This is a genomic window from Roseateles noduli (assembly GCF_050626985.1).
In the GTDB taxonomy this organism is placed as follows: domain Bacteria; phylum Pseudomonadota; class Gammaproteobacteria; order Burkholderiales; family Burkholderiaceae_C; genus Roseateles; species Roseateles noduli_A.
This window is the reverse complement of the sequence record NZ_CP192463.1, coordinates 1,351,204-1,462,522: the sequence shown is the minus strand read 5'-3', so window position 1 is coordinate 1,462,522 and position 111,319 is coordinate 1,351,204. Positions and strand designations below refer to the sequence as shown.

100 protein-coding genes and 1 pseudogene (2 of these 101 running past the window's edge) are annotated in these 111,319 nt (G+C 69.8%); 51 read left to right on the top strand and 50 right to left on the bottom strand.

The window, feature by feature from the left end; genetic code table 11:
- From tssH to tssA, 10 genes are all read right to left on the bottom strand, one after another.
- A protein-coding gene (gene tssH, locus ACQ4L4_RS06530) for a type VI secretion system ATPase TssH (RefSeq protein WP_431103416.1) crosses the window boundary here: on the bottom strand, positions 1–2,490 show its 5' portion. 162 nt of this gene lie to the left of the window's left edge; only the first 2,490 of its 2,652 coding nucleotides appear in the window; the start codon lies at positions 2,488–2,490; its stop codon lies beyond the left edge, outside the window.
- On the bottom strand, positions 2,487–3,722 hold the full coding sequence (gene tssG, locus ACQ4L4_RS06525; protein WP_431103415.1) for a type VI secretion system baseplate subunit TssG: 1,236 nt from the start codon (positions 3,720–3,722) through the stop codon (positions 2,487–2,489). The genes tssH and tssG overlap by 4 nt, the downstream gene beginning before the upstream one ends.
- Positions 3,719–5,629, bottom strand: a complete 1,911-nt coding sequence (gene tssF / locus ACQ4L4_RS06520; RefSeq protein ID WP_431103414.1) for a type VI secretion system baseplate subunit TssF — start codon at positions 5,627–5,629, stop codon at positions 3,719–3,721. The genes tssG and tssF overlap by 4 nt, the downstream gene beginning before the upstream one ends.
- Before the next feature lie 4 nt (positions 5,630–5,633).
- The gene (gene tssE / locus ACQ4L4_RS06515) at positions 5,634–6,128 is read right to left on the bottom strand and encodes a type VI secretion system baseplate subunit TssE (RefSeq protein ID WP_088404496.1); all 495 of its coding nucleotides are present in this window, start codon (positions 6,126–6,128) and stop codon (positions 5,634–5,636) included.
- 79 nt (positions 6,129–6,207) lie between these two features.
- Positions 6,208–7,011 (bottom strand): type VI secretion system accessory protein TagJ, encoded by an 804-nt coding sequence (locus ACQ4L4_RS06510; protein WP_431103413.1) that lies wholly within the window; start codon positions 7,009–7,011, stop codon positions 6,208–6,210.
- Positions 7,012–7,114: 103 nt separating this feature from the next.
- Entirely contained in the window at positions 7,115–7,612 is a 498-nt protein-coding gene (locus tag ACQ4L4_RS06505; protein ID WP_377155238.1) for an Hcp family type VI secretion system effector, read from the bottom strand.
- A 190-nt stretch (positions 7,613–7,802) separates the two neighbouring features.
- Positions 7,803–8,282: an Hcp family type VI secretion system effector gene (locus ACQ4L4_RS06500; protein ID WP_377155239.1), complete on the bottom strand. Its 480-nt coding sequence runs from the start codon at positions 8,280–8,282 to the stop codon at positions 7,803–7,805.
- Between the two features lie 220 nt (positions 8,283–8,502).
- Positions 8,503–10,002, bottom strand: a complete 1,500-nt coding sequence (tssC, locus tag ACQ4L4_RS06495) for a type VI secretion system contractile sheath large subunit (RefSeq protein WP_377155240.1) — start codon at positions 10,000–10,002, stop codon at positions 8,503–8,505.
- 66 nt (positions 10,003–10,068) lie between these two features.
- A complete protein-coding gene (gene tssB, locus ACQ4L4_RS06490; protein WP_377155241.1) occupies positions 10,069–10,578 on the bottom strand; it encodes a type VI secretion system contractile sheath small subunit in 510 nt (169 codons plus the stop codon).
- Positions 10,579–10,659: 81 nt separating this feature from the next.
- Positions 10,660–11,691 (bottom strand): type VI secretion system protein TssA, encoded by a 1,032-nt coding sequence (tssA, locus tag ACQ4L4_RS06485; RefSeq protein ID WP_377155242.1) that lies wholly within the window; start codon positions 11,689–11,691, stop codon positions 10,660–10,662.
- A gap of 320 nt (positions 11,692–12,011) precedes the next feature.
- Here tssA and ACQ4L4_RS06480 point away from each other — a divergent pair, with 320 nt between their 5' ends.
- On the top strand, positions 12,012–13,172 hold the full coding sequence (locus ACQ4L4_RS06480; RefSeq protein WP_431103412.1) for a glycoside hydrolase family protein: 1,161 nt from the start codon (positions 12,012–12,014) through the stop codon (positions 13,170–13,172).
- A gap of 4 nt (positions 13,173–13,176) precedes the next feature.
- On the opposite strand, the gene ACQ4L4_RS06475 is transcribed toward ACQ4L4_RS06480, so the two are convergent.
- Positions 13,177–13,500, bottom strand: a complete 324-nt coding sequence (locus tag ACQ4L4_RS06475) for a hypothetical protein (RefSeq protein WP_431103411.1) — start codon at positions 13,498–13,500, stop codon at positions 13,177–13,179.
- A 311-nt stretch (positions 13,501–13,811) separates the two neighbouring features.
- Between ACQ4L4_RS06475 and ACQ4L4_RS06470 the strand changes: the two genes are divergently transcribed.
- Complete coding sequence (locus tag ACQ4L4_RS06470; protein WP_431103410.1) at positions 13,812–14,753, top strand: Crp/Fnr family transcriptional regulator; 942 nt, start codon at positions 13,812–13,814, stop codon at positions 14,751–14,753.
- 10 nt (positions 14,754–14,763) lie between these two features.
- Here the strand turns inward: ACQ4L4_RS06470 and ACQ4L4_RS06465 are convergent, their stop codons facing one another.
- From ACQ4L4_RS06465 to ACQ4L4_RS06440, 6 genes are all read right to left on the bottom strand, one after another.
- The gene (locus ACQ4L4_RS06465) at positions 14,764–15,441 is read right to left on the bottom strand and encodes a hypothetical protein (protein ID WP_431103409.1); all 678 of its coding nucleotides are present in this window, start codon (positions 15,439–15,441) and stop codon (positions 14,764–14,766) included.
- A gap of 137 nt (positions 15,442–15,578) precedes the next feature.
- Positions 15,579–17,792: a PAS domain S-box protein gene (locus ACQ4L4_RS06460; protein ID WP_431103408.1), complete on the bottom strand. Its 2,214-nt coding sequence runs from the start codon at positions 17,790–17,792 to the stop codon at positions 15,579–15,581.
- A gap of 8 nt (positions 17,793–17,800) precedes the next feature.
- The gene (locus tag ACQ4L4_RS06455) at positions 17,801–18,754 is read right to left on the bottom strand and encodes a response regulator transcription factor (protein ID WP_431103407.1); all 954 of its coding nucleotides are present in this window, start codon (positions 18,752–18,754) and stop codon (positions 17,801–17,803) included.
- A 9-nt stretch (positions 18,755–18,763) separates the two neighbouring features.
- Positions 18,764–20,377: a hybrid sensor histidine kinase/response regulator gene (locus tag ACQ4L4_RS06450; protein ID WP_431103406.1), complete on the bottom strand. Its 1,614-nt coding sequence runs from the start codon at positions 20,375–20,377 to the stop codon at positions 18,764–18,766.
- On the bottom strand, positions 20,374–21,027 hold the full coding sequence (locus tag ACQ4L4_RS06445) for an MEDS domain-containing protein (protein ID WP_431103405.1): 654 nt from the start codon (positions 21,025–21,027) through the stop codon (positions 20,374–20,376). Before ACQ4L4_RS06445 ends, ACQ4L4_RS06450 begins: the two co-directional genes overlap by 4 nt.
- A gap of 402 nt (positions 21,028–21,429) precedes the next feature.
- On the bottom strand, positions 21,430–21,789 hold the full coding sequence (locus ACQ4L4_RS06440) for a four-helix bundle copper-binding protein (protein ID WP_431103404.1): 360 nt from the start codon (positions 21,787–21,789) through the stop codon (positions 21,430–21,432).
- 561 nt (positions 21,790–22,350) lie between these two features.
- On the opposite strand from ACQ4L4_RS06440, the gene ACQ4L4_RS06435 reads away from it, so the two are divergent.
- From ACQ4L4_RS06435 to ACQ4L4_RS06425, 3 genes are all read left to right on the top strand, one after another.
- Complete coding sequence (locus tag ACQ4L4_RS06435) at positions 22,351–23,487, top strand: TolC family protein (RefSeq protein ID WP_431103403.1); 1,137 nt, start codon at positions 22,351–22,353, stop codon at positions 23,485–23,487.
- Between the two features lie 64 nt (positions 23,488–23,551).
- Complete coding sequence (locus ACQ4L4_RS06430; RefSeq protein ID WP_431103402.1) at positions 23,552–25,708, top strand: ATP-binding cassette domain-containing protein; 2,157 nt, start codon at positions 23,552–23,554, stop codon at positions 25,706–25,708.
- Between the two features lie 41 nt (positions 25,709–25,749).
- Entirely contained in the window at positions 25,750–27,672 is a 1,923-nt protein-coding gene (locus tag ACQ4L4_RS06425; RefSeq protein ID WP_431103401.1) for an HlyD family efflux transporter periplasmic adaptor subunit, read from the top strand.
- Between the two features lie 88 nt (positions 27,673–27,760).
- On the opposite strand, the gene ACQ4L4_RS06420 is transcribed toward ACQ4L4_RS06425, so the two are convergent.
- The gene (locus ACQ4L4_RS06420) at positions 27,761–28,951 is read right to left on the bottom strand and encodes an EAL and HDOD domain-containing protein (RefSeq protein ID WP_431103400.1); all 1,191 of its coding nucleotides are present in this window, start codon (positions 28,949–28,951) and stop codon (positions 27,761–27,763) included.
- 339 nt (positions 28,952–29,290) lie between these two features.
- Here ACQ4L4_RS06420 and ACQ4L4_RS06415 point away from each other — a divergent pair, with 339 nt between their 5' ends.
- Positions 29,291–29,950 (top strand): OmpA family protein, encoded by a 660-nt coding sequence (locus ACQ4L4_RS06415; RefSeq protein ID WP_431104890.1) that lies wholly within the window; start codon positions 29,291–29,293, stop codon positions 29,948–29,950.
- An 88-nt stretch (positions 29,951–30,038) separates the two neighbouring features.
- Here ACQ4L4_RS06415 and ACQ4L4_RS06410 read toward each other — a convergent pair whose 3' ends face one another.
- Both ACQ4L4_RS06410 and ACQ4L4_RS06405 read right to left on the bottom strand, forming a co-directional pair.
- Positions 30,039–30,242, bottom strand: a complete 204-nt coding sequence (locus ACQ4L4_RS06410; RefSeq protein WP_431103399.1) for a hypothetical protein — start codon at positions 30,240–30,242, stop codon at positions 30,039–30,041.
- Positions 30,243–30,264: 22 nt separating this feature from the next.
- A complete protein-coding gene (locus ACQ4L4_RS06405; RefSeq protein WP_431103398.1) occupies positions 30,265–30,792 on the bottom strand; it encodes a hypothetical protein in 528 nt (175 codons plus the stop codon).
- Between the two features lie 263 nt (positions 30,793–31,055).
- Between ACQ4L4_RS06405 and ACQ4L4_RS06400 the strand changes: the two genes are divergently transcribed.
- From ACQ4L4_RS06400 to ACQ4L4_RS06380, 5 genes are read left to right on the top strand one after another with little or no spacing between them, the layout of a single operon-like run.
- On the top strand, positions 31,056–31,232 hold the full coding sequence (locus ACQ4L4_RS06400) for a DUF1328 family protein (protein ID WP_067271457.1): 177 nt from the start codon (positions 31,056–31,058) through the stop codon (positions 31,230–31,232).
- 35 nt (positions 31,233–31,267) lie between these two features.
- Positions 31,268–31,804, top strand: a complete 537-nt coding sequence (locus ACQ4L4_RS06395; protein ID WP_431103397.1) for a ferritin-like domain-containing protein — start codon at positions 31,268–31,270, stop codon at positions 31,802–31,804.
- A gap of 4 nt (positions 31,805–31,808) precedes the next feature.
- Positions 31,809–33,320, top strand: coding sequence for a phospholipase D-like domain-containing protein (locus tag ACQ4L4_RS06390; protein ID WP_431103396.1), 1,512 nt, complete (start codon positions 31,809–31,811; stop codon positions 33,318–33,320).
- Entirely contained in the window at positions 33,311–35,581 is a 2,271-nt protein-coding gene (locus tag ACQ4L4_RS06385; RefSeq protein WP_431103395.1) for an AsmA family protein, read from the top strand. The genes ACQ4L4_RS06390 and ACQ4L4_RS06385 overlap by 10 nt, the downstream gene beginning before the upstream one ends.
- A 29-nt stretch (positions 35,582–35,610) precedes the next feature.
- Positions 35,611–36,024 (top strand): response regulator, encoded by a 414-nt coding sequence (locus tag ACQ4L4_RS06380; protein WP_431103394.1) that lies wholly within the window; start codon positions 35,611–35,613, stop codon positions 36,022–36,024.
- 118 nt (positions 36,025–36,142) lie between these two features.
- On the opposite strand, the gene ACQ4L4_RS06375 is transcribed toward ACQ4L4_RS06380, so the two are convergent.
- From ACQ4L4_RS06375 to ACQ4L4_RS06360, 4 genes are all read right to left on the bottom strand, one after another.
- Positions 36,143–37,771 carry a DHA2 family efflux MFS transporter permease subunit gene (locus ACQ4L4_RS06375; protein ID WP_431103393.1) on the bottom strand — a complete coding sequence of 543 codons (1,629 nt, stop codon included), beginning with the start codon at positions 37,769–37,771 and terminating at the stop codon, positions 36,143–36,145.
- Positions 37,768–39,015, bottom strand: coding sequence for an efflux RND transporter periplasmic adaptor subunit (locus tag ACQ4L4_RS06370; RefSeq protein WP_431103392.1), 1,248 nt, complete (start codon positions 39,013–39,015; stop codon positions 37,768–37,770). Before ACQ4L4_RS06370 ends, ACQ4L4_RS06375 begins: the two co-directional genes overlap by 4 nt.
- Positions 39,016–39,114: 99 nt before the next feature.
- Positions 39,115–40,578 carry an efflux transporter outer membrane subunit gene (locus ACQ4L4_RS06365; RefSeq protein WP_431103391.1) on the bottom strand — a complete coding sequence of 488 codons (1,464 nt, stop codon included), beginning with the start codon at positions 40,576–40,578 and terminating at the stop codon, positions 39,115–39,117.
- Positions 40,579–40,652: 74 nt separating this feature from the next.
- Positions 40,653–41,177 (bottom strand): MarR family winged helix-turn-helix transcriptional regulator, encoded by a 525-nt coding sequence (locus tag ACQ4L4_RS06360; protein ID WP_431103390.1) that lies wholly within the window; start codon positions 41,175–41,177, stop codon positions 40,653–40,655.
- A gap of 168 nt (positions 41,178–41,345) precedes the next feature.
- Between ACQ4L4_RS06360 and ACQ4L4_RS06355 the strand changes: the two genes are divergently transcribed.
- Positions 41,346–43,202, top strand: coding sequence for an ABC transporter transmembrane domain-containing protein (locus ACQ4L4_RS06355; protein ID WP_431104889.1), 1,857 nt, complete (start codon positions 41,346–41,348; stop codon positions 43,200–43,202).
- A gap of 298 nt (positions 43,203–43,500) precedes the next feature.
- On the opposite strand, the gene ACQ4L4_RS06350 is transcribed toward ACQ4L4_RS06355, so the two are convergent.
- Positions 43,501–44,235 (bottom strand): response regulator, encoded by a 735-nt coding sequence (locus ACQ4L4_RS06350; RefSeq protein WP_431103388.1) that lies wholly within the window; start codon positions 44,233–44,235, stop codon positions 43,501–43,503.
- Positions 44,236–44,433: 198 nt separating this feature from the next.
- Here ACQ4L4_RS06350 and ACQ4L4_RS06345 point away from each other — a divergent pair, with 198 nt between their 5' ends.
- The 4 genes from ACQ4L4_RS06345 to ACQ4L4_RS06330 all read left to right on the top strand — a co-directional run bounded on the left by ACQ4L4_RS06345 (position 44,434) and on the right by ACQ4L4_RS06330 (position 50,321).
- A complete protein-coding gene (locus tag ACQ4L4_RS06345) occupies positions 44,434–44,811 on the top strand; it encodes a response regulator (protein WP_431103387.1) in 378 nt (125 codons plus the stop codon).
- 69 nt (positions 44,812–44,880) lie between these two features.
- Positions 44,881–47,559, top strand: a complete 2,679-nt coding sequence (locus tag ACQ4L4_RS06340; protein ID WP_431103386.1) for an ATP-binding protein — start codon at positions 44,881–44,883, stop codon at positions 47,557–47,559.
- A 24-nt stretch (positions 47,560–47,583) separates the two neighbouring features.
- The gene (locus ACQ4L4_RS06335; protein WP_431103385.1) at positions 47,584–48,771 is read left to right on the top strand and encodes a hypothetical protein; all 1,188 of its coding nucleotides are present in this window, start codon (positions 47,584–47,586) and stop codon (positions 48,769–48,771) included.
- Positions 48,768–50,321, top strand: coding sequence for a hypothetical protein (locus ACQ4L4_RS06330; protein WP_431103384.1), 1,554 nt, complete (start codon positions 48,768–48,770; stop codon positions 50,319–50,321). Before ACQ4L4_RS06335 ends, ACQ4L4_RS06330 begins: the two co-directional genes overlap by 4 nt.
- A 254-nt stretch (positions 50,322–50,575) precedes the next feature.
- On the opposite strand, the gene ACQ4L4_RS06325 is transcribed toward ACQ4L4_RS06330, so the two are convergent.
- Both ACQ4L4_RS06325 and ACQ4L4_RS06320 read right to left on the bottom strand, forming a co-directional pair.
- A complete protein-coding gene (locus tag ACQ4L4_RS06325) occupies positions 50,576–52,639 on the bottom strand; it encodes a putative bifunctional diguanylate cyclase/phosphodiesterase (protein WP_431103383.1) in 2,064 nt (687 codons plus the stop codon).
- Between the two features lie 87 nt (positions 52,640–52,726).
- Positions 52,727–53,416, bottom strand: a complete 690-nt coding sequence (locus ACQ4L4_RS06320) for an MCP four helix bundle domain-containing protein (protein WP_431103382.1) — start codon at positions 53,414–53,416, stop codon at positions 52,727–52,729.
- Between the two features lie 247 nt (positions 53,417–53,663).
- On the opposite strand from ACQ4L4_RS06320, the gene ACQ4L4_RS06315 reads away from it, so the two are divergent.
- Entirely contained in the window at positions 53,664–54,503 is an 840-nt protein-coding gene (locus ACQ4L4_RS06315) for a thymidylate synthase (RefSeq protein WP_431103381.1), read from the top strand.
- 94 nt (positions 54,504–54,597) lie between these two features.
- Here the strand turns inward: ACQ4L4_RS06315 and ACQ4L4_RS06310 are convergent, their stop codons facing one another.
- On the bottom strand, positions 54,598–54,840 hold the full coding sequence (locus ACQ4L4_RS06310; RefSeq protein ID WP_431103380.1) for a DUF2061 domain-containing protein: 243 nt from the start codon (positions 54,838–54,840) through the stop codon (positions 54,598–54,600).
- Positions 54,841–55,003: 163 nt separating this feature from the next.
- Entirely contained in the window at positions 55,004–55,570 is a 567-nt protein-coding gene (locus tag ACQ4L4_RS06305) for a thermonuclease family protein (RefSeq protein WP_431103379.1), read from the bottom strand.
- Between the two features lie 260 nt (positions 55,571–55,830).
- On the opposite strand from ACQ4L4_RS06305, the gene ACQ4L4_RS06300 reads away from it, so the two are divergent.
- The 4 genes from ACQ4L4_RS06300 to ACQ4L4_RS06285 all read left to right on the top strand — a co-directional run bounded on the left by ACQ4L4_RS06300 (position 55,831) and on the right by ACQ4L4_RS06285 (position 57,878).
- On the top strand, positions 55,831–56,235 hold the full coding sequence (locus tag ACQ4L4_RS06300) for a response regulator (protein WP_431104887.1): 405 nt from the start codon (positions 55,831–55,833) through the stop codon (positions 56,233–56,235).
- Positions 56,236–56,293: 58 nt separating this feature from the next.
- Positions 56,294–56,725, top strand: a complete 432-nt coding sequence (locus ACQ4L4_RS06295) for a BLUF domain-containing protein (protein ID WP_431103378.1) — start codon at positions 56,294–56,296, stop codon at positions 56,723–56,725.
- 80 nt (positions 56,726–56,805) lie between these two features.
- Positions 56,806–57,468, top strand: coding sequence for a sugar nucleotide-binding protein (locus tag ACQ4L4_RS06290; RefSeq protein WP_431103377.1), 663 nt, complete (start codon positions 56,806–56,808; stop codon positions 57,466–57,468).
- Positions 57,417–57,878, top strand: coding sequence for a hypothetical protein (locus tag ACQ4L4_RS06285; RefSeq protein WP_431103376.1), 462 nt, complete (start codon positions 57,417–57,419; stop codon positions 57,876–57,878). The genes ACQ4L4_RS06290 and ACQ4L4_RS06285 overlap by 52 nt, the downstream gene beginning before the upstream one ends.
- Here ACQ4L4_RS06285 and ACQ4L4_RS06280 read toward each other — a convergent pair.
- Positions 57,827–58,147: a DUF4011 domain-containing protein gene (locus ACQ4L4_RS06280; RefSeq protein WP_431103375.1), complete on the bottom strand. Its 321-nt coding sequence runs from the start codon at positions 58,145–58,147 to the stop codon at positions 57,827–57,829. The two genes, ACQ4L4_RS06285 and ACQ4L4_RS06280, sit on opposite strands and share 52 nt — an antisense overlap.
- A gap of 602 nt (positions 58,148–58,749) precedes the next feature.
- On the opposite strand from ACQ4L4_RS06280, the gene gorA reads away from it, so the two are divergent.
- Together gorA and ACQ4L4_RS06270 are read left to right on the top strand one after the other, a co-directional pair.
- Positions 58,750–60,099 (top strand): glutathione-disulfide reductase, encoded by a 1,350-nt coding sequence (gene gorA / locus ACQ4L4_RS06275; RefSeq protein ID WP_431103374.1) that lies wholly within the window; start codon positions 58,750–58,752, stop codon positions 60,097–60,099.
- A 172-nt stretch (positions 60,100–60,271) separates the two neighbouring features.
- Positions 60,272–60,826, top strand: coding sequence for a tetratricopeptide repeat protein (locus tag ACQ4L4_RS06270; RefSeq protein ID WP_431103373.1), 555 nt, complete (start codon positions 60,272–60,274; stop codon positions 60,824–60,826).
- A gap of 107 nt (positions 60,827–60,933) precedes the next feature.
- Here the strand turns inward: ACQ4L4_RS06270 and ACQ4L4_RS06265 are convergent, their stop codons facing one another.
- A complete protein-coding gene (locus ACQ4L4_RS06265) occupies positions 60,934–61,827 on the bottom strand; it encodes an AraC family transcriptional regulator (protein ID WP_431103372.1) in 894 nt (297 codons plus the stop codon).
- 102 nt (positions 61,828–61,929) lie between these two features.
- Between ACQ4L4_RS06265 and ACQ4L4_RS06260 the strand changes: the two genes are divergently transcribed.
- Entirely contained in the window at positions 61,930–62,673 is a 744-nt protein-coding gene (locus ACQ4L4_RS06260; protein ID WP_431103371.1) for an SDR family oxidoreductase, read from the top strand.
- 11 nt (positions 62,674–62,684) lie between these two features.
- Here ACQ4L4_RS06260 and ppk2 read toward each other — a convergent pair whose 3' ends face one another.
- On the bottom strand, positions 62,685–63,608 hold the full coding sequence (ppk2, locus tag ACQ4L4_RS06255; RefSeq protein WP_431103370.1) for a polyphosphate kinase 2: 924 nt from the start codon (positions 63,606–63,608) through the stop codon (positions 62,685–62,687).
- 206 nt (positions 63,609–63,814) lie between these two features.
- Between ppk2 and ACQ4L4_RS06250 the strand changes: the two genes are divergently transcribed.
- From ACQ4L4_RS06250 to ACQ4L4_RS06240, 3 genes are read left to right on the top strand one after another with little or no spacing between them, the layout of a single operon-like run.
- Entirely contained in the window at positions 63,815–64,285 is a 471-nt protein-coding gene (locus ACQ4L4_RS06250) for a (2Fe-2S)-binding protein (RefSeq protein ID WP_431103369.1), read from the top strand.
- 3 nt (positions 64,286–64,288) lie between these two features.
- Positions 64,289–66,478 carry a molybdopterin cofactor-binding domain-containing protein gene (locus tag ACQ4L4_RS06245; protein ID WP_431103368.1) on the top strand — a complete coding sequence of 730 codons (2,190 nt, stop codon included), beginning with the start codon at positions 64,289–64,291 and terminating at the stop codon, positions 66,476–66,478.
- Positions 66,475–67,197, top strand: coding sequence for an Isoquinoline 1-oxidoreductase subunit (locus ACQ4L4_RS06240; protein WP_431103367.1), 723 nt, complete (start codon positions 66,475–66,477; stop codon positions 67,195–67,197). Before ACQ4L4_RS06245 ends, ACQ4L4_RS06240 begins: the two co-directional genes overlap by 4 nt.
- On the opposite strand, the gene ACQ4L4_RS06235 is transcribed toward ACQ4L4_RS06240, so the two are convergent.
- Positions 67,137–67,967, bottom strand: a complete 831-nt coding sequence (locus ACQ4L4_RS06235; RefSeq protein WP_431103366.1) for a LuxR C-terminal-related transcriptional regulator — start codon at positions 67,965–67,967, stop codon at positions 67,137–67,139. The genes ACQ4L4_RS06240 and ACQ4L4_RS06235 overlap by 61 nt on opposite strands.
- Positions 67,968–68,109: 142 nt before the next feature.
- On the opposite strand from ACQ4L4_RS06235, the gene ACQ4L4_RS06230 reads away from it, so the two are divergent.
- The 5 genes from ACQ4L4_RS06230 to ACQ4L4_RS06210 all read left to right on the top strand — a co-directional run bounded on the left by ACQ4L4_RS06230 (position 68,110) and on the right by ACQ4L4_RS06210 (position 73,297).
- Positions 68,110–69,924 carry an FAD-dependent oxidoreductase gene (locus ACQ4L4_RS06230; protein WP_431103365.1) on the top strand — a complete coding sequence of 605 codons (1,815 nt, stop codon included), beginning with the start codon at positions 68,110–68,112 and terminating at the stop codon, positions 69,922–69,924.
- Complete coding sequence (locus ACQ4L4_RS06225; RefSeq protein ID WP_431103364.1) at positions 69,921–70,223, top strand: antibiotic biosynthesis monooxygenase family protein; 303 nt, start codon at positions 69,921–69,923, stop codon at positions 70,221–70,223. The genes ACQ4L4_RS06230 and ACQ4L4_RS06225 overlap by 4 nt, the downstream gene beginning before the upstream one ends.
- Positions 70,224–70,306: 83 nt before the next feature.
- Positions 70,307–70,813, top strand: coding sequence for a dihydrofolate reductase (locus tag ACQ4L4_RS06220; protein ID WP_431103363.1), 507 nt, complete (start codon positions 70,307–70,309; stop codon positions 70,811–70,813).
- A gap of 86 nt (positions 70,814–70,899) precedes the next feature.
- The gene (locus tag ACQ4L4_RS06215; RefSeq protein WP_431103362.1) at positions 70,900–71,478 is read left to right on the top strand and encodes a DUF4337 domain-containing protein; all 579 of its coding nucleotides are present in this window, start codon (positions 70,900–70,902) and stop codon (positions 71,476–71,478) included.
- Positions 71,479–71,620: 142 nt separating this feature from the next.
- Positions 71,621–73,297, top strand: coding sequence for a hypothetical protein (locus tag ACQ4L4_RS06210; protein WP_431103361.1), 1,677 nt, complete (start codon positions 71,621–71,623; stop codon positions 73,295–73,297).
- 107 nt (positions 73,298–73,404) lie between these two features.
- Here ACQ4L4_RS06210 and ACQ4L4_RS06205 read toward each other — a convergent pair whose 3' ends face one another.
- Complete coding sequence (locus ACQ4L4_RS06205) at positions 73,405–74,022, bottom strand: 2-dehydro-3-deoxy-6-phosphogalactonate aldolase (RefSeq protein ID WP_431103360.1); 618 nt, start codon at positions 74,020–74,022, stop codon at positions 73,405–73,407.
- Positions 74,019–74,933 (bottom strand): 2-dehydro-3-deoxygalactonokinase, encoded by a 915-nt coding sequence (locus ACQ4L4_RS06200; RefSeq protein ID WP_431103358.1) that lies wholly within the window; start codon positions 74,931–74,933, stop codon positions 74,019–74,021. Before ACQ4L4_RS06200 ends, ACQ4L4_RS06205 begins: the two co-directional genes overlap by 4 nt.
- Before the next feature lie 173 nt (positions 74,934–75,106).
- Between ACQ4L4_RS06200 and ACQ4L4_RS06195 the strand changes: the two genes are divergently transcribed.
- On the top strand, positions 75,107–76,747 hold the full coding sequence (locus tag ACQ4L4_RS06195) for an SMP-30/gluconolactonase/LRE family protein (protein WP_431103357.1): 1,641 nt from the start codon (positions 75,107–75,109) through the stop codon (positions 76,745–76,747).
- A 115-nt stretch (positions 76,748–76,862) separates the two neighbouring features.
- Here ACQ4L4_RS06195 and ACQ4L4_RS06190 read toward each other — a convergent pair whose 3' ends face one another.
- Positions 76,863–77,777, bottom strand: coding sequence for an SDR family NAD(P)-dependent oxidoreductase (locus tag ACQ4L4_RS06190; RefSeq protein ID WP_431103356.1), 915 nt, complete (start codon positions 77,775–77,777; stop codon positions 76,863–76,865).
- Between the two features lie 265 nt (positions 77,778–78,042).
- Here ACQ4L4_RS06190 and xth point away from each other — a divergent pair, with 265 nt between their 5' ends.
- On the top strand, positions 78,043–78,807 hold the full coding sequence (gene xth, locus ACQ4L4_RS06185) for an exodeoxyribonuclease III (protein ID WP_431103355.1): 765 nt from the start codon (positions 78,043–78,045) through the stop codon (positions 78,805–78,807).
- A gap of 27 nt (positions 78,808–78,834) precedes the next feature.
- On the opposite strand, the gene ACQ4L4_RS06180 is transcribed toward xth, so the two are convergent.
- Complete coding sequence (locus ACQ4L4_RS06180; RefSeq protein ID WP_377155302.1) at positions 78,835–79,326, bottom strand: MarR family winged helix-turn-helix transcriptional regulator; 492 nt, start codon at positions 79,324–79,326, stop codon at positions 78,835–78,837.
- 108 nt (positions 79,327–79,434) lie between these two features.
- Between ACQ4L4_RS06180 and ACQ4L4_RS06175 the strand changes: the two genes are divergently transcribed.
- Positions 79,435–80,013 (top strand): PaaI family thioesterase, encoded by a 579-nt coding sequence (locus ACQ4L4_RS06175; protein WP_431103354.1) that lies wholly within the window; start codon positions 79,435–79,437, stop codon positions 80,011–80,013.
- 167 nt (positions 80,014–80,180) lie between these two features.
- On the opposite strand, the gene ACQ4L4_RS06170 is transcribed toward ACQ4L4_RS06175, so the two are convergent.
- The gene (locus ACQ4L4_RS06170) at positions 80,181–80,816 is read right to left on the bottom strand and encodes a bifunctional 4-hydroxy-2-oxoglutarate aldolase/2-dehydro-3-deoxy-phosphogluconate aldolase (protein ID WP_431103353.1); all 636 of its coding nucleotides are present in this window, start codon (positions 80,814–80,816) and stop codon (positions 80,181–80,183) included.
- A 105-nt stretch (positions 80,817–80,921) separates the two neighbouring features.
- A complete protein-coding gene (edd, locus tag ACQ4L4_RS06165; RefSeq protein ID WP_431103352.1) occupies positions 80,922–82,742 on the bottom strand; it encodes a phosphogluconate dehydratase in 1,821 nt (606 codons plus the stop codon).
- Positions 82,743–83,096: 354 nt separating this feature from the next.
- On the opposite strand from edd, the gene ACQ4L4_RS06160 reads away from it, so the two are divergent.
- Positions 83,097–83,720 (top strand): gamma-glutamylcyclotransferase, encoded by a 624-nt coding sequence (locus tag ACQ4L4_RS06160; RefSeq protein ID WP_431103351.1) that lies wholly within the window; start codon positions 83,097–83,099, stop codon positions 83,718–83,720.
- Between the two features lie 45 nt (positions 83,721–83,765).
- On the opposite strand, the gene ACQ4L4_RS06155 is transcribed toward ACQ4L4_RS06160, so the two are convergent.
- Entirely contained in the window at positions 83,766–84,410 is a 645-nt protein-coding gene (locus tag ACQ4L4_RS06155; RefSeq protein ID WP_377155307.1) for a nucleotidyltransferase family protein, read from the bottom strand.
- Positions 84,411–84,599: 189 nt separating this feature from the next.
- Between ACQ4L4_RS06155 and pdxH the strand changes: the two genes are divergently transcribed.
- Positions 84,600–85,235, top strand: a complete 636-nt coding sequence (gene pdxH / locus ACQ4L4_RS06150) for a pyridoxamine 5'-phosphate oxidase (RefSeq protein ID WP_431103350.1) — start codon at positions 84,600–84,602, stop codon at positions 85,233–85,235.
- Between the two features lie 3 nt (positions 85,236–85,238).
- Here pdxH and ACQ4L4_RS06145 read toward each other — a convergent pair whose 3' ends face one another.
- The 7 genes and pseudogenes from ACQ4L4_RS06145 to ACQ4L4_RS06115 all read right to left on the bottom strand — a co-directional run bounded on the left by ACQ4L4_RS06145 (position 85,239) and on the right by ACQ4L4_RS06115 (position 95,513).
- Positions 85,239–87,398 carry a TonB-dependent receptor gene (locus ACQ4L4_RS06145; protein ID WP_431103349.1) on the bottom strand — a complete coding sequence of 720 codons (2,160 nt, stop codon included), beginning with the start codon at positions 87,396–87,398 and terminating at the stop codon, positions 85,239–85,241.
- 151 nt (positions 87,399–87,549) lie between these two features.
- Positions 87,550–88,077: a hypothetical protein gene (locus ACQ4L4_RS06140; protein ID WP_431103348.1), complete on the bottom strand. Its 528-nt coding sequence runs from the start codon at positions 88,075–88,077 to the stop codon at positions 87,550–87,552.
- A gap of 15 nt (positions 88,078–88,092) precedes the next feature.
- Complete coding sequence (locus ACQ4L4_RS06135) at positions 88,093–88,569, bottom strand: DUF3299 domain-containing protein (protein ID WP_431103347.1); 477 nt, start codon at positions 88,567–88,569, stop codon at positions 88,093–88,095.
- A 214-nt stretch (positions 88,570–88,783) separates the two neighbouring features.
- Positions 88,784–89,995 carry an FtsX-like permease family protein gene (locus ACQ4L4_RS06130; RefSeq protein WP_431103346.1) on the bottom strand — a complete coding sequence of 404 codons (1,212 nt, stop codon included), beginning with the start codon at positions 89,993–89,995 and terminating at the stop codon, positions 88,784–88,786.
- Positions 89,992–90,798 carry an ABC transporter ATP-binding protein gene (locus ACQ4L4_RS06125; RefSeq protein ID WP_431103345.1) on the bottom strand — a complete coding sequence of 269 codons (807 nt, stop codon included), beginning with the start codon at positions 90,796–90,798 and terminating at the stop codon, positions 89,992–89,994. The genes ACQ4L4_RS06130 and ACQ4L4_RS06125 overlap by 4 nt, the downstream gene beginning before the upstream one ends.
- Positions 90,798–91,372: pseudogene (gene msrA / locus ACQ4L4_RS06120) on the bottom strand (peptide-methionine (S)-S-oxide reductase MsrA). Before msrA ends, ACQ4L4_RS06125 begins: the two are co-directional and overlap by 1 nt.
- A 76-nt stretch (positions 91,373–91,448) precedes the next feature.
- A complete protein-coding gene (locus ACQ4L4_RS06115; protein WP_431103344.1) occupies positions 91,449–95,513 on the bottom strand; it encodes a DUF748 domain-containing protein in 4,065 nt (1,354 codons plus the stop codon).
- Positions 95,514–95,601: 88 nt separating this feature from the next.
- On the opposite strand from ACQ4L4_RS06115, the gene ACQ4L4_RS06110 reads away from it, so the two are divergent.
- A complete protein-coding gene (locus ACQ4L4_RS06110; RefSeq protein ID WP_431103343.1) occupies positions 95,602–96,369 on the top strand; it encodes a YdcF family protein in 768 nt (255 codons plus the stop codon).
- Between the two features lie 205 nt (positions 96,370–96,574).
- On the opposite strand, the gene ACQ4L4_RS06105 is transcribed toward ACQ4L4_RS06110, so the two are convergent.
- A complete protein-coding gene (locus ACQ4L4_RS06105; RefSeq protein WP_431103342.1) occupies positions 96,575–98,128 on the bottom strand; it encodes a UbiD family decarboxylase domain-containing protein in 1,554 nt (517 codons plus the stop codon).
- A gap of 306 nt (positions 98,129–98,434) precedes the next feature.
- On the opposite strand from ACQ4L4_RS06105, the gene ACQ4L4_RS06100 reads away from it, so the two are divergent.
- The 12 genes from ACQ4L4_RS06100 to nusB all read left to right on the top strand — a co-directional run bounded on the left by ACQ4L4_RS06100 (position 98,435) and on the right by nusB (position 108,647).
- Entirely contained in the window at positions 98,435–99,286 is an 852-nt protein-coding gene (locus ACQ4L4_RS06100) for a transglycosylase SLT domain-containing protein (RefSeq protein ID WP_431103340.1), read from the top strand.
- A 378-nt stretch (positions 99,287–99,664) separates the two neighbouring features.
- Positions 99,665–100,915, top strand: coding sequence for a serine hydroxymethyltransferase (glyA, locus tag ACQ4L4_RS06095; RefSeq protein WP_377155318.1), 1,251 nt, complete (start codon positions 99,665–99,667; stop codon positions 100,913–100,915).
- Between the two features lie 16 nt (positions 100,916–100,931).
- Entirely contained in the window at positions 100,932–101,375 is a 444-nt protein-coding gene (gene nrdR / locus ACQ4L4_RS06090) for a transcriptional regulator NrdR (RefSeq protein ID WP_067271194.1), read from the top strand.
- A 195-nt stretch (positions 101,376–101,570) separates the two neighbouring features.
- Entirely contained in the window at positions 101,571–102,152 is a 582-nt protein-coding gene (locus ACQ4L4_RS06085; RefSeq protein WP_431103338.1) for a pilus assembly FimT family protein, read from the top strand.
- Between the two features lie 134 nt (positions 102,153–102,286).
- Positions 102,287–102,724: a type IV pilin protein gene (locus ACQ4L4_RS06080; RefSeq protein ID WP_431103337.1), complete on the top strand. Its 438-nt coding sequence runs from the start codon at positions 102,287–102,289 to the stop codon at positions 102,722–102,724.
- A gap of 10 nt (positions 102,725–102,734) precedes the next feature.
- Positions 102,735–103,565 carry a PulJ/GspJ family protein gene (locus ACQ4L4_RS06075; RefSeq protein WP_431103336.1) on the top strand — a complete coding sequence of 277 codons (831 nt, stop codon included), beginning with the start codon at positions 102,735–102,737 and terminating at the stop codon, positions 103,563–103,565.
- Complete coding sequence (locus tag ACQ4L4_RS06070; protein WP_431103335.1) at positions 103,562–104,680, top strand: hypothetical protein; 1,119 nt, start codon at positions 103,562–103,564, stop codon at positions 104,678–104,680. The genes ACQ4L4_RS06075 and ACQ4L4_RS06070 overlap by 4 nt, the downstream gene beginning before the upstream one ends.
- Positions 104,677–105,204 carry a type IV pilus modification PilV family protein gene (locus ACQ4L4_RS06065; RefSeq protein ID WP_431103334.1) on the top strand — a complete coding sequence of 176 codons (528 nt, stop codon included), beginning with the start codon at positions 104,677–104,679 and terminating at the stop codon, positions 105,202–105,204. The genes ACQ4L4_RS06070 and ACQ4L4_RS06065 overlap by 4 nt, the downstream gene beginning before the upstream one ends.
- Before the next feature lie 139 nt (positions 105,205–105,343).
- Entirely contained in the window at positions 105,344–106,447 is a 1,104-nt protein-coding gene (gene ribD / locus ACQ4L4_RS06060; RefSeq protein WP_431104886.1) for a bifunctional diaminohydroxyphosphoribosylaminopyrimidine deaminase/5-amino-6-(5-phosphoribosylamino)uracil reductase RibD, read from the top strand.
- A 118-nt stretch (positions 106,448–106,565) separates the two neighbouring features.
- Complete coding sequence (gene ribBA, locus ACQ4L4_RS06055) at positions 106,566–107,678, top strand: bifunctional 3,4-dihydroxy-2-butanone-4-phosphate synthase/GTP cyclohydrolase II (RefSeq protein WP_431103332.1); 1,113 nt, start codon at positions 106,566–106,568, stop codon at positions 107,676–107,678.
- Between the two features lie 7 nt (positions 107,679–107,685).
- Positions 107,686–108,150 (top strand): 6,7-dimethyl-8-ribityllumazine synthase, encoded by a 465-nt coding sequence (gene ribH, locus ACQ4L4_RS06050; RefSeq protein WP_377155325.1) that lies wholly within the window; start codon positions 107,686–107,688, stop codon positions 108,148–108,150.
- Complete coding sequence (nusB, locus tag ACQ4L4_RS06045) at positions 108,147–108,647, top strand: transcription antitermination factor NusB (protein WP_431103330.1); 501 nt, start codon at positions 108,147–108,149, stop codon at positions 108,645–108,647. The genes ribH and nusB overlap by 4 nt, the downstream gene beginning before the upstream one ends.
- A gap of 102 nt (positions 108,648–108,749) precedes the next feature.
- Here nusB and ACQ4L4_RS06040 read toward each other — a convergent pair whose 3' ends face one another.
- Positions 108,750–109,274 carry a hypothetical protein gene (locus tag ACQ4L4_RS06040; protein ID WP_431103329.1) on the bottom strand — a complete coding sequence of 175 codons (525 nt, stop codon included), beginning with the start codon at positions 109,272–109,274 and terminating at the stop codon, positions 108,750–108,752.
- A gap of 121 nt (positions 109,275–109,395) precedes the next feature.
- Positions 109,396–110,745, bottom strand: a complete 1,350-nt coding sequence (locus tag ACQ4L4_RS06035) for an MFS transporter (protein WP_431103328.1) — start codon at positions 110,743–110,745, stop codon at positions 109,396–109,398.
- Positions 110,746–111,007: 262 nt separating this feature from the next.
- Between ACQ4L4_RS06035 and ACQ4L4_RS06030 the strand changes: the two genes are divergently transcribed.
- Positions 111,008–111,319, top strand: partial view of a LysR family transcriptional regulator gene (locus ACQ4L4_RS06030; RefSeq protein WP_431103327.1) — the start only. It continues 612 nt past the right edge of the window; the window shows 312 of its 924 coding nt (coding positions 1–312); it begins with the start codon at positions 111,008–111,010; the stop codon falls past the right edge of the window.

The following is a 111,319-nucleotide window of genomic DNA, read 5'->3' as shown; positions in this document are numbered from 1 at the left end:
GCAGCGGCTGATGATCAGCTTGACCACGTCGTCGCCGAAGCTCAGCGGCACGCCTAGGTTCTCGCCCACGCGCTTCTGGATGCGGCCCAGCTGCAGGCGCACGATCTGGCCCAGCATCTCCTCGCTCAGCGGGTAGTACGGGATCGTCACCAGGCGGCCCAGCAGCGCCGCCGGGAAGATCTTCAGCAGCGGCTCGCGCAGCGCCTTGGCGATGCCCTCCGGTTCCGGCATCAGCTCCGGGTCCGCGCACAGCTTCATGATCAGGTCGCTGCCCGCGTTGCTGGTCAGCAGGATGATCGTGTTCTTGAAGTCGATGTGGCGGCCCTCGCCGTCCTCCATGCGGCCCTTGTCGAAGACCTGGAAGAAGAGCTCGTGCACGTCCGGGTGAGCCTTCTCGACCTCGTCCAGCAGCACGATGCTGTAGGGGCGGCGACGCACCGCCTCGGTCAGCACGCCGCCTTCGCCGTAACCGACGTAGCCCGGGGGCGAGCCCTTGAGCGTCGAAACCGTGTGCGCCTCCTGGAACTCGCTCATGTTGATGGTGATGACGTTCTGCTCGCCGCCGTAGAGCGCCTCGGCCAGCGCGAGCGCCGTCTCCGTCTTGCCCACGCCCGACGTGCCCGCCAGCAGGAACACGCCGATCGGCTTGCTCGGGTTGTCCAGCCCGGCGCGCGAGACCTCGATGCGCTTGGCGATCATCTCCAGCGCGTGGCGCTGGCCGACGACGCGCTGGTTCAGCGTGTCCGCCAGCTGCAGCACGGCCTGCACCTCGTTGCGCACCATGCGGCCCACCGGGATGCCGGTCCAGTCCTGCACCACCGCGGCCACCGCCTGTTCATCGACCTGCGGCAGGATCAGCGGCGCATCGCCCTGCAGTGTCGTCAGCTCGGAACGCAGGCCGTGCAGCTCGGTCAGCAGCGTGTCGCGCTCGGCCTCTTCCGGCGCGCCCTCGCCTTCCTTGCGCAGCAGCGCGTGCAGTTCGAGCACGCGGTCGACCATGCCCTTTTCCTTCAGGTGGCGGGCTTCGAGCTCCGCCTTGCGCGTCTGCGCCTCGTCGAGCTGCGTCGCCACGCGCTGCTTGCGCTCCGCGACGTCCATGCCGATCGCGCCTTCGCGGCCGATGATCTCTCGCTCGATCTCCAGCGCCTGGATGCGGCGCAGGCAGTCCTCGAGTTCCGCCGGCGTCGCATGCTGGCTCACCGCCACGCGCGCGCAGGCCGTGTCGAGCAGGCTCACCGCCTTGTCCGGCAGTTGCCGCGCCGGGATGTAGCGATGGCTCAGGCGAACCGCGGCTTCGATGCCCTCGTCGAGCAGCGCCACGCGGTGGTGCTTCTCCAGGATCGACGCCACGCCGCGCAGCATCAGCACGGCCTTGTGTTCATCGGGCTCGGGCACCTGCACGACCTGGAAGCGCCGCGTCAGCGCGGGGTCCTTCTCGATGTGCTTCTTGTACTCGGCCCAGGTCGTCGCCGCGATCGTGCGCAGCTTGCCGCGCGCCAGCGCAGGCTTGAGCAGATTGGCCGCGTCGCCGGTCCCGGCCGCGCCACCCGCGCCGATCAGCGTGTGCGCTTCGTCGATGAACAGGATGATCGGCTTGGGCGAAGCCTGCACCTCGTCGATGACCTGGCGCAGGCGGTTCTCGAATTCGCCCTTCATGCTCGCGCCGGCCTGCAGCAGGCCGATGTCGAGCATGTACAGCGACACGTCCTTGAGCTGCGGCGGGACGTCGCCCTGCGCCAGGCGCAGCGCGAAACCTTCCACCACCGCCGTCTTGCCGACGCCCGCCTCGCCCGTGAGGATCGGGTTGTTCTGGCGGCGGCGCATCAGGATGTCGACGATCTGGCGGATCTCCTCGTCGCGGCCGGCGATCGGATCGATCTCGCCGTTGCGCGCGCGCTCGGTCAGGTCGACGGCGTAGCGCTTGAGCGCTTCCTGCTTGCCCATCGCCGCGGGCGCGATCGCGCCGCTGGCGTCACCGGGGGCGGCGCCCGGCTCGGCCGCGCGCATCGAACGCTCGGGCGAGCCTTCGAGGATCTGGTTGAACTTCTCGCCCAGGTCGTCGACGTTGATCTTCTCGAACTGCTTGGACACCGACAGCAGCACGTTGCGCATCGACGCCGTCTTCAGCAGGCCCAGCACCAGGTGGCCGGTGCGCACCTGCTGGTCGCCGAACATCAGCGAGCCGTAGACCCAGCCGCGCTCGACCGCGTTCTCGACCCAGCTCGACAGGTCGGTCACCGAGGTCGCGCCGCGCGGCAGCCGGTCCAGCGAGGCCATCAGGTCCGACGACAGCTGCGCCGCGTCCAGCCCGTAGTGCTTGACGATGCGATGCAGGTCGGAATCGGGCGTGTTGAGGATCTGGTAGAGCCAGTGCTGCAGCTCGACGTACGGATTGCCCCGCAGCTTGCAGAACACGGTGGCGCCTTCGATCGCCTTGTAGGCCAGCGGATTGAGCTTGCCGAAGAGGCTGGTGCGGGCGATTTCAGTCATGACGATGCTCCCTGTGATGCCGGCGGCGTGGCCCGTCCCTTCACCCGCTGTTGCGGATGCAGGTGCAGGTCGCCCCGGTCGTGACGATGCGGACGGCCGCCGGAGCGGCCCGTCCAGGAAGTGAAGCCCAGGCGCGCGCGGCCGCTCAGCGCCGCGGCGGGCACCTCGTCGCGGCGCAGCACGGGCTGCAGCTCCCATTGCAGGTTGTGGCCGACGTACTGCCGGATCCAGTCGTTCAGCGGCCGCCACGCGTCGCCGTCGGGCAGGAAGCCCTCGTACTGGCGCAGCGTCAGCGGCCCCAGGACGACGCGGAAACGGTACTGCCGGTCCCAGGCCTTGTTGCCCGCGGACGTGTTGCGACCCAGACGCGGCAGCTCGCTGCCGATGCGCTCGGGCCGCTGGCGCGCGAAGCCCAGCCGCGTGCGCTCGCCGTCCTCGACGGGCAGCCAGTGCGGCACGTGCTGCTCGATGCGCACCGGCACCTTGAAGTGGGACGACAGGATCTTGGCGAGGCCTTCCGGATGCTGCGCACGCCCGCCGTGCAGGCCCGCCTGGAACAGGCGCGCGGTCTGCGGCAGCGAGTCGCCGGGCCGCTGCGCGCCGTCGAGTCCGGTCGCCGCGCCCAGCCAGGCCGCGTAGCGGTCGGTCGCGGGCCGGTCGTGCTGCACGGCCGGCTGCGACTGCGCCCAGGCGCGGTAGAAGTGCAGCAGCAGCCGGTGATGGAAGACGTCGAGGAAGCGGCTCAGCGTCGGATCGCCGCGCTGGTGCAAACGCTCTCGCGTGTACTCGGTCAGGTGCAGCGGCATCGGCCCCTGCGGACCGAGCAGGCCGAAGAAGCGCACGCCGAGGCGCGGCGCGGGGTTCTGGCCGCGCGTCAGGCTCTGCAGCGCCGCCGGCGCGAAGTCGAGTTCGGGTTCCTGGCCCAGGCGGATCGCCTCCTGCGACGGGCGCAGGCCGCGCCCCAGCCGCGGCACGTCCGGCGTGAGGCCCTCGATGCGCCGCAGCAGCGCGAAGAAATCATGCGCCCAGGGCGTCGCCTCGACGTCCTCGAAGAGGGCGCGCAGCGCGGCTTCGCGCTCGTTGCGCTTCTCGGGCCGGCGCGCGAGCAGCGATTCGGGCGTCGGCGCGGCGTCGGCGTCGGACGCCTGCGCGACGGCACCACCACCGGACGTGCCGGAGGCGTCCTCGTTGGCGTCGTCACCAGGGGTCGAGCCGGGGCCCTGCAGGTTCATCCGCGCTCCTCGTCGCGCGCGCGGTCGCCGCGGCCTTCGGCGTCACCGCCGATGCGCGGGGCCCAGCGCTTCACGAGGCCGCGCTGCGTCGTGCGCAGGCTCAGTTGCGTGAAGCTGTTGATCGCCGCGTGGCGCGTGAAGTAGCGCTCCAGCACGCTGGCGAAGAGGAAGGTGCTGTGGCCCTGGAAGGCGTGTTCGTCGAGCTCCAGGGCGATCTCCGCGCCGGTGCCGTAGCTCAGCGGCCCGCTGAACGGCAGGCGCCGCACGACGGGTTTGGATTCGACGGCACGCACGCCCTCGACCTGACGCAGCCAGCCGGGATCGCCCGGCGGGCCGTACAACGCCAGCAGTCGTCGCAGGGTCGCGGCCGCCTGCGCGGGCGGCTCGTCGGCCCAGGGCAGCTGCTGCTGCGTCAGCAGGCCGACCAGGCTCCAGCCCGCTTCGCCCGCCGGCTGCCGGTTGACCGGTCGCGTCGGACCATGCACCGCATCGACCTTGAGCACCGGCCCGGCGGCATCGAGCCGCCAGACGCCGGCGCCGTTGTGCGGCAGCAGCATCGGCAGGTCGCGGTTGGTGACCAGCGCCGAGACCGACAGCTGGCGGATGTCCTCGCGATACGGCGCATGGCGCGGATCGACCAGGGAGATGAAGACCTCGTCGCCGATGTAGCCGGTGCGCGGCCCCTGCTCCTTCTGGCGCGTGGACATCAGCCGCGGCTCGCGCCGCGCGGTGTAGAAGCCGGGGGCATCGGGCGGCGCCTCGTGGTACGTGGCGTAGAGCGGCTCGAAGCCCTGCTGGCCGAGCGCCCCGGCGCCGTAGCCGATGACCGACTGCAGGCTGTGGATCTCGTAGTCCATCGGCCGGGTGCGGTCCGGCACGACGTGATATTCCCAGCTGCCCGTGCCGAGCTGGATCCGGTCCAGCCGTTTCGGGAACAGGTTGATCGCCGGCGTGCAGTGCAGCGAGACGCTGTCGACATCGACCATCGCCTCCAGCGCGCCGTCGCCGCGGGAGAAGAACAGCACGATCTCGAAGGACGTGCCGTCGATGCGCGCGAGGCGGTCGGCCAGTTGATCGATCTCGATGAACAGGAAGCGCCGCGGCATCGCGGCGAGTTCCTGCATCAGCCGGCTGCCGGAGAAGTTGCGGTGGGTCTCGGGCAGCAGCGCCTCGTCGGGCGCGAAGCCCAGCGGACGGATGCTCGTCGCGGGCCGCCATTGCAGGGGCACGGTCGACGCGTCGATGCCGTCGCCGGTGACGAAGGTCCCCAGCGGCGCGCCCAGCGCCAGTTCATGCAGGCGATAGGCGACCTCGTCCGGCGCGCTCAGATACAGCGCGAGCCGGTCGAGTCCGAGCTGCCGCACGGGGATGCCGCCGCCGGTCTTGAGCCTGAGCCGCACGCCGCCGCGGCTGCCCGCCGCATCCGGCAGGCGCGACACCGGCAGGTCCGGCGCGTGGGTGAAGTACTGGACGTCGTCCAGCGTCAGCGGCCACAGCGTGACGTCGTGGGCAGTGCGGAACTCGCAGCGCGTGTCCTGCCCGCGCGGGATGCCGGACTGCAGCACGCTGCCGCGCGGCACCGGATGGCCCTTGGAGAGGTTGGGGTCGGTCGGATCGACGCTCAGGCGCGCGATCATCATCGACGGGATCGGCGCCAGGAAGTTCGGGTAGATCGATTCCAGCAGATGCGAGATCAGCCGCGGGTGCTCGGCGTCGAGCTTGAGCTGCACGCGCGCGGACAGGAAGGCGAAGCCCTCCAGCAGCCGCTCGACGTAGGGGTCGGCGACCTCGGCATCCTCCAGCCCGAGTCGGGCGGCGATCTTCGGGAAGTCGCGCGCGAACTCGGCGCCGACCTCGCGCAGGTGGGCGAGCTCGTCGTTGTACAGGCGCAGCAGGCGCGGATCCATGTCCTCAGCCCTCGCGCACTTCGACCTGGCCGGCCTCGAGGTCCATCTGCGTGCGCAGCAGGATCTCCAGCGGGATCGGCTGCGCCCACAGGTGGCCGCGGATGTCGAACTCGATCACGTTGTGCGTGTCCATCACGCTCTGCGTCTCGATCGCGCGGACCTCCAGCGTGTCGGGCAGGATGCGCGGCTCGAAGCGCAGGATGGCCTGGCGGATCTGCTTCTCCAGCAGATGCACGTCGATGCGCGAGGCCAGTTGCCCCGACAGCGCCGGCAGTCCGAAGTTCAGCACGCTGTCGCCCACATGCCCGTAGGGATCGCATTCCTTGCCCATCGGCTGGATCGCGTTGAACAGCCAGCCCAGGTCGCGCAGCACCGCCTGGCGCAGCTGTGACTTGGTCATGACGCGGCGTTCCTCCGCCTCCACGCGGTGGAAGGGATCGTCGTCGGTCAGCCGGTCCAGCAGGGCCGGCTGCAGGCGGTCGCGGTGGATCTGGCTCATGAGCGGGTCGAGCGGGTCGAGCGGGTCGAGGGAATCCGGAGCGCCGGCACGCCGCGGCTGGCCGCGCGCGGCGACGCCGTCATGGCTGGCGGAGTTCGATGAGGCGCGCGTCGAGCAGCCCGGTCTCGCCCTGGTCGGTCATCAGCACGCGCTGGCCGACGCCGGCGTACTGGTCGTCCTGCGAGCCCGGCAGCGGCTGCCATTCGGTGCGGCGCGCCATCCAGACGCGCTCGTCGTCGAAGGCCACGCTGCGCGGGTAACGCGTCGGGATCAACGCGACGGAGCCGCCGCCGTTGGGGAATTCGAGGTGCGCCGCGGACCACACGAGATCGCGCAGGTCGGTCGGCGGCTCGATGTGGATCTCCTTGATCGCGGAGAACGGCACCCAGCAGTAGCGGCCGTTGATCACCGCCTCCAGCACCGGGCCGATGCGCGAATCGCCGTCGCAGATCCAGTCGAAGGCCTGGCCGTCGATCGATCCGGCCGTCGCGGGCGCGGCGTCCAGCGCCTGCTCACGCAGCTGCCGCGCGCCGGCGACGTCGCCGTCATGCTCGAGCTTCAGCGAATGGACCAGGTTGGCGACCCACTCGGCCGGCTCGCCCATCACCATCGGCGTGGTACGGCCCTCGAAGACGGCCTCACGCACCAGCTCGCACTTCAGCGCTTCGCGGTAGGTGTTGACCATCGCCAGCGTGCCCGCGTCGAGTTCGCCGCAGACTTCCAGCTGCGCGGCCGCGCGCGCCCATTGGCCCGTCACCGCCAGCAGCTGGAACAGCATCGTGCGCAGCTTCGCGTCCTGCGGACGCTGACGGACTTCCGCCTGCGCCGCGGCCAGCGCCTCGGTCGGGCGGCCCGCCGCCAGCAGTTCCTGCACTGCGCTCATTCCATACTCCCGTGCAATTCAGTCTTCGCGATGTCGGCGATGTTCGCAACGACATCTGCGATGTGCCGGCGGACCCACCCTGCGTGGGCGCGCCGAGGCCGCCTCAGGTGAGGTCGTCGTCGAAGGTGTGCGTGCCGCCCATCGCGCCCTTGGCGTTCTGGGTGCGGTACTCGATGTTGACCTTCTGGAAGCTCATCGAGATGCGCTCCACCGGCGCGCCGGTCTCGTCGCAGTCGATGTCGTAGGACGCGACGCGCGCCTTCTCCAGCGTCAGGCAGAAGTAGTCCTCCTGCGAGCCGCCGGCCTTGCGCAGGTAGAGCTTGGCGCTCTTGACCTCGTCGTTGGTGGCGACGGCGCTCATCAACGCGGTGCTCGCGCTGTCGAGGCCCTTGGTGATCGTCAGCTGGCGGTAGCTGCGGCGGCCGGTCTGCTGACCGGCCACGGCATCGCCGGCGGCGCCCACGCCCCAGCTGAAGCCGCGCACGACGATGTCGTTGGCGTGGCCCGCCGAGGTGGACTCGCCCTTGACCTTGCCCGCCCGCTTGAGCGACAGGTCCAGGTACATGTCGGCGCTGCTCGCGCCGCTGGTCAACGGATTCATCTTTCGCTCCGGCATGGACAACGGATGACGGCGTCTGACGCCAGCGGGTGGCACCGGACGGCATCACGCGCCGTCCTTGCTCACCGTCATTCGTTGTCCGAGCGCGGCGCAGCAGACCGAGGCCTGCCGCGCCGCGGGGATCGTCGAGGGTGCCGCGCCGACGCGAGCCGGCACCGCACCCGTCAACGCATCAACGCGTTTCGGTCGTGGCCACGTTCCAGCCGAACTTGACCGCGCCGCCCAGGCCGCCCTTGGCGTCTTGAGCCTTGTACTCGAACTCGATGTCGGCGTAGGACACCGACACGCTTTCGCTGATCTCGCCGCCGGCCGAAGCGGACGGGGAGACCGAGGTCACCAGGACCTGCTTCAGGGTGACCTTCAGGAAGTCCTGCTGGCCTTCACCGGCCTTGCGGCAGGTCAGGACGGCCTGGTCGAAGTGCTTGCCCGAGGCGCAGGCCTTGGCCAGCACCGGGGACGCCTTGTCGTAGTAGTGCGCGAACACGAACTGGCCAGGAACGCCCTTGCCCTTGCCCGAACCGGTACCGGCGGCGGCGGTGCTTTCCTGACGCACGTCCCACGACCAGGCCAGCAGGTCGATCTCGCCCTTGTGGTCCTTGTGGGTGGATTCGCCTTCGACTCCGGCGAACTTCAGATTGGCGTCGATCGTCATGGTCGATTTCTCCTAGATGAACTCTGTGAAAACAGTCTCCGCCTCGACGCTGACCGCGACGGAGACCAGGGATTTCGGACCTTGGAAGGTCCGGATGGCGGGGTGCCTCGAAAGTTCAGACCGCGCCTTTCAAGGCGCTCCCTTCAACACGTCGCGCGTCATCGCGCGCGATTCTCAAATTCTTGTGCTGGCGATGACCGCGCGGCGGTCATCGCCGTGCTTACTTGCCCTTCTGCGACGGCAGCGTCGAGACCAGACGCAGCGACACCGTCAGGCCCTCGAGCTGGTAATGCGGACGCAGGAAGAACTTCGACGAGTAGTAGCCGGGGTTGCCCGGGATCTCCTCGACCACCACTTCCGCGGAGGCCAGTGGCTTCTGCGACTTCGTCGTTTCCGACGAGTTCGCCGGATCGCCGTCGACGTAGTTCATGATCCACTTGTTCAGCCACTTCTCCATGTCGCCGCGCTCCTTGAAGGAGCCCACCTTGTCGCGCACGATGCACTTCAGGTAATGGGCGAAACGGTTGCAGGCGAACAGATACGGCAGCCGCGCGGCCAGGTTGGCGTTGGCGGTGGCGTCCGGATCGTCGTACTCGGCGGGCTTCTGCAGCGACTGGGCGCCGATGAACGCGGCGAAGTCCGAGTTCTTGCGGTGCACCAGCGGCATGAAGCCGTTCTTGGCCAGCTCGGCCTCGCGGCGGTCGCTGATCGCGATCTCCGTCGGGCACTTCATGGCCACGCCGCCCTCGTCGGTCGGGAAGGTGTGGGCCGGCAGGCCCTCGACCGCGCCGCCCGCTTCCACGCCGCGGATGCGGGTGCACCAGCCGTAGGTCTTGAACGAGCGGTTGATGTTGGTCGCCATCGCGTAGGCCGAGTTGGCCCACGTGTACTTGGCGTGTTCGCCGCCGCCGGTCTCTTCCTCGAAGTTGAACTCCTCGACGGGGTTCGTCTTCGAGCCGTAAGGCAGGCGCGCCAGGAAACGCGGCATGGCCAGGCCGATGTAGCGCGCGTCGTCGGACTCGCGCAGCGACTTCCAGGCGGCGTACTCGGGCGTGCTGAAGATCTTGGTCAGGTCGCGCGGGTTCGCGAGTTCCTGCCACGAGCCCATCTGCATCAGCGACGGATTGACCGCGGCGATGAAGGGCGAGTGCGCGGCGGCCGCGACCTTGGCGATCTCGCCCAGCAGCTCGACGTCCGGCGGGCTGTGGTCGAAGTAGTAGTCGCCGACGATGGAGCCGAAGGGCTCGCCGCCGAACTGGCCGAATTCTTCCTCGTACACGCGCTTGAAGATCGGGCTCTGATCCCAGGCCGTGCCCTTGTAGCGCTTGAGCGTCTTGCCGAGGTCGTTCTTCGAGATGCTCATCACGCGGATCTTGAGCTGCTCGTCGGTCTCGGTGTTGTTGACGAGGTAGTGCAGACCGCGCCAGGCCGACTCCAGCTGCTGGAACTCGGCGTGATGCAGGATCGCGTTGACCTGCTCCGACAGCTTCTTGTCGATCTCGGCGATCATGGCCTCGATCGAGACGATGACGTCGCTGCCGATCAGCGTGGTCTGCGACAGCGCCTGCTGCGCCAGCGTCAGCACCGCCTGCTCGACGGCGGACTTGGCCTCGTCGGTCTTGGGCTTGAATTCCTTGTTCAGCAGCGAGGCGAACTCGCCGCCTTCGTACTCGATGCCCTGCAATGAAGGCGCGTGTTGCGCGAGGGTGTCATCGGCCATGGTGCGTGCTCCGTGGGATCCGTGGGTCGGTTCTTGAATCGGTTCTGGAAAGCGTCAGCGGCGCGCTCACTGCGCGGCGCCGTCGTCGGGCTTCTGGGCCGAGGCCAGCGACTTGAGCAGCGCCTCGTCCTTCACGACCTTGGCGATCAGCTGCTCGGCGCCGGCCTTGCCGTCCATGTAGGTGATCAGGTTGGCGAGTTGCTGGCGCGCCTCGAGCAGCTGCTTGAGGCCGTCGACCTTGCGCGCGACCGCGGCCGGGGAGAAATCGTCCATCGACTCGAAGGTCAGGTCGACCATCAGGTTGCCTTCGCCGGTCAGCGTGTTGGGCACGGCGAACGAGACGCGCGGCTTCATGGCCTTCATGCGGGCGTCGAAGTTGTCGACGTCGAAGTCCAGGAACTTGCGGTCCGACACCGGCGGCAGCGGCTCGGTGGGCTTGCCCGACAGGTCCGACAGCACGCCCATCACGAAGGGCAGCTGCACCTTCTTCTCGGCGCCGTAGAGCTCGACGTCGTACTCGATCTGCACGCGCGGGGCGCGATTCCTGGCGATGAACTTCTGGCTGCTGGTGGCCATGGGGTGCTCCTTGAAGCGGGGATCGGGTGAAAGGTGGAGACGTTGAAGAACGGCGTCGCTATCGGTGTCGGTGTGGGGCGCTTACTCGCTGGTCGTGCCGGCGAGCTTCTCGATCTCGTGCACGCCCTCGGGATTGAGGTCGCGCATGATTTCCAGGAAGCTCTTGCTCATCAGCCGCTGCGCGCGGCGGATCAGCAGCGGCGCGGGATTGCTGGGCTCGTGGCGCTCGATCCAGTCGCAGACGCGCTGCAGCGCGCGGACGGCGTCGTCGCGGCTGGCGATCGTGCCGGGCGCGGACACCGCGCCGACGGCCACGCCGCCGAAGCCCGCGGCCGGCGCACCGGCCGCGTCGTCCGAGGCAGCCGCGACATCGCCGCCGCCCTGCCCCTGCAGTTGTCCGGCGGCCGCGGCAAGCGGCTTGAACAGACGCAGCAGCGGCGAGAAATCAGGACCTTGTCCGGTGCCGAGCGGCGCTTCGATCGCCGCCACGATGCCTTGCACCGTCGGCAGCGCGTCATGCAGTCGCGCGGCGAAGGCGGGATCGTTCGCGGCCTGCGCCGACAGCCCGGCCATCAGGCCTTCGGGCGACGGCACGGATTCCTCGCCCATCGGATCGGCGTTGCCCAGCGCCAGTTCCACGTCGCGGACCCGGGGACCGCCGCGCTGGCCGGTCAGGCTGGCGGCGCGCAGGTCGGCGATGCCGGCCATGACGCTGGTCAGGGGCTGCAGCGCGTTCAGGCGCATCGTCGGGTCGTCGTGGTCGGAGGCATCCAGTTGCGGATGCACGTGCGCCCACTGTTGTTCCAGCAGACCGCGGATCAGCGCCAGGCCGTCGATGGCCGCGCCCAGTCCTTGCAGCCGGGCACCGGCGCGCACCAGCCAGACGGCGACGCGCAGGTCGCGGGTCCGCTTCGCCAGCGCGAGGGCCTGTTCGTGGACGGCATGCCAGTCGGGCTCCTCGGCCGGGATGATGGTGTCGCCGAACTGCTGCTCGGGTTTGCCCGCACCCGCCGCTTCCAGCGCGAGGAAGGCAGCGTCGTACTCCAGGTCGGCGCCGCACGGGGCGTCGTCCTGCAAGGGGGCAAGCAGCGAATCGAGGTCGAGGTCAGCCATCGCGTCGGAGGCAGCAAAACGGTTGCATGCCATGGACTCTATTGACGGCTGTAACCGAGCGCAGTGGTCGAAAGTCACTTTGGCGAGAGAGAGGGGCCGCTCAGGCTAGGGATTGCCGCTCATCTCGAGTCAAGCCCGAACCCCTCGGCGCCATGCGCGACACCCTCTTCCGAGGTACCAGGATGAATGCCAGCCGTCAGCAACATTAACAATGTGTTTCGCTGCGGGACAAGAACAGGGGGAGCCGCTCATACTCCGGCCCCGCAAGACCTGTCCCCTGCGCGGGGGACAAGGCCATCCATCGCTGCAAGAGCTCCCCCATGAAGCATCCGGCTGAATCCCCTTTGAATGCGCTGACGGCGCCGGCCGCGCCGACGCTCGTCGCGCCGCTGCCGCCCGACGCCGACCGTCGTCGCCTGCTGACGCTGGCCGGCGCGGGCGCGCTACTGTCCGCCTGCGGCGGTGGCGGCAGTGGCGGGGACTCGCCGGCAACGCCCGCGGCGCCCCCGGCGGGATCGCCGCCGGCCTCACCGCCGCCGCCGGCCGCTCCACCGCCTCCCGCATCGCCGCCGCCCCCGGCGGCACCGCCGCCGGCCGGGTCGCCTCCAGCATCGCCACCGCCTCCAGCATCGCCACCGCCGCCTGCATCGCCGCCGCCGCCTGCATCGCCGCCGCCGCCTCCTCCTCCGCCGCCGCCGCCCCCCACCACGTCGGTGAAGCGTGGCGTCGCCTACGACCTCAAGGACGCGGCCGACTTCAACGCGCTGTCCGGCGGGACCATCGGCTGGTGGTACAACTGGGCGCTCCAGCCCAACACGACCGTGCAGTCGCAGCCGTCGATCGCCGGCGCGCTGGAGCACGTGCCGATGCTGTGGAACTTCAACTTCAACACGGCGCAGGTCGTGACGGCGTTGAAGGCGCGTCCGACGGTGAAGTACCTGCTGGTGCTCAACGAACCCAACCTCACCGACCAGGCCAACCTCTCTCCGGCCGATGCCGCCGCGCAGTGGCCGCGTTATGAGGACGTCGCGCGCCAGACCGGCGTGAAGATCGTCGGCCCGGCGATCACCTGGGGCACGATGCCGAACTACGGGGACCCGGTCGTGTGGATGGACGCGTTCATCGCCGCCTACCGCGCCGCCAACGGCGGCCGCGATCCGCAGATCGACGCGCTGGCCTTCCACTGGTACGACTACGGGCTCAAGGACCAGCTGGACCGGTTGACCAAATACGGCAAGCCGTTCTGGGTCACCGAGATGGCCAACTGGCACAACGGCGCCGGCCCGCACATCGACACCTCCGACAAGCAGAAGGCGCAGATGGCCGACATGGTCAGCGTCTGCGAGAACCGCAGCGACGTGACCCGTTATGCGTGGTTCACCGGCCGCTGGGACAACGACGTGCACTTCACCAGCCTGTTCGGCGCCACCGGCGTGCTGACGCCGGTCGGCCAGCAGTACAAGAGCCTGCCCAAGGCCTGAGCGGTCAGCGCAGCGCGGCGATCAGCGCCGCCTGCGCGGCGCGGCGCCGTTCCTGCGCATCGGCGCCGCGCCCGTCGGCGGGCGCCAGGAGCGCCTGCACCTCCACCACCGGGACCACGGCCGCCGCCGTCAGCCGACGCACCACTGCGGGCGGCAGGCCGTCGCACGCGATCGCGCCGTACAGGTGCCCGAGCAGGCGGGCGATCTCCTCCAGCGCGGCGCCGTCCTCCAGCACCCGCGCGGGGTCGAGCACGGTCACCTGCGCGCCCAGTTCGAGCACTGCCTGCTGGAACAGCGTCGCTCTGGGCGTGCCTTCGTCCCCACACACCAACCCCATCCGAAGGCCCAGCAAGGGCGGAGGCGTCGTGCGCGAAGGGGTGGCGGGCAGCGGCATGGTCGGGCGCTTGGCGTGAAAGGCGAGCTGCGCAGCGTAGTCAACTCACGGAAAAACGCGTTGACCGATGTCAACGCGAAGGCCTCGTCACCGACGGGGGCCGTGCGCCCTGTACGGGCCTGACGGGCCGTTACTGAACCGTCACCGTGGGTTCACCGACTGTTGCTGATCGATGTCAAGGATTGGTGCCGCCGTTGCGGGCCGTTTCTAGCATCCCCAGCAATCCTTTCAACCACGAGATCATCATGCACAGCGCCATCGCCCTCGCCTCCCCTCCGAGCGACCTCCCCCGCGACCGCCTGCGCGATGCCCCGACCGGCCGACCCCGCGTGGCGCCTGCGGCCAAGCCGCCGCGCGACGGCGTGCCCTCCCTGTCGTCCGCCGCGATCGTCGGGAGCACCACGCCCGGACTGATCGCGCCCGATCTGCGCCCACAGGTCCGGCCGCCGCTGCACGTGACCGTTTCCGAACCGCGCGTCGTCTCCCGCGATCCGCAGCAGCGCATGCTGGACGTGATGCGCACCATCCGGAACATCATCCAGCCGGCGGCCAAGGTCGTACGCGCCGGTGACATGGTCTTCCGCGCCTCGCAGCCCTTCAACACCGTGTACCTGATCAATGCCGGCGCGTTCAAGCTGGTCAGCCGCAGCCTGGACGGCCGCGAGCAGATCGTGAGCCTGAAGTTCCGCGGCGACTGGCTGGGCTTCAGCGGCATCGCGCACGGGCGCCATCCCTGCGATGCCGTCGCGATGGACACCGGCAACATCTCGATCATTCCGTATGACCAGCTGCTGCAGGCCTGCGCGCGCTACCCGGAGATGATGGCCGTGGTCCATGAAGGCATGAGCGCCGAGATCACCCATGAGCGCCAGTCGCTGATGTCGGTGTGCACGCTGGCCTCGCTGGCACGGGTGGCGGAGTTCCTCTGCGCCTGGGCGCGCAGCATGCATCAGCGCGGCCTGCGCGCCGACGAACTCACGCTGCGCATGACGCGCGCGGACCTCGGGAACTACCTGGGCATGACGCTGGAGACGGTCAGCCGCTGCCTGTCCAAGCTGAACCGCGAAGGCCTGATCCTGTTCGGCGAACGCGGCCGTCGCCAGATCTCGATCCCCAGCCGGGAACGGCTCGAACAGTTCGTGATCGGGGGCTCGATGGCGCGGGGGAAGCTGGCGACGGCGGCGTGAATTCGATAACTCATTGTTTCTCGCTTGCCCCGGCGGAATTCACGAGTTCGTTGTCTGACAATAAAATCAGAGAAAATAAATATTCGCGAACTGGATCCAGCACCTGGTCGGAGTCATATTTGAGGAGCGCAGCACCACTGGCGGCGGAGCGCCTCAAATGATTCCCAAGGAGCGGCGTTTGGTATGTCGCGCATTGACCTGACAACTCCAATATCCCGCGCTCACCGTCATCCAGAAATCGCTCGCTCACCTCGATTTCAATCTTGTCGAGCGATGCGAGCGCGTCGGCAATCCGCCTTCTGGCAAGCGGAAAATGGCTGATCAAGTCACCGTAACTCGTTGTCAACTGCTCGTCGAGAGTCTGCCGTGCAACCCTTGATCGGGCCTTGCCTACGGATTTCCAGAACTGATCACGAATTCGGACGACATCGTAACGAAGCGCGAGTGCTTCGCTCAGTTCGACAAAACTTGGCTGAAGGTCTTGATACAGCGACAATTGGACCTGCTGCCATCGATCGAGCTTAGAAAGGGTGCTGGCGGCTGCGGCCCTGACCCTCGCTGCCTGTTCTGATATTTTCGTGGAACGGTCTTTGGCAAGAGAAATCACCAGCGCGATCACTGAGATCACAATGGTGATCGATGTCAGTACATCGCCGGCTTTCAAGGTATTGTCGAAATCAATGTTCATGGCATTATCCAAGCCGCAACGAGTTAGTGACTCATGTTGTTTCTTGAATGAGCCTAGGCGAGCTTCGGGGGCGGCAACAGCGCCGATCCTCAAGATTGCGTACAGGTGCGCTTGCTGGCGCCAGTGCCGGGCCCACTTCAGCGGGCCAGCACCTTCCCGATTGCCCGCGCCAGCGCGGCGCGCTCATAGGGCTTGGGCAGCAGCGCCCAGTCCAGCGCGTTGTCATGCTCGGAAGAAAGCAGTTCGGCCGAGAACCCCGACATCAGCAGCACGGCGATGTCGGGCCATTCCTTCTGAACGTGTGACGCCAGCTCCGTACCGCGCATGCCGGCGCCCAACGCGATGTCGCTGAGCAGCAGATGCGGCAACGGGCCACTCCCGGCCTCATTGGCCTCATCGGCCGCCACTGTCGAATCGTCCAGATCGCGCAGGTGCCGCAGGGCTTCTTCCCCGCTCGCGCAGGCCGTGACGCTGCAGCCGAAATCGTTCAGGTAGCGACGTGCGACGGCGCGCACCTCCGCGTCATCCTCCACCAGCAGCACGCGCAGCCCCGGCGGCACGGCCGAGGCCGTCGCATCGTGCTCGGCCACCTGGCGCTGCGCGGCCGGCGGCTGCGGCAGGATCAAGGACAAGGTCGTGCCGTGACCCGGCGTGCTGTCGATGCCGATCGCCCCCCGCGACTGGCGGGCGAAACCGTAGACGGTGCTCAGTCCCAGTCCGGTGCCGCGGCCGGCCTGCTTGGTGGTGAAGAAGGGTTCGAAAGCGCGCTCCTTGACGTCCTCCGGCATGCCCGTGCCGCTGTCGGAGATGGCGATGCGGACATAGTGCGTCGCACCATCCGACCCGGATCCCGCAGGCATCGGATCCTCGTCGTCCTCCTCCAGCTCGCGGCGCAACGCCGGCGGGATGGCTCTCAGCGGCTCGGCTTCGAAGACCAGTTCCCCGCCCTCCGGCATCGCATCGCGTGCGTTGATCGCGATGTTCAGCAGCGCCGATTCCAGCTGCGCCGGATCGGCCTGCACGTCGGGGCAATCGGCGGCCACCTCGATGCGGATGCGGATGCGCTGGTCGAGCGTGCGGCGCAGCATGTCGGCCAGCGAGCGAAGCATCGCCCCCACGTCGACGCTGGCCGGCTGCAGCCGCTGCCGGCGCGAGAACGCCAGCAACTTGCCCGTCAGCTCCGCGCCGCGGCGCGAGGCCCGCGTCGCCGCCGCGACCAGTGGCGGCGCGAAGCCGTCGTCGGTCACGGCGGGCAGTTCGGCCAGCACCTGCAGGTTGCCCTGGATGACGGTCAGCAGGTTGTTGAAATCGTGCGCGATGCCGCCCGTCAGTTGACCGACGGCCTCCAGGCGCTGGGAGTGGCTCAGCGCCTCCTCGGTCTGCGCCCGCTGCAGGCAGGTGCCGAGCAGGTTGGCGACCGATTCCAGGAAGCGCAGCTCCGCATCGCCGAAGCGCCGGGCCCGGCGCGAGCGCACCGCCAGCGTGCCCACCGGCCGCCCCCGATCGGACAGCGGGACCGCCAGCCCGGACACCAGGCCCGCCTGCAGGTAGGTCTGCGGCACGGCGAACCGTTGCTCGCCGCGGTAGTCCTCGACGACGACCGGCGCGCCCTGGGCCAGGACGAAGCCTTGCGGCGTGTCCGGGCGGTTCGGCACCTTCGCGCCGAGGCCTTCGCCGTCCAGCAGTCCGACGCCCTCCGCCAGGCGCAGCTCGGTGCGGCCCGGTTCGAGCAGGAAGACGACCGCCAGGTCCGCCTCCAGGGCCCGGGCGGCAATCGAGGGCACCTGGCGCAGCACCTCCTGCGGATCGAGCGAATCGACGGCGATCCTGCCCAGTTGGGCCAGATGCTCGCTGTATCGCGCCCGCTGCAGGGCCTGGCGCACGCGCGGGTACTCGGCGACGCTGCGGATCGAGGCCATCGTGTACGGCAGGCCCAGCGGCTGCAGCGGGCTCAGCGCGATCTCCACCAGCACCTCCGACCCGTCACGCCGCCGCGCGACCAGTTCGGTGGCCGTGCCGCCCATGGGCCGCGATCGGGGTGCGGCCTCGTAGGCATGCCGGTACGCCGCGTGGCGCGGACGGATGCTGTCGGGCACCAGCATCTCGACGGAGGCGCCGACGAGGTCCTCGTGGGCATATCCCAGCAGTTGGGTGACCGTCGGATTCGCGAGCCGGATCAGCCCCTGGTCGTCGACGAGCAGCAGCCCGTCGGGCGAGGCGGCGAACAGCGCGCGGAAGATGGCGGATTCGTCGACCCCGGCGGATCCGCCGTCACTCGCGTCATTCACTTCGTTCGCGACCTGCGCGCCGTTCGCGCCGTCGTCCGCGCCGTCGTTGGTGGCGTTGTTCATGCCGGCGCTCAGGTCGAGCGCGTCGAGGTCACTCTCGGCGCGAACAGATAGCCGGCGCCCCGGACCGACTTGATCCACTGGCCCTCGCCCGACTCGGCGCCGAGCTTGCGACGCAGCCGCCCCACCTGCACGTCGATCGTGCGGTCGAAGGGCCCGGACTCGCGACCCCGGGTGTGCTCGAGCAGGAAGTCTCGCGACAGCACGCGCCCCGGATGCAGCATGAGGATGTGCAGCAGGTCGAACTCGCCGGTCGTCAACGCGACCTCCTCGCCGTCCGGCCCGGTCACGCGACGCGCGGACACATCCATGGTCCAGCCCTCGAAGTGGAGCCGCTCGCGGCCGGCGGACAGGTCCTGGACGATCTCGCCTGGCGGCCCGCCCGACAGTCCCGGCGGCGCCGATGCGGCACCGGGAGCCATGCCCGAATTTCCAGCATTGCCGGCGTTGCCCGCGTGACCCGGGTGACCCGCGTGGCCCGACGAAGCGGCGGCGGCGGCCGGGCCGGCCGCCGGTCCTGGTGCCAGGCGCCGCAGCACGGCCTTCACGCGGGCGACCAGCTCGCGCAGGTCGAAGGGCTTGGTGACGTAGTCGTCCGCACCGACTTCCAGCCCGACGACCTTGTCCACCGCATCACCGCGCCCGGTGACGATCACCAGGCCGCAGCGCCAGTGCTCGCGCAACTGGCGCGCGATCACGAAGCCGTCCTCGCCGGGCAGCCCCAGGTCCAGCAGCACCAGGTCGGGCGTGTCCGCCGCCATCAGGTCCATCAACGCCCGGCCGGTGTGGCGTTGCGTCGTGCGGAAACCGTGCGAGGCGAGGTAGCCGGCCAGGAGCTGGGTGATGTCCGGCTCGTCGTCGAGGATCGCGACATGGGCCGGGACTGGCGCCGGCGCGGGCGTCGACACGCTCGCGGGCGTGGTCGCCGGCGTGGTCGCGGAAGGAAGGGGATCGGGCGCGCTCATGAGCCCCGATTAGAGCGCGTCCGCGCGGATCAGCCGCTCCAGCGTGCGCGTCAGGCGATCCAGATCGATCGGCTTGACCATGTGCTCGTCGAAGCCGCTGCCCAGCGCCTTGTCGCGATCGGAGGCCTGGCCATACCCGGTCAGCGCGATCAGGCGCGGCGCCGCCGCCCCGAGTTCGTGATGGATCAGGGTCGCCAGCTGGTAGCCGTCGATGACCGGCATGCCGATGTCGAGCACCGCGGCATCGAAGCGCGACGCGCGCACCCGGTCCATCGCTTCCTGCGGCAGCGTCGTCGTGACGACGTCGTAGCCGGCGTAGCGCAGCGCCATGCCCAGCGTCTCGGCGGCGTCGCGGTTGTCGTCGACGACCAGCACCCGCCCCTGCACCGGCGGCAGCGTGTCCAGCGCCTCGGTGGCCGGCCCCGGCGCGGGCGGCGCGGCATGGATCTCCGCCGGCAGCGTCACGCGGAAGGTCGCGCCCTGCCCCGGTCCGGCGCTGAACACCGCCACCTGGCCGTGATGCATCTCGACCAGCTGCTTCACGATCGCCAGCCCGATGCCGAGCCCGCCCTTGGAGCGGTCCAGCGTCGTCGAGCCCTGCTCGAACAGTTCGAACACGCGCGGCAGCATGTCCGCGTCGATGCCGGCGCCGTTGTCCTGCACCTCGATCACCAGCGCATCGCCGGCGGCGCGCGCCGCGACGCGGATCTCGCCGTTGGTCGGCGTGTACTTGGCGGCGTTGCTCAGCAGGTTGACGAGGACCTGGCGCAGCCGGGCCCGATCGCCCACCAGCCGCAATTCCGGTCCGACGTCGCAGGCCACCTTCAGCAGGTGGTTGCGTTCCTCGAGCAGCGGGCTCACGCCCTCGATCGCGTCGCTCAGCAGGAAGGGCACGTCCACCGGCTCGCGCGCCAGCTCGATCTTGCCGCGCGTGATGCGGGTGATGTCGAGCAGGTCGTCGACCAGCTTGGAGAGGTGGCCGACCTGGCGTTCGATGATCTCGTGCTCGCGCGACAGAGGACCGGTCTGCAGGCGGATCAGGTGCAGCGCGGTGGAGATCGGCGCCAGCGGGTTGCGCAGCTCATGACCGAGCATGGCGAGGAACTCGTCCTTCGCGCTCGCGGCGCGTTCGCGTTCGTGGTCCAGCCGCGCCGCGTGCAGTCCGGTCGAGGCCAGCGTCGCCGCGGCACGCATGAAGGCGCTCTGGTGCGGCGACGGGAAGTCCGGCCGGGAGGAGCCGAACCACAGGCTGCCGGCCCGCCCCGCCGGCCCCAGGTAGAGCCGCACCACGCGCAGGGTGCCCAGCGGCGATTCCAGCGCGGTCGCGCTGTCGGCGGTGTCGGGCATCTGGCGGCAGGCGATGATGAAATCGGTCCAGGCCTCCTGCGACACCCGCACGCCCCCGAGCTGCAGGACCGTGGCCGGCGCGGCGTCCGGCACCAGCGGCGCATGCAGCAGGCAGACCGCCGTGCCCACGATCCGGTTCACCGCCTCGGTCGTGAGCTGCAGGACGGTGGCGGCGTCGCGCCCGACCCAGAGGGCCGGCAGCGCGAGCAGGCCCATCAGGTCGCGCAGCGCCCGGTCGGCGGCGGACGGGTCTCTTTCTCGGGACATCGTGGTCATTCGGACCGCCGGGGTCGTGCCGGCACTGGGAGCGCCACCGGCGCGGAGCGCCCGCGACGTCGCCCCGTGGCCCGGCGCGCGGACAGCTCGCGCAGCATCTCGGCCGGCGGCGTGAAGAACGGATTCTCTCGCAGCACGCCGCCGATCATCGTCAGCGGATGCGTGCGCAGCAGATCCATCATGGTGGTGCCATCGAGCGGCGCGAGGTCGTAGACGCAGATCGCCAGACGCCGGTTCGTGTCCAGGACGCCGTTCAGGCGCGCCTCGTACTCCAGCAGGTCCAGACGGTCGATGCCATGACGGACCGCCCAGCCCATCTGCGTCATGACGCGCAGCCCGTCGAATCCGCCCGGCTCCCGCCCTTGCGCCGCGGTGGCCAGCGCCATGGCCGCGAGCATGGCCTCCACGTCGATCGCGCCAGGCGCCTGCGGCCAGGGCCACAAGGCCAGCTGGCCGCGCTGTTCGCACGCCACGACGTCGATCCCGGCGCCGACCAGCCGGGCCCGGTGCTCGTCAAGGCCGCCCGGCTCGATCAGGTGCAGGTTGCGTTCGTTGTTGTGCTCCGCCTCCCGGTAGAACGGCGCCAGCACCTGGCACGCCTCCTCCCGGCTGTCGAAAAAGGCGCAAATGTGGAAATGGGGGGTGATCACTGCTCTCTCGCACCGTCCACGGCGTCAAGGCCATCGGACGTCCTCCGTCCCGAGTTGCATCGGCCAGTCGGCTGGCTCTTGGGGTCGATCGCCGGATGTTAGCCGTGAAGCGGGTGTGCGACTGGCATCCGATGCCAGCCGGCCATCGCCCTTCCGTCCCCGACCGTGTTCGAGCGCCCCGGCCCGCCCCGTCACAGGCCACGTTCTTCGATCAGTTGCCGACTCACAACCGTCAGGGACGGATTAAATCCCTGAAATCAAAGATGGACACTTGCCAGAAACCCGTCATGACAATTCATCAATGAACCGACTGCAGTAAGTCAATCGGCCCATCAATAAGTCAGCCGGCAACCGTGCCTTGGCAGAAAGTCTGCCGCCCTGGCGCCCTGCCGCCAATTGCGCTCAGGCGTGGGCGCCCAGCGCATGTCGCTCACCCGCGTGGACATCGCAGGCGGCTGCGCAAGCCCGGCAGGCCTGGGCGCAACGCCGGCAATGCGCATGCTGATGCTTCTCGCATTCTTCGGCGCACGCCCGGCACAGATGGGCGCACAACGCGCAGAAATCGCCATGGTGCGCGGACTCTCGCGACAGCACGCCGATCGTGGCCTCGCAGATCGCGGCGCAATCCAGATCCAGCAGGGCGCACGCCTCCAGCAGGCGATCGCCGGAGCGGATGCACGCGTTGGCGCACTGACGCGTGGCCAGCAAGGCCTCGGCACAGGCCTTCATGCAGGGTTCCAGGTCTTCGGAGGGGGTGGTCATCGCGTGTCCTTCGCTAGGTAAGAGGTGCCGCCTTCCGGCAACCGTCATTCCCCGGGGACGTCCGCGTCCGGGCCTCGCTGGATATTCGCGCCCCGGACACGACTAGCAAACTCTTGCTAGTTTCTTTGCATAAACAAGCCATCAGTGGTTGACAGCGCCAAAAGGCTAGCAAGGAAATGTCATTGTGAGACGGCAGGACAGGAAACGAAACTGAGCGGGATAGAAAACAGCCCGCCGGGGTTTCCCTTGAACCGCCAAGCTCCTTTCCGACCGTTCCGCCCTTTCCGGCCCTTCCCACCTTTCTCACCTTTCTCACCTTTCCGACCTTTCCGCTCCTTCCGCCCCTTCCGCGCTTTCCGCGCTTTCCGATCACCCCGGTCAACGAATCTCGATATCGCCACCGGATGGCCATATCCGCTCGTCGCGCTGGCACTGATCTGCCTGCCGGCCCACGCGGACGACGGACGCCAGGTGCCGGCCAAGACCTTGGAGGACGCCCCCCTCGCCGTCTCCTCCGCCAGCGCCGCGTCGTCGGCGAATGCCGTTCGCTGGGGGGCCGCCATGGATGACTTCCTCAGCGGCGCCTTGTCCGCGGATCCTTCGATCGAACGCGCCCGGGCCTCGATCGCCGCCGCGGAGGACGGCGTCAGCGCCGCGAAGTGGCAGTTCGGTCCCTCACCGAGCTTCTCCCGCCAGCTCGCCAGCGGCATCGGCGGGTATGTCAACGTCCTGAGCATCCAGCAGCCGCTCTACACCGGGGGACTGCTGTCGGCCAACCTGAGCGCCGCACGGACCACCCTGCGCAGCAGCGAGATGGAGCTGCGCTCCGCGCAACTCCAGCTGAAGCTGAAGATCGTGCAGACCTGGGCCGACTGGGCCAAGGTCCGGGGTCGCATCGACAGCCTGGAGGCCTTGCGCGCGGAGCATCAGCAGTTGCTGGAGATGATCCGCCGTCGCAACCAGGCGGGCGTGGCCACGAACGCCGACGCGGCGCTGGCGGCCTCCCGGCTGAGCGCCGTGCAGGCGGAAATGGCGCAGGCGCGGCTCGAGGAAGCACTGCAGCGCGATCGGCTGCAGCGTCTGGCGCGTCGCCCCGTCGACGATCCCTTGCGCGTCGTGCTCGACGGCGAGCTCCCCGCGCCTCCGGCCTTGAACCAGGTGCTCGACCGCATCCAGCTCTCGCCCGAGATGGCGATCGCGCGCGCGAACGTCGACCTGTACCGCGATGAACTGACCAAGGCCAAGGCCGCGCTGCTGCCGACCGTCAGCCTGCGCATGGACCGTCAGAGCGGCGCCTACAAGGACGATCGCATCGGCGTCGTGATCCAGGCCGGACTGCCCGGTGGCCTGTCGGCCCTGTCCGGCGTGAATGCGGCCCGCTCGCGTATCGCCGCGGCGGAGGCCGCGGTCGCCGCGACCGAACAGGACCAGCTGAGCAACTATCAGCTGGAGTACACGCGTCATGCCGCGGCGGTCGCCTCGCTGCGCAACGCCGAGCTCACCGCCTCGACCGGCGACGAGGTGCTGGCGTCGTACCGGCGTCAGTTCGATGCCGGCAAGCGGGCGTGGCTGGACCTGCTGAACATGGTCCGCGAGGCCCACACCACCCGCCAATCCCAGCGCGACGCCGCGATCGACGAACGCGCCGGCCTGTATCGCCTGCACCTGCTCCTCGACGGCGCACCGGCGCTCCATTGAACGGACCGACATCCGTCTGCCGCAGTTCCGCCTTCTGCCCATCGCCACCCGCGAGATGCCCGTCATGACCTGGACTCCCTTCAAGCGAACGACCGCCGCGTCGTCGCCCCCTTCGGCCGCCATCGCGACCGCCCTGACCCACTGGCTGCGCCTGAAGGGACGTCCCGTGCCCGCCGCGCTGGTCCGCCAGCGCCAGATGGCAATGGGTCTGCCCGGCGAGGATCTCCACAGCGCACGCCTGCTGGCCGGCGCGCTCGACCAGCAGAGCCACTTCGTGCTGCTCGACGCGCCGCAACTCGCCGCGTTGCCGCTGCTGTGCCACCACGCCGAGCACGGCTGGCAGGTGGTCACCGCCCGCACGCCCGAGGGACTCTGGACCTGCGCCGGGCCCGATCAGGTCCGTCGCGACCTCGTGTTGGACGATCAGCCTTGCCTGCACGCGGTGGTGGACCCCGAGGCCGAACGAGGCGCGACCCGAAGCGCGCGCGGCATGATGCTCGCGCAGATCCGCGGCCAGTGGCCGATCTTCGTGGAGGCGGCGGGCCTGTCGCTGGTGCTGTCGACGATCGGCATCGCCATCTCGTTCTTCTCGATGCAGGTCTACGACCGCGTCATCCCGAGCCAGGGCCACCAGACCCTGTGGGTCCTCACCCTGGGCGTGGGCCTGGCGGTGGTGATCGAGTTCCTGCTGAAGCTCGCGCGGGCCTCGCTGCTCGAACCGCGGCTGAAGCAGCTGGATGTCGGCATCTCCAGGGCGCTGATGGCGCGGCTCAACGCGGTCCGGCTGGATCAGCGACCCGGCTCCGTCGGCACCCTGGCGTCGCAGGTGCAGAGCTTCGAGTCGATCCGCGGCATCCTGTCGGCCAGCACCCTGTTCCTGCTCTTCGACATGCCGATGGCGCTGATCTTCGCGCTCGTGATCGCGGCGATCGGCGGCTTCTGGATGGCACTGCCGGCGGTGGTGCTCTTCGGCGTGACCGTGCTGACCGGCCTGCTGCGCGCCCGCCGCATCGCCCGGCTCACCGCGAGCAGCCAGTCCGGCGCCAACGCCAAGACCGGCCTGCTGGTCGAGACCATCGAAGGCACCGAGGCGATCAAGGGCCTGGGCGCCACCTGGCGCTTCGAATCCCGCTGGGCGGCGCTGTGCGAAGTGAACGCCGCGCAGAGCCTCGCCCTGAAGCATGAAAGCGACACCACCTCGTACATTTCCGCCGCCCTGCAACAGGTCAGCTACGTCGCCCTGATCTGCGTCGGCGCGGTGCTCGCGATCGACGGGCACCTGACGCAGGGCGCGATCGTCGCCTGCTCGATCCTGTCGGGGCGTGTGCTGTCGCCGCTGGCCTCGATCCCGCCCCTGCTCGTGCAGCTGGGCAGCGCCCGTGCGTCCATGAAGGCGCTCGACGCGATCTTCCGGCTGCAGGTGGACAACGAAGGCGTCGCCCGCCCCATCGTGCCCCAGGTCCTGCACGGGGAGTTGCGCTTCGAGAACGTCGAATTCGCCTACCCCGGTCAGAAGGAAGCGCTGCGCTTCGGCAGCATGCGCTTCCGCCCCGGCGAGAAGGTCGCCATCCTGGGCACCATCGGCGCCGGCAAGACCACGCTGCTGTCGCTGGCCTGCGGCCTGACCCAGCCGACACGCGGCACCGTCTACCTGGACGGCGTCGACCAGCAGCAGATCCATGCCGGATGGCGCGCGACCCAACTGGCCTATGGCCCGCAGCACGCCTGGCTGTTCTCCGGCACGCTGCGCGACAACCTCCTTTTCGGACTGCCCGACGTCAGTGACGACCTCCTCGTCGCCGCCTGTCAGAAGACCGGTCTCTGGCCCATGGTGGCCCAGCATCCGCTGGGCCTGGACCGCAAGCTCTCGGAAGGAGGACGCGGCCTGTCGGGCGGGCAGCGTCAGCTCGTGGCGCTGACGCGCCTGGTCTTGGCCGATCGCGCGGTGTGGCTGCTCGACGAGCCGACCTCCGGCATGGACGACGGACTGGAACAGGCCACCGTCCGCTTGATGCGGCAGATGCTCAAGCCCGAGACGACGCTGCTGCTGGTGACCCATCGCCTGTCGATGCTGGCGCTGGTCGACCGCGTGATCGTTCTCTCGCCACAGGGTGTCCTGGCGGACGGCCCGCGGGACGAAGTGCTGGCCAGGCTGCAGGGCCGACCGGCGCCGTCCGCCGACGCCGCGGCCGCCACCAAGGCCGCAACCAAGGCCGCCTGAGCGTCGGCCGCTCGCAGAACTTCCGACATCAAGAGAACGTTATGACAACGACCAACCGTCTTCACGAGGGTCAGGCGCGCGTGCGCTGGACCGTCCTCGCCACGGTGGCGGCGCTGGCTGCCGGCTTGTGGTGGGCCTCCCAGGCGCAGATCGAGCAGGTGACTCGCGCCGGGGGCAAGGTCATGGCATCCTCGCGCACCCAGGTGATCCAGGCACCGGACGGAGGTGTGGTGGAAAAGCTCTTCGTGCACGAGGGGGATGCCGTCCGCAAGGGCGATCTGCTGGCGCAGCTCGACAACACCAAGGCCAGCGCCGCGCTGGCGGACTCCAGCGAAAAGGCCAATGCCTTGAACGCCTCGCTGGCGCGCCTGCGCGCCGAGACGCTGGGCACGCCCTACCGCCCCGCCGGCACGGGCCCGTTCAACGAGCTGCAGCGCCAGCTCTACGAGCGCCGCCGCACGGCCTTGCAGGAAGAGCTCACGGTGCTGGCGACGTCCGCCGATCTCGCCCGGCGCGAGGTCGCCCTCAACGAGCCCCTGTACAAGGCCGGCGACATCAGCGCGGCCGACTATCTGCGGCTCCAGCGCACGGCCAACGAGGCCGCGGGACAGGTCACCTTGCGCCGCAACCGCTTCCTCCAGGATTCCCAGGCCGAGTTGGCCAAGACCGAAGAAGAGCTCGCCAGCGTGCAGCAGATGCTGAACGACCGTCGCGGCAACCTGGAACACACGCAGTTGCGTGCGCCGGTCGACGGCGTGGTCAATCTGATCACGCTGACCACCGAGGGCGCGGTCCTGCGCCCGGGCGACGAGATCATGCAGCTGCTGCCCACCGGCGACGACCTGATCATCGAGGCCCGGTTGCGTGCCGCCGACATCGGATTCATCCGACGCGGCATGCCGGCGGTGGTCAAGGTGGACGCCTTCGACTACAGCATCTACGGCGCCCTCGACGGCAGCGTGACCTACGTGAGTCCCGACGCCCTGACCGAGCGCACCGCGCAAGGCGAGCAGGCCTACTACCGCACGCACATCCGCATCAGCGGCAAGCGTTTCAAGGGCGAGAAGGCCGATCGCATCGTGATCCAGCCCGGCATGACGGCAACGGCGGAGATCATCACCGGCCGCCACACGGTGCTGGACTACCTGCTCAGCCCGTCCGGAAAACGATCTCGGAATCACTCGGAGAGCGCTGAATCCCCGGCGACCGCACGACGCTTGCGCAAGCACCACTCACTTCACGTCATCAATCTTCATCGCCCATCAGCAACAACAACTCCGAACCAGAGGGGAACAGACATGATCACCGTCACCATCATCGAAGACGATGCCACCGTCCTGCAGCGCCTGATCGACGTCGTGTCGGCCAGCAGCGCCTGCCAGATCGTGGGCATCGGTCGCAACCGCGGCGAATCGGTCTCCGCGATCCTCGCCAATCGTGCGGACATCTACTTGGTCGACCTCGGCCTGCCCGACGTGGACGGGATCGACCTGATCAAGCTGATCGACGAGAAGTGTCCCGATGCGCACAGCATCGTGATCAGCACCTTCGGCGATGCCAAGCACGTGATGCGCAGCCTGCGCTCGGGTGCTTCGGGCTACCTGTTGAAGGAAGAGATCCAGCCCAGCCTGATCGACAAGATCATCGCCACCCACAACGGCCACGCCCCCTTGAGCCCCGCCGTCTCCCGGCTGGTGCTCGACAAGCTCGAGAGCCTGGAGACCGGCGTGAAGCCCAAGGTGGACAAGGGGCAGAAGCTGAAGGAGCTCGGCCTGGGTCAACGCGAATGGAGCGTGCTGAACCTGCTGATCGAAGGCTTGCCGATCGTCGACATCGGCAGCCGCCTGTCGATCTCGCGCTTCACGGTGAATCAGCACTTGAGGTCGATCTATCGCAAGCTGAACGTCAACTCCCGCGCCATGGCCACCAGTGTCGCCCGGCTGCATGGGCTGATCGACGAGTGAGCCAACCGGGGGGCGGAGCCGTGCCGGGATGCTCGCGGACAGGCCGCCCTCCCGGGTGGCTGGGTCATGGCTCAAGCGCCTGCACGCCTCAGGCGACAGCCGTCACCAGGCCGTTGCCGGGGCCGGCCTCGCGAGCAGGCCTGGCGGGGCCAAGCATCGACAGGAACACCGAGGCGGGTTTCGACAGCAGGCGCATCCGCAGCAGTTGCTTGCAGAGCAGGAAGGACGCTTGCTCCAGCGCTCCCGGCGTGCGCACGAGGCCATCGCGACGCAAGCGGAGCCGCCCTTCGGCCAGTTCGCCGCGCAGCAGTTGCGCCAGGGCGCGATCCCGGCCATGCACGGCGGCGATGTTGAGCACCGCCAGCCAGGCGACCAGGACCGCACGCGGCAACGACGCCAGCACCTCCGCCAGCGACTCCGACGTCGCGGCGCAGTGCGGCGCATGGATGGCCTGCACGCGCAGCAGTCGCGCGACCAGCGCCGGATGACGACCCGCGATCAGCGCGAGCGACGACGCCGACGCCCCCGAGCGCGCCAGCATGAACAGCTGCCCGACCACGAGCGGATCGCATCCGGGCAGCGCGTGCACGGCCAGGGTCGTCGGCCGGGCGATGCCATAGCCCTGGAAGTAGTCGGCGCCGGCACGACGCGCGCGCTGGAGGGATTCAGCGTCCTCGATCTTCTCGGCGATGACGGCCATGCCGAGTTGATGGGCCTGGCGAACCAGCGCCGAGAGTTGATCCGCATCAAGGCCGAAGACATCGATCTTGGCGAACTGGACCCACGGTGCCAGCGCCCATCGCGCATCGTCGGCGCGGACGATATCGTCCAGGGCGAACCGGTAGCCGCGGCCGTGGAGGTCGCGGATGCGATGCAGGAGCGCCGCGTCCACCACGACGGTTTCGAGCAGCTCGATCACGCCGACATCGGGCGTCAGCGCTTCGGCGATCGGACTCATCAGCGTGCGGCAATCCATGTTGACCAGCAGGTCGCCGATGGGGTGCTCCGCGGCCGGCGCGTCGGTCAGCAGCTCGCCATCGATCAGCGCGCCCGACAGGGCCGTGGCCGTCGCGTAGGCGCCCAGTTCCGGTCCGACGCCGGCGTCGCTGGCATTCCAGCGGAACAGCAGTTCCGTGGCCACGACGCGGCCGGCGCGATCGATGACCGGTTGCATCGCGTAGCGGACATGGGAACCGAGATGTTCAGCCTGCCAGTTCGGCGAGCGGGAGAGTTCCACACCGTTGACGGGGGTGCGACCGGGTTCGGACGATCGGGACATGAGCACTCCGCGGAGCGGGTAGCGAAGAAGGCTTCATGCTATGAACCAAGGGCCCGGCGCTGAATAACAAACACTTGTCATCCATGGAAGCTTGATAACAGTTATGGGAGGGGTCACCGACTGCAACTGGGGGGACACGGCAGGTCCCGAACTTGCCCTCTTTCGTCACCGTCGGACACGCGCGCGAACCGGAACCCTGGTGCGAGGCGCGGGCGACTCACCCGCCAGACCCGGACCGGGTCCGCTGCCGCGCTGGGATACTGACCTGCGCGGGCGGCGGCACAGCCGCCCGGGTCGTTGGGTTTTCTTACCCGGATCACAAGGAGAAGCAACATGCAGATGCGACACACCCGACTGGCCGCGGCCGCCCTGGCGGCCGCCGTCCTGGCCGGCTGCGCGAACATGGACGAACGCCAGCGCGGCACCGCGGGCGGCGCCGCGATCGGCGCCGTCTCGGGCGCGGTCATCAGTTCCGCCACCGGCGGCAAGGCGGGGACAGGCGCGCTGATCGGCGGCGCGCTCGGCGCGGTGGCCGGCAACGTCTGGTCACGCCACATGGAGGACAAGCGCCGCGCGATGGAACAGGCCACGCAGGGCACCGGCGTCGAGGTGACGCGCACGGCGGACAACCAGTTGAAGCTGGACGTGCCGAGCGACATCTCGTTCGCGACCAACAGCGCCTCCATCGAGCCGCGGCTGCGCCCGGTGCTGGACGCCTTCGCGAACGGCCTGAACAGCAATCCGTCGCCGACGATGGTGCGCGTGGTGGGCCACACCGACAACACCGGCTCCGATGCGATCAACGATCCCTTGTCGCTGCGTCGCGCGGAGAGCGTGCGGGGTTACCTGGCCGACCGGGGTGTCCGTTCCGACCGGGTCGAGGTCGCCGGCCGAGGCTCGCGCGAACCGCTGGTGTCGAACGACACGGCGGAGAGCCGCGCCAAGAACCGCCGCGTCGAGATCTTCCTGCGCGAGCCGCAGCAGGGCTCGGGCGGATGAGCGTTCCGACGCTCCCATGACAAAGGCGCCTGTGAACCAGGCGCCTTTTTTCTATCGCGCGTCCGGCGCGTCCAGCGCGTCCAGCGCGTCAGTTCGTCGACTTGGCGGGTTCGGGTCCCATGTGAGGCCCGGTGCGATGCAGCGCGCCGCCCTCGCCTTCCCAGGTGGTGACCTCCTCGGGTTTCGCATGCAAGGCCTTGTGCCGCGCCTCGAAGCGCCGGGCCTGCCATTGCCACAGCGCGTAGCCGGCCAGGCTCGACAACGCGAGGGGGACGAGTCGTTTCATCAGCATGGTGTCGCTCCTCGTCGGTCGATCATCGTGCCGGCGCGCTGGCCTTGGGCTGGCGCGGGGGCGGAACGTCCGGACCCGGGCGCATCGTCGCGCTGGGCGGTTCGGCCGGGGCGGACGGAATGCCCGCCGCGGTCGGGTTCTCCTGCACCATGCGATCGATGCGGGTCAGGATGCCGCCGCTCTGCACGCTACCGTCGCGCGTGCCCTGTCCCATCACCATCATGCGGCAGTCCTCGCGGTCTTCCGCGGCGACGCGCTGGCAGCGCAGCATCGCGTTGTTGGCGAGGTCCTGCGCGCTCGCGGTCCGGAGGTTGCCGCGCTGGGCTTCCTGACGGGCCGCGCCGGCTTCCTTGAGGCAGGCCGCGCGGGCCTGGCCGGTCTTGCCGGCGAGGCAGTTGGCGCGTTCCTGCTCATAGGTCGACTGGATGTCGGACTTGGACGCGGCCGCGAAGGCCGGCGTGGTCACCATCATGACGGCCGACAGCACCGCCCCGGCGGTGATCCACGCGGCGGCGGAGGGGGACGTGAGGGTCTTGTTGAGCTTGATCATCTTGGGTTCCTTTCCAGCGCGAGGCGCCGAGGTCGGAAGACGGGACGGGAGGATGAAGCAAGGCTAGGCCCGCGACCCGCCGCCGTCTGTCGTACCGCGCCGGAGCCGCGTGTAGGACGAGTCCGGCACCGCGTTCCCAGGCAGGAGCGGCGGCGTCCTGTCCTACACCCGGACGTGGGCCCTGCTGATCCTTCCGGTCCACGGCCGCTTCTACAGTGACCCCAAGTGCCGCGCCGCGGCCGACAGCTGGAAAGGACATCGTCATGTTGAAGTGGGCCTTGATCTTTGCCGTGATCTCGCTGGTGGCGGGTGTACTCGGCTTCACCGGCCTCGCCGCGGGCGCGGCGGGCATCGCCAAGATCCTGTTCGGGATCTTCCTGGTCATCTTCCTGGTGCTGCTGGTCCTCGGCATCACCGGCGTGAACGCGCTGCGAAAGTGACCTTCACCGATTCTTGAATCCAGAGGAGCCCGCCCATGAACGCCCCCGAACACAAGCACCTGAAGCTTGACGAACAGGCCTTGCAACGCGCTCGCCAGCACCTCGACGAAGGCCCGGTCACGCCCAGCTACGGCCCGTGGCGCGAAGACGTGATCCGCCTGCTCAACGACGCGCTCGCGACCGAGCTGGTCTGCGTGCTGCGCTACAAGCGCCACTACTTCACCGCGCACGGCCTGAACTCGCCGCGCGTCGCCGAGGAGTTCCTCGAGCACGCCACGCAGGAGGCGGTCCACGCCGACCGCATCGCCGAGCGCATCGTGCAGCTCGGCGGCGATCCGGACTTCAAGCCGGACACGCTGACCCAACGCAGCCACGCCGAGTACGACGAGTCCAAGGACCTGAAGGCGATGCTGCGATCGAACCTGATCGCCGAGCGCATCGCCGTCGAGGCCTACCGCCAGATGATCCAGCTCATCGGCGACAAGGACCCGACGACGCGACGCATCCTCGAGGAAGTCCTCGCCGAAGAGGAAGAGCACGCCGACGACCTCGCCGACCTGCTGAGGGACTGACAGCATGCGCCGGCGCGTCGCGGCCCTGCTCTTCGCGCTCGGCGCGAGCGTCGGTCTCGTGGCCTGCGGCACGCCGCGCGCGCCCGTCAACGGCCGGGTCCCGGAGCCGCCGTCCACGGCACCGACGCTGACGCGGGTGGCCGCGCAGGTCGACGTCGTCGGCCCGCGCGGCCAGATGAACCAGGCCAGGCGCGAGCAGGCCCTGCAGGCGGCGGCCGCGCAAGGCAGATCGGACCTGCTGAAGCGGCAGATCGCGGCGATGTCCGCGTTCGGGGATGTCGACCTGTATGCCGGCAACGATGCGCAGCTGCTCGTCGACGGGCCGGCCACCTTCGCCGCCATGTTCGCGGCCATCGAGAAGGCACGCCGGCAGATCATCCTGGAGAGCTACATCATCGAGGACGCCGACGTCTCGCGACAGCTGGCCGACCTGCTGCTGAAGCGACGCGCGGACGGCCTCGAGGTCGCGGTCCTCTACGACGGCGTCGGATCGATCGGCACGGACGAGACCTACTTCGACCGCCTGCGTCAGGGCGGCATCGCGGTCTGCGCCTTCAATCCGGTCAACCCGCTCAAGCAGCGGACGCGTTATCACAAGATCACGCAGCGCGACCATCGCAAGATGCTGGTCATCGACGGCGAGACCGGCTTCACCGGCGGCATCAACATCAGCGCGGTGTACTCGTCGGGCTCGAGCGGCTTCGGCAGCCGAAGCGCGTCGAAGGCGCCCAGGCCCAAGGCCGCATCGAGCGAAGCGGCCGGCGGCAAGACCGGAGGCAAGGCCGACGACAAGGCCAACGACAAGGCCGATGACAAGACCGATGAGAACGGCTGGCGCGACACGATGATCCAGGTGCGCGGCCCCGCGACCCAGGCGTTGCACACGATGTTCCGCGAGGTCTGGTCGCAGCAGCACTGCGAAGGCACCGTCGCCGCGATCGAGCCGCCGGCCGGCCCGCCCGCGGGCCAGCAGTTGATGCGCGTGATCCCGTCCACGCCGCAGGACACCGAGAACCGCATCTACACGCTGCTGCTGGGCAGCATCCGCGCCGCGCAGCGCAGCGTGTACCTGACGATGGCCTACTTCGCGCCCGGCCAGGACATGGTCGACGCCCTGTGCGATGCCGCGCGGCGCGGCGTCGACGTCCAGCTGATCCTGCCCTCGCGCAGCGACTTCGGTCCGGTGATGCACGCGGGCCGCAGCCACTACGAGCGCATGCTGAAGGCCGGCGTGCGCATCCATGAACTGCAGGACGCGGTGCTGCATGCGAAGACCGCCGTCATCGACGGCGTGGTCTCGACGGTCGGCTCCAGCAACATGGACTGGCGCAGCTTCGTGCACAACAACGAAGTCAACGCGGTCGTGCTCGGCGAGGATTTCGGCGGCGCGATGACGCGCATGTTCGAGCGCGACCGCAACGCGTCGAAGACGATCGAGCTGCAGCGCTGGCAGGACCGCGGCCTGTGGCAACGGAGCAAGGAATACTTTTCCAGGATGTTTGAGCAATGGTGGTGAACAACGCGCCCTCCTCCGCGCCGGCGCCTTCGCCGGGTCCGCGACGACATCGCTTCCATGGCTGGGCCCTGGGCCTGGGTGTGCTGCTGGCGATGCTGCTGATCACGGTCGGCGTCTGCGAATGGCTGGGCTGGCCCTTCCTGCGCCGCCCGGCGGAGCAATGGCTGAGCCAGAAGCTCGACCGCCAGGTGCGCTTCGACGGCGACGAGGACAACACCGCCTGGCAGCTCCGGCTGATCGGCCACCTGCGGCTGCGTTCGCACAGCGTCACGATCGCCGGCCCCAGCTGGAGCACGCTGGGCGGTCCGATGCTGCAGGCGCAGGACGCCGCGCTGACGCTGCGTTATTCGGACCTGCTGGCCCTGCGTCAAGAGGGTCAGGCCTTGCAGGTGAAGTCGCTGCGCGCGGACGAACTGACCCTGCGGCTGGAACGCGACGTCGAGGGCCGCGCGAGCTGGCAATTCGGCAAGCAGCCGCCCAGCGACACGCAGGTGCGCAAGCGCCCCAACATCGACGGCATCCGCTTCGACCTGCTCGAAGTGGGCCGGGGCACGGTGCTGGTGGACGACAAGATCCAGGAGCTGTCGCTGCTGGGCCGTTTCGCGTTGCGCGAGACCTGGGCGACGCCGGAGGACGCCGCGTCGGCGGTGCGCTCGGGGCTTGCCGCATCGGGCGCGGCGTCCGGACAACGCGCGCCCGTGGCGGCGCGGGTGGCCAGCGCGGCCGCGTCCGGCACCCGGCTCGCCGTGGACTTCGGTGAACGGGTGGCGGGCAAGCCCAAGGGCGCCTCGGCGCCCGCCGGCGAACCGGGACCGGGCGAAGGCGGCCGCAACGGCGTGACGGCGCAGGCCGAGGGCCATTGGCGCGACCTGCCGATCAAGGCCAGCCTGCAGACCGGCTCCGCGCTGCCGTGGATGTCCTCGGACCCGAACGCACCCGCCGTGCCGGTCACGCTGCGCGGCAACATCGGCAAGGCGCAGTTGAGCTTCGACGGCCAGGTCCGTGACCTCCTGGTCAGCCAGGGGCTGACCGGAAAATACACGCTGGCGGGACCGTCGCTGGCGGCGGTCGGCGAGCCGCTCGGCGTCACGCTGCCGACCACGCCGGCCTTTGCGATGGCGGGCAAGTTGACGCGCGACGGCTCGCGCTGGACCACGGCGGTCAGCAAGGCCACGATCGGCAAGAGCCAGCTGAGCGGCGAGTTCCAGTACGACAGGCCGGAGAACGGCCAACCGACGCTGACCGGCGAGCTGCGCGGCCGCGAGCTGTGGCTGGCGGACCTGGGGCCGGCGGTCGGCGTGCCTGCGGAACCGGGCGCGCGCAAGGCGAAGAAGGCACCGTCGCGCGTGCTGCCGGACAAGCAGTTCGACCTGCCCTCGCTGCGGGCGATGAACGCCAACGTGAATGTGAAGCTGGCGCGTTTCGAATCCGGCAGCGCGCTCCTGCAGGCGGCCGAGCCGCTGAACGCGCGGATCGTGCTGCAGGACGGCGTCCTGGAATTGCGCGACATCGATGCGCGCGTGGCGCGCGGCCAGGTGGCGGGCAACATGACGCTGGACGGCCGGGGCCCGCAGGCGAAGTGGCAGGTGCGGCTGCGTGTCGGCGGCGTGCATCTGGAGCAGTGGCTGAACCTGGAACGCAAGAACGGCCAGCGCTGGGTCACCGGGCTGATGGGCGGACGCGTCGCGCTGGATGGCCAGGGCAAGTCGACGGCCGAACTGCTGGCGAGCGCCGATGGCCGCATGGTGCTGTACTGGACCGAAGGGACCATCTCCCATCTGATCGTGGAGGCGGCGGGCATCGACATCGCGCAGGGCCTGGGCATGCTGGTGCGCGGTGACGAACCGCTGGAGGTGTACTGCGGCGTCGCCGATCTGCGGGTCAAGGACGGCGTGGTGACGCCGCGGCCGATGGTTATCGACACGAAAGATTCGGTGGTGCTGGTGGATGGCGGCATGTCGCTGGCGACGGAGCGGCTGGCGCTGACCGCCAAGGTCGATCCCAAGGACAAGAGCCCGCTGACCTTGCGCACGCCGCTGAACATCCAGGGGACGTTCGGCGACCCTCAGATCAGTCTGCAGAAGGCGCCGCTGCTGCGCAAGCTGGTGCCCGCGGCCGTGCTGGGCGTGGCCCTGACGCCGCTGGCGGCGATCGTCCCGCTGATCGACCTGGGCGAGGAGGCGGACCCGGAGAGCCTCAAGGCGCTGTCTGAATGCAACGCGCGGCTGGCGCCGGCTGCGAAGCGGGGCTCGGGATCGTGATAATGAGCGCCTCGCTCACGCCCATGCCCATGTCCACCGTTCCCGTCACCGCACCGACGCCCGGCACGCTGAACTGTTTCCTGGTCGAGGACAGCCCGCTGATCCGGGAGAACCTCGTCGCGACGCTGCAGGAGATGCTCGACCTCGACGTGGTCGGCTGGGCCGAGGACGAAGCCGGCGCGCTGCGCTGGCTGCACGACGAGGCGGTCCCCTGCGACATCCTCATCATCGACCTCTTCCTCAAGCGCGGCTCCGGCATGTCGCTGCTGCCCAAGGCGCGGCAACTGCAGCCCGAAGCCAAGGTCATCGTGCTGACCAACTACGCCACGGCCGACATGCGGCAGCGCTGCGAGCAGCTCGGCGCCGACCGCGTCTTCGACAAGTCCAGCGAACTGGATGAGCTGATCGCGTACTGCCTGGATCTGGCGTCCTCGAAGGCTTGAATGCGCACGCAACGGAGCGGCAAGCGCGAGTCATAGCGCCAATCGCACAGAAGAAAGGGGTCCCGCAGGACCCCTTTTCCGTTTGATGGACCACGACAGCCGCCCGTCTGCCGCGTCGTCAGTGCGCCCCACCCGCATCCACAGGCGCGCCCATCTTCGGCGGCCGTTTCGTGAACCACACGAAGGCGATGAGCACGACGAACAGCACCGCGGAGGCCAGGAAGATGTCGTCCGCCGCCCGCGTGAACGCCTGCTGGTCGACCAGCCGGTTCAGGTAGGCCAGCGCCTGGTCGTGGCTGAAGCCCTGACGCTGCAGCGTGTCCAGCGCCGCCGTCTCGGCCGGATCGCCCAGCGACAGCCGCTCCGCCAGGTGATGGTGGTGCAGCGCCGCGCGGTTCTCCCACAAGGTCGTGGAGATCGACGTCCCCATCGCGCCCGCCGTGATCCGCACGAAGTTCGACAAGCCCGCCGCCGCGGCGATCCGCTCCGGCGTGATGCCCGACAGGGTCAGCGTCGTCAGCGGGATGAAGAAGAACGCCAGCGCCCCGCCCTGCAGGATCGTCGGGATCATGATGGTCCCGAGGTCCGTGTCCGTCGTGAACACCGACCGCATCCACAGCACGATCGCGAACATCACGAAGGCGAAGCTCGCCATCATCCGCGGATCCCACACCGAGACCTTCTTCCCCACCACCGGCGACAGCAGGATCGCCAGCACGCCCACCGGCGCCAGCGCGAAGCCCGCGGCGGTGGCCGTGTAGCCCATGTGCTGCTGCAGCCACAGCGGCAGCAGCACCACGTTGCCGAAGAACAACCCGTACGCGATCGACAGCACCGAGGCGCCGAACAGGAAGTTCCGCCGCGCGAAGAGCCGCAGGTCCACCACCGGATGCTTGTCCGTCAGCTCCCAGACGATGAACACCGCCAGGCCCACGACCGCGATCACGGCCAGCGCGATGATCTGGTTCGACTCGAACCAGTCCAGTTCCTTGCCCTTGTCCAGCATCACCTGCAGCGAGCCCACCCACAGCACCAGCAGCGCCAGCCCGATGGTGTCGATCGGCAGCTTCTTGGTCGGGGTCTCGCGGGTGCGGTAGATGCTCCAGGTCAGCCCGGCCGCGAACAGCCCCACCGGCACGTTGATGTAGAAGATCCACGGCCAGGTGACGTTGTCGGTGATCCAGCCGCCCAGCAGCGGCCCGACCACCGGCGCGACCAGCGTCGTCATCCCCCATAACGCGAGCGCCGTGCCGGCCTTGTGCTTGGGGTAGCTCGACAGCAGCAGCGTCTGCGACAGCGGGATCATCGGCCCCGCCACCAGGCCCTGGAACACGCGCGCCGCCACCAGCATCTCCAGCGAGTGCGCGAAGCCGCACAGCCAGGACGCCAGCACGAACAGCAGCACGCTGGTCGTGAACAGCCGCACCGCGCCGAAGCGCTGCGTCAGCCAGCCGGTCAGTGGCACCGAGATCGCGTTGGCCACGCCGAAGCTCGTGATGACCCAGGTGCCCTGCACCGGACTGACGCCGAGGTCACCGGCGATCGCGGGCAGCGACACGTTCGCGATGGACGAGTCCAGCACGTTCATGAAGGTCGCCAGCGACAGCGAGATGGTGCCCAGGACCAGCGCGGTGCCGGTCAAAGGCGCGGGACCGGCCGGCGGCCCGGCGGGCGCCCGCGATGCCTGCGGCGAGGCGGGCCCGGGGGCCGCAGGCGCGCCGGGCGCGGTTGGAGTGGAATCGCTCATTGCACGCGCGTGGTGGTCGCCTTGGCCGCGGCCTTGCCGAGGTTGCTCGCGATGATCTTGTTCACCTGCTCGTCGGCGGCCTTCTCCTGGACGTCGAAGATCGTCGTCTGCAGGCGCGGCGCGGTGGCGCCGGTCGCGGCGGCCAGCATCGCGCCGCCCTGGTCACGGATGTCGACCTGCACGTCCATCGACAGGCCCACGCGCAGCGGATGCTCCTGCACTTCCTTCGGGTCCAGCGCGATGCGCACCGGCACGCGCTGCACGACCTTGATCCAGTTGCCGGTCGCGTTCTGCGCCGGCAGCAGCGCGAACGCCGCGCCCGTGCCGGCACCCAGGCCCTGCACCGTGCCGTGGTACTCGGTCTTCTTGCCGTAGACGTCCGCCTCCAGCGTCGCCTTCTGGCCGATGCGCAGCTTGGCCAGCTGGCTTTCCTTGAAGTTGGCGTCGACCCAGACCTGCTGCAGCCCGACCACCGCCATCAGCGGCGCGCCGGCCGCGACGCGCTGGCCCAGTTGCACCGAGCGGCGCGCGACCCAGCCGTCCACCGGCGCGATCAGCTCGGCGCGCTGCAGCGCGAGGTAGCTCTCGCGCAGACGCGCGGCGGCGCGCAGCACGTTCGGGTGTTCCTCGACCTTGACGCCGTCGGTCAGCACCTGGTTGGAAGCCAGTTGATCCTTCGCGGCCTGCAGCGCCGACTGCGCGGCGGCGGCTTGCGCACGGGCCGAGGTCAGTTGCGACTGCGCGTGTTCCAGCTCTTCCTTGCCGACGGCGCCGGTGGCCACCAGCGGCTGGCGGCGCGTGACGTCGGACTGCAGGCGATCCAGGTCGACGGTGACGCGCTTCAGGTCGGCCTCGCGGACCTTGACCTGCGCCTCGAAGCCGCTGTTGTTCGCGTACAGCGTGCGGACCTCGCGGACCGTCTGGGCCAGTTGCGCCTGCGCCTGCTCCAGCGCGACGCGGGCGTCGACCGGATCCAGGCTCACCAGCTTCTGGCCGGCCTTCACGAAGTCGGTGTCGTCGGCGTAGACCGCGCGCACCGTGCCGCCGACCAGCGGCGTGATCTGCACGACGTTGGCCTGCACGTAGGCGTTGTCGGTGGACTCGTAGCGGCTGCCGACGATCCATTCATACCCGCCGTAGGCCAGACCCGCCACGATGACGGCGGCGGCGATGATCGTCAGGCCCTTCTTGCGGGAGCCGTTCTTGGCGGGAGCTTGCGTGTCGTTCGGGGGCGTTGCGCTCATGGTGTGCTCTTCGGGGATTCTTGTGATTCGGGGGGCGTCAGCGGCATGACCGCCGGCGTTTCAATGTCGTGTTCGATGCCTGTCGGAGGAATCGCGGTGTCAGCTGCGATCGGCGGAGGCGGTCGTCTGCACCGCGTCCCAGGCGGGCTCGGCATAACCGCCGCCCAGCGCGCGCATCAGGTTGATCTGCGCATCGACCGTGAGGGCCTGCAGGTCGATCCGGCCGCGCTGTTGCAGCAGCTGGTTCTGCTGCGCGCTCAGTACCGCGATGCGGCCCGTCAGGCCGGCGCGGTGGCGCTGATCGGCCAGCGCGGCCTGGCTGTCGGCGTTGGCCACCAGCGCGTCCTGCTGCGTGCGCTGCTGGCGCAGCGACTCGAGCGTGGTGAACTGGTCGCTGGCGTCGCGCACGGCGTCCAGCACCGCGACGTTGTAGCTCGCGATCGCGGCGTCCTGCTCGGCGGCGCTGCCGCGCAGGTTGGCGCGCAGCCGGCCGCTGTCGAACAGCGGCAGGTGCAGCGCCGGACCCGCGCCGTACTGGCGGCTGCCGCTCTTGAACAGCTCATCCAGGCCGATCGAGTTCAGGCCGACGAAGGCCGTCAGGCTCACGCTCGGATAGAACTGCGCGCGGGCGACGCGGATGTCCTGCGCCGTCGCCTCGACCCGGGCGCGCGCGGCGGCCAGGTCCGGGCGGCGGCCCAGCAGGTCCAGATGGGGCGCCTGCTGCCAGTCGAGCGCGACCGGCAGCGCGGCCTCCAGCGATTCGGTCGCCTTCGGGCCCTGGCCCGTCAGCGCGGCGATCTGGTGACGCAGCAGCGCCTGCTGCTCGCGCAGCACGACCTGCTGGCGCTGGATGTCGGGCAGCGGCGCCTCGGCGACGCGCAGGTCCTGGCCGTTGTCCAGGCCGGCGGCGCTGCGCTGGCGCACGAGTTCGAACGACTGGTCGCGCAGCGCCTTCTGCTGCTCCAGCAAGCGGCCCTGTGCCTGGCTGCGCGCCAGCGCGACGTAGGCCTTGGCCACGGCGTTGGACACGCTCAGCCGCGCGGCGGCGGCGTCGGCCTCGGCGGCGCGCTGCTGGCCGAGCGCGGCCTGCAGCGCCGCGTCATGCTTGCCGAAGAAGTCGAACTCGTAGCTCAACCCGGCCTGGATGTTGGCCAGCGTGCGGACGCTGCCGGCCAGCGGCGGCGGGTAGATGCCGTTCTCGGTGATGCGCTGGCGGGTCACGTCGGCCTCGAGCTCGGCGGCCGGACGCTTCGCGGCCTCGGCGTTCTCGGTCATCGCCGCGGCGCGGGCGATGCGGGCACGGGCCAGCGCCAGGTTCGGCGAATTCGCGATCGCCTGGTCGACCAGCGCATCCAGTTGCGGATCGCGGAAGGTCTTCCACCAGGACGCGTCGAGCGCCTGGCTCTGGCCGGCGTCGAGGCCCAGACGGGCCGCTTTGGCGCCGTCGATCGGGCGGCCGGGTTCGGCCAGCTTGGGGATGGGCGCGCAGGCGGTGAGCACCATCAGCAGCGCCGCGCCCATGGCCAGGGCCAGCGTGGTGCGATGAAGGAAACGGGAGGTCATCGGAGGTTCCTCGGGACTGTCGTTCTTGTGGGGAGGGCAGGCAATGGAAAAGGTCGACATCGGGTCCGTCGCGATCATTCGAACTTGTCGACCAGCGTGGACGGCTCGGCGGTCAGGTCGGCGTCGCGGATGCCCTGGCCGTTGACGACGATGCGTTGCAGCAGGCCGATCAGCGTGCGGAACTCCTGGTCGGTGAAGCCGGCCAGGTGGTCGTTGAACACCTTGGACAGCACGCCCGGGGCGGCCGCCATCGCGTTCACGCCGACCTCGGACAGCGACACCATCACCACGCGCCGGTCCTCGACCGAGCGCTCGCGGCGCACCAGGTTCTTCGCTTCCAGCCGGTCCAGCAGCCGCGTCATCGCGCCGCCGTCCATCGCCAGCTCGCGGGCGAGCGCGGCGCTGGACATCGGACCGTTGAAGCGCAGCCGCAACATCGGCGCCCACTGCGCGTGGGTCAGGTCGAGTTCGCCGAGCATCTTGTCGGCCTGCAGCACCATGGACTGCTTGATCTGCCGCAGCAGCCAGCCCAGGCTCGGCTCCGACGTGAAGCTGTCGGCGCTGTAGAAATCGGCGGGCGGGGGCAACTTGGCACTCATGGCGACGTCTTTCGTGACTTCGGATTTCCGGGGCGGAACTGACGGAAATGCTTGATGACAATTATTGCTTAGGCAATGATTGCCTTGCCAATCACTGCCTGGGATGGGCTTTCCGCGTGTAGGGACATTCCCGCCACACGCGGCCCCTAAACTGACCTCATGTCCGCCATGTCCCCTTCTTCTCCCGCCTCGCCTCCCTCGGCGACGGCTTCCCGCCACCCCGAACCGGCGCCCTCTTCGAGCGGACAGGCAAACGCCGTGCGCACGCCGCCCCCCTTGCGGGCGATGGGACCGGCGCTCTGGCCCTTCCTGCGGCCATACCGGGGACGGATCGCCGCGGCGATCGTCTTCCTGATGCTGGCGGCTGCGGCCACTCTGGTCTTCCCGCTCGCGCTGCGCCAGTTGATCGACCAGGGCCTGGTGTCCGCCGATCCGGGCGACCGGCTGATGGCGCTGCGCGAGCATTTCATCTGGCTGTTCGCGACCGGCGCGGCGCTGGGCGTCTTCTCGGCCTTGCGCTTCTACGCGGTAACCTGGCTGGGCGAGCGGGTCAGCGCGGACCTGCGCACCGCCGTCTACAGCCACGTGCTGCGCCAGAGTCCCGAATTCTTCGAGACCACCCAGACCGGCGAGGTCATCAGCCGCATCACCACCGACACGACGGTGATCCAGGGCATCGTCGGCTCCAGCCTGTCGATGGGGCTGCGCAATGTCATCATGGGTCTGGGCGCCGTGGCGCTGCTGATCTTCAGCAATCCCTGGGTGATGACGCAGGTGCTGGGCATCCTGGTGCTGGTCGTGGCGCCGGCGATGTTCTTCGGACGCCGCGTGCGGCGGCTGTCGCGGTCGAGCCAGGACCGCATCGCCGACACCAGCGCGATCGCCGCGGAGATGCTCAACGCGATCACCGTCGTGCAGTCGCACGCGCAGGAGGCGCGCGAGGCCGTGCGCTTCGACGCCGCCAGCGAGGCCGCCTTCGACACCGCGCGCAAGCGGACCAAGGTGCGCTCCTTCCTCGTCGCGTTCATCATCACGGCGACCTTCGGCGCGCTGCTGTGGGGGCTGTACCAGGGCACGCAGGCGGTGATGGCCGGCAAGATCTCCGCGGGTCACCTGGGGCAGACGGTGGTTTACGTGATCCTGCTGGTGTCATCGGTGGCGGTGCTGGCGGAGGTCTGGGGCGACCTGCTGCGCGCGGCGGGCGCGATGGAGCGGCTGATGGAGCTGCTCGCGGCGCAATCGCCGGTGGCGGACCCGGCGGCGCCGGTCGCCCTGCCGGCCTCGACCGGCCCGGCACGCGTGGTGTTCGATCAGGTCCGCTTCCATTACCCGTCGCGCCCCGACCGCGCCGCGCTGGAGGACTTCACGCTGCGCATCGAGCCTGGCGAGACCGTTGCGCTGGTCGGCCCGAGCGGTGCTGGCAAGAGCACGGTGCTGCAGCTGCTGCAGCGCTTCTTCGACGTGCAGTCCGGCAAGCTGCAGCTGGATGGCGTGCCGGTGGACCGCGTGAAGCTGGCGGACCTGCGCGGCCGCATGGCGCTGGTGCCACAGCAGAGCGTGATCTTCTCGGCCAGCGCCTTGGACAACATCCGCTACGGCCGCCCGGACGCGAGCCCGGAGGAAGTCATCGCCGCCGCCAAGGCCGCGCATGCCGACGAGTTCATCCGCCAACTGCCGCAGGGCTACGACAGCTTCCTGGGCGAGCGCGGCGTGCGCCTGTCTGGCGGCCAGCGCCAGCGCATTGCGATCGCGCGGGCGATGCTGCAGGACGCGCCGCTGCTGCTGCTGGACGAAGCCACCAGCGCGCTGGATGCGGAAAGCGAGCGGCTGGTGCAGCAGGCGCTGGACGAGGCGATGCGTGACCGCACGACGCTGGTCATCGCGCACCGTCTCTCGACGGTGCAGCGTGCCGACCGCATCGTGGTGATGGACCATGGTCGCATCGTCGAGCAGGGCACGCATGCCGAGCTCGTGGCGCGCGGCGGCCTCTACGCACGCCTGGCCGCATTGCAATTCAACGCATAAAGGTGGTCGCTGCATGCCGACCATCCCACTCGCGGCAAGTGCGAGCATTGCAAGCGGGCTCGCCCCAGAGCGCGATCGTTGCAGGCTTGCGCGACGGGGCACGATCGTTGCGGGCGCGAGACTGCCCGAGGCCGGCGGCGGAGCCCGCTTCCAGAACTGACCAGGCGCGTTCTGTCTGAGAGCAGCGAACCGCAGGTGAGCGGATCGAGTTGAGCGCCCTGGCGGGCTCCGCCGCCGGCCTCGGGCAGTCTCGCGCGGGCTCTACCCTCGCCCCTCTCCCCTTTCCCCTTTCCCCGGGTTACTCCAGCACTTCCACCGGCACGCTGAACACGTACCCCGCACCGCGCTCTGTGCAGATGTAGAGCGGCTGTGCCGGATCGTTTTCGATCTTGCGCCTAAGCCGCAGGATCTGGACGTCGATGGACCGGTCGTAGACCTCGGCGCCGTGGAGGCGGGAGAGGTCGAGCAGCTGATCGCGGGTCAGCACGCGCTGGGGTGACGAGCAAAGCGCCTGAAGCAGGTTGAACTCCCCATTGGAGAGTTCCACGCGCGCGCCGTCGGGCGAGGTGAGCCTGCGGCTGCGGACGTTCAACTCCCAACCGTCGAAGCGATAGCCGCGGCGGCGCTCGTCGCGCGCCGGGACTGCCTCGCGCAGCAGCTGATAGCGCCGCAGCACGGCGCGGATGCGAGCGAGGAGTTCCCGCGAGCTGAAGGGCTTGTTGATGTAGTCATCGGCGGCCAGCTCCAGCCCCATCACACGGTCGGCCTCATCCTGCCGACCGGTGACGATGATCACCGGCACCTGACTGCTCTCACGCAGCGTGCGCGCCAGCTGCATGCCGTCCTCGCGGCCCAGCCGCAAGTCCAGCAGCACGAGATCCACCAGCTGCGCCTGCATCACGGCCTGCATCTCCGCGCCCGACCCCACCGCAGTCACGCGCAGGTCGTGCTCGGTGAGGTAGTCGGTCAGCAGCTCGCGGATGGCCGGGTCGTCGTCGACCGCGAGGATGTGAGGGGTGGAGGTCGCATTCATGGTGGCGGCCCGAAAGCTATCACGGGTTCTTCACGCGGCGGAAGCCACCTCCGGGTGTCTCCGCATTTCAGCTGTAACGCAGGAAATCTCCCGGAAATGATGGCGGAACAGCGCGCGGCGCCAATAGCGTCAATCCCGCCCTTGCCTGCAGGCCCTGCCCCGGACTTCCGGGACGGCCTCGCCACCCGCGACCCGCCGATGTTCACCGTAGTTGTTCTTGACGACAATGCCGCGATCCGCGAACTGATCTCCGAGTGGCTGGCCGCCGCCGGGCACGACGTGATGGACGCTCGAACGATCGCCGCCTGCTGCGCCGCCGGGGAACCCGGCGCCGAGGCCGTCGGCCTGGTGCTGCTGGACCTGCCGATGCTGCGCGACGGCGTGCGCACGCTCATCGAGCGCGTGCGCGCCACCTATCCGCGCGCGGCGCTGCTGGGCTTGTCGACGCAGGTCTCGGAAGCGCTCGGCGCCGCGTCGCCGGCCGCCCGGCAGCTCGGCCTGCAGGGGCTGCTGCCCAAACCCTGCCTGCACGAGGAACTGCTGGCCGCCGTCCGCCCGCTGCTGCGCAAGGACTGACCCCCTGCCCCGCCCGCCTCCTCCACCGCATCCGCCCCTTCAACGTCCCCGCCGGCCCCCTTCGCCCCCATGACAGAAACCCGCTCGCTGCGCCGCTGGATCGCCGTCGTCGGAAGCGGCGTGATCCTGGCGTTCGCCGCCTCGTCCGCGTATGACGCGTGGCGGCTGCACCAGCAGGTCACGCAGTCCACGGGCCGGGAACTGAGCAACCTGGCCCGGGCGCTGTCGGAGGAAGCCGAACGCAGCCTGCAGGCCGTCGACCTGCTGCTGACCGACACGGCCATCTGGTACCGCGACAAGGGTGCCAAACAGACCGGCGCCGACATCGAGAACGCACTGCGGATGCGCGCATCGGCCACGCCGCAGGTCAGCGTGCTGACGATCACGGATGCCGACGGCCGGCAGCGCTACCGCTCCCGCCAGACCGGCGAGCCGCTGGCCGACGTCTCCGACCGGCCCTACTTCGAGACGCAACGCGACTCGCGCGTGGCCGGCCTGTTCATCAATCCGCCGATCGTGACGCGGTCGGAGCGCCGCGCCGCGCTCGTCGTGTCGCGGCGGCTGGAGACGCCGACCGGCGCCTTCGCCGGCGTGGTGACGGCCATCGTCACACTGGACGAGCTGCGCGAGGTCTACAACGCGATCGACCTCGGCGCGGGCAGCGCGTTGATCCTGACCTTCGACGACGGCCGGCTGGTCGTGCGCCAGCCGCCGGACCCGCGCGCCGACGGGCAGGTCTTCAGCGACCTGACCTCGCAGCAGGCCAGCGCACCGCGGATCGCGCGCAGCCCCGTCGACGGGCGCGAGAAGTTCATCGTGTCGCTGCCGGTCTCGGACCGGCCGCTGATGATGTCGGTGACCAAGGACGCGCACGAGGCGATGGCGCCGTGGCGCGCGGAGATGGTCGGCCTGGCGCTGCGCACGCTGGCGCTGGTGGCGGTGGGCCTGCTGACGATGAGCCTGATGCTGCGACAGCTGCTGCACGTCGAGCGCGGCGAGCAGGCGCTGCGCCGCAGCGAGCAGCGTTACGCGCTGGCGATGGAGGCGGCCAACGAGGGCCACGCCGAGTGGAACCTGCAGGAGAACAGCTTCTTCGCCTCGGAACGCTGGCTGCGCCTGCACGGCGCGGCGCCGTCGGCGCGGCCGATGGAAGCCCGCGCGCTGTTCCTCTCCCTGGATCTGCATCCGGACGATCGTCCGGTCGTCACCGACAGCTTGCACGAGCACCTGGCGGGCCGCACGCCGGAGCTCGACATCGAGTACCGCGTCCGTCTTTCCGGCGGCGGCGCGCGTCCCGCCGATGAGCGCCGAGACGGCGCGAGCGGAGCGAAGCGTGAGGCCGGGAGTGAAGCCGCGAATGCAGCCGCGCATGCAGCCGCGAATGAAGCCCCGAGCGACACCCTCGACGACGGCGAGGACGACACCGTCTGGCGCTGGCTGCACCTGCGCGGACGATGCCTGAGCGACGCGGCGGGCCGGCCGACGCGTTTCTCCTGCGCCGCGATGGACATCACGCCGCGCAAGGACGCCGAGGCCGAACGCGAGCGCCTGCAGGCCCAATTGCGGACCGCGCAGCACATGGAGTCGCTGGGCACGTTGGCCGGCGGCATCGCGCACGACTTCAACAACATCCTGGGCGCGATCCTGGGCCACGGCGAGATGGCGCAGCGCCGCGCCGGCACCGCCAACGCCGACCTGGCGCGCCACCTGGACCGCATCATGCAGGCGGGCGCGCGGGCCCGGCTGCTGGTGCGCCGCATCCTGGACTTCAGCCGCAGCGGCGTGCATGACCGCAGCCTGGTCAACGTCGACCAGGCCGTCGAGGAGGCGCTGCAACTTGTGACGCCGACGCTGCCCTCGGATGTCGAACTCCACACCGCGCTGCGCGGCGGCAACGCCGGTCTGCTCGGCGACGTGCTGCAGATGCAGCAGCTGGTCAGCAACCTGTGCAGCAACGCCGTCGGCGCGATGCGTGGCGGCGGGCGGCTGGGCCTCAGCGTCGACGTGCTGGTGCGCGCGCAGCCCGTGCTGCTGAGCCACGGCACGCTGCCGCCCGGCCGGTACGCCGAGGTCCGCGTCTCCGACACCGGCACCGGCATCGCGCCGGACGTCTACGGCCGCATGTTCGATCCGTTCTTCAGCACGAAGGCGGTCGGCGAAGGCACGGGGCTGGGCCTGTCGGTCGTGCACAGCATCGTCGCCGACATGGGCGGCGCCATCGACGTGCGCACCGAGCCGGGCCGCGGCAGCAGCTTCGCGCTGTGGTTCCCGGTGGCCGGCGAGGCGCCGCGCGCGCTCCGGTCGAACGACGCGGAGGCGCCGCCGCGCGGCGACGGCCAGACGCTGCTGATCGTCGACGACGAGGCGCCGCTGCGCGAGTTCGCCGAGGAACTGCTGGCGGAACTCGGCTACGAGCCGGTCGGCTTCCCGAGCGCCGAGACGGCGCTTGTCGCCTTCGAGCGTGCGCCGCAACGCTTCGACGCGGTGCTGACCGACGAGACCATGCCCGGCATGAGCGGCGTCGAGCTGGCGAAGCGCCTGCTCGCGCGACGGCCCGGGCTGCCGGTGCTGGTGATGAGCGGCTACGGCGGCGAGGAGCTCGAAGCCCGCGTCGCCGCCTCCGGCGCGCGCGAGCTGGTGCGCAAGCCGCTGAGCGCGGCGGAGCTCGCGCAGGCGGTGGCTCGCGTGCTGGGCGCCTCGGCGGTTTCAGCTGAAACGTCCGGGTCGCCGGGGGTAACCGCGCGGTAGTCGCACCGCCGCACGATGCGGCACATGGACACGCTGAACCCCGGCGCTGCCGTGGCCCCTCGCTGGGCACACCGTGGTGCACTCGTGCTGCTGGCGGCGCTGACCGCGACGACCCTCGTCGCCGTCCGCGCCGACCGCCCCTGGCCCGACCTTGCGCCGCTGCCGGCATCGCGACGCGCGGCCCTGCTGCTGTCGATCAGCGACGGCCTGCTGACCGCGCCGCTGCGCATCGTCGATGAACGCGACGACGGCCAGCTCACGCCCACGCAGGCCGCCTTCGCCGTGCAGGCGAGCGCCGAACGCGCGCGCAACGCCTTCCGCAAGCTCGGCGAAGACCGTCCGCATGAACCCTCGCCCGAGTTGACGACGGCGACCTCCGCCGCCGCGGCGCGGATCCGCACGCTGACGCTCGCGCTGGACCGGCTGGCCAACGGCCTGCGCGCCGACGACACGGCGGCGGTGCGGCACCTCGTCGCGACGCAGCTGGCGCCGGCGACTGTCGACGTCCAGCGCGCGCTCACCGATCTGGCCGCCGCGCAGTCGGAGGCGGAGCGCCGACACCAAGCCTGGGCCACGGATCACGGCGACCGCGACCGCGTGCTGATCGACGCCGCGCTGGCGGCGGGCTGGGCGATGACGCTCGCGCTGCTGTGGCTGTCCAACCGGCTGCGACGCCAGACCGCCGCGATCGGCGCGATGCAGGCGCGCTTCGAGGAGCCGGCCTGGCGCGATGCGCTGCGGCTCGGGGTGACCGGCGAGGCGCTCGAAGGCATCGGCAACGCGCTGGTGCGCGCGGGCGCCGCGGATCTCGTCTGCGTCGCGCGGACGGGCCCGGGCGCCGATGCGCTCCATCGCCTGCTGATCCGTCAGGTGGCGGCGCGCACGGGGCTGATCGATCCGCCGTGGGTGGGCGACCTGCTGTTGCTGCCCGGTCGCCAGGAGGTGCTGCGCGCACTGCGCGCCGGCGAGCCGCAGGTGCTGGGACGACATCTCTCCGACCTGGGGACGACCTTCGCGTGGCGCGGCTGCGCGACCTGCGCGCGGGCACTGCTGCTGCCGATCTGGCACGGTCCCGTCTGGTACGGCTGCCTGGCGCTGTTCTCGACATCGGCGGACGCCTTCGATGCTGGCGAGGTCCAGCGGCTGCAGGCGATCGCCGATGCGATCAGCACGACGCTGGGACGGGATTCGCAGCTGGGGCATTCGACATGAGCGCCGCCGGCAACCCGGGCGATTCGAGCGATTCGGGCAACACGAGAAAGCCGCGCGATACGGGCAGTCCGGGCAGTCCAAGCAATCCAGGCAATCCAAGCAATCCAAGCAATCGGAGCATTCCGGGCAAGTCGGACGAGCCGGTCAACCCGCGCAGCGTCGGTGACTTCGCTGGTGCATCAGCGCTGGAGGACTCCACGCTCGTCGCCGCGATCTCCGCACTGGCGGCGCGACCCGGCGCCCGCCTGGGCATGGCCGGACTGATGCTGGGCGCCGGCGTCGCCGCCTTCGGCACGGGCACGGCCCGATTCGAAGCCGGCATCGAGGCCGACTTGCGCGTCATGCACGGCCTCGACCGCCTTGATCGCCTTGTCGACGAAGCCGGCGCGCAACTGATGCGGGCGCGCGTCGCCCCACGGCGCGAGACCGACGCCGGCACCCGCGGCGCCTTCCATCGCCTGACGGCCTTGAGCTTCCAGGCCGAGCAGACACGCGGCGACCTGATCGCCGGCGTGCGCGGCGGCGAGCCGCGCGCGGAGATGGCGGACATGCTGTCCGCCGACCGGCGCCTGTGGGATCTGCTGGCCGACGAGAGCGGCCTCGTGCGCGAGGGCTCTGTGGCGATGGCCACGCGCCTGCACGGGGACAGTCAACGACAGGCGTTGGACGCCGCGTTGGCGGAACGCAAGTCCGTGCGCGAGACGTATGCGACACGCATGCGCGAGGCGTCGCGCGACGCAGCGAGCAGCTCGCGGGCCTGGGCGGTCGGTGGCCTCGCGGCGATCGCGCTGCTTGTGGCCGCCGGCGTTCTCGGTATGCGACCCCGACGCACGGCGCCGAAGGATCCGCTAGATGCTTCAGACGCTTCAGACGCGTCCCTCGGCGCGGCATCCCGCGCCAGGCCCGACACCGCCGACCTCACCCTCGCCCAAGCCGCTGCCCGGCGACTCGAGGACGGGACGGCTGCGACGCTCGCCGGGCTGGAAGCGCGGATGGCGCGCCTGGCCTGGCTCGAGCTCCAGTCGGCCGGACACATCGCCCGCCTCGGCACGCCGGGCCCGCGTCCGCAAGCGCTGGACCGGGCCGGCGCACGCGCCAGTCTGCGCGCGTTCGACATCGGTTTGCGCGACGCGATCGCGCAGGTGGAAACGCTGATCCACATGAGCAACGCGCTCGACGATCTCGTCGTCCAGCGCGGCAGCGCAGTGCGAAAGGATGCGGCTGCCGTGGCCACCGGCACCGCCAGCACTGCCGGCATGACGGCCGAATCGGCCGCGATCGCTCAGGAGTGGAACCGCCTGCTGGCGCTGGCCTCGGCCGGCGCGGCCGCGGCCTCGCGTGTGGCGCATCAGACGCTGGACCGCCTCGAGATCAGCGCCGCGCTGCTGGGCCGCTGGATCGGGCTGGTGGACGAGGCCATCGCGCTCGCCGAGCAGTCCGGCCTGGCGCCGGTGCCGGTCGAGGCCGGCTCGCTCAAGCCGGCAGACGCCGCCACCTTGTGGCAGGCGTTGGGCCACGTCCGCGCACGGCTGAAGCGCGCGGCGGCCTGAACCTTCTGAAGGCCCCGGGCACGACCCGCGCCATCAACACCCTGCCCGCCCCGGTCCGGGGATCCAGTCCGTCGAGCCGCTCGATCTCCTCCAGCGCGTCGATCACATCGAGAATCTCGGCCATCGCCAGCGGCGCATCGGCATCGAAGGTCCACGTGCGCAAATGGGCACGATCGCGGGCCCGTTGATCGAGGGGACGCGCACCGATCGCGCGCCGTTGCCATCGGGGATTCATCGATGACCGCACGGCGCGCTCACGCCGCAGCCAGTGCCGGGAACGACAGACCGAGCGCTGACGCTGACGCGGAAGCGGAAGCGGAAGCGGAAGCGGAAGCGGCCGTGGCCGTGGCCGTGGCGCTCGGCGCGACCATCGGCGCCATCGCGGTCAGCGCCGCGCGACGATCGTGCTGCGCAAGGAACTCCGCGGCCTTGTCCGCCGCCAGCGGACGGCCGTAGAAGTAGCCCTGGATCTCGTCGCAGCCCATCTCCACGAGGCGGGCGCGCTGCTCCTGTGTCTCGACGCCCTCGGCCAGCACCGTCAGCTGCATGCTGTGCGCGAGGCCGACGACCGCGTGCACGATGCACGACGGATGCGCCTTCGGATCGAGGCTCATGCCGCGCACGAAGGACTGGTCGATCTTGAGCTTGTTCAACGGAAACCGCTTCAGGTAGGCGAGGCTGGAATAGCCGGTGCCGAAGTCGTCGATCGCCAGCGCCAGGCCGAGCCCGCGCAGCGCTTCCAGCACGGCCATGACCTTCTCCGGGTCCTGCATCGCGGTGCTCTCGGTGAGCTCGATCTCCACGTGTTCCGGATCGACGCCGGACACGGCCAGCCCGTGGCGGATGGTGTCCAGGAAACCCGCCTGCTGGAACTGCCGCATCGACACGTTGACCGCGATGACCACCGGTTCCGCGCGGCCGTCGTTCCACAGGCGCGCCTGGTGGCAGGCCTGTTCGAAGACCCAGGCGCCGATCGGCACGATGAGGCCGGACTCCTCGGCGAGCGGGATGAACTCCGCCGGCGAGACCAGGCGGCCCTGGCGCTTCCAGCGCAGCAGCGCCTCGAAGCCGCGCAGCGCGCCGGTCGCGAGGTCCTGCTGCGGTTGGTAGTGCAGTGCCAGTTCGCCGCGCTCGATCGCGTGCTGCAGATCGGCTTCCATGTCGAGCCGCTCCAGCGTCTGCGTCTGCAGGTGCGCCGAGTACGGCACCAACTGGTCGCCGCCCGCGCGCTCGGCCGACTGCAGCGCGGCATCGGCCTTGCGCAGCAGCGTCTCGGCGTTGCCGCCGTCCTCGCGGCTGTCGACCTCGCCCAGGCTCAGCGTCAGGAAGACCTCGTGGCGGTGGACGCGGAACGGCCGGGCCAGTTCCTCGCGCAGGTGGGCGATGGCGGCGACGTGCTCCGCGCTCGGGCCCTCGTAGAGCACCGCGACCATCGCGCCGTCCAGGCGGAACAACTGGCCGCCGTGGGCGCGGGCCGCGGCCTCCAGGCGCCGTCCGACGTCGAGCATCAACTGGTCCGCATGCCGATGGCCGAGGCTGACGACGACGCGCTCGAAGCGGTCCAGCTTGCCCAGCACCAGCGTCAGGTCCGCGCCGTCCAGTTGGGCGAGTCGGCGCTCCAGGCTGCGTCGATGCGGCAGGCCGGTCAGCGGATCGTGGACGGCCTGGTGCGCGAGGACATCCTCCGAGCGCAAGCGCGCCCACACGTGGTGGATCATGAACAGCGCCGTCACCGCGGTGATCAGGTTGAAGACGTGGACGACGGTGCCGATCTGGTCGATGCGATGGGTGGCCTGCTCGCTGCCGCGGTAGACCACGGTGTCGATCTCGTCCTGGAGCGCGTCGATGTCGCCGCGGACCTGGTTGGTCAGCCGGTTCAGTTCGAACAGCACCGCCTCGGCGGCGCCGGGCTTGGGGTTGTCGGCGACGGCGTCGAAGCGCGGCGTCAGCGCGAGGATGGACTCGAAGCCCACCTGCATCCGCCCGATGACGTCCTTGTGCTCGGTCTGCGCGCGCAGGGCCTGCAGGTGGGCGTCCATGTCGCGGCGCGTGTCGCGCTCGAGCATGACGAAGCGGTCATGGCTGATCGAGTTCGCGAAGTACTTGTTCATCGCCAGTTGATGCAGCAGCAGCGAGGACTCGAACTCCGAGAGGTGATGCAGCAGCGGCACCTTCTCCTTGAGCAGCGGCGTGGCGCTGCTGCGGATGCTGGCGGTCATCCAGTCCATGGCGACGGACATGCCGATGCTGAGTGCCACCAGCGCGGCCAGCAGACCGTAGACGCCCCAACGGTAGGGCCGGCTCACCGTGTGATTCATGAGCGTTCTCCGTCGTAGCGGGAGTTCAGGGGTGTTCGGGGGTGTTCGGGGGTACCGAGGCGCTCGGGCGTCCAGGCGTCGCGTCGCTCAGGCGCTGAGTCGCGCGACCGCTTCGCCGGTGCCCGGCGCGAGGTCCCGGCGGATCCGCTGGCTGCCGACCACCGCGGCGCCCACCAGCACCGCGGCGCACAGCGCGACCAGCAGGCCGCGGGCGTTCAGGTAGCCCTCCTCGCCTGCTTCCGCCGCGGCGCTGATGAGCGCGGTCTGGCGGTCCTTGAGGGCATCGAGGTCGGCCATGGTCTTCAACTGCGCCGCGCGCAGTTCGCCCACGAGCAGCGCGCCGGCCTCCTCGCGGTGGCGGTCCTTGAGCAGCGCGACGAAGCGCTGCTGCAGCGGCACGTAGTCCGAGAACGAGCGCGACAGGCGCGCGACGTCCGCGGCGCCGTTCTCCAGCGCGGGCTGGTGCTTCAGCGACTCGATGGTGGCGGCGATCTCGCGCGTCTGGCGGCCGGTGTCCACGAGCGCGGCGGCGATGCGGGTCTCGTCCTCGAAGATCAGCGCGTTGCGCAGGCCGCGGCCGACGGCGTTGACCTGGTCGGACATGTCGCCCAGGCGCTGGACCAGCGGGAGGCGTTCGCGCTCGATCTGGCGCAGGCTGGCGCTGACGGCGGCCAGGCGGGACACGACCACGCCGGTGCCGAGGGCCGACAGCGCGAGCAGGAGCAGGAACACGGCGGCGAGGCGCGTGCCGGTGCTGAGCGACTGGATGGATTTCATGCGGACCCCGCGTGGCTTGTCTCGATGGCCGGCCGCCGCTGGCGTACGAGCGACCTTGTCCGGGCTGCGGCGATGTTCGGAGGCGCACATTGGGATCGGGTTACGACGGCGCAGCGCGCGCATTACAGGCGTAATGCGGCGGCGCACCGGCTACCTCTTCCGGGGGGTGGCGTCGTCCGCCAGAGGGAGCGGCCCGGGGAGACCGCGCGGACCGGGGGCTCGACGCGGGCCCTCTAGAATCGCCCTCATGACGACCCCGACCGCCCCTGCCTCGACCGCTGCGCGCCCCGTGCGCAGCCAGTACGAAGACTTCATGCGCCACGTGTACGAGCACGGCGTGGCCAAGGGCGACCGGACGGGGACGGGCACGCGCAGCGTGTTCGGGCACCAGATGCGATTCGACCTGAGCGAGGGATTCCCGCTGGTGACGACGAAGAAGGTGCACCTGAAGTCGATCATCCTGGAGCTGCTGTGGTTCCTGCGCGGCGACTCCAACGTCAAGTGGCTGCAGGAGCGCGGCTGCACGATCTGGGACGAGTGGGCGCGCGAGGACGGCGACCTGGGCCCGGTCTACGGCGTGCAGTGGCGCAGCTGGCCGAAGGCCGGCGGCGGGCACGTGGACCAGATCGCGGAGGTGGTGAAGCAGCTGAAAACCAATCCGGACTCGCGCCGGATCATCGTCTCGGCGTGGAACGTGGCGGAGCTGGACCAGATGGCGCTGATGCCCTGCCACGCGTTCTTCCAGTTCTACGTGGCGGACGGCAAGCTGTCGTGCCAGCTGTACCAGCGCAGCGCGGACATCTTCCTGGGCGTACCCTTCAACATCGCGAGCTACGCGCTGCTGACGCAGATGCTGGCGCAGCAATGCGGGCTGGGTCTGGGGGACTTCATCTGGACGGGCGGGGATTGCCACATCTACTCGAACCACTTCGAGCAGGTGGAGACGCAGCTGTCGCGCAGCCCGTTCCCGTATCCGACGATGCAGATCAAGCGCAAGCCGGACTCGATCTTCGACTACGAGTTCGAGGACTTCGAGCTGCAGGACTATCAGCACCACGCGGCGATCAAGGCGCCGGTGGCGGTGTGAGCGGCGGGAGCTGAACTCACATGGCGCTGAGGCCGGAGGATCTCACCGAAGAGGAGATGCTTGCGGCCGAGGCGCGGTTTCCGGAATTTGCCCTTCAGGCGACCTCAACCTTCGCCATCGCCACCGAGCGCTCATGCGCCTTCTTACGGCGTGCCGACCACCACGCCTTGATCGACGGGTGCCCCCAGTATTTGTCGAAGAAGTAGTGGAGGACGGTGTTGACCAGCGGCTCGATGAACGTCACCAGGCCCGCGATGGCGATGCTTCCGGTGAGCAGGTAGGTCACCGTGAAAGAGGTGCCGAGGTGAAGCACTCCGAACGTTGCAGTCTTGGCCATCTCGCATCCCCTTCCAGCCGAGTTTGATCTTGCTCGAGATGGTACGGATCGCTGATGCGACCGGCCAATCGCCTTTGCTCATCGCGAAGATAGGTGCTGAACGACTGATGGTCTGGACTGGACCCATCCGCCCTTCTCAAAGCGGCAGGGCAAGACCTGGCACTCAGCGGGAGGACTCATGTTCCGCGGGAGCTCTGGAGCCAGTCGCTTTGCTGCGACGGAATTCCCACGGAGGGGTTGGCGTCGTCTCGCTCCATAGCCCGCGCCGCGCGCGCCGGGCATCGACCTCCTCGGCCGAGTACAGGGTGCGTTGTGCGGCCGGCTGCTCCCGCTCGTACGCCTTGTAGTGCCAGGCCAGGCCTGCTCTCAGTTGGGCTTGGCCCACATCGACCGAACGCACGCGGACCAGCCCGAGGATGCGGCCATAGCGGTCTCTCTTCTTCCAGTCCACCACGACCTCCTGCCGGAAGACCAGTTCCGAGAGGTGCTGGCGCGAACGCTCCCCGAAGGCTTGGCGCTTCTCCGGTGCATCGATACCCACCAGCCGCACGCGATGCTGTTGGAGCTCACTGTCCAGTACGGTCAGCGTGTCGCCATCAGAGAGGCCGACCACTTCGCCGCGGAGCGTCGCTGCCCCGGCGGTGCCGAGCAAGCTGCAAAAGAGGACGGCGATCCGAACCGCGTGGCGCGAGAAAAACGGAGAGAAGCATCTGCCAAAGGGAACGGACATGAACGGTGCGGAGTGGCGGCGGGACCCGGTTTGTAGGTCATTTCCCGACAGCGGGTTGATGGATTTGCCGGCATTCGCACAAATGATAAAAGTGCAAAATTCATTTCACGTTGTTACGTCGTGAAGAGCGACGGCAGCGTCCCCGCTTTTCCTCCCTGAGCGGGGTCGACATCAGTCGATTACGCCCGGTGGCGCGCAAGCGGTCCGGGCTTCTTTTTTGCTCGCGCAGCCAAGAGGATGGCTGCCGCCGACCGACAAAAATGCGAATTCTGCTAATCGACGCATCGTCCTCGTTCCGACGGCGGCTTCGAGACCGACTGACCCGGGTGCCTGGTGCGACAGTCGTGGGAGAGGCCGAGCATGAGGATCAAGCCGTCATGGCCGCAGGCCTGTGCAGGCCGGACGTCATCCTCACCGACCTGACCCTGTCCAGGGGCAACGGCTTCTCGGCGGTCCAGCGACTCCGGGCCCGGGGGTTTCAAGGCACGGCGTATGCCGTCACCTGTGGAGACGAAAGCGTGTTCGGGCCGCTGTGCATCGCCGCAGGCATCGACGGCTACTACGACAAGATCCATGACCTGGACCGTCTGGTGCAGGCGCTGGCCGTGATCGCGGACGCCCCGACCCCACCCACGCGGTCGAGGCTCAAGATCGCCGACCTCTGACGGCTTGTGGCACGAACCGGCCTTGCGCCCATTCTTCGCGGAAAAACACGAGGTCTGAATGCTCCGCCGAATCCTGTATGTCTCCTCGATTGCTGAAGGCATGACCGACCGGGTGCTGACGCACATCGTGGCCGTCGCGCAGATCAACACCCGGCGTCTGGACGTCACCGGCGCCCTCGCCATCGCGCCAGGGGTGTTCGCGCAGGTCTTGGAAGGGGCGGCCGCGGACGTGGAGCGCACCCTCCAGCGCATCAAGCGGGACGAACGACACGCGGGCCTGCAGCTGCTTCTGAATGAGCCCATCGTGCATCGGTTGTTTGACCGGTGGAGCATGCAACTCCTCGTCGACGATCGCTCCGCCCTGTTGGCCGTCGAGGCGACGCAAGGGATGTGCGTCGCGCCCGCGCTGCTGGAGCAGATGCGGCTGCAGTACGCGGAGGACCCGCACCTCTCCCCTGCCGCGATGCGAGGCATGGCGCTGGCCTCCTGAACCGATGGCGGCGAGCCGCGCGCGAAGCCCCGGACGCGTGGCAGAGTCGGGGGATCAACAGCCAAAGATCGAGACTGGACATGAAGCTCCTCATCACCGGACTGAACGGCACCGTGGCTCCCTGGGTCGGCCGTGAAGCGGAAACGCGAGGCTGGGACGTGGTGGCTTGGGACCGCGGCGCCGTGGACCCTGCCGATGAGGCCGCCGCCCTGGCCTTCCTGCGCGCCGAGGCGCCGGATGCCATCGTCCACCTGGCGATGGGCGCCGAGTCGTGGGCCGCTCAGCTGGCAGGCTTCGCGCGGCTGCACGGGGTGCCCCTGGTCTTCGTGAGCACCGCGATGGTCTTTGACGCTTCGTCGGACGGACCTTATCGGCCCCGCGACCAGCGGACCGCAAAGGACGACTACGGGCAGTACAAGATTCGATGCGAGGACGCGGTGCTGACGGCTTATCCGTCGGCAACAGTGGCCCGCATCGGTTGGCAGATCGCGCCGGATGGTGTCGGCAACAACATGCTCCGTCACCTGGATGAGCAGCACGCCCGGGATGGGCGCATCCGCGCGAGTTCAGCGTGGCGTCCGGCGTGCTCGTTCATGTCCGACACCGCGGCGGCGCTCTGCGATCTCGTTCAGGAACCCAGCGGCAACTCATCGAGGACATGCTGGATGCGAAAGTTCGAGGCAATCGAGCCGTGGCCGACTATCTGGAGCGCCACGAGAAGGCGGGCTGGCCGTTCTTTGTGAAGAACCTGGAGAACGTCCAGGGCGATGAGCGTGACGTCATCTTCGTCTCGACGACTTTCGGTAGGCCTGGCCCGGACGCGGTCGTGCGCCAGCAGTTCGGCCCTATCAATCGAGCGGACGGATGGCGGCGGCTCAACGTGCTGTTCACTCGCTCGCGCAAGCGTCTTGACCTGTACACGTCCTTGCAGCCTGGCGATGTTCGACTCGATGAGAAGGCATCGCTCGGGAAGAAGGCGCTGCAGGACTACTTGACGTTCGCGAGTACCGGCCGGCTCTCCGGTATTGGTGCAACGTCGTCCGGTCGAGAGGCGGACAGCGATTTCGAGGTGGCGGTTGGCGATGCTCTGCGCTTGAGAGGCTACGAGACCGAGCCGCAGGTAGGTGTCGCGGGCTTCCTGCCATTGTCGTAACGCTCAGTCGGAGGGTCCGGCACGTACGCAAGAACCACCGACCGGCCTTCCTCTAGCCGGTCGTAAACCAGGTCAAGGTCTGGGCTGCCGGTGAACTGGAACGAGCGCCCCTTCGGGCTCTTGTAGTTGAGCAGCTTGTTGCGCAGCGTCAGGTCGAGAAGCCTGTTCCTCAGCTTTTCAAGCGCCTGTTGAACCCCCAATTTCCCGCCAAACACGTCGCCGGCAAGCTTGCTCGCGTCGTCCGCGCGGTAGGGATTTCCCTCATCCATGTCACGACTCCCTTGGTACCGATGGTCGTGCGTGGACCATCGCCGTCTTTTCGGTAGCGTAACAATGAATTTCCCCGAAAGAGCCCACTCAAACGAGGAGGGGAATTCGGGTCGCACTCGCAAGACCAGGGCAGCTGTCCGGGCATTTCGCTGTACTCGGGAGATTGGACCGCCTCACCGCTAAACCAGGCCGAACTTCTTGTACTTCTTCCCGCAACTGCTGGGACAGACGTCGTAACGGAACATGTTCCCGGTGCAAGCGCTGGCGTGGACTGAAGGACTTGCACGTCGAATTGGCGTCATGACTTGAGAAGTACCAATGAGGGAAGCGCCCAAAGTTCTCCATCTCAATTGGGAAAGCGTGGATTGATCGAACTCAATACGAATGACTCACATACATCGCTCTTCACTTCCCACGCCGCGCGCTGTTGCCACGCTGGATGCGTCGGCGCGCAGTGCTGAGCATCAGCTGATGTCCAGCCACGCGCGCTCTGCATCAACAATTGTTCCGACCCGCACAATGCCCTGTTCCCGGCCCGGCGTTGATGGGCGGAGCGTGCCTCGGTACTCTCTCGTCAACAACGTACAGGCAGTAAAAGAATATGCAGCAGTTCGACTTTGATCTCTTCGTGATCGGCGCAGGCTCCGGTGGCGCACGCGCGGCCCGGGTCGCCGCAAAGCACGGCGCGCGCGTGGGCATCGCCGAGGGCGCCAATTTCGGCGGCACCTGCGTCAACCGCGGCTGCGTCCCCAAGAAGCTGATGGTCTACTCGAGCCGTTTCCCCGATGCGTTCAAGGCCGGCAAGGCCTTCGGATGGGACGCGCCGGAGGCCCGCTTCGACTGGCACGCGTTGATGAACAACAAGGACACCGAAATCGACCGCCTGGAGAGCGTCTACGAGCGCAACCTCCACGGGGTGGGCGTGCAGACCTTCTCCGAACATGCCACGCTGCTGGACGCCCACACCGTGCGGCTGCGCAGCAGCGGAAACGTCGTGACGGCCCAGCGCATCCTCGTCGCCACCGGCGCGGCCCCTGACCGCCCCAGCTTCCCCGGCGTCGAACTGGCGATCACGTCGGACGATCTCTTCCATCTGAACGAGCAGCCGCGGCGCCTACTGATCGTCGGAGGCGGCTACATCGCCGTCGAGTTCGCCGGCGTCTTCGCCGGTCTGGGCCGCCAGGTGACCCAGCTCGTGCGGGGCCCGGCGCTGCTTCGCGGCTTCGACGGCGAGATCGCCGAGACACTGCGCGAGCATCTGTCCATGCGCGGCGTCGACCTGGTCTTCGATGACCGCATCGAAGTGCTGCGGCGGGACGGCTCTGCCCTGCGCGTCGCCACGACCGGCGGTCGCTCCTTCGAGGTGGATGCCGTCCTGCTCAGCACCGGCCGCCGCCCGAACATCGAAGGCCTGGGGCTCGAGGCGGCCGGCGTCGAGGTCAACGACAAAGGCGCCATCGTGGTCGGCCCCGGCGGCAGCACGACCGTCGCATCGATCTTCGCCATCGGTGACGTCACCGATCGTCTGAACCTGACGCCGGTGGCCATCCGCGAGGGCCAGGCGTTTGCGGACCGCCACTACGGCCACATCGAGGTGCCGGAGATCGACTACGCGCTGGTCCCGACCGCGGTCTTCACCACGCCGGAGATCGGCGTTGTGGGCCTGACCGAAGCGCAGGCGCGCGAACGCTTTCCCGGCCTGCGCGTGCTGAAGACCCGGTTCCGCTCGATGGCGCAGGCCTTCGCCGGCTCCCGGGATCAGGTCTTCTTCAAGGTGCTCGTCGATGACGAGACGGACCGCGTGGTCGGCGTGCACCTGCTCGGCGAAGGGGTCGCGGAGATGATCCAGTTCATCGCGGTCGCCTTGAAGGCGAACGCGACCTGGCAGGACTTCCGCAGCACGGTCGCCCTGCATCCGACCATCGCCGAAGAGCTCGTCACGCTCAGGTGAGATCGGCGAGGCGGTTCGCCCCCGCCTCGCGTCTCTCGCCTCCTCGCCTCCTCGCCTCGCGCGGACCATGCACGGGGCCCTTCCGCTTGTCCTACACGCACTCGCACCGCTCTCCGGCAGAGGCAAGTCCCGACCCCCGGCACCATTCACGGCAACTCACCAGAGCACTGCCATGACCACCAACCCGCCGATCTCCGCCGCCGACATCCTCCTGGCCCACATCACGTCCGCGCGCCGCGCCGTGCGTGTCGAAGACGTCGAGCTGCACAGCTCGGCGCGCCGCCTGAGCAACGCCGCGCTGGACGCGCTGGTCGAGCTCGCGGCGCTGACCGAGACGACCGACGAAGCCGCCGCCGAGGCAGGCTATCGCCAGGCCATCGCCAACGATCCCTGCCACATCGAGGCCTTCGCGCAGCTGACCTCGCTGCTCAGCCGCCAGGGCCGTCATGACGACGCGCTGGAGCTGATCGACCAGGCCGTCGGCTGGTGCAGCGACATCGCGTCGCTGTACTTCTTCGCCGGCAAGGTCCAGGAGAGCGCCGGCCGCCTGACGCAGGCCATCGCCGCCTTCGAGCAGGCGCTGGACCTGAACCCGGCGCTGGCCGAAGCGCATTACCGCCTGGGCTCGCTGTGCGAGCAGCTCGGCGAGCCGCGCGCCTCCGCCGCCCACTTCCGCGTCTATCGCCGCCTCGTGGACGAGAACCAGTCCAACCTGCGTCTGAGCTGAGGGCCCTCGCGCCGCTTCAGCGGCGACGCGCCCCCTCTGCCGCCACTGCTGGACTCGACGTGTCTGCTGGCGCGAACCGCGCTCACGCACGCTGTGTTCCGCGCGGCTCAGCCGCGCGCATGACGACTCGGCGCCATGCCCACGTGCCGGCTGAACGCCGTGCTGAAGGTGCTCGTCGAGCCGTAACCGACGCGCTCCGCCACTTCCGAGACCGGCACCTTGCCCGCCCGCAGCAGCTCCTTGGCGATCTCCATGCGCCAGGCCAGCAGGTATTCCATCGGCGCCACGCCGACCGTGCGCGTGAAGCGCTCGTAGAACGCGGACCGCGACAGCGCCGCGAGTTTCGCCAGTTGCGCCACCGTCCACGGGCGCTCGACCCGGGCGTGCATCTGCTGCAGCGCCTTCGCGAGCCGCTCGTCGGCGAGCCCGCGCAGCAGGCCCGCCGGGGCGTCCGTGGTGGAACTCGCCCGCATCGCCTCAACCAGCATGGCGTCGACCAGGCGCGACATCATGAATTCGCCGCCGGGCTTGGGCGCCATCGCCTCCTCGCTGACCAGTTGCACGAGCAGCGCCAGTCGGGATGAGCCTCGCACGTGCACCACGCGCGGCAGCAACGCCACCAGCAGGCCTGGATCGGCACAGTCGAACGCGAACGCGCCGCCGAGCGAGCGCATGTCCGCCGGACCGCGGCGCTCGCCGTAGCGCAACTCGCCGCGCGTCTTCGCGGCTTCCCGCGGATCCATCGGCATCACCGGCACCGCGTCCACGCTCGACAGCGTGAAGGCCGGCGTCGTCGGCAGCAGGACGAAGTCGCCGGCCTGCAGCGTCACCGCGTCATGGCCATCGACCGCCAATCGGCTGTGCCCTTCCAGCACGATGCAGAAGCTCGGCTGGCCGTACTCGGTGTACCGCACCGCCCAGCCGCCCTTGCCGCTGATCAGGTTGGCCATGACCGCGCGCGGGCGCAGCAGGCGCACGACATCGGAAAGCGGATCGCTCATGTCCGGACGTTGGCCAAAGAAATGCGGACGATACACCCTCGTTCGTCCGGCGCAGGATCTCTATCGTGGCTCCCTGTTCCCACCCACCCATGGAGATTCCCGATGAAGACCGTCCTGATCACCGGCTGCTCGTCCGGCTACGGCCTCGCCACCGCCCGCCACTTCCACGCCCAGGGCTGGCAGGTCATCGCCACCATGCGCACCCCGCGCGACATCGATATCCCGCCCTCCTCCCGCTTCCGGGTCGTGGCGCTGGACGTCACCCGGCCGGAGAGCATCGCCCGCGCGCTCGAGGACATCGGGACCATCGATGTGCTGGTGAACAACGCCGGCATCGGCCTGTTCGGCGCCTTCGAAGCGACGCCGATGACCACCGTGCGCGACGTCTTCGAGACCAACACCTTCGGGACCCTGGCGATGTGCCAGGCGGTGATCCCCCGCCTGCGCGAGCAGCGCTCGGGCACCATCGTCAACGTGACGTCCAGCGCGACGCTGGCGCCCTTCCCGCTCGTGGCGGCCTACACGGCCAGCAAGACGGCGATCGAGGGGTTCAGCGCCTCGCTGGCGCTGGAGCTGCGCGACTTCGACGTGCGCGTGCGCCTCGTCGAACCCGGCTACGGCCCGGGCACGAACTTCTCGGCGAACGCCGGCGAGCGCATCCAGGGCCTGATCACGCCGCCCTACGCGGCCTACGCGCAGCGCATCTTTGCGGAGTTCGTCGGCGCCTCGCTCACGACGGCGCCGGAAGACGTCGCCGAGGCCGTCTGGCTGGCCGCCAACGACACGACGGACCGCCTGCATCGCGCCGCCGGGCCCGATGCGGTGGCGCTCGCCGAGCGCCGTTGATCGGGGCCTGCTCAGTACTTCGCCGGCACGAACATCGACTCCGGCACCGGATGCCGCATGTAGTCGTCGTGCCGCTCGCGATCCGGCAGGCGGATCTCGGTGCGCTCGACCTCGTGGTACGGGAACTGGTCCAGCAGATGCTGGATGCAGTTCAGCCGCGCGCGCTTCTTGTCGTCGGCCGCCACCACCCACCACGGGGCCTCGGGGATGTGCGTGCGGTCGAGCATCACTTCCTTGGCGCGCGTGTAGTCCTCCCAGCGGCGGCGCGACTCGAGGTCCATGGGCGACAGCTTCCACTGCTTGAGCGGATCGTGGATGCGGCCCAGGAAGCGCAGGTGCTGCTCCTCGTCGCTGATGGAGAACCAGTACTTGATCAGCGTGATGCCGGAGCGCACCAGCATGCGCTCGAACTCGGGCACCGAGCGGAAGAACTCCTCGACGTCGTCCTCGCCGCAGAAGCCCATCACCCGCTCGACGCCGGCGCGGTTGTACCAGCTGCGGTCGAAGAGCACGATCTCGCCGGCGGCCGGCAGATGCGGCACGTAGCGCTGGAAGTACCATTGCGTTCGCTCGCGGTCGTTGGGCGCGGGCAGCGCCACCACGCGGCACACGCGCGGGTTGAGCCGCTGCGTGATGCGCTTGATCGCCCCGCCCTTGCCCGCGGCGTCGCGGCCCTCGAAGAGGATCACGACCTTCTGCCGCGTGTGGTGCACCCAGTCCTGCAGCTTCACCAGCTCGCGCTGCAGGCGGAACAGGTGCTTGAAGTAGGCGATGCGCTCGCCGTGCGCGCTGTCGGAATCGCTCTCGTCCAGCGCGCGCAGCGCCTCGTCGACGTGGCGGTCCTCGATCTCCAGCTCCAGTTCCTCGTCGTAGCCGTCCTGCAGGTCGCGGCGGATGCGTTCGACGAGATCGTCGCGGTCGGATGCTGAGCTCATGGTCGGCGGGGACGGAATGGTGGAAGCCTCGATCATCCGCCAGCGCGGTGACGGCGGCGTGACGATGCCCCGGCCGACCGATCCGGCCTCATCCCGAGGGATGAGGCGCGTCTCCCCGCCCCGAACGAGCCGGCATGCATCCCCCGTGCTGACGACACCGCCCCGCCGTCGCCGGACAGTGGGTCTTCCACAGGAGGATCCCGCTCATGGCCTACCAGCTCAAGATCAACGGCAAGCAACGGAGCGTCGATGTCGACGGCGACACCCCGCTGCTCTGGGTGCTGCGCGACGTCGTCGGCCTGACCGGCACCAAGTTCGGGTGCGGCATGGCGATGTGCGGCGCCTGCACCGTGCACCTCGACGGCAATCCCGTCCGTTCCTGCTCCTTCCCCGTCGAGGGCGTCGGCAAGCAGGCCATCACCACGATCGAGGCCATCGGCCAGACCCCCGTCGGCAAGAGAATCCAGGCCGTCTGGGTCGACAAGGACGTGCCGCAGTGCGGCTATTGCCAGTCGGGCCAGATCATGTCGGCCTGCGCGCTGCTCAAGCAGAACCCGCGCCCCACCGAGGCCGACATCGACGCCGCGATGTCGGGCAACCTGTGCCGCTGCGGCACCTACCCGCGCATCAAGTCCGCCATCCTGATGGCGGCCGCCGGTGCGCCGGCCAAGGGGTGAGCCATGGAACGCCGTGATTTCCTCAAGATCGGCGCCGGCACGGGCGGCGCCTTCGTCGCCTCGTTCTGCCTGCCGCTTCGCGCGGACGCCGCCAGTGCCGCCAGTGCCGCAAAGGCCGCAAAGGGCGCAAAAGGCGCGACCGCGGCCTCCGCGGCTGCCTCCTTCGAGCCCAACGTCTACATCCGCATCGCGCCGTCCGGCAAGGTCACCTATGTGATCCCCTTCGTCGAGATGGGCCAGGGCTCCTTCACCGCCATCCCGATGATGCTGGCCGAGGAGATGGACGTCCCGCTGTCGACCGTCACCATCGAGCAGGCCCCGGCCGACGAGAAGCGCTACGCCAACCCGGTCTTCGGCATGCAGATCACGGGCGGATCGGCCTCGATGATCGCGGCGTGGAAGGCCGTGCGCACCGCCGGCGCGACCTGCCGCGCGATGCTGGTCAACGCCGCCGCCGACACCTGGCAATGCACGGCGCAGGAATGCGTCACGCGGGACGGCAAGGTCGTGCAGGCGGCCACCGGCAAGCAGCTGGCGTACGGCGCGCTCGTGGCCAAGGCCGCCGGGATGCCCGTGCCCAAGGACGTGCCGCCGAAGGACCCGAAGGCCTACCAGCTCGTCGGCACGCCGGCCAAGCGGCTGGACACGAGGAGCAAGACCAACGGCAGCGCCCAGTTCGGCATCGACACGCGCCTGCCCGGCATGAAGGTCGCCGCGATCACGCACTGCCCGGTGGTCGGCGGCAAGGTGCGCCGCGTCGACGACAGCAAGGCGCTGGCCGTGCGCGGCGTGCGTCGGGTGCTGGTCGCGGACGACATCGTCGGCGTGGTCGCGGACCACTACGGCGCCGCGCGCAAGGGCCTCGCCGCGCTGGTCATCGATTGGGACGAGGGGCCGAATGCGGGCTTCTCGACCACGGCCTGGAAGACCTCGGTGCGCGACGCGCTCAAGCGCAAGGGCATCGTGTCCAAGCAGGAGGGCGACTTCGCCGCGGCCAAGGCCGCGCCGGGCACCCGGCTCGTCGAGGTAGAGTACGACGCGCCGACGATGGTCCACGCGCCGCTGGAGCCGATGAACTGCACCCTGCACTTCCACGACGGCGCCTGCGACGTGTGGCTCGGCACGCAGGCGCCGGTGAAGGCGCAGCAGGCGATCGCCGCGGTCAGCAGCGTGCCGGTCGAGAAGATCCAGGTCCACAACTTCCTGATCGGCGGCGGCTTCGGACGCCGGCTCGACGCCGAGTACGTCGGCCAGGCCGCGAAGCTCGCCCGGCAGGTCGACTTCCCGCTCAAGGTGATCTACAGCCGCGAGGAGGACATCCGCCATGGCAGCTTCCGCCCGCTCTACTGCGACGAGATGGCCGCGACGCTCGACAGCGCCGGCAGGATCACGGCGATCTCGCACCGCCTGTCCGGCTCGTCGATCGTGGCTCGCTACGCGCCGCAATGGCTGCAGCCCGGCGTCGCCGATCCCGACGCCGTCGAGGCCGCCGAGACGCCTTATTCGATCCCCGCGAAGATCGTCGAGTACGTCCCGGTCGAGCCGCCGTCCGGCTACATGACCGCGTTCTGGCGCGGCGTCGGCCCCAACCACAACGCCTGGGCCGTCGAGGGTTTCATGGACGAGCTCGCCGTCACGGCCAAGGCCGATCCGGTGGCCTTCCGCCTGGCCCACCTGAACGACAACCCGCGGCTCAAGGCGGTGCTGGAGACCGCCGCGGCGAAGTCCGGCTGGGGCACGCCGCTGCCGGCGCGTACCGGCCGGGGCGTGGCGGTGCTCAACGCCTGGGGCAGCCACATCGCGATGGTGATGGAGCTCAGCGTCACGCCCGACGGCGCGGTGATGCTGCGACGCCTGACCACGGCGCTGGACTGCGGCATCGCCGTCAACCCGGACAGCGTCGTCGCGCAGATGGAAGGCGGTCACATCTTCGGCCTGACGGCGGTGATGCTGGGCAAACTCACCATCGACAAGGGCCGCGTGGAACAGAGCAACTTCCACGACTTCCCGCTGATGCGCATCGACCAGACGCCGCGGATCGACGTCCACCTGGTCCGCAGCGGCGCGGAGCCCGGCGGCGTCGGCGAGATCGGCACCGCGATCATCGCGCCGGCCTACGTCAACGCGCTGTACGCCGCGACCGGCAAGCGCTTCCGCAGCTATCCCGTCGCCGTCGAGGAGCTGAAGGCATGAACCATCCGATCTCCCCCTCCACCGGTCGTCCGGGCTCGGCGATCACCCGGACGCACCCCTTGGCGCCCACCTTGGCGGCCATCGCAACGGCGATGCGCGGCGCGCTGGTGGTGCTGGCGGCGTCCGCCGGACTCGCCGCCACCGCGCAGGCCCAGGACGCCCGCCCCGCCGCCGCGTCGGCCGCGGTCGCCCCGCTGCGCACCGTGCAGAGCTTCGACGCGATCGCCGATCCGAAGGAGCGCTCGCGGGCGATCTTCGTCGAGGCCGGCCGCGTCATCCAGAGCCCGCGCTGCGTGAACTGCCACCCCTCCGGCGACCGGCCGCTGCAGGGTCAGGGCGTGCAGACGCGGCTGCACATCCCCAACGTCACGCGGGGCGCCGACGGCAAGGGCGTGCCGGCGCTGCGCTGCTCGAGCTGCCATCAGGCGAAGAACAACGACGCGTCCGGCGTGCCGGGTCATGCGATGTGGCACGTCGCGCCGCGCGAGATGGCCTGGCAGAACCTGTCGCTCGGCGAGATCTGCGAGCAGATCAAGGATCCCGCGCGCAACGGCAAGCGCACGCTGGCACAGATCCACGAGCACATGGCGCACGACACGCTGGTGGGCTGGGCGTGGATGCCCGGCGCGCAGCGCGAGCCGGCGCCGGGGACGCAGGCTCAGTTCGGGGAACTGGTCGACGCCTGGATCAAGACCGGCGCCTTCTGCCCGGCGAAGTGACCGGCGCGCGCGGCCTCCGCGAAGGCGGTCCGCGCCGTCTGGGCTGCCGTCTGTGCCGCCGCCCGGTTCGTCGCCGTCCGGGCCGTCGGATCCGCCTGGGCCAGCAGCGCCGACTCCTGAGGCGGTCGGGCGGTCAGCCCGCTGCGGGCGGCGATCGCGACGGCCTCGGTGCGCGCGCCCGCGCCGACCTTGCTGAGGATCGCGCGCACATGCGTCTTGACCGTGGCGCCGGTGATGCCCAGCCGCTGCGAGATGTCCTTGTTCGACGCGCCGGTGGACATCGCGACCAGCACGTCCATCTCGCGCTTGGTGAGCCGGTCCTGGGTCAGGCTGCGCGCGAGCTTGGGCGCCAGTTCGACGGACACGAACTGCACGCCGAGCATCACCGCGTCGACCGCCTCGACCAGTTGCTCGGGGCGGCATCGCTGCAGCAGGTAGCCGTGCACGCCGGCCTCCATCGCGGCGCGGACGTCCCACTCGCGGTCCATCGCGGTCAGGACGAGGATGCGGGGACATCGGCCGCCGGGATGCCCGCCGGGCCGCCGCGCCGCCTGGCGCGCGGTCAGGGCCAGCGCCAGCGCGCTGGTGTAGTCGGCGATGAGGACGTCGCATCGTTCGGGCGACTCGCCCGACACGATCCGCACCGCGTGCGACAGGCTGCAGATCGAGGCCGCCAGGTCGGCGCGGCGGCTCAGCACCGCCGCGCATCCCGCGCAGGTCAGGGCTTCCTCGTGGACGATCTGGACGAAGGTCGGTCCAAGATGGGACATGGTCGCGCACCTCGTTGTGCTGGGCGGGGGACCCCCGGTGCTCGAAGGCCGCTCCGCGAGACTCCCCCACTGTGGGGGCCACTGTAGACCCGCGATCAGCGGTACCGCAACCATCCCGAACACCCGACGCAGGGGACACGCCATGAACGCAGAAGCCTCGCACCACTCGCTGGAAACCCGCCGCCATCAGATGTATCCGCGGCTGAGCGCCTGCGACATGGCGCGCATGCAACGCTTCGGCACGCCGCTGACCTTCCAGCCCGGCCAGACGCTGCTCAGCGCGGGCAAGCCCGGCCCGGGGCTCTACCTGATCCTCGCCGGCACGGTGGACGTGTGCCATCGCGACGGCATGGGCAACACCACGCCGCTGGTGCAGCACACGCGGGGCAACTTCTCGGGCGAGCTGGCGGCGATGTCGGGCAAGCCGTCGCTGGTCGACGCGATCGCGGTGGACACGGTCGAGACGCTGCTGCTGCCGCCGAGCCAGCTGCGCGCGCTGATCATCGCGGAGGCCGACCTCGGCGAGCGCCTGGTGCGGGCGATGATCCTGCGCCGCGTGGGCCTGATCGAATCGGGGGCGAGCGGGCCGGTGCTGATCGGCCGCCCCAACTCGGCCGCGCTGCTGCGGCTGCAGAGCTTCCTGCACAGCAACGGCGAGCCGTACCGCGTGGTCGACGTCGCGCAGGACGCGGCGGCCGCCGCCTTGATCGAGGAATACGGCGCCGCGCCGGGCGACGTGGTCGCCGTCTGCCCGGACGGCGCGGTGCTGGTGAATCCGCCCGAGGCGACGCTGGCGCGCTGCATCGGCATGGTGGACACGACGCCGCGCGAGGAGCTCTTCGACGTCGCCATCGCCGGCGCCGGTCCCGCGGGGCTGGCGACGGCGGTGTACGCCGCGTCGGAGGGGTTGCGCGTGGTGGTGCTCGACCGCCGCGCCTATGGCGGCCAGGCGGGCAACAGCGCGCGGATCGAGAACTACCTCGGCTTCCCGACCGGCATCTCGGGCGGCGCGCTGACCGGTCGCGCCTGCGTGCAGGCCGAGAAGTTCGGCGCCGAGCTGCTGATTCCCACCGAGGTCGAATCGCTGGACTGCGCCCGCGAAGGGCCGGAGGGCGAGCTGCTCATCGCCCTGACCGACGGCCGCAAGCTGCGCGCGCGCACGGCGGTCATCGCCAGCGGTGCCCGCTATCGCCGGCTGGCGGTGCCGCGCCTGAACGACTTCGAGGGCCGCGGCATCTGGTACTGGGCCTCGGCGCTGGAGGCGCCGCTGTGCGTGGGCAGCGAGGTGGTGCTGGTCGGCGGCGGCAACTCGGCGGGACAGGCGGCGGTCTTCCTGTCCGAACACGCCTCGCGCGTGCACGTGCTGGTGCGGGGGCCAGGTCTTGCCGACAGCATGTCGCGCTACCTGATCGACCGCATCGAGGCGACCTCCAACATCGCGCTGCGCCCCTACACGGAGATCACCGAGCTGCACGGCGATCCGCTGCGCGGGCTGGAGGCGGTGACCTGGCGCTGCGCCCGCACGGGCACCGAGTCGCGCCAGGACACGCGCAACGTCTTCCTGTTCGTCGGCGCCGAGCCCGAGACGGATTGGCTGGCGGGCTGCCCGGTGCTGTCCGACGCCAAGGGCTTCGTGCTGACCGGGGCGGACGTGAAGCGGGCGATGAGGCGCGCGCGCGCAGCGGCGGGATCGGCGGCGGGATCGGTGGCGGGATCGGTGCCGGATTCGTCAGCGAGTTCAACGACGGGTGCCAAGGCCGAGTCAGTGCCGGACTGGGACTCGGATTCCGAGACGGAGCCCGCGGCGCTGGAGTCGAGCGTCCCCGGCGTGTTCGCGGTGGGCGATGTGCGCTCCGGCTCGGTGAAGCGGGTGGGCGGCGCGATCGGCGAAGGGGCGGCGGTCGTCGCACAGATTCATCAATGTCTGGCGAGAATGCGACCCCGGAGGTCCCCATGATCCTTGAAGTCGCCCCGCTCCCCGTCCGCGCCGGCCACGAGGCCGCGTTCGAAGCCGCGTTCCTGCAGGCGCAGGCCATCCTCTCCGCCATGCCCGGCTACCTGGGGCACGAGCTCCAGCGCTGCGTGGAGCGGCCCGGCGAGTACCTCCTGCTCGTGCGCTGGCGCACGCTCGAGGACCACGAGGTCGGCTTCCGCAAGTCGCCGCAGTACCAGGACTGGCGCGCGCTGCTGCACCACTTCTACGACCCGTTCCCGGTGGTGTCGCACTACGAGTCGGTGGCCGGCGCGGCGGGATGAGCGCTTGCCAGACTTCATCGGCGCGGCCCCGCGCAGTCCGTAAACTCCCGTCCCTGCCCCGTCCGCGTTCCGCCTGAAACCCCATGCCCCACCTGACCCTCATCGCCGCCCTCGACCGCGCGCGCGGCATCGGCCGCGACAACGCACTGCTGGTCCGCCTGCCCGAGGACATGGCGCGCTTCAAGGCGCTCACGATCGGTCACACGGTCATCATGGGACGCAAGACCTGGGACTCGATCCCCGCGAGGTTCCGGCCGCTCGTGCAGCGCCGCAACCTCGTGCTGTCCCGGCAGCCGGGGCTCGTGCTCGACGGCGCGGAGGTCTTCGAGACCCTCGACGCGGCGCTCGCCGCCTGCTCGGCCGACGAGGCCGTGTTCGTCATGGGCGGCGCCCAGGTCTACGAACTCACCCTGCCCCGCGCCGACGCCCTGGAACTTACCGAGATCGACGCCGCCTTCGACGCCGACGCGTTCTTCCCCGCCGTCGATCCGCAGGTCTTCGCCGAAGTGCGCAGAGAGCGTCACCACAGTCCCGCCGATCGCGGCCACGGCTGGCACTACGACTTCGCGCGCTACGAGCGCCGGCGCTGACGCCTGCGCCCCGACGCCCGCCGCGGCCGTCCTGGCGCCTCGGCCGCGCCCCCGCCTTCCTCATCGACTTCCACTTTCCGAACCCCATGTCCGGCAACCATTTCCACGTCCACGGTCCGCACGACCACGAACTCGAACACGCCGCGCAGCACGAGCCCAACGGCCTCGCCGGCCAGCTGGCGGTGATCACCGCCGTGCTGGCCACGCTGGGCGCGTGCTTCTCGTACATGGGCGGCGCCACGCAGGCCAACGCCGGCCTGTTCAAGAACAACGCCGCGATCACCAAGACCGAGGCCGCCAACCGCTGGAACTACTTCCAGGCCAAGAGCAGCAAGCAGAACCTGGCCGAGTTCGCGCTCGACCTGACCCCCAGCGAGGAGCAGCGGGCCAAGTACCGCGACAAGATCGCCCGCTACGAGACCGAGAAGAACGACATCAAGGCGCAGGCCGAGAAGCTCGAGGCCGAGTCCGCCGCATGGGACCACAAGAGCGACGAGCAGTTGCATCTCCACCATCGCTGGGCGCAGGCGACGACGGCCTTGCAGGTCGCCATCGCGCTGGCCGCGATCGCGCTGCTGACCAAACGCCGCTGGATGGAGTTCGCGACGCTGGGCGCCGGCGCGATCGGCATCGGCCTGGGCGTCGCCGCCTGGCTGCACGTCTGATCGCAGGTCGCACCACACGGGCGATCGCGGCCCCCACCGCCGGGGGAGATCACTCAAGTTCCTGAGCGCCCGGCCGATAGCGAAGAGATCACCGCCACGCCATCAGAGCACCGCGGGATTGCCGCCAGGGAGGCGCTTCGCAATGACCCTCATCACCTCGACCGGCGCGAGCGTGCTCGACCGCATCGCCGCCAGCCGCACGGCGTCGACCTACCGCCCCGCGGGCGTGTCGGCGCAGGCGGCCAGCGCCGCCGCCAGGACCGCGGCTTCCGCGTCCTCGGCGTCTGCCGACTCGTCCGCCTCGTCCGCCTCATCCGCCCCCACGCGCCTGACGCTCGATACAGCGGCCGCCAGCGACCTCGTCTACGCGAAGCCGAAGACGCCGGGGTTCGGCCCCCAGCGCTTCTGGGCCCATGCGCGCGACGACAGCCTCAGCGAACTCATGACCCGCAACAGCGGCAAGGACGCCGTCACCTTGTCCGACCGCTGGCGCGGGCTCGGCAGCGGATTGCTGAAGCAGTTGGCGGACACCGGGACGGCGTACAGGCAGACGCTCGCCGACTACGTGCCGCCCGCAGACGGCGTCAGCGCGGTGGACGGCGCCAGCGGCAGTGAGGCCGCCGCGGCGGCCGCGGCGCTCCAGGAGCAGGCCATCGGTGGCGTCAGCACGAACGCCGCCGAGGTGAATCTCAAGATCCAGACGCGCTCCGGCCACACCATCGAGCTCACGATCGGCGTCAACAGCGGCGACCAGGGCGGCACGCGCGGCCTGCAGGTCGAGGTCAAGAGCTCGGGCGCGCTCAGCAGCGCGGAGCGCAAGGCGCTCGCAGAGCTGGGTGACGGACTCGACCGCGCCCTCGAAGGCCTGGGCGAAGGCGCGCCCACGCTGGACCTGTCCGGACTGATGGCCTTCGACCGCGGCGGCGTACTGTCCGGGCTCGATCTGAAGGTCGAGAACCCGAACGCGCCGGCCGACGTGCCCGGCGTGATGCGGGCGTTCTCGCTGCATCTGGGCACGGACACGAAGTCGGTGTCGATGCGCACCACCAGCGGCGAGATGAACCTGGAGGTCGACGCCACGCCGCCCAAGGGCGGCGTCAACAACGGGCAGCGCTGGTCCGCCATCGATCAATTGCTGAAGCAGATCGATGCCGCCGCCGACCGCGGCCACGCCGACGCCGCCATGACGAAGTCGTTCAAGGACGCGTTCCAGCAACTGCAGGCGCCGCCGGTCGATGGCGAGGCGTCGAGCGCCGTGCCCGTCGGCGCGAACGACGCCGCGAAGCCCAGCGCCATCGCCGTCAACACGACGGCAGCGAAGGCCGCCGCGGCGGACGAGGCCGTCGCGGCCATGCCGCCGATGAGCGACGGGCTGCGATCGCAGGTGCAGTCGCTGCAGAGCGGCCTGGCGGACTTCAAGGCGGACCTCAGCGCCGACTCCCAGCGCACCAGCCGCATCGGCAGCATCAAGGAAGCCGGCCACGCCGACTACAGGATCGGCCAGACCACCACCGAGCGTCCGAACACGGTGACCGGCGGCCGCGCGATCACGCAGACGCAGACCGAGGAGATGGACGCCCACTTCGAGAAGTCGCGCACTTTCACGCTGGACCGCGACAACGGCAACTACGACGCCTCCACGGTCAAGGACAGCAAGACCGTCACGACGCTGATCGACACGGTGAAGGACTCGCTCTCGCGCGCCCTGCGCAAGACCGACGAGCAGCGGCTCAAGACCTTCACGCAGGTCGAGAACTTCAAGGCCACGGCGCACAACGAGTGGCCCTCGCAGCGCAGCGTCACGGAACGTCTGCGCTGAGCCGACGGCAGGCGTGCCGGCCAGGACCAGGCCACGCCCGATCGGCCACCCGCCGGCGGCATATCGGCCACACGCCGGCCGCACATCGGCCGCACATCGGCCGCGTGTCAGCCGGGCCCCGCCCGAAGCCCGGCGGCGTCCCAGGCGAGCCGCATCGCACGGGCACGCTGGCGCAGTTCCGCGGCGGCGATCCCCGGCGTGTACAGCGACGACCCCAGTCCCGCGCCGCTGGCCCCGGCTTCGCGGAAGCTGCCCAGATTGTCCCGACCGATGCCGCCGACGCCGAACATCGGCGTCCCGTCCGGAAACACCGCCCGCCACGCCCGGATCGCCGCCGGCCCCAACGTGTCGGCCGGAAAGAGCTTGAGCGCATCCGCCCCCGCCGCCAGCGCGGCGAAGCCTTCGGTGGGCGTGGCCACGCCCGGCATCGATCGCAGGCCCAGCGCCTTGCTGCGGCGGACCACGCCCGGATTCACATTGGGCGACAGCACCAGCCGTCCGCCGGCCTGCTGGACCCGGGCCACGTCGCCGACGTCGAGCACGGTGCCCGCACCGATCTCCGCCTCCTGCCCGAAGCGCCGGGCCAGCAGTTCGATGCTCTCCAGCGGACGGGGCGAATTCAGCGGCACCTCGATGATCCGGATGCCGTGCTCCAGCAGGATCTCGCCGACCGCCAGCACGTCGTCGGGAAGCACGCCCCGCAGGATCGCGATCAGGCCGTTCATGCGGCTTCCTCCACCAGCCCGGCCAGCACCGCGATGCGCCATTGGCCGCGCGCCGTGGCGTCGGCCGGCGCCGGCGCCGCCACCGTGCCGGCGCGTCGCAACACCCGCTCATAACGCGCGCACAGGTCAGGCTCGCCCAGCAGCTTGATGCCGCCTTGTGGCCAGTAGGCCAGCGCGCTGCCGACCTCCGCGCCGATCAGCAGGCCCGACAGGAAGTCCGGCAGGCCCTCCGGCGGCACGCGGCCCAGCAGACTGGCCGCGCGGGCGGCAAACAGCACCACGGACAGGCGGTCGTACTGCGCCAGCCCCAGCGCCGCGCCTTCGTCGAAGCAGTCGAGCCGCTCCCCGTCGAAGCGCATCAGCTTGGCCAGCATGCCGTGCCGGGTGAGCAGCGCATACAGCTCGCCGGTCAGGCTCGTCTCGAAGCTGGTGACCCGACCCCAACCGTCCAGCCTGGCCCACTTGCTGTGCGTGCCCGGCAGCAGGCAGCACGCGGGGTCGCCCGGCTCCAGGCCCCAGAGCTGGGTCTCCTCGCCGCGCATCACGTCCTCCTGCCCCGACGGGGACTGGCACCGCAGCCCGGGCACGATGTGCAGCACCGCGCCGTCCGTCAGCGTCACCTTCACCAGCGCGCCCGCGGCATCCAGCGCCGTCGCGGGGCATTTCAGGTAAGGCGCCTCCACCCATCCTTCACGGGCGCCGATCATGCCGTTGGCGATGAGCGGTACCGGACTCCCCCGGAGCCAGCCGCCGCACAGCGACCGCAGGGCGGATTCGAACGAGCGTTCCTGCAGGTTCAGCAAGCCCTGCGCGCTGGAACGGATTTCCACCACTTTCCCCTGCCCGTCGAACAGGCGCGCCCGCAGATTGGAAGAACCCCAATCCAAGCTGATCAAGGCAGCGGATTCCATGCTCCTCCTCCTGAAGTTTCAATAGATGGAACTATAGCCAGCTTCGGCGTGGCCGAAAGACGAAATGCCTACAATCGCGCGATTCAAAAGTTCCGGGGAGCGGAAGACAGGACATGTCAACGGGAGATCGATCCGCGAACGGTCCACAGGGCCTCGGGGTCCTGGAAAAGGCGATGGGCCTGCTCAACATCGTGTCCGCCAAGCGGGCGCCGATGACCTTCACCGACCTGTTGCGCGCCTCGTCGCTGCCCAAGGCCACGCTGCACCGGATCCTGGGCACGCTGGTGCGGGAAGGCCTGCTGCGGCACGACCCCTACAACAGGAGCTTCCAGCTGGGATTCCGGCTGCTTGAGCTGGCCCACGAGGTCTGGAGCGATTTCGACCTGCGGCTGGCCGCTCAGGACGCGCTGGTGCGGCTGCGCGACAAGCTGGACGAATCGGTGCAGCTCTCCGTGCTGAACGGCCAGCAGGTCGTGGTGGTGGCCAGCGAGCAGGCGGGCCGCGACCTCGCGCCCGTGTCCAGCGTCGGCGTGCGGCTGCCGGTGCACGCCACCGCGGCGGGCAAGGCCATCGCGGCCAACCTCGACCCGCTGCGGCTGCGCCATCTGCTGGAGCACCTGGACTTCCACGCGTTCACGACGAACACGCTGCGCGACGCGGCCGACCTCCAGGGCGACCTGGCGCTGGCCCGGGCCCGGGGGTATGCCATGGATGAGGGCGAGTTCGACGTGACCAGCGTCTCCGTCGCCGCGCCGATCTTCGATTACGAGGGGCGCCCGATCGGCGCCCTGTCCGTGACCGGACCGGCGTCCCGCCTGGCCGGCGCCCGCGCCCACAGCCTGAGCGCGGCGCTGATCGCCACCGCGCGGGGCATCTCCCACGCCGCCGCCGGCGACGCCACGACGATCGCGATGTCCGGCAGGCCCGCGCCCGCCGCGCCGCAGGTCGACGTGCGCTGCATCAACGAGACGCGGGCGCTGCTCGGCGAAGGACCGATGTGGTCGCCGCGGGACAATGCGCTGTACTGGGTCGACATCCTCACGCCGTCGGTGCACACCCACCGCGCGTCCGGCGTCAACACCGAGATCAAGCTGGGCACCATGGCCAGCGTCGTCATCCCCAAGGCCACCGGCGGCCTGCTGGTGGCGACGCCGGGCGGACTGATGACGCTGGATCCGGACACCAAGCGCATGAGCCTGCTGAGCCACCCCGAGGCCGACCGCCCCGGCAACCGCTACAACGACGGCAAATGCGACCGTCGCGGCAGGCTCTGGGTCGCCTCGATGGACATGGGCACGGCGGCCAATCGCGGCAGCCTGTTCCGTGTCGACGCGGACGGCTCATGGAAGCGGATGGACACCGGCTTCACCGTGCCCAACGGCCTGGGATGGAGCCCGGACGACCGCAAGATGTACTTCACCGACACCTATCGCCGGACGATCTACCAGTACGACTTCGACCTCCTGTCCGGGACGATCGCCAATCGCCGCGAACTCATCGTCTTCGGTGCCGACGACGGCCGGCCGGACGGCCTCACGGTCGACGACGCCGGCTGCCTGTGGGTGGCGCTGTGGGACGCGTGGCACATCGCGCGCTTCTCCCCGGACGGCCGCGAGATGCATCGCATCCGCATGCCGGTGCCCCGCCCCACCAGCTGCTGCTTCGGCGGCGCCAGCCTGGAGACGCTGTATGTCACCAGCGCCTCCGTGCGCCTGAGCGAGGAGGCGCTGGCCAACGCGCCCCTGTCGGGCTCGCTGTTCGCGCTGGAGATTCCCGACGTGCGGGGACTGCCCGAAGCGACGTTCGCGGGCTGATGGGCGCGCGGCTCCCCGAGGGCTGACCAAGACGCAGGACTCGCCGTCGGCAACCTGCGGATCCACGCCCTGGCTCACGGGGAGGACACCGAAGATCCGGCGCACGCCCTGGCGTTCAGGCCTCGCCATGGGGGCTCTCCGGGGTGGCATCGGGGTGGTCGATGATGTCGAGGCAATCAAGGCGTTCGGCGCGTTCGGCGCGCTCGACGGTCTCGGGGCGCTCTGGGGGCGGCTCGATCGGCGAGCGCCCCCACCAGCCGCGGACGCGGGTGGACAGCAGCGCGCTCGCGGCCATCGAGGTCAGCCCACCGTCCACCACCAGGTCGGTGCCGGTGATGAAGGACGCTTCATCGGACGCCAGGAACAGGACCGCGGAGGCGACGTCCGCGGGCGTGCCGATGCGCCCCGCCGGATAACACTCGCGGTTGAGCCGCATGTCGCGTTCGGTGGCGCCGCGCAAGGTCCGCTCGGTGGCGATCAATGCCGGCGACACCGCGTTGCAGCGGATGCCGCGGGGGCCGTACTCGACCGCGATCTGCTTGGTCAGCGCGTGCACGCCGCCCTTGGCCGCCGTGTAGGCCGCCAGGCCCGGATTGGCCACGATCTGATGGATGGACGCCAGGTTGACGATGGCGCCGCCCCCGCTGGCCAGCATCGCGGGAATGGCGCCGCGGCAGAAGCGGAAGGTGGCGCCCAGCGCGGAGTCCAGCGTGGCGGCCCAATCCTCGTCGCTGCAGTCGACGACGCTGTGCTCGCGGTACGACACCGCGTTGTTCACCAGCAGATGCAGCCCGCCGAAGCCGTCGCGCGCATGACGCAGCGCCTCGTCCACCGTGCGTTGCGCGTGCGCGTCGCGGCACAGCAGATGCACGGCGCTGGTATCCAGACCCCGCAGCGCATCGCGCGCGGCGACTTCATCCCATTCCACCGCCACCACGCGGGCGCCTTCGCGCACGAAGCGCCGCAGCACGGCCCGCCCGATGCCGTGCCCGACGCCGGTGACGATCGCGACCTTGCCTTCCAGCCTCATGATTTGACCGCTCCGCGCCGTGACCTTGCTCCATGGGTTCCGTTTAATGGAACTTTATCGACGGCGCGATTCTGCCATTCGCACAAGTTTGAAAATTCGGGGGTTAACCCTTTGCACCCCCGCCGCGGACTGCGGTCGCAGACAAGCGACGGGCGTGTTGCCTGTCTGGCCGGTGTTGGCGATGGTGGTGCGATCAAGGGGTGACAATCAGGCCCATTCCTCTCGCCTGAACTCCGACGCGCGGCCCACCGCGCTCCGCCCGCCCATGAAATTCGCCACCTGGAACGTCAACTCCCTGGCCGTGCGCCTGCCGCAGCTGCTCGACTGGCTGGCCGCCAACCCGGTCGATGCGCTCGTGCTGCAGGAGACCAAGCTCACCGACGACAAGTTTCCGACGATGGAGATCGCCGACGCCGGTTACCAGGTCCAGTGGTTCGGTCAGAAGACCTACAACGGCGTGGCCCTGCTGAGCCGGACGCCGGCCCGGGACGTGGTCAAGAACATCACCGGCTATGCCGACGAGCAGGCGCGGCTGATCGCGGGAACGGTGGGCGATGTGCGCGTGATCGGCGCCTACTTCCCGAACGGCCAGGCGCTGGACAGCGACAAGTTCGTCTACAAGATGGCCTGGCTGGACGGCCTGCGCGCCTGGCTCGCCACCGAGATGCAGCAGCACGAGCAGCTGGTGCTGATGGGCGACTTCAACATCGCCCCCGAGGACCGCGACTGCTACGACCCGGCCGCCTTCGTCGGCCAGACGCACACCTCGCCGCAGGAGCGCGCGCACTTCCAGGCGCTGATCGACATGGGGCTCACCGACGCCTACCGGATGTTCGAGCAGCCGCCCAAGAGCTACAGCTGGTGGGACTACCGGATGCTGGGCTTCCAGAAGAACAAGGGCCTGCGCATCGACCACATCCTGGTGAGTGCGGCGCTGAAGTCCAGGGTCACCGCCTGCACGATCGACCGGCAGATGCGCAAGCTGCCCAAGCCGAGCGACCACGCGCCGGTGATCGTCACGATCGACTGAGCGCCCTGCCGGAGCGTTCCGCGCCGGTCAGTCCGGCGCGAGCTCGCCGCGCATCAACGCGGCGCATTCGTCGAGCAACGCATGCAGGCGCTGCACGCGCTCGTCGCCGAGGCGCTCGTTCAGCGAGAGCTGCGCGCGCTTCCATGTCGCCTTCATCTGTCTGCGCCGCGCGTGGCCCTCTTCCGTCGCCTGCAGCTGTCGGCTGCGCGCGTCCGCGCCGGGCAGCGTCTCCACCAGGCCCAAGGCCTGGAGCGGCTGCACGTTGCGCGACAGCGTCGAGAGATCGATGTCCATGCGCCGCGCGAGCTCGCTCGGCTGGATCGGCCCCAGCACCACGATGTGCGACAGCAGCGCGTACTGCGTCGTGGTCAGACCGGACTCGGCGAACTGGGCCTCGCAGTGGTTGGACACCAGCCGCGTCACCTGACGCAGCTTGAAGTTGGTACAGCCCTTGGGCGAGATCGGCTCCGCCTGCGTCTGCGAAGGCGTTGTCTTCGAGGGAGAGACGGAAGCGCTCATTGGAGTGATCTCTCGAGGTGTCGCCGGGAGGCTTGACAGCGGAAGATTGTAGCTGCAACCATTGCATCCACAAGCTTTCACCCAGGCCCACCGCCACAGGACTCCACCATGAGCGCAGCACTGACACCCTCGCCCACCGCCTCATCCGTCGTGTCGCACGACGAAGCGCTGGCCCAATGGCAGGCGGAAGAGAAGGAGGTCCGTGCCCGGCTCCGCCCCGAACACGGGGTGGCCACGATGGCTGAGATTGCCGGCATGGACGGTCTGGCGCAGATGCTGGCGATGCTCGACGGCAAGTTGCCGCCGCCGCCGATCGCGCAGACGCTGGACTTCACGCTGCTGCGTGCGAGCAAGGGCGAGGTGGTTTTCCAGGGCACGCCGAAGTTCCGGCACTACAACCCGATGGGCACGGTGCACGGCGGCTGGTACGCGACCTTGCTGGACTCGGCGCTGGGCTGCGCGGTGCACACGACGATGGACGTGGGCCGCGCCTACACGACGCTCGAACTGAAGATCAACCTTGTTCGCGCGCTCAACGAGAAGGTGCCGGTCGTGCGCGCCATTGGCCGCGTGCGTCACGTCGGCCGCCAGATGGCGACCGCCGAGGCGGATCTGATTGGTCACGACGGCAAGTTGTATGCACACGCCAGCACCACGTGCCTGGTGTTCGATCCCCCGAAGCGCTAAGCCCGTAGCCGCTCACCCGCCCCGTGGGGGCGGGCCGGGGTGGGGTGACTTCTGCCCCGCCCGCTTGGAGGGCGGGGATGGGGTGGGAGCGAAACGATAAAGAGGGCTTCCAGAGTCTCGTTCACCGGGTGAATGGAGGCTTCCAGAGCCTCCTTCACCGAGTGATTTCAAGCGCGCAGCGCGCTGGCTTCCTTGGCCAGTTGCGTGATGCGGCCCCAATCGCCCGCCTTCACCGCATCCGCCGGGGTCAGCCACGAGCCGCCGCAGACCTTCACGTTCGGCAGCGCGAGGAAGTCCGGCGCCGTCTGCACCGTGATGCCGCCCGTCGGGCAGAACGCGACGTCCGGGAACGGTCCCGCCAGCGCCTTCAACAGACTCGTGCCGCCGACGGCCGTGGCCGGGAACAGTTTCAGGAAGCGGAAGCCGGCGTCGCTGGCCATCATCACCTCGCTGGCCGTCGACACGCCCGGCAGCAGCGGCAGGAAATGCGCCGAGCAGGCGCCCGCCACATCCATCGTGAAGCCGGGACTGACGGCGAAGCTGGCCCCGGCCTTCTTGGCCGCGATGGCATCGGCCGAGGTGCGCAGCGTGCCGGCGCCGACGAGCGCCTCCGGCACCTCGCGCGCGATCGCGGCGATCGCCTCCAGCGCGACCGGCGTGCGCAGCGTCACCTCCAGCACCTTCACGCCGCCCGCCACCAGCGCGCGGGCCAGCGGCACCGCGTCCTCGACGCGGTCGATGACGATGACCGGAATGACCGGGCCGTGTTCGGCCAGGCTCAGGGTGTCCTTGATGGCAGTCATGGGAATGTCCTTGTAGTCGATTCAGTCGCAGTCGATCGGATTCGATCGGATTCAGTCAGCGTCGATATCGAACGGCGCGACCGGTCGGTGGCGGTCAGCACGGCCTCACAGCCAGCTGATCGCGCCCTCCTCCGCCGTCGTGACGTTGCGCCGCATGCCGGCGAACAGCTCACGGCCCAGGCCGGCGCCGTTCTCGATCACCGCGTCGGCGGTGATCTGCGCCAGCTCGCGGCGATCCCACTCGGCGGCCGGCACCAGCGCGCTCAGCACGCCGGTGTTGGCGCAGACGCGCACCAGATCGCCGTCGCGCAGCTTGGCCAACGGACCGCCGGCCAGCGCCTCGGGGCTCACGTGGATGGCAGCGGGCACCTTGCCCGACGCGCCGCTCATGCGCCCGTCCGTCACCAGCGCCACCTTGAAGCCCTTGCCCTGCAGCACCGCCAGCGGCGGCGTCAGCTTGTGCAGCTCCGGCATGCCGTTGGCCTGAGGCCCCTGGAAGCGGACCACGACGACCACGTCGCGCTCCAGCTCGCCCGCCTTGAACGCGGCCTGCATCGCTTCCTGGCTGTCGAAGATGCGCGCCGGTGCCTCGACCGTGTGCCGGTCCTCCGGCACCGCGGACACCTTGATCACCGCGCGGCCCAGGTTGCCCGCCAGCAGCTTCAAGCCGCCGGTCGGCGAGAACGGCGCGGCGGCCGTGCGCACGACGGTGTCGTCGCCGCTCTTGGCCGGCAGGTCGGTCCAGGTGACGGAGCCGTCGTCCGCGCGATGCGGCAGGCGTCCGAAGGCGCTCAGGTTCTGGCCCGACACCGAGGTCAGCACGTCGCCATGCATCAGCCCGGCGCCGATCAGCTCCTTGATCACGAAGCCCGGGCCGCCGGCGGCCTGGAACTGGTTCACGTCGGCGCTGCCGTTCGGGTACACGCGCGACAGCAGCGGCACGACGCCCGACAGCTCGGAGAAGTCGCTCCAGTCGATCAGGATGCCCGCCGAGCGCGCCACCGCGACCCAGTGGATCAGGTGGTTCGTCGAGCCGCCCGTGGCCAGCAGCGCGGCCATCGCATTGACGATGCTGCGCTCATCGACCATGCGGCCGATCGGCGTGTAGTCGCGCTGCGGAATGATCTTCAGCGCCTGACGCACCGCTTCGCGGGTCAGCGCCTCGCGCAGGCCGTCGTGCGGATGGACGAAGGCCGCGCCCGGCACGTGCAGGCCCATCGCCTCCAGCAGCATCTGGTTGCTGTTGGCCGTGCCGTAGAAGGTGCAGGTGCCCGCGCCGTGATAGGCCTGGGACTCGGCCTGCAGCAGTTCGTCGCGGCCCACCTTGCCTTGCGCGTAGAGCTCGCGCACCTTGGCCTTGTCGTTGTTGGACAGCCCCGAGCTCATCGGTCCCGCCGGCACGAACACGCAGGGCAGATGCCCGAAGTGCAGCGCGCCGATCAGCAGGCCGGGCACGATCTTGTCGCAGATGCCCAGCAGCAGCGCCGCGTCGAACACATCGTGCGACAGCGCCACCGCCGTGCCCATCGCGATCGTGTCGCGCGAGAACAGGCTGAGCTCCATGCCCGGCGTGCCCTGCGTGACGCCGTCGCACATCGCCGGCACGCCGCCGGCGACCTGCGCGGTCGCGCCCAGGCGATGGACCTCGTCGCGGATGATGGCCGGGTAGGTCTCGTACGGCTGGTGCGCCGACAGCATGTCGTTGTAGGCCGTGACGATGCCGAGATGCGGCGCCTTCTCCGCCACGATGCGCAGCTTGTCGTTGGCCGGCATCGCGGCCACCGCATGCGCCACGTTCGCGCAGCCCAGGCGTTGCACGCCGCGCTGCCGACCCGCCATGCGCTCGATCAGGTCCAGATAGCGCTCGCGCGACGCGGCGCTGCGCGCCTTGATCCGCGCGGTGACATCCAGAATGGTCTTGTTCATGCCGACTGCCGATGTAACTCGGCCAGGGTTAGATTGGTAACCATATTACACGCCCAGGAGGCCCAACGACTCTCCAACAGGCGTTTCCCGGGTACAAGCTGGTTACAGAAACGTTCCGGGAGCCACCAGGATGCGGCACGCCACGTTCCCACGCCGCAGTCCTCGGTAGCACACCCATTGCAGTCCTCGGTTCCAAACCCATCGCAGTCCTCGATAGCAAAACCGTAGCAGGAAGCAGATGGTCGGGGGCGGGAGGGCGTGGGGTTTTGGCGCTTGACGCCAAGGCCCCATGCCCTCGCGACCTGCGCACCGATCGTTGCAAGCAAGCGGCCCCGCTATGGCAGCATCTCTTCCATGATCGCCGACCCCCTCGCCGAAGCCAGACTGGAAGACCTGCCCGCCCACAGCCAGCAGTTGCTGGAGGTGGCGGAGCGCACCTGGGACCGCGAGCACGGCCTGATGATGTTCGCTTATGGCTCCCTGATGTGGAACCCGGGTTTTGACCCTGCGCAGACGCTGGTGGCCAGGGTCCAGGGGTATCACCGCGCGCTGCGGTTGCGCTCGCTGGTGAACCGCGGCAGCACCGAGCAGCCTGGTCTGGTGATGACGCTGCTGTCGGGCGGCAGTTGCCGGGGTTTGATGTACCGCGTCGAACCCAAGGACAGCGAGGCGACGCTGCGTCGTCTGTGGCTGCGCGAGATGGTGGTCGGCACCTATGTGCCGCGTTGGTTGGACTGTCATTGCGCCGACGGTCTGGGCACGCGCAAGGCGCTGGCCTTCACGCTGTCGCGACGCAGTCCGGGCTGGGTCGGCGATATCGCCGACGACCGCTTGCTGCACATCCTGCGCCACGCGCGTGGCCGTTACGGCACGACGCTCGATTACCTGCAGCGTGCCGTGACCTGCCTGCGGGAACACGGCATCCGCGATCGCGCGTTGGAGCGGCAGCTGGCGCTGGCGCGTTCGAACGGTCTCTGAGACCAATGGCGGGAGGGCTTCGGAGCCGCCCGATCGACGCCCGCCTCAGCCCAAGGACCGCAGGCCTTCGCTGCTCGGACGCGGCTTCGACGGATCGACGGCCAGGCGCTGCAGGTCCTCGACGGTGTCGACGTCGATGAGCACCCCCGGATCGTCGACGTCCACGGCCTGTGCCGGATAACGCGCCAGCAGCCGGCGCGCGCCCTCGTCGCCCTGCAGGCTGGTGAGCTCGGAGAAGAGTTCCGCGTTGAACCCTACCGGATGTCCGCGCCGTCCGCGGTGCTGGGCATACGCGATCGGATCGTGCTCGATCGCCTGCGCGACGGCCGTCAAGGTGGTCGACCGCACCATCGGCATGTCCGCGGGCAGGATCAGCCAGCCGGGCGCGTCCCCGGTCGCGGCCACGCCGGCCGCGATCGAATGCCCCATGCCCAGCGGCGCGGGGCGCCCGAGGCGGTCCTGGTCGGGCAGCACCAGCATGTCGCGCGAGGCCACATGGCGTCGGACCAGAGGCGCCAACGCGGTCGAGGTCACCACGAGCATCGGCAGGCCGGAGGCCATCGTCTGGCGCAAGGTCAGCGCCAGCACGGTATCTCCGTTCAAGACCTGTTCCAGCTTGTGGCCCTCGCCGCGAAAGCGCTGGCCGCGCCCTGCCGCGAGCACGACGACGGCGGGTCGTCGCTGATTCATGCGAACTTCCTTCTGGTTTGGTCCCGATCCCCCTGGGCCGGCTCTGTGGCGCGGCTGGATGGGAGCAAGCATGCCTGTGGCGCGAAAGCGCTCCCACCCGGAGTTTCACGATTGGGAGCTCTACTTAAGGGATGCCCTGCATAACTCCCCCCGGCAGAGCATCCCGAGGATTCACCCGATACTTGCAAGATGGACAAACTCTCCGACCTTCGAAAGAGCTACGAGCGCGCCGAGCTCGACGAACAGCAGTCCGCGGGCGAGCCGCTGCGCCAGTTCCGCGAATGGTTCCAGCAGGCGCTGGACGCCCAGGTGCCCGAACCCAACGCGATGACCCTGGCAACGGTCGGGCCGGACGGACGTCCGTCCACGCGCATCGTGCTGATCAAGGACATCGAGGAACGCGGCCTCGTCTGGTACACCAACTATGACAGCCGCAAGGGCCGCGAGCTGGCGCTGCATCCGTTCGCCGCCCTGCAGTTCCACTGGGTCGAGCTGGAACGCGTCGTCCGCATCGAAGGCGCCGTCGAGCAGGTCGACGCGGCGCAGTCGGATGCGTACTTCGCGTCGCGGCCGCTGGACTCGCGCCTGGGCGCATGGGCGTCGCCGCAGAGCCAGGTGATCTCGTCCCGCGCGGTGCTGGTGGCCAACGCCGCGAAGGCCGCCGCGCAGCACGGATTGAATCCGGGCCGGCCGCCGCACTGGGGCGGCTACCGGCTCGTGCCCGAGCGCTGGGAGTTCTGGCAGGGGCGCAAGTCGCGGCTGCATGACCGGCTCGTGTATCGCCGTGAAGGCGACGAGTGGGTCCGCGAACGGCTCGCGCCTTGACGCTCAGAACTTGACCTGCAGCCCTGCGAAGAGGCTGCGGCCGGGCAGCGGCGTCAGCTCGCGGATCGTCTGCACGCTGCTCGCGTTGTAGGCGAGCTTGTTGGCCAGGTTGTCCAGCTTGAGGTACCACATCGCGTCCAGGTTGCCGATGTCGAAGTGGCGCGCGATGTTCAGACGCAGGATGCCGTAACCCGCCGTCGGCGTGTCCAGCGTCGGCACGCGGTCCTGGCGCATCGCGCCGCGCAGTTCGGCCTGGACCAGCCACGGGCCACGTTCCGCCTGGATCGAGACACTGCCGCGCACCGGCGCCAGGCGCGGCAGCGGCTCGTTGGTGTCGCGGTTGGTGCCGCGCACGAGATCGATCGTCGTGCCCAGCGTCAGGTCCCAACCCGCCAGCCTGGGCAGCGGCTGCTTGCCTTCCAGCTCCACGCCGTGCATCCGGGCACGCACGCCGCGGTAGAGGTACTCGGGCACCGATTCGATGCCGCCGTCCTCACCGACCTCGTCGATGCTGCGGCCGCTCGCGTCCAGCGCGATGTAGTTGGAGAAACGCGTCTGGTAGACCTGCACGCTCCACTTCGCGTCGCCCTGCTTCCAGTGCAGGCCGAGGTCGACCGCCTTTGCGCGCTCCAGGCCCAGGTTGATGTCGCCGACCTCGTAGGCACCCGACGCCACGTGCACGCCGTTGGCGAAGAGCTCGTAGAAGGTCGGCGCGCGCTGGCTGCTGCTCAGGTTGCTCGACAGGCTGAAGCCGTTGCCCAGCTCGTAGGCACCGCTCAGCGAGAAGCTCTTCGGGCTGAAGCGCCGCGTCACCGGGTCGCCGAAACGCTCCTCGTCGCCGCCGGTCGAGCCGATGTTGACGCGCTCCGCGCGCGCGCCGGCCTGCAGACTCCAGGGACCCGAGCGGAACTGCTCGATCAGGAACAGCGCGTTGTTGCGGGTCTTGGTGCCAGGGACCAGCGCCTCCTCGCCGAGGGCAGAGAAATCGCTGAGTTCCCATTGCCAGCCGAGCACGCCCTGCATCGACCCCCAGTCGCCCTGGAAGGCGGCATGCGTCGCCTCGACGCGGCCGTCCTTGCCGTCGGACGAGAAGACGGTGCCGACCTCGCCGCTGCCCTCCACTTCCTGGTGCTTGTAGCGGCTGCTCGCGAACTGCCAGGTCACGCGCGCCAGGCCCGGTAGCGGATCGCGCCATTCGCCGGCGGTCGCGAGGCGCTGACGCTGCATCTCGATGCGCACGTCGGGCTCGACGGTGACGCCGTAGTCGTTGTGATAGTCCTCGACCGACACGCCGGCATAGCCCTGCGAGAACAGCAGCGAGCCGCCCACCGCGCCGCTGCGGCCGTGGCTGTCGGAATTGCGGACGTGCGTCGACGAGCCGTCCTCGCTCTCGAAGCGCGGCACGCGCTGGTCGTCGGCGCGGCGGTCGGCCGCGTCCACGTGCCAGGCGAAGCCCGTCGTGCCGCCGTCCAGCACCACGGCGCCGCCGCGTTCCTTCGAGGCCCCGCCCAGGCGCAGCTCCGCCGCGCCGTTCAGGCCGGGCTGGGCCAGGCGCGGGATGCGGTTGTCGATCGCATTGACGACGCCGCCGATCGCATTGCCGCCGTACTGCAGCGCGGCCGCGCCACGCAGCACCTCGACGCGCGTCAGCACCAGCGGATCGACCGGCAGCGCGTGGTCGAAGCTCAGGCTGGACGCATCGACGGAAGCGCCGGAGTTGCTGAGCATCCGGACACGGTCACCGTCGAGCCCGCGCATCGTCGGCCGGTTGCTGTTCGGGCCGAAGTAGGTCGAGCCCACGCCGGCCAGGCCGTCCAGGGTCTCGCCGAGGCTGGCGCCGCGCTTGAGGGTCAGCGCGTCGCCGCTCAGCACCTGCACCGGCGCGGCGAGTTCCCGCTGGCTCAGCGGATTGCCCGTCACGACGACCACGTCGAGCTTGTGCTTGTGAGGCCGATCGGCACCGCCGGATACGGCGCCGGCATCGGCCGGGGCCGGGTCAGCCGCCGCCGCGGCAGGGGCCGCCGCGGGCGCGGGCGGGGCCTGCTGGGCCCAGGCGCCGCCTGCGGCGACGCTCAGCGCGACGGCCAGCAGCGTGGGTTGGAAAGGGGCGCGCGACGGCGCCGACGAACGGATCAAACGGATCGACGTGGACAGGATGGCCATGGAAACACTCTCGAGCACCGGCGGCGGAACGCCGCGGCGCCATCAAATTCTTGGAGGGCCCGTGCCGGCGCGCCGCGACGCCGGAGGCAGGCGCGAACGGCCCGGTCGCGCCGGAGGGCGCGCCTGAGCAAGGGCGGAATCGATGGAGGTGTCAGGCTCTCGGCGGACCGCGAGCGCTCTTGCGCCACTGCTGCGCGAGCGTGGCGTCATGCGGCGGGTCGATGCCGGTGGGGATGTCCGGCGGCAGCGCGGCCCAGGCGGACGCCTGGACGATGGGACCCAGCACATGGCTGAGCTGGTCGAGCAGTTGGCAGTCGGGCGTTCCGGCCGCGTGACCGAAGCGCGGTGTGTTGCCCTCGTCCGCCATCACGGCGATAGCGATGCCGCCAGCGGTGGGGAGGTTCTCGCCGCCGCCCTCGGACGTGGCGGTTGCGGTTGCGGTTGCGGTTGCGGTTGCGGTTGCGGTTGCGGTTGCGGTTGCATCGACAGTGTCGACCGCCGCTTCAGCCGCCGCGGCGAGTGCCGCGACCGTGAATGCCAGACGCGAGGACGCGGCGGGCGATCCGTGCAGCGTCCGGTGCACCAGGCCGAGCGCCTGGAAGCCCATCACCGCGGCCACGCACAGCCAGATCCACCAGCGCTGCTGGCGGGTCGTGGCAGAGGCGGTCAGGCGGGACATCGGTGTCAAGCGGCGTCAGCGCGTCGCGCGGACGGCGTCCGTCACGCGATAGAACATGCCGTAGGGATCGTCGTTGAGGACGGCCATCTGACCCTCCACGGTCACGACGTCCAGCGTATAGCGCACCGGTGTCTTGCTGCGGACCTCGACCAGGCCTTCCGGTCCGGCCGGCACGCAGAACGAGCAACTCGTCGGCACCGACGACAGCAGGAAGTGGCTCTGCTTGTCGCCCGGCTCCAGCGGCATCATGAATCCCTGGACCCTCACCGTGCGCTGGTTCAGCGCCAGCACGCCGGACGGGAAACTCGGGGTGACCTTGCTCTTGTCCGCCTTCACGGTGACCGAGGACAGCAGCTTCCAGCTGACGACGCCCTCGACCTCCTGCAGCGGCTTGAAGGGGCTGCGCGGGTCGTGATAACCGGGGCCGGAGCCCATCGGGACCGCGCCGCCGGAAGCCGCCGGCGCCGCCTGCGCGAAGACGGCGCCCCCCATGACGATCGTCACGAACGCGATCGCAGCCCGGCGGGCGCGCGTTGCAGCGGAGGTGATGCGAGTGCTCATCGAGGGCGGTGGCGTCAATGCGGCCTGAGGGCCGCGTGAAGCTCGCCATTGTGCACTGGCTCGGTGACCGCCCGAAGCAAGGTCCGGGCGAGCGGCGACCAGCGCCGGATCGGGCGGGCGGTCGGTGCAGCCGCCTCGGCGCCACTCAGCGCGGCGTCTGGAGCAGTTCGGTGACGTCGAGCCGATAGCCGCGCCACGCCGGCCACGCCGCGGCAAGCACCGCCAGCCCGAGCGCCAGCGCCGGCACGAGCGCTTCCCACCCCGACACCCAGGCGCCGGAGATCCGCACCGACTGCTGCTGCGCCAGCACCGCGCCCAGTCCCGCCGTCAGCGCGTGGGCCAGACCCAGTGCCAGCAGCGTGGCGAGCCCCGCCAGCATCAGCGCCTCCATCGCGATCAGCGCGGCCACGCGCGCCGGCGTGGCGCCGAGCATCCGCAGCATGGCGAGATCGCCCTGGCGCTCCCGCACCGCGTGCAGCAGCGCCACCAGCACCGACAGGGCCGCCGCCAGCAGCAGCACGCCGCCGAACCCGCGCAGCACATCGACCCCCACGCCGACCATGCTCAGCAGCCGCGCCGTTTCCAGCGCCGGCACCGACGCCTGCAGGCCCGGCTGCGCATTCACCCAGCGCGGCAGCATCACCGCGGCCAACGGGCTGCGGTAGCGGACCAGCACCATGCTCACTTCCAGCGAGGCCTCGTCGTGAGGCGCGGTCTCGCCGTGCCCATGCGCCGCGTGCGCCTCCCAGACGGACGCGAGGTCCGTCAGCACGAGCCGGTCGACCACGCCGCCCGTCGGTGCCAGAACGCCGACGACCTCGTAGGCCTCCTCGTGCTCGTCGCCGCCGGACGCCAGTCCGTGCGTGCCGTGGAACCGGTCGCCCGGCTTCAACCCGGAGCGCCCCGCCACCTCGGCGCCCAGCACGGCCTGCATCGGCGCCTTCCAGGCTTGGCCCTGGGCCAGGGCGAGCTGATAAAGCGCCAGATAGTCGGCCGTCGTCCCGACGATGCGGAAGCCCTGGACGCTGTCGCCGAGCGAGATCGGCACCGCCTGTGCGACCAGCGGCTGCGCGCGCAGTTGCGACACGGTGGCCAGCGGGATGTTGCCGGTCGACTGGTCGAGGTGGAACACGCCCGCCAACAGGATCTGCATCGGGCTGCCCTTGGCGCCGACGACCAGGTCGATGCCGCCGAGATCGCGCTTGAGGCCCTGCTCCATCTGCTCGCTGACCAGGACGACGAACCCGATCGCCGCCAGGCCGAGGCTCAGCAGCATCAGGTTGAGCGCCGTCAGCATCGGGCGCGCCCAGAGGTAGCGCCACGCGAGGCGCGGCAGGTTCAACGGCGCTCGGCTCATGAGGTCGAGGTCGTCGATGTCACGGAAGAAGCGGCGCTCCGGCTCGGGAGTCGCAGTCGATACGGCTCGGGCCAGTCGACCCAGGCCGCCTCCACCCGTGCGTCATGCGAGGCGATGACCAGATACACGCCGTGCTCGGCGGCCGCGCGGCGCAACAGCGAGAGCGTCGCCTCGCAGGCCTCGTCGTCGAGGTTGGCGGTGGGCTCGTCGGCGATCAAGATGCGCGGGGCGCGCAGCAGCGCCCTGGCGAGCGCCACCCGCTGCGCCTGCCCCTGGCTGAGCGCATGCGGCCGGCGATGCTCCAGCGCGCCGACGCCGAGTTCATTGAGCAGGCGCCGGATGCGCGGAAGGTCCGGCGCCAGACCGGCCGCCACATAGGGCAGCGAGAGGTTGTCTCGCACGCTGAGCGACGGACTGAGGTGCAGCCGTTGCGGCACGAAGCCGAGGTACTCCCCGCGCCACGCGTCGCGCTGGGCGGGAGGCATCCGGGCCACCTCCATGCCGGCCAGCATCAGATAACCCGCCGACGGCGTCAGCAGCCCCGCCATCAGCGCGAGCAGGGTGCTCTTGCCGCTGCCCGAGGCGCCGCGCACCAGCAGATGCCCGCCGGCGGGCAGCGCGAAGTCCGGAAACTGCAGGTCGAACTCAACGCCGAGGTCGACGCCCTGCCCCGACCGGCCCGCGCCGCCGTAGCGGAAGCGCAGCCCGTCGCAGGCGATCATCGGCCAGCCCTCCGGCCGCTCCGACGTCCTGGCCGCCTCGGCGGACTTCACGCCGCCGGCCGTCCCCGCCGCTTCCGACATCAACCTGCCGCCTCGTCCTTCAGCAGTTCCTTGAACTTCTTGGCGAACTTGTCGACCTTGGGCGCGACGACGAACGCGCAGTAGCCCTGCTCCGGATGGTTGGCGAAGTAGTCCTGGTGATACGCCTCGGCGGGCCAGTAGTTGTCTTCGGGCTGGACCTCGGTGACGACCTTGCCGCCGTGGGCGCGCTGGGCCTCGTCGACGACCTGCCGATCACGCCGAGCTGCTCCGGCCGCGTGTAGTAGATGCCGGACCGGTACTGGGTGCCGACGTCGGCGCCCTGGCGGTTCAGCGTGGTCGGGTCGTGGATGGTGAAGAAGACCTGCAGCAGATCCTCCAGGCTGACGACCTGGGTATCGAAGCGCACGCGCACGACCTCGGCATGACCGGTGGTGCCGGAGCAGACCTGCTCGTAGTTCGGGCTGGCGAGCGGCCCGTTGGTGTAGCCGGACTCCACGCCGAGGACGCCCTTGACGCGCAGGAACACCGCCTCGGTGCACCAGAAGCAGCCGCCGCCGAGGGTGATGAGGTCCTCGCCGGGCTGGAGTTGGACGGGGTTCGGGGTGGTGGTCATGGCGAAGTCCTCATGAATCGGTCGGCCGGGTCACTTGTGGGCGGATCATCGGCGATCAAGCCCGGGCGCCACGGACTTACTGTGCGCTCAGCGCCAGATCGACGCGAGGCGACCAGGGCTTGTCCTTGTCGGCACCGCGCTCGTCGTCCTTCGCGTGCAGTTTCGGCGAGGCGAGGAACATGCGCGCGTTCGGCACGCCGCGCTCGAGCAGCGCGTCGCGGACGACCACCGCGCGCTGCAGGGCCAGCTCGCGCAGTTGCTCGTCGGTGACGGTGTAGCTGTCCATCAGCAGCTCCCGCATCTGCTCGGCCGGGATGTCCTTGGACAGCCCGATGAGGTTGCGCGGCTTGTTGGGCAGCTTGGCGTTGTCGTAGACGACCTTGAGCAGGCGCGCACGTTGCGCGTCGTCGAGCACGATCGGCGCGGGTCGTCCGTCGGCAGTGCCGGACGCCCCCGATGCAGCCGATGCAGCCAAGACGGCCGCGCCCGGCGCGCTCACCGCCTGCGTGACCGAGGCGCGACGCAGTTCGCGACGGCGCTCGGCGATCAGCACGTCCTCCAGCTTCGCGCCCTGCGCCGCGCGGCGTTCCGCGTCGGGATCGACCCAGCCCGTGATGCTCAGCTGCAGCACCGGCTTGTCGGCCAGCACCTTCGTCAACGGTTCGAGCTTCTTCGCCGCCTCCGGCTGCAGCGCGGCCGTGCCCGGCTTGAATTCGAGCTGGCTCATCTCGGCGCCACCGCCGCCACCCGACAGCAGCGAGAACGGTGCCGTCAGCGCCTTCGTCAGCAGATTGACGATCAGCTTCCCGACCAGCCCGCCGACGCTGAACGCCGGATCGTTGAGCGAGCCGCTGACCGGCAGGTTCACGTCGATGACGCCGTCGCTGTCCTTGAGCAGCGCCACCGCCAGCTTGACCGGCAGCCGGGTCGCCGTCGGGCTGTCGATGCGGTCGCCGAAGGTCAGTTGGTTGAGCACGATCTTGTTGTCGGCCTCCAGGCGACCGCCGGGCTCGATCTGGTAATGGACCCGCGTGGACAGCTTGCCGCGCTCGATCGCGTAGCCCGCGTACTTGCCGGCATACGGCGACAGCGGCGCGAGCTCGATGTCGGTGGCGCTGGCGGTGATGTCCAGCGCCAGCGGCGCGCCGCTGGGGTTCAACTGGCCGCTGATGTCGAGCAGGCCGGTGCCCTCGACCTTGCCCTTGAGCTGCAGCGGCGCCATCGCCGCCGAACCGGCCGAGAACGCGCCCAGCGTCCCCGTGAGCTCGCTGAGGTTGGCGCTGTAGTTGGGCTTGATGAAGCGGTCGTTGAAATCGACCTTGCCGCCGTTGACGCGGGTCTCGCCGATGCTGATCCGCAGCGGCGGATCGCCGGCCGCGGACGAGGCGGCGCCGGCCACCGGCACCGTGCCGGCCGACGCCGTGCCGGACGACGCCGTCGCCGGTGTCGGCGCCGACGTCGCGCGGGCCACCGTCGCCGCCACCGGCGCGGACGCCGCCGGCGTGCCCGCCACGGCCGCCACGGCCTGGCCCTGCTCGGTCTGGTTCAGGTCGCGCAGGTTGAGGCGGCCCTGCTCGTTGATGATCAGCCGCGCGTAGAACTCGTCCAGCACGGCCTGCTGGATCTTCACGTCCGGCGCTCCGCCGGGCGCCAGCGCCACCCGCAGCCCGCCGAGCTTCAGGCCCTGCCAGCTCAGCAGGTCCTCGGCCGAACGGCGCCTGCCGTCCTGCAGCCGCGCCTGGCGCAGCCGCAGGTCGGAGATCAGCAACTCGCCGCCGGCGCGCACCGACGGTCCCTTGGGCGTCTCGGTGAACTCGAAGCCGCCGCGCATCGACCCCTCGGCGCGCTGCAGGTGGATGCCGATGGACGGATCGAGGTAGGGATCGACCCAGTGCAGCGGCAGGTGCTCGGCGCTCAGGCGTCCCGAGGCTGTCAGCGGCGTCAGCGCGAGTTGACCGTCCCAGCGGAACTTCGGCACCTCGCGCATGTTGCGACGCGTGGCGTCGGGCCGGCGCAGCGTCGCCGCCAGTTGCACCGGCAGCGGCTTGCGCAGCTGGCGACCGTCCCAGTCGATGCCGGACACCTTCAGCATCAATTCCTGAACGCCGATCGGCCGGGCCGGTTCGTCGTCGAGCACATGCGTCGCCAGATCGAGCAAGGTCGCCTCGCCGCCTTCCACGGCGATCTCGGCAATCTGCGCGGTCCACGGCGCATCGTTCGCCGCTTTGGCAGCGGCCAGCTCGGGATGGTCCGGCTCGCTCAAGGTCAGGCGATCGCCGCGCCCTTCGGGTTCGCGTCGGCGTGAGGCAGTTGCTGCGGTGGCTGCGCCTGTGGCGACTCCGGCGCCCTGCCCGCTCGCCGCGTGCGACGCGGCCGAGGCACCCATCCAGGCGTCCCAGCTCCACTTGCCGGCCTTGTCGCGGCCCAGTTGCGCCTTCGGCGCCACCAGCGCCAGCCGGCCGGCCGTCAGTTGGCGGCTGTCCAGCGCGAGCGCCGCCTGGTCGAGGCTCAACTGCTTGAGCGCCAGCACCGGCTTCTTGCCGTCGGCGAGTTGCACATCGTCGAGGCTGAGCGCCTTCAGCGACAGCTTGAGGTTCTCGCCCGCCGGTCCCGCGCTCACGGCGCCCTGCGTGGCGAAGCGGCCCTGGACCGACAGCGGCGTCGCCGCCTTCAGATACGGCGCGAAGCCGTCCAGCGCGAGCTCCTTCAGCGCCCAGGTGAGCGCGATGCCCGCCTTGCCGACCTCGCCCTTGCCACTGAACACCGCCGGGGTCTTCGCGCCTTCAGGCGACAGCGTCGCGGCGATCTCCACCGGCGCCGGCTTCGCGGCCAAGGGCCAGCTCAGTCCGCTGCCCTTGACCGTCAGGCCGTCGACGTTCCATCGGGCCGCGGGGCGGAGCGTCTCGTCGGTCCAGCCGACGCGGCCGCCTTCCAGCGCCAGCTGCTGCACGCCGACGCGCCAGGGCGTCGCGCCCGTGGCGGCTGTCTTCGCCGCCTCGGAGGACGCCTCCTTCGGCGACGCGGCGACGACCTTCGGCGCCGACGTTGCCGAGGCCGGCGTAGAGGCCGCGGACATCTCCGGCAGCCACAAGCGGCCTTGCGCGTCGCGGCCCATCAGCAGCTCCGGCTGCTTCAGCGTCACCGCCCCCAGCAGCACCTGCCGCTTGAGCGGCTGCACGTCCGCCAGCTCGACGCTCAGCGTCTGCCAGCGCAGCCAGTCTTCCCAGCCACTGTCCGCCTTGCCGTCCGATCCAGCGTCCGCGCGCCGCTGCAGCGACAACTCGCGCACCGACGTCCGGCCGCTGAGCTTGACCTCGGGCGGCTGCTTCGGCGGCTGCTTGAAGTCCAACGTCAGCTGCGAATCGACCAGGCCCTTGGCCAGCCGCATCGGCAGTTCCTTCGGCCAGTAGGCGCGGTACGCCGACAGGTCGAGCGCGTCGAGCTTGACCGTCATGCTCGCGCTGCGCGTGTCGGCAAAGGGCTGCACCTGGCCCTCGCTCTGGAAACCGACGCCGTTCAGGCGCCCCGACAGCCGCGGCTGCACATGCACCTCGACGTCCGCATCCAGCGTCGACAGGAACGGAATGCCCAGCTGGAGCGCCTTCAGCTCGTGGACCATGCCGGCGCCGCGGTCGTCCAGGCGGAATTCGCCGTCGGTCAGTTCGATGTTGTAGAGCGCCGCCTCGGCGGGGCCGTCGTCCGGCGTCGGCGTCTTCTTCGGCGAAGCGGCCAGCCGGGCCACGATGTCGTCCAGATCGGTCTTGCCATCGGCCAGCAACGCGACGCGCACCCGCGGCGACGCCACCGTCAGCGACGACAGCACCGGCGCCAGATGCCACAGCGATCGCGGCGACAGCACCGTGCGCACGCGCTGGACCTCGAACAGCGGCGGCGCGTCGGCCGTCGGACCGGCGATCTTCAGCTCGTCCAGCGTGAGCGCGAGCCGCCACGGCGTGAAGCTGGCCCCACCCAGCGTGACGGGACGTCCCAGTTGCTCCGAAGCGATGCGCACGCCCGCCCGCTCGATCCACATCGGCAGCGCCACCCAGGCCACGAGCAGCAACGCGACGACGAAGAGCACCAGACCCACGAACACACGCAGCGCGCGTCGCGGCCAGACGGGAAGAGCAGAGAAGAACACGGGAACAGCCGGCAAAACCCGGACGAGTCGTCAAGGAAGCTGATTATGCTGGCGGGCCTCAACACCTGACACCCATCCCCGGCTCCCGATGAACGACCTGATACATGCGGTGGCGGCCTTCCTGCTGCCGCCCACCGGCGCGTTTCCGCTGCTGCTGCTCGCGTGGTGGCTGCGGCACCGCCGCCGCTGGCTCTCCGGCGCGCTGTTCGCGACCGGGCTGATCGCCGTCTGGGTCGGCAGCACCGAACTCGGCGCGCTGTGGCTGCAGGACCGGCTTCTGGGGCCGCAGCAGGCCGTGCGGGTCGAGCGCCTGAAGGACGTCCCGCCCAAGGAGACCCTCATCGTCGTGCTCGGCGGCGGCGCCCGCAAGCTGATGCCGGAATACGGCAGCGCCCAGCTCAAGGCCCTGTCGATCGAGCGGCTGCGTTACGGGATCTGGTTGTCGCGACGGACCGGCATCCCGCTGATGTTCACCGGCGGCACGCCACGCGACGCCTCGGACGAACGCATGACCGAAGCGGCGCTGGCCGAGCGCACCGCGGCGCAGGAATTCGGCTTCACGCTCGCGGCCAAGGAAGACCGCGCCACCGACACGCGCGAGAACGCGCAGTTCACCGCCGAGCTGCTGCGCGGGCAGCCCATCCGGCGCGTCGTGCTGGTCACGCACGACGTGCACATGCGCCGCGCGCTGCGGGCCTTCCGCGAGGCGCTGCCGGCGGAGGTGGAGGTCGTCCCCGCGCCGCTCGGCCTGGCGCTGCCGGGGTTCGAATGGCGCGACCTGCTGCCCTCGCAGGAAGGCATCTCGCGGGCGCGTTATCTGGGTTACGAGTGGCTGGGCTACGTGGGCGGTCATTGACGGCCCAAATAGAAACCCCCTCCACGCCGGACGTGCCGGACGAGGAAGGGGTGGGCGGACCAGCCGCCTTTGGGGCTCCGTGGCGATTTGCCGCAGGGCTCCTGGCGCGCAGAGACTGCGCCAGAGGAAGTGCCGGAAAGGCCAGACAACCTTAGGTCCGCCTCCCGGTCCTTTCAAGCCGTGATGCCCGGGAACCCGTAATTTCCTAGCCCCCGAACAAACGCTGATAGAGATCCGCCGCACGGGCTTTCTGCTCGGCCGGCATCTCGATCACGCGGCCCCATTCGCGCGGCGTCTCGCCCGGCCACTTGTTGGTCGCGTCCAGGCCCATCTTCCCGCCCAGCCCGCTGACCGGCGAGGCGAAATCCAGGTAGTCGATCGGCGTGCCCTCGACCAGCGTCGTGTCCCGCACCGGGTCCATGCGCGTCGTGATCGCCCAGATCACGTCCTGCCAGCTGCGGATGTCGACGTCCTCGTCCACGATCACGATGAACTTCGTGTACATGAACTGGCGCAGGTAGCTCCACAGGCCGAACATCAGCCGCTTGGCGTGGCCCGGATAGGCCTTCTTGATCGAGATGACCGCCATCCGGTAGCTGCAGCCCTCAGGCGGCAGATAGAAGTCGACGATCTCCGGGAACTGCTTCTGCAGGATGGGAACGAACACCTCGTTCAGCGCCACGCCCAGCACCGCGGGCTCGTCGGGCGGCTTGCCGGTGTAGGTCGAGTGGTAGATCGCGCCCTCGCGCTGGGTGATCCGGTTCACCTCGAAGACGGGGAACCAGTCCTGCTCGTTGTAGTAGCCGGTGTGGTCGCCGTAGGGCCCTTCCAGCGCGTGCAGGTAGCCGCCCTTCTCCTTCAGCGGGATGCCGTCCTCGCTGTGGCCGGTGAAGCCCGGCGCCGCCGGCGGGATGTGGCCCTCGAGCACGATCTCCGCCGTCGCCGGCACCTGCAGCATGCGGCCGGCCTCGCCGACGTTCGTGTCGGCGACCTCGGTCCGCGAGCCGCGCAGCAGGCCGGCGAACTGGTATTCGGACAGCGTGTCCGGCACCGGCGTCACCGCGCCCAGCGTCGTCGCCGGGTCGGCGCCGAGCGCCACGGCGATGGGGAACGGCTGTCCCGGATTCGCGATGCCGAAGTCGCGGAAATCCAGGGCACCCCCGCGATGCGCCAGCCAGCGCATGATCAGTTGCCGCTTGCCGATCAATTGCTGTCTATAGATACCGAGGTTCTGACGCAGGCGCGGGTTCGCGATCTTCTGCGGCCCCCGCGTCACCACCAGCCCCCAGGTCAGCAGCGGGCCGACGTCGCCGGGCCAGCAGGTCTGGATCGGCAATCGCTTCAGGTCGACGTCGTCGCCCTCGATCACCTGCTCCTGACAGGCCGGCCGCTTGACCAGCGACGGCTTCATGTCCCACAGCGCCTTGCCCATCTGCGCCAGCTTGCCCACGTCGCGCAGGCCGCGCGGCGGCTCCGGCTCCTTCAGCGTCGCCAGCAGCTGCCCGACCTCCCTCAACTGGGTGGTCGACTGGGCCCCCATGCCCAGCGCCACGCGCCGCGGCGTCCCGAACAGGTTCGCCAGCACCGGCATCCGGTAGCCGGTCGGCTGTTCGAACAGCAGCGCCGGGCCTTCCGCCTTGAGGACCAGGTCGCTGACGGCCGTCATCTCGAGCACCGGGGACACCGGCTCGGCCACGCGGCGCAGCTCGCCCATGGCCTCCAAAGCGCCCATAAAGTCACGCAGATCTCGGTACTTCATAACCAAAAGTATTTAAGAACATGGCCCATACGGTTGACGGGTTATTTTTGATCCATAGAATCGCGCCCTGCCCTGACCCCAGGGTTATCCCGGTTCTCGCTGTGGGAAGCGAAGCCGGTGTGCTGCCAATGGACGCTGGATCGCCCGTCTGTCGCACCAAGAGCCCGGAGCCCTCTGAGAGCCCTCCAGGCCGTCGACGACGCCCGAGCCGGCCCATTATCACCACCCCCAGGTGGGTGTCCCGCGAGTGAACGCTTCGAGCGGCTCGCCAGACACACACCGGGCGTGGTCGGAGAAAGGAGTCGCATGACAGCGCGTTCAGACCTGCTATCCCTGCCCCGCCAGGCGCAAGCCGCCCTGGTGCTTTTCGTCAAGGACATCGGCCAGGGCCTCCTGGTCGTCAGCCACAACACGCTCGCCCTGGTGGGCTTCGCCGTCGTCGCCGTCGGGCTGGTCTTCGCCAGCCAGGCCGACCTGCGCCAGCAGCTGGAAGGCCAGGTGCTGGGTTGGCTCAATGCGCGCCACGAGGCGCGCGTCGAGGCTTCCGGCGACGTGCTCGCCCTGATGGCCGAGCCCGACGCGATCACCCGCGCCACCGCGGTGGATCCGAAGGAGCTCACCCGTCAACAGGCGCTGGTGGCCAACTACCTGGCCAGACGCTACCGCGTCGCGCCGGAACCGGTCAGCCGACTGGTCAAGGAAGCCTGGGAAGTCGGCCAGCGCGCCCGTGTCGAGCCGACGCTGATCCTGTCCATCATGGCGATCGAATCCGGTTTCAACCCGTTCGCCCAGAGTGCCGTCGGCGCCCAGGGCCTGATGCAGGTGATGACGCGCGTCCATGACGACAAGTACGAGGCCTTCGGCGGCAACCTGGCCGCCTTCGACCCCGTCACCAACCTGCGCGTCGGCGTCCAGGTGCTCAAGGAGTGCATCCAGCGCGCCGGCAGCCTCGAGGAGGGCCTGCGCCGCTACGTCGGTGCCGCCAACCTGCCCGACGACACCGGCTACGCCTCGCGCGTGCTGGCCGAGCAGGACCTGCTGAAGGCCGTCGCCCAGGGGCGCAACGTCAGCCCGTCGGCGCCGCGTCCGATCCGCGAGCCGGCGTCCGCGCCGGCCTCGACCGGCGAGCAGGTCGCCATGACCGCCGTCATGCGCTGAACGCTCGTTCCGCGACTTCGATCAACGGGTTCCACGGGAACCCGTTTCTCATTGGGCGAAGCCGGCGACCCCACTGCCGTGGGAACAATGTCACGAGATGCCCGGCGCCCCTCGACGGTGCGGCTACACTGCGGGCTTCGCGCAACTGGCGATCAGGGCGCCCTGCCCGGAGACGGATCGGTCTCCGCACAGGCGTCGCCCGAGGTGGGCCACCACCGGGAAGCGCGAACGGCCGGGGATCTCCCTGGCTGTCCGTGCCGTTCGCCTGGGCCGCCGTCGTTCCGTCCTCCGTCGCCGGGTCGCTGTCATTCCAGAAGAATGGCGACCACGCCGATGCGTTGCCGGCCGGGCGGCGCCAACCCTTGAGCCGACATCATCATGTTTGACCGCACCCAACAGACCCTCGCCAACGTCGACGCCGAAGTCTTCGCCGCCATCCAGCAGGAGACCCGGCGCCAGGAAGACCACATCGAGCTGATCGCCTCGGAGAACTACACCTCTCCGGCGGTGATGGAAGCCCAGGGCAGCCAGCTGACCAACAAGTATGCGGAGGGCTATCCCGGCAAGCGCTACTACGGCGGCTGCGAGTACGTGGACATCGTCGAGCAGCTGGCGATCGACCGCCTGAAGCAGCTCTACGGCGCCGAGTTCGCCAACGTGCAGCCCAACAGCGGCTCGCAGGCCAACCAGGGCGTGTTCTTCGCGCTGCTGCAGCCCGGCGACACCATCATGGGCATGAGCCTGGCCGAAGGCGGCCACCTGACCCACGGCATGGCGCTGAACATGAGCGGCAAGTGGTTCAACGTCATCTCCTACGGCCTGGACGCCAAGGAAGCGATCGACTACGACGCGATGGAAGCGCTGGCGCGCGAGAAGAAGCCCAAGCTGATCATCGCGGGCGCGTCGGCGTACTCGCTGCACATCGACTTCGAGCGCTTCGGCAAGATCGCCAAGGAGATCGGCGCCTACTTCATGGTCGACATGGCGCACTACGCCGGCCTGATCGCCGCGGGTGTCTATCCGAACCCGCTGCCGCACGCCGACGTCGTGACCTCGACGACGCACAAGAGCCTGCGCGGCCCGCGCGGCGGCATCATCCTGACCAACGACGAAGCGATCGCCAAGAAGATCAACTCGGCGATCTTCCCCGGCATCCAGGGCGGTCCGCTGATGCACGTGATCGCCGGCAAGGCGGTGGCCTTCAAGGAAGCGCTGACGCCCGAGTTCAAGGCCTACCAGCAGCAGGTCGTCGCCAACGCCAAGGTGCTGGCCGACACGCTGATCGAGCGCGGCCTGCGCATCGTCTCCGGCGGCACGCAGAGCCACGTGATGCTGGTGGACCTGCGTCCGAAGAACCTGACCGGCAAGGAAGCCGAGGCCATCCTGGGCGCGGCCCACATGACCTGCAACAAGAACGGCATCCCGAACGACCCGCAGAAGCCGATGGTGACCAGCGGCGTCCGCCTGGGCACGCCGGCGATGACCACGCGTGGCTTCAAGGAGGAGCAGGTCCGCAAGACCGCCCACCTGATCGCCGACGTGCTGGACAACCCGCACGACGAGGCCAACCTGGCCCGCGTGCGCGAGCAGGTGGCCGAGCTGACGCGTCAGTTCCCGGTCTACCGCTGAAGCGGGTCCGCGGCGCATGCGATGCCCGTTCTGCGGTCACGGCGACACGCAGGTGTCGGAGACCCGGGAGTCCGACGAAGGCGACGTGGTGCGTCGCCGCCGTCGCTGCCAGTCCTGTGACAAGCGCTTCACGACCTACGAGCGCGCGGACATCGCGCTGCCGATGGTCGTGAAGAAGGACGGCACGCGCGCCGAGTTCGACATGGGCAAGCTGCGCGCGTCGATGACGCTGGCGCTGCGCAAGCGGCCGGTGAGCATCGAGCAGATCGACGCGGCGCTGGAGCGCATCCAGGAGAAGCTGCTCAGCACCGGCGTGCGCGAGATCCCGTCGACCAAGCTGGGCGAGCACGTGATGCGCGAGCTCAAGCGCATCGACAAGGTGGCCTACGTGCGCTTCGCGTCGGTGTACCGCTCGTTCGAGGACGTCGACGAGTTCCGGCAGTTGATCCGAGACATCTGAGGTCGCGGGGCGCCGCGCGTGTGCGGCACTGAAGTCGTGCGTCATTGACGCGGCCTTCACGGACTTTTCAGGCGCATCCCCCGCGCATCCCCCAAAAGCCGGCCCCCTTCAGCGGGCCGGCTTTCCCCTCCTGAAGGCGAAGCGCAACGGCCGCCGTCTCCCTAGAGTTCCTGGCAACTCTTCGGGAGATCTTCCTTGCAGCCCTCCGCTTCCCCGTTCCCCTGCCATCGCCCCACCGCCCCGCGCGGCATCAGCCTCATCGAGGTGCTGGTCAGCGTCGCGCTGGTCGTGCTCGTGGCCCTGCTCGCCGGGCCCGACCTGCGCGACTGGCTCTGGCGCCAGCGACTCGCGAATGCCGCGCAGGCCGTCCTCGGCGATCTTCAACTGGCTCGCAGCGAGGCGATCCAGGGCTCGCGCAACGTGAGCCTGCGATTCGGCGGCGATGAATCCGCCGTCAGCGGCAGCGGCCGCTGCTACGTGCTGCACACCGGCGCCGCCGGCGGCTGCGACTGCCACCTGGATGCGCCACCCACCTGCCGCGCCGACGCGCAGGCGATCAAGCAGGCGCGCTGGGTGCGAGATCGGGGACGGCCGGAGGTCACGGCCAACGTGCCGTCGATGCTGTTCAGCGGACGCCAGGGGACCGTGTCGGTCAGCGGCACGGTCGAGGTCCGCATCGCCAGCATCGGCACGGTCCGTCACATTGTGAGCATCACGGGCCGCGTGCGCAGCTGCACGCCCGATGGCGCGCTGAACCGCCTGCCGAGGTGCGCATGACGCCGCTGACGCCGTCGTCGGTGAAGCCACTGGTGAAGCCGCCGAGGAAGCCCCGCATGACAGCGCGAACCAACGTGCGAATGAACATGCGACAGGGCATGCGACAGGGCATGCGAAAAGGCATGCGAAAGGGCATGCGAGAAGGCAAGCCAATGGGCCGGCGCGGTTTCTCGTTGATCGAGATCCTGACCGTGCTGGCGATCGTTGCCGTGCTGGCGGCGCTGACGCTCCCCGGTTTCCGCGATCAGGTCATGAAGGGCCGGCGCGCCGAGGCGCGCGAGGCGCTGCAGGAGATCCAGCTCGCGCAGGAGCGTTTCCGCTCGCGCAGCCCGCGATACGCCGACCGCCTCGAAGACATCGAGCAGCCCGCGACGACGAAGGGCGGGCTCTATCGGCTGCGCCTCGTCCAGGCCGACGCCACGCGCTACCGGGCCGAGGCCGTCGCGCAAGGCAGCCAGTCCGCCGACCGTCGATGCCGCGTGCTGACGCTGCGGCTGGAACTCGGCGCGGTCTACACCACCGGATTCGACGAGCAAGGGGTCGAGCAGGCAGACGCCTGCTGGCCACAGTGACGGAGCAAGCATGACGAAACACCTCTGCCAACGCTGCGCGCCGTGCGGCCGCCCGCCTCGCTTCACGCATGCGTTCAAACGCGACTTCACAAGCGCTTTGACACATGGCTCCACACATGGCTCCACACGAGGCTCCATACGAGGATCCGCGCGAGGCTTCACACTCGTCGAATTCATGATCGGACTGACGATCGGTCTCCTGCTCCTGGCCGGAGCGTTCTCGATGGCGGGCGTCCAGCTCGGCGAGCACCACCGGCTGATGCTGGAACTGCAGGTCCAGCAGGAACTGCGCGCCACCGCCGAACTCCTGCTGCGTGACCTGCGTCGCGCGGCGTTCTGGGACCGTGCGCAGGACGGCGTCTGGCAGGACGATACCGACGCGCCGGTCCGCAATCCCTACGCGGATCTCACGGTCGAGGACGCCGGCCGGCGCCTGACCTACAGCTTCGCCCGGGACGGGAGTGCCCCCGGCGGCGGGAGCGTCCGCGAGACCTCCGGCTTCCGCTTGAACGACGGTCGGATCGACCAGTTGATCGCGGGCCGCTACCAGCCGCTGACGGATCCCGACCTGCTGCGCGTGCGGCGGCTGGAGGTGCGACTCGCGTCGCAGGCGTATCCGTTGGGGGACGCGTGCGACCCGGCCTGTGCCTCCGGCTCCGGCTCCGGCTCCGGCTCCGGCTCGGGCTCGGGCGCTGGTGGCGGCGCCTGCCCGCCGACCTTGTCCGCGCGCCTGGTGACCCTGACCGTCGATGCCGAGGCCGTGCATGACCCGCGCGTCAGCCATCACCTCGAACTGTTGAGCCAGTTGCACAACCACGCGCTCTCGGGAGCCTGCCCATGACCCGGCGGAACGAGCGAGGCCTGGGCACGCTGGCGATGTGCATGGTGCTGCTGGGCGTGCTGGCACTGGGAGCCGCCTGGGCGGCGCGGCAGTTGGCAACGGCGCAACGCGTGGCGGCCAACGACCTGCGGGCCGCCACGGCCTCCGAGGCCGCCGAGTCCGGCATGGCCTGGGCGGTCGCCATGCTCAACGGCGGGGCCATCGACGAGGCCTGCAGGCCCGCGACGACGGGACCAGGGGTCGACGGCGCGACATCGTCTGACTTCCGCGGCCGATTCCTGCTGATCGGCGCCGATGGCTACTATCACGCGCCAGGCTCGCCGCCAGCAGCTGCAGCTGCCGCGGCGCCAGCACCGGCCGCATCGGCAACGCCGGCCTGTGCGAACTCCGGGCCCCTGCGTTGGTCCTGCCGCTGCGGCACCTCCGGCAACGCGGATGCGGGCGGACCGCGCGCCGACGGCGAAGCGCAACCGCAGTTCAGCATCCGCTTCGCCGACGCGGGTGGGCCGGGGCAGCTGAAGCTGATCGCACGCGGCTGCAGCGACCGCCGGGCGGACTGCGACGATGTCGCCAACGGCCCGATCGGCGTGGCCGAGTCGGCCCAGCATCTGGCGCTCCTCAGCGCGCTGCGCGTGCCGCCTCCGTCCGCCCTGGTGGAGGGGCCGGGGAGCTTTCTCCGGGTCTTCGGTTATCCGCCGGGACGCTATCGCGACCAGCCCGCCATCACCCGACTGCGCTGTGGCGGCGATTGCGACGGCTCGCTCGCCCAGGCGCTGGCGCGCGGGCGCCGCCTGATCTGGATCGACGGCGACGCACACCTGTCCCAATGGCCAGCGTCGGCACTCGACGGCACGCCGCTCGTGCTGGTCGTCGACGGGCGGCTGGACCTCACCGCGCCCGGCCATCCGCAAGGCGTGCTCTACGCGCGGGACGGCGTCGACTGGCACCCGCCTGCCGGCATGCCGACTTCGTTGCGCGGGGCGGTGGTCAGCGATGCCCGTGTCGACAAGGCGGGCTCGGTCGAATTGATCCATGACGCCGCCGTCCTCTATCGCATCCATCGACAGATGGGCAGTTTCGTCCCGGTCCCTGGCGGCTGGACACCGACACGATGAAGAGCCTTCCCCAATCCCTTGCCCGATCCCTTCACCATCCTCGATCCGGTCGCGTCCGTCGCCGTATCGGCCGCGGATTCACGATCGTCGAGGCGCTGGTCGCGCTGGTGCTGCTGTCCATCGGCGCGGTGGCCCTCATGACGTTGCAGGCCCGGCTGCGCGTGGCCGCAGACGAGGCCCGCCACCAGGATCAGGCCCTGCGCCTCGCCCACAACGAACTCGAACGCTGGCGCTGGCAGCCGGGCGGCCCCTCCCCCGCGCTGTCCTGGGAAGGACCGGACATCGAGTTCGCCATCGCGGGCCGCGCGGTGCCCGCGGCCGACGCGCTGGGCCGCGGCGCCGACGAGAGCGCGCCGGAGGCCGGGGCCGGAGCCGTCACGCCGCCGCTGCGACCTGTGCAGGTGCGCGTGCAGTGGACGGATCGCACCGGACGGTCCCGGTCCGTCACCCTCGAGAGCCTGCTCCCCCTCACCGATCCAGCCCTCTCCGGCCTGCTGCAACTCCCGCCGGGATCGCGCCGCTAGACTCCGCGCCATGCAAGACGTCCGATCGCCCGCCCTGCCGCCCGAACCGCCCTCCCGCCCGCCGCCGGCCACTGCCTCGGGCGCGTCCGGCGCCTCCGCCGCATCCAGCGCCTCCACGCGGCCGCGCGACGACCGTTGGATGGCCGAGGCGGTGCGCCTGGCCCATGACGCGGTCGGCCTCACCGACCCCAACCCCCGTGTGGGCTGTGTCATCGTCGACGGCGAGGATCGCGTGCTCGGCCAGGGGCACACGCAGGCCGCCGGACAGGCCCACGCCGAGGTCATGGCCTTGCGCGATGCCCAGGCCCGGGGTCAGGACGTGCGCGGCACGACCGTTTACGTGACCCTCGAACCCTGCGCCCACCATGGCCGCACCCCGCCCTGCTGCGACGCGCTGATCGCGGCCGGCGTCGGACGGGTCGTGGTCGCGCTCGGCGACCCGAACCCGCAGGTCGCCGGTCAGGGACTCGCGCGGATGCGCGCCGCCGGCATCGCCACGGAGGTGCTGCCGACCGCCCATCCGTCCGCCGTCGAGGCGCACGAGCTCAACATCGGTTTCCTGACCCGCATGCAGCACGGACGCCCCTTCGTGCGGATGAAGATCGCCGCGTCCCTCGACGGGCGGACCGCGCTCTCGAACGGCGTCAGCCAATGGATCACCGGCCCCGACGCCCGGCGCGACGGCCACGCCTGGCGGCGTCGTGCCGGCGCCGTGCTGACCGGCATCGGCACCGCGCGCGAGGACGATCCGCGCCTGGATGTCCGGGACGTCGACACCGTGCTGCAGCCGCAGCGCGTGTTGATCGACTCGCGCCTGGAGCTGTCCCCGGACGCGCGCCTGCTGGCGCCGCCCGGGCAACTGCTGATCTATCACGCCCTGGCCGAGCCGGGCGAGCGTGGCGCCGCGCTGGCGGCGCGCGGGGCGGAGCTGGTCTCCGTCGCCGACCCGACCAGGGGCAAGGTCGACCTGGGCGCGGCGATCCGCGACCTCGGCCGACGGCAGGTCAATGAGCTCCACATCGAGGCCGGCTACAAGCTCAACGGCTCGCTGTTGCGGGCGGGACTGATCGACGAACTGTTGATCTACGTCGCGCCGATGCTGCTGGGCGAGGGCCGCGGCATGGTCGACCTGGGCGGTCTGACGGCGCTCGACGGGGCGCCGCGCTTCCGGATGGTCGACTGCCAGCCCGTCGGGGGCGATCTGCGGCTGAGACTGCGGCCGCTCGCTGCTTCATCGGCCTAGCGACTTCAGCGACTTCAGCCGCATCGGGCGCGTCAGCTTCGCAACGCCAGGATCGCCCGACCTTCCCGAGGAACCCCGCGCCCCCGACCACCGGGCCGCCCCGCCTACAATCGCACCCATGCCTATTTCACCGATTCCCGAGCTGGTCGCCGAGCTGGCGGCCGGCCGCATGGTCATCCTCGTCGACGAAGAGGACCGCGAGAACGAGGGGGACCTCGTCCTCGCCGCCGACCACGTCACGCCGGAGGCGATCAACTTCATGGCCAAGCATGGCCGGGGCCTGATCTGCCTGACCCTGACCCGCGAGCGCTGCGAGCAGCTGCAGCTGCCGCCGATGGCCACCCGCAACGGCACCAAGCACGGCACGGCCTTCACCGTGTCGATCGAGGCGGCCACCGGCGTCACCACCGGCATCTCCGCCGCCGATCGCGCGCGGACCGTGCAGGCGGCGGTCGCCAAGGGCGCGGTCGCGTCGGACCTCGTGCAGCCGGGCCACATCTTCCCGCTGCAGGCGCAGGACGGGGGCGTGCTCATGCGGGCCGGCCACACCGAAGCCGGCTGCGACCTGTCGCGCATGGCCGGCCTGACGCCCGCCGGCGTGATCTGCGAGATCATGAACGACGACGGCACCATGGCCCGTCTGCCGGATCTGGAGATCTTCGCCAAGGAACACGGCCTGAAGATCGGCACCATCGCCGACCTGATCGAGTACCGCAGCCGCAACGAGTCGATCGTGCAGCGCATCGCGCAGCGTCCGCTGGACACGCGCGAAGGCCGCTTCGACTGCCACGTCTTCCGCGACCGCTCGAACAACGTGCACATGGCGCTGGCGCTGGGCCAATGGCAGCCCGACCAGGAGGTGCTGGTGCGGGTGCACGAGCCCTTCTCGGCGATGGACCTGCTCGACGCCGGCCGATGCGGCCACAGCTGGCCGCTGCCGCAGGCGCTGGCGGCGATCCAGCGCGAGGGCTCCGGCGTCGCGGTGCTGCTGAACTGCGGCGAGGACGCGGACGCGCTGCTGGCGCGCCTGCAGCCGGCCGCGTCGGAAGACACCCGGCAGACCATGGACCTGCGCACCTACGGCGTCGGCGCGCAGATCCTGCGCGAACTCGGCGTGCAGCGGATGAAGCTGCTGGGCAGCCCGCGCCGCATGCCGAGCATGACCGGCTATGGGCTGGAAGTGACCGGTTTCCAGGCCGCCCAGGCCGGTGCCAACGACAAGAATTGCTGAGGACCGCATGCAAGGATCTGACAAGGGTCAGTCGACCCGATTGGACGGACGGGGCCTGCGCGTCGGCATCGTCCAGGCACGGTTCAACGACGAGTTGACGACGGCGCTGGCCAAGGCCTGCCTGGGCGAACTCGCCCGTCTGGGCGTCCAGGATGCCGACATCCGCCACGTGACCGTGCCGGGCGCGCTGGAAGTGCCGGTGGCGCTGCAGGCGATGGCCGTCAGCGGCAGGTTCGACGCGCTCGTCGCGCTGGGCTGCATCATCCGCGGCGAGACCTATCACTTCGAGCTGGTCGCCAACGAGAGCGGCGCCGGCGTGACGCGCCTGACGCTGGACCACCGCCTGCCGATCGCCAACGCGATCCTGACGGTCGAGAACGAGGAACAGGCCTGGGCGCGGGCCGAAGACAAGGGCCGCGATGCCGGGACCGTTGCCGTCGAAATGGCACAGCTGCTGAAAGAACTCAAGTGAACACCAAGGACAACACCCCCGCCGGCAAGACCGCAGGCAAGCCGGGCGCGAAGAAGGCGCCGGCCAAGTCGGCGCGCCGCCGTTCGCGCGAGCATGCGCTGCAAGGCATCTACCAGTGGCTGGTGACCGGCGACGACCTCGGCGTGATCGACGCGCACACGCGCGAGCAGGACGGCTTCGAGAAGGCTGACCGCGGTCATTACGACAAGCTCTTCAACGGCGCGATCGAGGAAGCGGCCGATCTCGACGCGGTGCTGGCCCGTCACGCGGACCGCAAGACGACCGAGCTGTCGCCGATCGAGCATGCGATCCTGATGATCGGCGCGTACGAGCTGAAGAACTGCATCGACATCCCGTACAAGGTCGCGATCAACGAGGCCGTCGAACTGGCCAAGTCCTTCGGCGGCACGGACGGCCACAAGTACGTCAACGGCGTGCTGGACCGCGCCGCGATCGACCTGCGACCCGTCGAGGTCAAGGCCGTCCGCGGCAACTGATCTCCACCCCCGGCATGCAAAAGGCCCGGATGGCGTTTGCCTCCGGGCCTTTGTCATTGAGGGTCAATCGCAAAATTCTGAGCCACCGCTGCCACGCGGCGGTCAAGGAGCCTCCGGCGTCGGCGTCGGTGTTGGTGTTGCCATCGCATGCTGGGGCTCCGTGGGAAGGCTGAAGGTGATGTGCGTCCTATCCACGACGCGGGCACCGACCCAGCCCAACGTGGAGACCATACCGACCAACAGACAGCCGATCACCCAGCCGGCACCGCGTTGGAACGCCTGCGTCTCCAGCGCCTTGTCCACCTTGCCGCCCAATACGTCAATCTTGTCCGACAAGGTCTTGAACGAGCCATCTACCTTGTCTTCCAGGCGGTCCATCCTCGTCTCGATCCTGTCTATCCGCAAGTCGATGCCGTCGATGCGAGCATCGAGCGCGCCGAAGGCCGTCTTGAGACCGGACACGTCCGACGAGAGCTGATCCAGCCGGTCCAGGACAAACCGTTCCTGGTACACGGACCAACCATGTTCTCGATGACCCGCGTGGCGACCTGACTTGCGGGACTTCGGCGAGTGGCGATGGGAAATGAAGGGCGTGGCGGCGCCGGGGGAAATCGTGTGTGCCTGCATGTTGGAGGGATCCAGTTGTTGAGCAGGCGATCAGTCTCCACCCGTGGAAAAACCTTCAATTTCACCCAGCCCTCGGTTTCATATCGAATCGGTCAAGGACACAGCACGTCGCCTCATTGCGTCATCGCGCCGTCTTTCCCCGCCACACGCTCACGAGGCCTGCGACCAGCGCGAATCCCGCAGCCATGCCGAGCCCCGCATGCGAGGCCCGTGAAGCCGGCAGCCACGTGAACAGCAGCCCCATCAACAGGCTGCCCAGCGTCTGACCGGTCAGCCGTGCCACGCCTTGCGCGCCGCCGGCCGCGCCGCTGCGCTCCTTCGGCGCGGACAGCAGCATGTTGCGGTTGTTGGGCGTCTGGAAGAAGCCGAATCCCAGTCCCGCCAGCGCGGTGAAGACGACCAGCAACGGCCGCGGGTCCGCCTGCGCCGGCCATGCGGCGCAGAGCGCGAGCCCCGCAGCGAGACCGCCGGCGCCGGCCGCGCAGAGCCAGGCCGTCGGCAGGCGGTCGGCCAGTCGACCGGACAAGGGCGCGGCCAGCATCACCGCCAGCGGCCACGGCGTCATCAGCAGTCCGGTCTCGAGCACGCTCAGGCCCAGCACGTGATGCATGTAGAACGGCAGCGCGACATAGCTCGCCATCTGCCCGGTGAAGCAGCACACCGACGCGATGATCGACATCCGGAACGACGGCGAGCGCAGCAGGTCGATCGGGATCAGCGGCGCCGCGCGCGGCAGCTCGCGGCGGACCAGCAGCGCGCCGCAGACGATCGCCGCGATCAGCAGCGCGCCGCCTTCCAGCGGCTTCGCCAGCACCTGGTCGCCGCCGAGCACGAAGGCCGCGAACATGCCCGCGTTGAGGGCGACGCTCACGACATCGATCGGCCGCCGGGTGCCCGGCGTGCTGGGCAATCCGCGCGCGGCGATCAGCACCAGCAGGCCGACCGGCAGGTTCACCGCGAACAGCCACGGCCAGCCGGCCACCGACAGGATGGCCGCGCCGATGGCGGGTCCGGCCGCCGACGCGCCCGCGACCGCCAGCGCGTTGTACGCGATGGCCTGTCCGAGCAGCCGCTTCGGATAGGTGAAACGCAGCAGCGCCAGGCCGAGCGGCATCACCGCCGCGCTGCCCAGGCCCTGCAGGCAGCGCCCCGCCACCAGCCAGCCCAGCGAAGGAGCCAGCGCGCACAGCGCCGAGGCCGCGGTGAAAAGCGAGACGCCCGCGACGAACACGCGCCGATAGCCGAGCCGCTCGCCCAGGGCCGATGCCGGCAGCAGGAACATCACCACCGCCAGCTGATAGGCCGTCGCGACCCAGATGGCATCGGCCGGCGAGCTGTCGAGGGTCTGCGCGATGTTGGGCAGCGCGACGTTGGCGATCGCGCCGTCCAGCACCACCAGCGCGATCGCGCCGAGCAGCGCGGCGACCGCGGCGTGACGTCGCGGCAACGGCACGCCGTCGGTGTCGGGCATGTCGGGCGGATGTCCGGCTGAGGCGGATGCAGCCGACACAGCAGATGGGGCAGATGCAGCGGATGCAGCGGACGCAGCGGACGCAGCGGATGTGGCGGATGAAGCGGATGTGGCGGACGGCGTGGCGGACATCGGGACGGCGACTCGGAAGGAGGTGCGTCCAGCATAGGAGCCGTCCGGCGACGCGACCAGCGCGCCGGGCGCAGGGAGTCCCTGCATGCGACGCCATCCGCACTGCTCGCGCGCGTGCTAGCGTGGCCGGATGGCCGACGACATCGATCTCAACCTGCTCACCGCGCTCGACGCGCTGCTCGCCGAAGGCAGCGTGGCGCGGGCCGCCGAGCGCCTGCGGCTCAGCGAATCCGCGATGAGCCGCACGCTGGCGCGACTGCGCGCGGCCACCGGAGATCCGCTGCTCGTGCGCGCGGGCCGCACCATGGTGCCGACACCGCACGCGCTGGCGCTGCGCGACCAGGTCCGCGAGCTGGCGCAGGGCGCGCGCGCCGTGCTGCAGCCGGCGGGCGCTGGCTGGGACCTGCGCCAGCTGCAACGGACCTTCACGCTGCGCGCGAAC

Excerpts from the sequence above, each read along its gene's own strand:
- tssG (WP_431103415.1), bottom strand. The coding sequence starts at position 3,722 with ATGAACCTGCAGGGCCCCGGCTCGACCCCTGGTGACGACGCCAACGAG.
- tssF (WP_431103414.1), bottom strand. The coding sequence starts at position 5,629 with ATGGATCCGCGCCTGCTGCGCCTGTACAACGACGAGCTCGCCCACCTG.
- tssE (WP_088404496.1), bottom strand. The coding sequence starts at position 6,128 with ATGAGCCAGATCCACCGCGACCGCCTGCAGCCGGCCCTGCTGGACCGG.
- ACQ4L4_RS06510 (WP_431103413.1), bottom strand. The coding sequence starts at position 7,011 with ATGAGCGCAGTGCAGGAACTGCTGGCGGCGGGCCGCCCGACCGAGGCG.
- ACQ4L4_RS06505 (WP_377155238.1), bottom strand. The coding sequence starts at position 7,612 with ATGAATCCGTTGACCAGCGGCGCGAGCAGCGCCGACATGTACCTGGAC.
- ACQ4L4_RS06500 (WP_377155239.1), bottom strand. The coding sequence starts at position 8,282 with ATGACGATCGACGCCAATCTGAAGTTCGCCGGAGTCGAAGGCGAATCC.
- tssC (WP_377155240.1), bottom strand. The coding sequence starts at position 10,002 with ATGGCCGATGACACCCTCGCGCAACACGCGCCTTCATTGCAGGGCATC.
- tssB (WP_377155241.1), bottom strand. The coding sequence starts at position 10,578 with ATGGCCACCAGCAGCCAGAAGTTCATCGCCAGGAATCGCGCCCCGCGC.
- tssA (WP_377155242.1), bottom strand. The coding sequence starts at position 11,691 with ATGGCTGACCTCGACCTCGATTCGCTGCTTGCCCCCTTGCAGGACGAC.
- ACQ4L4_RS06480 (WP_431103412.1), top strand. The coding sequence starts at position 12,012 with ATGAAGCATCCGGCTGAATCCCCTTTGAATGCGCTGACGGCGCCGGCC.
- ACQ4L4_RS06470 (WP_431103410.1), top strand. The coding sequence starts at position 13,812 with ATGCACAGCGCCATCGCCCTCGCCTCCCCTCCGAGCGACCTCCCCCGC.
- ACQ4L4_RS06465 (WP_431103409.1), bottom strand. The coding sequence starts at position 15,441 with ATGAACATTGATTTCGACAATACCTTGAAAGCCGGCGATGTACTGACA.
- ACQ4L4_RS06460 (WP_431103408.1), bottom strand. The coding sequence starts at position 17,792 with ATGAACAACGCCACCAACGACGGCGCGGACGACGGCGCGAACGGCGCG.
- ACQ4L4_RS06455 (WP_431103407.1), bottom strand. The coding sequence starts at position 18,754 with ATGAGCGCGCCCGATCCCCTTCCTTCCGCGACCACGCCGGCGACCACG.
- ACQ4L4_RS06450 (WP_431103406.1), bottom strand. The coding sequence starts at position 20,377 with ATGACCACGATGTCCCGAGAAAGAGACCCGTCCGCCGCCGACCGGGCG.
- ACQ4L4_RS06440 (WP_431103404.1), bottom strand. The coding sequence starts at position 21,789 with ATGACCACCCCCTCCGAAGACCTGGAACCCTGCATGAAGGCCTGTGCC.
- ACQ4L4_RS06435 (WP_431103403.1), top strand. The coding sequence starts at position 22,351 with ATGGATGACTTCCTCAGCGGCGCCTTGTCCGCGGATCCTTCGATCGAA.
- ACQ4L4_RS06430 (WP_431103402.1), top strand. The coding sequence starts at position 23,552 with ATGACCTGGACTCCCTTCAAGCGAACGACCGCCGCGTCGTCGCCCCCT.
- ACQ4L4_RS06425 (WP_431103401.1), top strand. The coding sequence starts at position 25,750 with ATGACAACGACCAACCGTCTTCACGAGGGTCAGGCGCGCGTGCGCTGG.
- ACQ4L4_RS06420 (WP_431103400.1), bottom strand. The coding sequence starts at position 28,951 with ATGTCCCGATCGTCCGAACCCGGTCGCACCCCCGTCAACGGTGTGGAA.
- ACQ4L4_RS06415 (WP_431104890.1), top strand. The coding sequence starts at position 29,291 with ATGCGACACACCCGACTGGCCGCGGCCGCCCTGGCGGCCGCCGTCCTG.
- ACQ4L4_RS06410 (WP_431103399.1), bottom strand. The coding sequence starts at position 30,242 with ATGCTGATGAAACGACTCGTCCCCCTCGCGTTGTCGAGCCTGGCCGGC.
- ACQ4L4_RS06405 (WP_431103398.1), bottom strand. The coding sequence starts at position 30,792 with ATGATCAAGCTCAACAAGACCCTCACGTCCCCCTCCGCCGCCGCGTGG.
- ACQ4L4_RS06400 (WP_067271457.1), top strand. The coding sequence starts at position 31,056 with ATGTTGAAGTGGGCCTTGATCTTTGCCGTGATCTCGCTGGTGGCGGGT.
- ACQ4L4_RS06395 (WP_431103397.1), top strand. The coding sequence starts at position 31,268 with ATGAACGCCCCCGAACACAAGCACCTGAAGCTTGACGAACAGGCCTTG.
- ACQ4L4_RS06390 (WP_431103396.1), top strand. The coding sequence starts at position 31,809 with ATGCGCCGGCGCGTCGCGGCCCTGCTCTTCGCGCTCGGCGCGAGCGTC.
- ACQ4L4_RS06385 (WP_431103395.1), top strand. The coding sequence starts at position 33,311 with ATGGTGGTGAACAACGCGCCCTCCTCCGCGCCGGCGCCTTCGCCGGGT.
- ACQ4L4_RS06380 (WP_431103394.1), top strand. The coding sequence starts at position 35,611 with ATGTCCACCGTTCCCGTCACCGCACCGACGCCCGGCACGCTGAACTGT.
- ACQ4L4_RS06375 (WP_431103393.1), bottom strand. The coding sequence starts at position 37,771 with ATGAGCGATTCCACTCCAACCGCGCCCGGCGCGCCTGCGGCCCCCGGG.
- ACQ4L4_RS06370 (WP_431103392.1), bottom strand. The coding sequence starts at position 39,015 with ATGAGCGCAACGCCCCCGAACGACACGCAAGCTCCCGCCAAGAACGGC.
- ACQ4L4_RS06365 (WP_431103391.1), bottom strand. The coding sequence starts at position 40,578 with ATGACCTCCCGTTTCCTTCATCGCACCACGCTGGCCCTGGCCATGGGC.
- ACQ4L4_RS06360 (WP_431103390.1), bottom strand. The coding sequence starts at position 41,177 with ATGAGTGCCAAGTTGCCCCCGCCCGCCGATTTCTACAGCGCCGACAGC.
- ACQ4L4_RS06355 (WP_431104889.1), top strand. The coding sequence starts at position 41,346 with ATGTCCCCTTCTTCTCCCGCCTCGCCTCCCTCGGCGACGGCTTCCCGC.
- ACQ4L4_RS06350 (WP_431103388.1), bottom strand. The coding sequence starts at position 44,235 with ATGAATGCGACCTCCACCCCTCACATCCTCGCGGTCGACGACGACCCG.
- ACQ4L4_RS06345 (WP_431103387.1), top strand. The coding sequence starts at position 44,434 with ATGTTCACCGTAGTTGTTCTTGACGACAATGCCGCGATCCGCGAACTG.
- ACQ4L4_RS06340 (WP_431103386.1), top strand. The coding sequence starts at position 44,881 with ATGACAGAAACCCGCTCGCTGCGCCGCTGGATCGCCGTCGTCGGAAGC.
- ACQ4L4_RS06335 (WP_431103385.1), top strand. The coding sequence starts at position 47,584 with ATGGACACGCTGAACCCCGGCGCTGCCGTGGCCCCTCGCTGGGCACAC.
- ACQ4L4_RS06330 (WP_431103384.1), top strand. The coding sequence starts at position 48,768 with ATGAGCGCCGCCGGCAACCCGGGCGATTCGAGCGATTCGGGCAACACG.
- ACQ4L4_RS06325 (WP_431103383.1), bottom strand. The coding sequence starts at position 52,639 with ATGAATCACACGGTGAGCCGGCCCTACCGTTGGGGCGTCTACGGTCTG.
- ACQ4L4_RS06320 (WP_431103382.1), bottom strand. The coding sequence starts at position 53,416 with ATGAAATCCATCCAGTCGCTCAGCACCGGCACGCGCCTCGCCGCCGTG.
- ACQ4L4_RS06315 (WP_431103381.1), top strand. The coding sequence starts at position 53,664 with ATGACGACCCCGACCGCCCCTGCCTCGACCGCTGCGCGCCCCGTGCGC.
- ACQ4L4_RS06310 (WP_431103380.1), bottom strand. The coding sequence starts at position 54,840 with ATGGCCAAGACTGCAACGTTCGGAGTGCTTCACCTCGGCACCTCTTTC.
- ACQ4L4_RS06305 (WP_431103379.1), bottom strand. The coding sequence starts at position 55,570 with ATGTCCGTTCCCTTTGGCAGATGCTTCTCTCCGTTTTTCTCGCGCCAC.
- ACQ4L4_RS06300 (WP_431104887.1), top strand. The coding sequence starts at position 55,831 with ATGCGAATTCTGCTAATCGACGCATCGTCCTCGTTCCGACGGCGGCTT.
- ACQ4L4_RS06295 (WP_431103378.1), top strand. The coding sequence starts at position 56,294 with ATGCTCCGCCGAATCCTGTATGTCTCCTCGATTGCTGAAGGCATGACC.
- ACQ4L4_RS06290 (WP_431103377.1), top strand. The coding sequence starts at position 56,806 with ATGAAGCTCCTCATCACCGGACTGAACGGCACCGTGGCTCCCTGGGTC.
- ACQ4L4_RS06280 (WP_431103375.1), bottom strand. The coding sequence starts at position 58,147 with ATGGATGAGGGAAATCCCTACCGCGCGGACGACGCGAGCAAGCTTGCC.
- gorA (WP_431103374.1), top strand. The coding sequence starts at position 58,750 with ATGCAGCAGTTCGACTTTGATCTCTTCGTGATCGGCGCAGGCTCCGGT.
- ACQ4L4_RS06270 (WP_431103373.1), top strand. The coding sequence starts at position 60,272 with ATGACCACCAACCCGCCGATCTCCGCCGCCGACATCCTCCTGGCCCAC.
- ACQ4L4_RS06265 (WP_431103372.1), bottom strand. The coding sequence starts at position 61,827 with ATGAGCGATCCGCTTTCCGATGTCGTGCGCCTGCTGCGCCCGCGCGCG.
- ACQ4L4_RS06260 (WP_431103371.1), top strand. The coding sequence starts at position 61,930 with ATGAAGACCGTCCTGATCACCGGCTGCTCGTCCGGCTACGGCCTCGCC.
- ppk2 (WP_431103370.1), bottom strand. The coding sequence starts at position 63,608 with ATGAGCTCAGCATCCGACCGCGACGATCTCGTCGAACGCATCCGCCGC.
- ACQ4L4_RS06250 (WP_431103369.1), top strand. The coding sequence starts at position 63,815 with ATGGCCTACCAGCTCAAGATCAACGGCAAGCAACGGAGCGTCGATGTC.
- ACQ4L4_RS06245 (WP_431103368.1), top strand. The coding sequence starts at position 64,289 with ATGGAACGCCGTGATTTCCTCAAGATCGGCGCCGGCACGGGCGGCGCC.
- ACQ4L4_RS06240 (WP_431103367.1), top strand. The coding sequence starts at position 66,475 with ATGAACCATCCGATCTCCCCCTCCACCGGTCGTCCGGGCTCGGCGATC.
- ACQ4L4_RS06235 (WP_431103366.1), bottom strand. The coding sequence starts at position 67,967 with ATGTCCCATCTTGGACCGACCTTCGTCCAGATCGTCCACGAGGAAGCC.
- ACQ4L4_RS06230 (WP_431103365.1), top strand. The coding sequence starts at position 68,110 with ATGAACGCAGAAGCCTCGCACCACTCGCTGGAAACCCGCCGCCATCAG.
- ACQ4L4_RS06225 (WP_431103364.1), top strand. The coding sequence starts at position 69,921 with ATGATCCTTGAAGTCGCCCCGCTCCCCGTCCGCGCCGGCCACGAGGCC.
- ACQ4L4_RS06220 (WP_431103363.1), top strand. The coding sequence starts at position 70,307 with ATGCCCCACCTGACCCTCATCGCCGCCCTCGACCGCGCGCGCGGCATC.
- ACQ4L4_RS06215 (WP_431103362.1), top strand. The coding sequence starts at position 70,900 with ATGTCCGGCAACCATTTCCACGTCCACGGTCCGCACGACCACGAACTC.
- ACQ4L4_RS06210 (WP_431103361.1), top strand. The coding sequence starts at position 71,621 with ATGACCCTCATCACCTCGACCGGCGCGAGCGTGCTCGACCGCATCGCC.
- ACQ4L4_RS06205 (WP_431103360.1), bottom strand. The coding sequence starts at position 74,022 with ATGAACGGCCTGATCGCGATCCTGCGGGGCGTGCTTCCCGACGACGTG.
- ACQ4L4_RS06200 (WP_431103358.1), bottom strand. The coding sequence starts at position 74,933 with ATGGAATCCGCTGCCTTGATCAGCTTGGATTGGGGTTCTTCCAATCTG.
- ACQ4L4_RS06195 (WP_431103357.1), top strand. The coding sequence starts at position 75,107 with ATGGGCCTGCTCAACATCGTGTCCGCCAAGCGGGCGCCGATGACCTTC.
- ACQ4L4_RS06190 (WP_431103356.1), bottom strand. The coding sequence starts at position 77,777 with ATGAGGCTGGAAGGCAAGGTCGCGATCGTCACCGGCGTCGGGCACGGC.
- xth (WP_431103355.1), top strand. The coding sequence starts at position 78,043 with ATGAAATTCGCCACCTGGAACGTCAACTCCCTGGCCGTGCGCCTGCCG.
- ACQ4L4_RS06180 (WP_377155302.1), bottom strand. The coding sequence starts at position 79,326 with ATGAGCGCTTCCGTCTCTCCCTCGAAGACAACGCCTTCGCAGACGCAG.
- ACQ4L4_RS06175 (WP_431103354.1), top strand. The coding sequence starts at position 79,435 with ATGAGCGCAGCACTGACACCCTCGCCCACCGCCTCATCCGTCGTGTCG.
- ACQ4L4_RS06170 (WP_431103353.1), bottom strand. The coding sequence starts at position 80,816 with ATGACTGCCATCAAGGACACCCTGAGCCTGGCCGAACACGGCCCGGTC.
- edd (WP_431103352.1), bottom strand. The coding sequence starts at position 82,742 with ATGAACAAGACCATTCTGGATGTCACCGCGCGGATCAAGGCGCGCAGC.
- ACQ4L4_RS06160 (WP_431103351.1), top strand. The coding sequence starts at position 83,097 with ATGATCGCCGACCCCCTCGCCGAAGCCAGACTGGAAGACCTGCCCGCC.
- ACQ4L4_RS06155 (WP_377155307.1), bottom strand. The coding sequence starts at position 84,410 with ATGAATCAGCGACGACCCGCCGTCGTCGTGCTCGCGGCAGGGCGCGGC.
- pdxH (WP_431103350.1), top strand. The coding sequence starts at position 84,600 with ATGGACAAACTCTCCGACCTTCGAAAGAGCTACGAGCGCGCCGAGCTC.
- ACQ4L4_RS06145 (WP_431103349.1), bottom strand. The coding sequence starts at position 87,398 with ATGGCCATCCTGTCCACGTCGATCCGTTTGATCCGTTCGTCGGCGCCG.
- ACQ4L4_RS06140 (WP_431103348.1), bottom strand. The coding sequence starts at position 88,077 with ATGTCCCGCCTGACCGCCTCTGCCACGACCCGCCAGCAGCGCTGGTGG.
- ACQ4L4_RS06135 (WP_431103347.1), bottom strand. The coding sequence starts at position 88,569 with ATGGGGGGCGCCGTCTTCGCGCAGGCGGCGCCGGCGGCTTCCGGCGGC.
- ACQ4L4_RS06130 (WP_431103346.1), bottom strand. The coding sequence starts at position 89,995 with ATGAGCCGAGCGCCGTTGAACCTGCCGCGCCTCGCGTGGCGCTACCTC.
- ACQ4L4_RS06125 (WP_431103345.1), bottom strand. The coding sequence starts at position 90,798 with ATGTCGGAAGCGGCGGGGACGGCCGGCGGCGTGAAGTCCGCCGAGGCG.
- ACQ4L4_RS06110 (WP_431103343.1), top strand. The coding sequence starts at position 95,602 with ATGAACGACCTGATACATGCGGTGGCGGCCTTCCTGCTGCCGCCCACC.
- ACQ4L4_RS06105 (WP_431103342.1), bottom strand. The coding sequence starts at position 98,128 with ATGAAGTACCGAGATCTGCGTGACTTTATGGGCGCTTTGGAGGCCATG.
- ACQ4L4_RS06100 (WP_431103340.1), top strand. The coding sequence starts at position 98,435 with ATGACAGCGCGTTCAGACCTGCTATCCCTGCCCCGCCAGGCGCAAGCC.
- glyA (WP_377155318.1), top strand. The coding sequence starts at position 99,665 with ATGTTTGACCGCACCCAACAGACCCTCGCCAACGTCGACGCCGAAGTC.
- nrdR (WP_067271194.1), top strand. The coding sequence starts at position 100,932 with ATGCGATGCCCGTTCTGCGGTCACGGCGACACGCAGGTGTCGGAGACC.
- ACQ4L4_RS06080 (WP_431103337.1), top strand. The coding sequence starts at position 102,287 with ATGCGAGAAGGCAAGCCAATGGGCCGGCGCGGTTTCTCGTTGATCGAG.
- ACQ4L4_RS06075 (WP_431103336.1), top strand. The coding sequence starts at position 102,735 with ATGACGAAACACCTCTGCCAACGCTGCGCGCCGTGCGGCCGCCCGCCT.
- ACQ4L4_RS06070 (WP_431103335.1), top strand. The coding sequence starts at position 103,562 with ATGACCCGGCGGAACGAGCGAGGCCTGGGCACGCTGGCGATGTGCATG.
- ACQ4L4_RS06065 (WP_431103334.1), top strand. The coding sequence starts at position 104,677 with ATGAAGAGCCTTCCCCAATCCCTTGCCCGATCCCTTCACCATCCTCGA.
- ribD (WP_431104886.1), top strand. The coding sequence starts at position 105,344 with ATGGCCGAGGCGGTGCGCCTGGCCCATGACGCGGTCGGCCTCACCGAC.
- ribBA (WP_431103332.1), top strand. The coding sequence starts at position 106,566 with ATGCCTATTTCACCGATTCCCGAGCTGGTCGCCGAGCTGGCGGCCGGC.
- ribH (WP_377155325.1), top strand. The coding sequence starts at position 107,686 with ATGCAAGGATCTGACAAGGGTCAGTCGACCCGATTGGACGGACGGGGC.
- ACQ4L4_RS06040 (WP_431103329.1), bottom strand. The coding sequence starts at position 109,274 with ATGCAGGCACACACGATTTCCCCCGGCGCCGCCACGCCCTTCATTTCC.
- ACQ4L4_RS06035 (WP_431103328.1), bottom strand. The coding sequence starts at position 110,745 with ATGCCCGACACCGACGGCGTGCCGTTGCCGCGACGTCACGCCGCGGTC.